The sequence below is a fragment of the Micromonospora sp. NPDC002389 genome, assembly GCF_040296095.1.
GTDB lineage: Bacteria > Actinomycetota > Actinomycetes > Mycobacteriales > Micromonosporaceae > Micromonospora.
This window is the reverse complement of sequence record NZ_JBEOWP010000002.1, coordinates 1-114,245: the sequence shown is the minus strand read 5'-3', so window position 1 is coordinate 114,245 and position 114,245 is coordinate 1. Positions and strand designations below refer to the sequence as shown.

Annotated in this window: 109 protein-coding genes and 2 pseudogenes (1 of these 111 running past the window's edge); 52 read left to right on the top strand and 59 right to left on the bottom strand. The window is 71.1% G+C overall.

The window, feature by feature from the left end; genetic code table 11:
- The 3 genes and pseudogenes from ABT008_RS03705 to ABT008_RS03695 all read left to right on the top strand — a co-directional run.
- Positions 1–494, top strand: the 3' portion of a protein-coding gene (locus ABT008_RS03705) for a nicotinate phosphoribosyltransferase (RefSeq protein ID WP_350693363.1). 793 nt of this gene lie to the left of the window's left edge; the window shows 494 of its 1,287 coding nt (coding positions 794–1,287); its start codon lies beyond the left edge, outside the window; it ends in the stop codon at positions 492–494.
- A 13-nt stretch (positions 495–507) separates the two neighbouring features.
- A complete protein-coding gene (locus tag ABT008_RS03700; protein WP_350693362.1) occupies positions 508–1,089 on the top strand; it encodes an isochorismatase family protein in 582 nt (193 codons plus the stop codon).
- A gap of 71 nt (positions 1,090–1,160) precedes the next feature.
- Positions 1,161–2,354 (top strand): annotated as a pseudogene (locus tag ABT008_RS03695) (MFS transporter); the annotation flags it as partial.
- A gap of 1,271 nt (positions 2,355–3,625) precedes the next feature.
- On the opposite strand, the gene ctaD reads toward ABT008_RS03695, so the two are convergent.
- Positions 3,626–5,383 (bottom strand): aa3-type cytochrome oxidase subunit I, encoded by a 1,758-nt coding sequence (ctaD, locus tag ABT008_RS03690; RefSeq protein ID WP_350693360.1) that lies wholly within the window; start codon positions 5,381–5,383, stop codon positions 3,626–3,628.
- 117 nt (positions 5,384–5,500) lie between these two features.
- On the bottom strand, positions 5,501–6,607 hold the full coding sequence (locus tag ABT008_RS03685) for an FAD-dependent monooxygenase (protein ID WP_350693358.1): 1,107 nt from the start codon (positions 6,605–6,607) through the stop codon (positions 5,501–5,503).
- A 361-nt stretch (positions 6,608–6,968) separates the two neighbouring features.
- On the opposite strand from ABT008_RS03685, the gene ABT008_RS03680 reads away from it, so the two are divergent.
- A complete protein-coding gene (locus ABT008_RS03680) occupies positions 6,969–8,102 on the top strand; it encodes a glycoside hydrolase family 12 protein (protein WP_350693357.1) in 1,134 nt (377 codons plus the stop codon).
- Between the two features lie 87 nt (positions 8,103–8,189).
- Positions 8,190–8,699 (top strand): GNAT family N-acetyltransferase, encoded by a 510-nt coding sequence (locus ABT008_RS03675; protein ID WP_350693355.1) that lies wholly within the window; start codon positions 8,190–8,192, stop codon positions 8,697–8,699.
- 75 nt (positions 8,700–8,774) lie between these two features.
- Here ABT008_RS03675 and ABT008_RS03670 read toward each other — a convergent pair whose 3' ends face one another.
- Positions 8,775–9,563: an aldo/keto reductase gene (locus tag ABT008_RS03670; RefSeq protein ID WP_350693354.1), complete on the bottom strand. Its 789-nt coding sequence runs from the start codon at positions 9,561–9,563 to the stop codon at positions 8,775–8,777.
- A 78-nt stretch (positions 9,564–9,641) separates the two neighbouring features.
- On the opposite strand from ABT008_RS03670, the gene ABT008_RS03665 reads away from it, so the two are divergent.
- The gene (locus ABT008_RS03665) at positions 9,642–10,685 is read left to right on the top strand and encodes a DNA polymerase ligase N-terminal domain-containing protein (RefSeq protein ID WP_350693352.1); all 1,044 of its coding nucleotides are present in this window, start codon (positions 9,642–9,644) and stop codon (positions 10,683–10,685) included.
- 11 nt (positions 10,686–10,696) lie between these two features.
- Complete coding sequence (locus ABT008_RS03660) at positions 10,697–11,890, top strand: threonine synthase (protein WP_350693351.1); 1,194 nt, start codon at positions 10,697–10,699, stop codon at positions 11,888–11,890.
- Between the two features lie 12 nt (positions 11,891–11,902).
- Here the strand turns inward: ABT008_RS03660 and ABT008_RS03655 are convergent, their stop codons facing one another.
- From ABT008_RS03655 to ABT008_RS03640, 4 genes are all read right to left on the bottom strand, one after another.
- A complete protein-coding gene (locus ABT008_RS03655) occupies positions 11,903–13,699 on the bottom strand; it encodes a glycoside hydrolase family 15 protein (protein ID WP_350693350.1) in 1,797 nt (598 codons plus the stop codon).
- A gap of 66 nt (positions 13,700–13,765) precedes the next feature.
- Positions 13,766–14,158 (bottom strand): cupin domain-containing protein, encoded by a 393-nt coding sequence (locus ABT008_RS03650; protein WP_117228987.1) that lies wholly within the window; start codon positions 14,156–14,158, stop codon positions 13,766–13,768.
- 287 nt (positions 14,159–14,445) lie between these two features.
- Positions 14,446–14,853: a hypothetical protein gene (locus ABT008_RS03645; RefSeq protein WP_350693348.1), complete on the bottom strand. Its 408-nt coding sequence runs from the start codon at positions 14,851–14,853 to the stop codon at positions 14,446–14,448.
- 209 nt (positions 14,854–15,062) lie between these two features.
- Positions 15,063–15,563, bottom strand: a complete 501-nt coding sequence (locus ABT008_RS03640; protein WP_350693346.1) for a septum formation initiator — start codon at positions 15,561–15,563, stop codon at positions 15,063–15,065.
- 103 nt (positions 15,564–15,666) lie between these two features.
- Between ABT008_RS03640 and ABT008_RS03635 the strand changes: the two genes are divergently transcribed.
- The 4 genes from ABT008_RS03635 to ABT008_RS03620 all read left to right on the top strand — a co-directional run bounded on the left by ABT008_RS03635 (position 15,667) and on the right by ABT008_RS03620 (position 19,593).
- On the top strand, positions 15,667–16,362 hold the full coding sequence (locus tag ABT008_RS03635; RefSeq protein WP_350693344.1) for a response regulator transcription factor: 696 nt from the start codon (positions 15,667–15,669) through the stop codon (positions 16,360–16,362).
- Positions 16,359–17,645, top strand: a complete 1,287-nt coding sequence (locus tag ABT008_RS03630) for a sensor histidine kinase (RefSeq protein ID WP_350693343.1) — start codon at positions 16,359–16,361, stop codon at positions 17,643–17,645. The genes ABT008_RS03635 and ABT008_RS03630 overlap by 4 nt, the downstream gene beginning before the upstream one ends.
- Before the next feature lie 81 nt (positions 17,646–17,726).
- On the top strand, positions 17,727–18,281 hold the full coding sequence (locus ABT008_RS03625) for a PepSY domain-containing protein (RefSeq protein WP_350693341.1): 555 nt from the start codon (positions 17,727–17,729) through the stop codon (positions 18,279–18,281).
- Between the two features lie 238 nt (positions 18,282–18,519).
- On the top strand, positions 18,520–19,593 hold the full coding sequence (locus ABT008_RS03620; RefSeq protein ID WP_350693339.1) for a beta family protein: 1,074 nt from the start codon (positions 18,520–18,522) through the stop codon (positions 19,591–19,593).
- Between the two features lie 3 nt (positions 19,594–19,596).
- Here the strand turns inward: ABT008_RS03620 and ABT008_RS03615 are convergent, their stop codons facing one another.
- The 5 genes from ABT008_RS03615 to ABT008_RS03595 all read right to left on the bottom strand — a co-directional run bounded on the left by ABT008_RS03615 (position 19,597) and on the right by ABT008_RS03595 (position 22,838).
- Positions 19,597–19,878, bottom strand: a complete 282-nt coding sequence (locus ABT008_RS03615; RefSeq protein WP_350693338.1) for an adhesin — start codon at positions 19,876–19,878, stop codon at positions 19,597–19,599.
- A gap of 326 nt (positions 19,879–20,204) precedes the next feature.
- A complete protein-coding gene (locus ABT008_RS03610) occupies positions 20,205–20,534 on the bottom strand; it encodes a hypothetical protein (protein WP_350693337.1) in 330 nt (109 codons plus the stop codon).
- 104 nt (positions 20,535–20,638) lie between these two features.
- Positions 20,639–21,076 carry a nitroreductase family deazaflavin-dependent oxidoreductase gene (locus ABT008_RS03605; RefSeq protein WP_350693336.1) on the bottom strand — a complete coding sequence of 146 codons (438 nt, stop codon included), beginning with the start codon at positions 21,074–21,076 and terminating at the stop codon, positions 20,639–20,641.
- Between the two features lie 62 nt (positions 21,077–21,138).
- On the bottom strand, positions 21,139–22,107 hold the full coding sequence (locus tag ABT008_RS03600) for a hypothetical protein (protein WP_350693335.1): 969 nt from the start codon (positions 22,105–22,107) through the stop codon (positions 21,139–21,141).
- Between the two features lie 134 nt (positions 22,108–22,241).
- Positions 22,242–22,838 (bottom strand): pentapeptide repeat-containing protein, encoded by a 597-nt coding sequence (locus ABT008_RS03595; RefSeq protein WP_350693333.1) that lies wholly within the window; start codon positions 22,836–22,838, stop codon positions 22,242–22,244.
- 74 nt (positions 22,839–22,912) lie between these two features.
- On the opposite strand from ABT008_RS03595, the gene ABT008_RS03590 reads away from it, so the two are divergent.
- The 3 genes from ABT008_RS03590 to ABT008_RS03580 all read left to right on the top strand — a co-directional run bounded on the left by ABT008_RS03590 (position 22,913) and on the right by ABT008_RS03580 (position 26,430).
- Entirely contained in the window at positions 22,913–24,145 is a 1,233-nt protein-coding gene (locus tag ABT008_RS03590) for a serine hydrolase domain-containing protein (protein WP_350693331.1), read from the top strand.
- Positions 24,146–24,246: 101 nt separating this feature from the next.
- On the top strand, positions 24,247–24,888 hold the full coding sequence (locus ABT008_RS03585) for an NAD(P)-dependent oxidoreductase (protein ID WP_350693330.1): 642 nt from the start codon (positions 24,247–24,249) through the stop codon (positions 24,886–24,888).
- 180 nt (positions 24,889–25,068) lie between these two features.
- Positions 25,069–26,430 carry a M28 family peptidase gene (locus tag ABT008_RS03580; protein ID WP_350693329.1) on the top strand — a complete coding sequence of 454 codons (1,362 nt, stop codon included), beginning with the start codon at positions 25,069–25,071 and terminating at the stop codon, positions 26,428–26,430.
- Positions 26,431–26,481: 51 nt separating this feature from the next.
- Here the strand turns inward: ABT008_RS03580 and ABT008_RS03575 are convergent, their stop codons facing one another.
- Both ABT008_RS03575 and ABT008_RS03570 read right to left on the bottom strand, forming a co-directional pair.
- Positions 26,482–26,946 (bottom strand): PPOX class F420-dependent oxidoreductase, encoded by a 465-nt coding sequence (locus ABT008_RS03575; RefSeq protein WP_350693327.1) that lies wholly within the window; start codon positions 26,944–26,946, stop codon positions 26,482–26,484.
- Between the two features lie 19 nt (positions 26,947–26,965).
- The gene (locus ABT008_RS03570; protein WP_350693326.1) at positions 26,966–27,595 is read right to left on the bottom strand and encodes a DUF6642 family protein; all 630 of its coding nucleotides are present in this window, start codon (positions 27,593–27,595) and stop codon (positions 26,966–26,968) included.
- Between the two features lie 305 nt (positions 27,596–27,900).
- Here ABT008_RS03570 and ABT008_RS03565 point away from each other — a divergent pair, with 305 nt between their 5' ends.
- Complete coding sequence (locus ABT008_RS03565) at positions 27,901–28,689, top strand: D-Ala-D-Ala carboxypeptidase family metallohydrolase (protein WP_350693324.1); 789 nt, start codon at positions 27,901–27,903, stop codon at positions 28,687–28,689.
- Positions 28,690–29,436: 747 nt separating this feature from the next.
- Here the strand turns inward: ABT008_RS03565 and ABT008_RS03560 are convergent.
- The gene (locus ABT008_RS03560; RefSeq protein WP_502890351.1) at positions 29,437–30,153 is read right to left on the bottom strand and encodes a response regulator; all 717 of its coding nucleotides are present in this window, start codon (positions 30,151–30,153) and stop codon (positions 29,437–29,439) included.
- Complete coding sequence (locus ABT008_RS03555) at positions 30,129–31,367, bottom strand: sensor histidine kinase (RefSeq protein ID WP_350693323.1); 1,239 nt, start codon at positions 31,365–31,367, stop codon at positions 30,129–30,131. The genes ABT008_RS03560 and ABT008_RS03555 overlap by 25 nt, the downstream gene beginning before the upstream one ends.
- Positions 31,368–31,500: 133 nt before the next feature.
- Here ABT008_RS03555 and ABT008_RS03550 point away from each other — a divergent pair, with 133 nt between their 5' ends.
- The 3 genes from ABT008_RS03550 to ABT008_RS03540 are packed head-to-tail and all read left to right on the top strand — an operon-like array spanning position 31,501 to position 33,913.
- Positions 31,501–32,430: an ABC transporter ATP-binding protein gene (locus ABT008_RS03550; RefSeq protein WP_350693321.1), complete on the top strand. Its 930-nt coding sequence runs from the start codon at positions 31,501–31,503 to the stop codon at positions 32,428–32,430.
- Positions 32,427–33,215, top strand: a complete 789-nt coding sequence (locus ABT008_RS03545) for an ABC transporter permease (RefSeq protein WP_350693319.1) — start codon at positions 32,427–32,429, stop codon at positions 33,213–33,215. Before ABT008_RS03550 ends, ABT008_RS03545 begins: the two co-directional genes overlap by 4 nt.
- Positions 33,212–33,913, top strand: a complete 702-nt coding sequence (locus tag ABT008_RS03540) for a YqeB family protein (RefSeq protein ID WP_350693318.1) — start codon at positions 33,212–33,214, stop codon at positions 33,911–33,913. The genes ABT008_RS03545 and ABT008_RS03540 overlap by 4 nt, the downstream gene beginning before the upstream one ends.
- 45 nt (positions 33,914–33,958) lie before the next feature.
- Here ABT008_RS03540 and ABT008_RS30440 read toward each other — a convergent pair whose 3' ends face one another.
- The 8 genes from ABT008_RS30440 to ABT008_RS03495 form a co-directional block, all read right to left on the bottom strand.
- Positions 33,959–35,587 carry a M28 family metallopeptidase gene (locus tag ABT008_RS30440; RefSeq protein WP_502890335.1) on the bottom strand — a complete coding sequence of 543 codons (1,629 nt, stop codon included), beginning with the start codon at positions 35,585–35,587 and terminating at the stop codon, positions 33,959–33,961.
- A 124-nt stretch (positions 35,588–35,711) separates the two neighbouring features.
- Complete coding sequence (locus ABT008_RS03525) at positions 35,712–36,398, bottom strand: 4Fe-4S single cluster domain-containing protein (protein ID WP_350693317.1); 687 nt, start codon at positions 36,396–36,398, stop codon at positions 35,712–35,714.
- On the bottom strand, positions 36,391–37,440 hold the full coding sequence (locus ABT008_RS03520) for a ComEA family DNA-binding protein (protein WP_350693316.1): 1,050 nt from the start codon (positions 37,438–37,440) through the stop codon (positions 36,391–36,393). The genes ABT008_RS03525 and ABT008_RS03520 overlap by 8 nt, the downstream gene beginning before the upstream one ends.
- Positions 37,424–37,639: a DUF2997 domain-containing protein gene (locus ABT008_RS03515; RefSeq protein WP_350693314.1), complete on the bottom strand. Its 216-nt coding sequence runs from the start codon at positions 37,637–37,639 to the stop codon at positions 37,424–37,426. The genes ABT008_RS03520 and ABT008_RS03515 overlap by 17 nt, the downstream gene beginning before the upstream one ends.
- Positions 37,636–38,091: a hypothetical protein gene (locus tag ABT008_RS03510; protein WP_350693312.1), complete on the bottom strand. Its 456-nt coding sequence runs from the start codon at positions 38,089–38,091 to the stop codon at positions 37,636–37,638. The genes ABT008_RS03515 and ABT008_RS03510 overlap by 4 nt, the downstream gene beginning before the upstream one ends.
- 28 nt (positions 38,092–38,119) lie before the next feature.
- Positions 38,120–39,748 carry a Ycf46 family AAA ATPase gene (locus ABT008_RS03505; RefSeq protein ID WP_350693310.1) on the bottom strand — a complete coding sequence of 543 codons (1,629 nt, stop codon included), beginning with the start codon at positions 39,746–39,748 and terminating at the stop codon, positions 38,120–38,122.
- A gap of 109 nt (positions 39,749–39,857) precedes the next feature.
- The gene (locus ABT008_RS03500) at positions 39,858–41,330 is read right to left on the bottom strand and encodes a serine hydrolase domain-containing protein (protein WP_350693308.1); all 1,473 of its coding nucleotides are present in this window, start codon (positions 41,328–41,330) and stop codon (positions 39,858–39,860) included.
- Positions 41,331–41,388: 58 nt separating this feature from the next.
- A complete protein-coding gene (locus ABT008_RS03495; protein WP_350693306.1) occupies positions 41,389–41,892 on the bottom strand; it encodes an ArsR/SmtB family transcription factor in 504 nt (167 codons plus the stop codon).
- Between the two features lie 111 nt (positions 41,893–42,003).
- On the opposite strand from ABT008_RS03495, the gene ABT008_RS03490 reads away from it, so the two are divergent.
- The 5 genes from ABT008_RS03490 (at position 42,004) to ABT008_RS03470 (ending at position 46,084) form a co-directional block, all read left to right on the top strand.
- On the top strand, positions 42,004–42,924 hold the full coding sequence (locus tag ABT008_RS03490; RefSeq protein WP_350693304.1) for a ParA family protein: 921 nt from the start codon (positions 42,004–42,006) through the stop codon (positions 42,922–42,924).
- Positions 42,921–43,157: a Rho termination factor N-terminal domain-containing protein gene (locus ABT008_RS03485; protein WP_350693303.1), complete on the top strand. Its 237-nt coding sequence runs from the start codon at positions 42,921–42,923 to the stop codon at positions 43,155–43,157. The genes ABT008_RS03490 and ABT008_RS03485 overlap by 4 nt, the downstream gene beginning before the upstream one ends.
- Positions 43,158–43,207: 50 nt before the next feature.
- Complete coding sequence (locus ABT008_RS03480) at positions 43,208–44,059, top strand: aldo/keto reductase (RefSeq protein WP_350693301.1); 852 nt, start codon at positions 43,208–43,210, stop codon at positions 44,057–44,059.
- A gap of 157 nt (positions 44,060–44,216) precedes the next feature.
- Complete coding sequence (locus tag ABT008_RS03475) at positions 44,217–45,230, top strand: ATP-binding cassette domain-containing protein (protein ID WP_350693300.1); 1,014 nt, start codon at positions 44,217–44,219, stop codon at positions 45,228–45,230.
- On the top strand, positions 45,227–46,084 hold the full coding sequence (locus ABT008_RS03470; RefSeq protein ID WP_350693298.1) for an ABC transporter permease: 858 nt from the start codon (positions 45,227–45,229) through the stop codon (positions 46,082–46,084). The genes ABT008_RS03475 and ABT008_RS03470 overlap by 4 nt, the downstream gene beginning before the upstream one ends.
- A gap of 66 nt (positions 46,085–46,150) precedes the next feature.
- Here the strand turns inward: ABT008_RS03470 and ABT008_RS03465 are convergent, their stop codons facing one another.
- From ABT008_RS03465 to ABT008_RS03440, 6 genes are all read right to left on the bottom strand, one after another.
- Positions 46,151–49,420, bottom strand: coding sequence for an ATP-binding protein (locus ABT008_RS03465; RefSeq protein WP_350693296.1), 3,270 nt, complete (start codon positions 49,418–49,420; stop codon positions 46,151–46,153).
- Positions 49,421–49,565: 145 nt separating this feature from the next.
- Positions 49,566–50,900, bottom strand: a complete 1,335-nt coding sequence (locus ABT008_RS03460) for an AAA domain-containing protein (RefSeq protein WP_350693295.1) — start codon at positions 50,898–50,900, stop codon at positions 49,566–49,568.
- Between the two features lie 522 nt (positions 50,901–51,422).
- Positions 51,423–53,033: a DHA2 family efflux MFS transporter permease subunit gene (locus ABT008_RS03455; protein WP_350693294.1), complete on the bottom strand. Its 1,611-nt coding sequence runs from the start codon at positions 53,031–53,033 to the stop codon at positions 51,423–51,425.
- Between the two features lie 237 nt (positions 53,034–53,270).
- Positions 53,271–53,639 (bottom strand): globin family protein, encoded by a 369-nt coding sequence (locus ABT008_RS03450; RefSeq protein ID WP_350693292.1) that lies wholly within the window; start codon positions 53,637–53,639, stop codon positions 53,271–53,273.
- A gap of 245 nt (positions 53,640–53,884) precedes the next feature.
- Complete coding sequence (locus tag ABT008_RS03445; protein ID WP_350693290.1) at positions 53,885–55,159, bottom strand: FAD-binding oxidoreductase; 1,275 nt, start codon at positions 55,157–55,159, stop codon at positions 53,885–53,887.
- Positions 55,156–55,446, bottom strand: coding sequence for a DivIVA domain-containing protein (locus ABT008_RS03440; protein WP_350693289.1), 291 nt, complete (start codon positions 55,444–55,446; stop codon positions 55,156–55,158). Before ABT008_RS03440 ends, ABT008_RS03445 begins: the two co-directional genes overlap by 4 nt.
- A 283-nt stretch (positions 55,447–55,729) precedes the next feature.
- On the opposite strand from ABT008_RS03440, the gene ABT008_RS03435 reads away from it, so the two are divergent.
- Positions 55,730–56,410 carry a helix-turn-helix transcriptional regulator gene (locus ABT008_RS03435; RefSeq protein WP_350693288.1) on the top strand — a complete coding sequence of 227 codons (681 nt, stop codon included), beginning with the start codon at positions 55,730–55,732 and terminating at the stop codon, positions 56,408–56,410.
- On the opposite strand, the gene ABT008_RS03430 is transcribed toward ABT008_RS03435, so the two are convergent.
- Positions 56,385–57,529, bottom strand: a protein-coding gene (locus tag ABT008_RS03430; protein WP_350693287.1) for an IS3 family transposase whose coding sequence is annotated in 2 segments (ribosomal slippage) — positions 56,385–57,256 and positions 57,256–57,529 — 1,146 coding nt in all. Because the reading frame shifts where the segments join, the coding sequence is not laid out codon by codon here. The genes ABT008_RS03435 and ABT008_RS03430 overlap by 26 nt on opposite strands.
- A gap of 111 nt (positions 57,530–57,640) precedes the next feature.
- Between ABT008_RS03430 and ABT008_RS03425 the strand changes: the two genes are divergently transcribed.
- The 16 genes and pseudogenes from ABT008_RS03425 (at position 57,641) to ABT008_RS03350 (ending at position 73,372) form a co-directional block, all read left to right on the top strand.
- A complete protein-coding gene (locus ABT008_RS03425; RefSeq protein WP_350693285.1) occupies positions 57,641–58,228 on the top strand; it encodes a hypothetical protein in 588 nt (195 codons plus the stop codon).
- Between the two features lie 11 nt (positions 58,229–58,239).
- A complete protein-coding gene (locus ABT008_RS03420) occupies positions 58,240–58,719 on the top strand; it encodes a flavoprotein (RefSeq protein ID WP_350693283.1) in 480 nt (159 codons plus the stop codon).
- Positions 58,720–58,846: 127 nt separating this feature from the next.
- The gene (locus tag ABT008_RS03415; protein WP_350693282.1) at positions 58,847–59,728 is read left to right on the top strand and encodes an IS5 family transposase; all 882 of its coding nucleotides are present in this window, start codon (positions 58,847–58,849) and stop codon (positions 59,726–59,728) included.
- Positions 59,729–60,625: 897 nt separating this feature from the next.
- The gene (locus ABT008_RS03410) at positions 60,626–61,270 is read left to right on the top strand and encodes a hypothetical protein (RefSeq protein WP_350693280.1); all 645 of its coding nucleotides are present in this window, start codon (positions 60,626–60,628) and stop codon (positions 61,268–61,270) included.
- Between the two features lie 317 nt (positions 61,271–61,587).
- Positions 61,588–62,040 (top strand): hypothetical protein, encoded by a 453-nt coding sequence (locus ABT008_RS03405; protein WP_350693279.1) that lies wholly within the window; start codon positions 61,588–61,590, stop codon positions 62,038–62,040.
- 155 nt (positions 62,041–62,195) lie between these two features.
- Positions 62,196–62,639 carry a GNAT family N-acetyltransferase gene (locus ABT008_RS03400; RefSeq protein WP_350693277.1) on the top strand — a complete coding sequence of 148 codons (444 nt, stop codon included), beginning with the start codon at positions 62,196–62,198 and terminating at the stop codon, positions 62,637–62,639.
- 348 nt (positions 62,640–62,987) lie between these two features.
- On the top strand, positions 62,988–64,133 hold the full coding sequence (locus ABT008_RS03395) for an IS110 family RNA-guided transposase (protein ID WP_502890333.1): 1,146 nt from the start codon (positions 62,988–62,990) through the stop codon (positions 64,131–64,133).
- A gap of 109 nt (positions 64,134–64,242) precedes the next feature.
- The gene (locus ABT008_RS03390) at positions 64,243–64,815 is read left to right on the top strand and encodes a histidine phosphatase family protein (protein ID WP_350693273.1); all 573 of its coding nucleotides are present in this window, start codon (positions 64,243–64,245) and stop codon (positions 64,813–64,815) included.
- Positions 64,816–65,370: 555 nt separating this feature from the next.
- Positions 65,371–65,934 carry a GNAT family N-acetyltransferase gene (locus ABT008_RS03385; RefSeq protein WP_350693271.1) on the top strand — a complete coding sequence of 188 codons (564 nt, stop codon included), beginning with the start codon at positions 65,371–65,373 and terminating at the stop codon, positions 65,932–65,934.
- Positions 65,931–66,368 carry an inositol monophosphatase family protein gene (locus ABT008_RS03380; protein WP_350693270.1) on the top strand — a complete coding sequence of 146 codons (438 nt, stop codon included), beginning with the start codon at positions 65,931–65,933 and terminating at the stop codon, positions 66,366–66,368. The genes ABT008_RS03385 and ABT008_RS03380 overlap by 4 nt, the downstream gene beginning before the upstream one ends.
- 54 nt (positions 66,369–66,422) lie before the next feature.
- Complete coding sequence (locus ABT008_RS03375) at positions 66,423–67,574, top strand: GmrSD restriction endonuclease domain-containing protein (RefSeq protein WP_350693268.1); 1,152 nt, start codon at positions 66,423–66,425, stop codon at positions 67,572–67,574.
- Positions 67,571–67,696: pseudogene (locus ABT008_RS03370) on the top strand (AAA family ATPase); the annotation flags it as partial. The gene ABT008_RS03375 and the pseudogene ABT008_RS03370, both read left to right, overlap by 4 nt.
- A 141-nt stretch (positions 67,697–67,837) precedes the next feature.
- Positions 67,838–68,680: an AAA family ATPase gene (locus ABT008_RS03365; protein ID WP_350694042.1), complete on the top strand. Its 843-nt coding sequence runs from the start codon at positions 67,838–67,840 to the stop codon at positions 68,678–68,680.
- Positions 68,661–69,635: a hypothetical protein gene (locus ABT008_RS03360; RefSeq protein ID WP_350693267.1), complete on the top strand. Its 975-nt coding sequence runs from the start codon at positions 68,661–68,663 to the stop codon at positions 69,633–69,635. The genes ABT008_RS03365 and ABT008_RS03360 overlap by 20 nt, the downstream gene beginning before the upstream one ends.
- A 174-nt stretch (positions 69,636–69,809) precedes the next feature.
- On the top strand, positions 69,810–70,307 hold the full coding sequence (locus ABT008_RS03355) for a macro domain-containing protein (protein ID WP_350693265.1): 498 nt from the start codon (positions 69,810–69,812) through the stop codon (positions 70,305–70,307).
- A complete protein-coding gene (locus ABT008_RS03350) occupies positions 70,304–73,372 on the top strand; it encodes a DEAD/DEAH box helicase (protein WP_350693263.1) in 3,069 nt (1,022 codons plus the stop codon). Before ABT008_RS03355 ends, ABT008_RS03350 begins: the two co-directional genes overlap by 4 nt.
- A gap of 104 nt (positions 73,373–73,476) precedes the next feature.
- Here the strand turns inward: ABT008_RS03350 and ABT008_RS03345 are convergent, their stop codons facing one another.
- Positions 73,477–74,280, bottom strand: a complete 804-nt coding sequence (locus ABT008_RS03345) for a hypothetical protein (RefSeq protein ID WP_350693262.1) — start codon at positions 74,278–74,280, stop codon at positions 73,477–73,479.
- Positions 74,277–75,281, bottom strand: coding sequence for a MarR family transcriptional regulator (locus ABT008_RS03340; RefSeq protein ID WP_350693260.1), 1,005 nt, complete (start codon positions 75,279–75,281; stop codon positions 74,277–74,279). Before ABT008_RS03340 ends, ABT008_RS03345 begins: the two co-directional genes overlap by 4 nt.
- Before the next feature lie 369 nt (positions 75,282–75,650).
- On the opposite strand from ABT008_RS03340, the gene ABT008_RS03335 reads away from it, so the two are divergent.
- Both ABT008_RS03335 and ABT008_RS03330 read left to right on the top strand, forming a co-directional pair.
- Positions 75,651–75,842: a helix-turn-helix transcriptional regulator gene (locus tag ABT008_RS03335; protein ID WP_350693259.1), complete on the top strand. Its 192-nt coding sequence runs from the start codon at positions 75,651–75,653 to the stop codon at positions 75,840–75,842.
- A gap of 85 nt (positions 75,843–75,927) precedes the next feature.
- Entirely contained in the window at positions 75,928–76,332 is a 405-nt protein-coding gene (locus ABT008_RS03330) for a hypothetical protein (RefSeq protein ID WP_350693257.1), read from the top strand.
- On the opposite strand, the gene yidD is transcribed toward ABT008_RS03330, so the two are convergent.
- Positions 76,316–76,729, bottom strand: a complete 414-nt coding sequence (gene yidD / locus ABT008_RS03325) for a membrane protein insertion efficiency factor YidD (RefSeq protein WP_350693255.1) — start codon at positions 76,727–76,729, stop codon at positions 76,316–76,318. The two genes, ABT008_RS03330 and yidD, sit on opposite strands and share 17 nt — an antisense overlap.
- 204 nt (positions 76,730–76,933) lie before the next feature.
- On the opposite strand from yidD, the gene ABT008_RS03320 reads away from it, so the two are divergent.
- Both ABT008_RS03320 and ABT008_RS03315 read left to right on the top strand, forming a co-directional pair.
- Positions 76,934–79,141, top strand: coding sequence for a choice-of-anchor J domain-containing protein (locus tag ABT008_RS03320; RefSeq protein WP_350693254.1), 2,208 nt, complete (start codon positions 76,934–76,936; stop codon positions 79,139–79,141).
- Positions 79,142–79,248: 107 nt separating this feature from the next.
- Positions 79,249–79,686 carry a VOC family protein gene (locus tag ABT008_RS03315; RefSeq protein ID WP_350693252.1) on the top strand — a complete coding sequence of 146 codons (438 nt, stop codon included), beginning with the start codon at positions 79,249–79,251 and terminating at the stop codon, positions 79,684–79,686.
- Here the strand turns inward: ABT008_RS03315 and ABT008_RS03310 are convergent.
- Positions 79,655–80,557, bottom strand: coding sequence for an SAM-dependent methyltransferase (locus ABT008_RS03310; protein WP_350693251.1), 903 nt, complete (start codon positions 80,555–80,557; stop codon positions 79,655–79,657). The two genes, ABT008_RS03315 and ABT008_RS03310, sit on opposite strands and share 32 nt — an antisense overlap.
- Positions 80,558–81,149: 592 nt before the next feature.
- Positions 81,150–82,382: a multidrug effflux MFS transporter gene (locus ABT008_RS03305; RefSeq protein ID WP_350693249.1), complete on the bottom strand. Its 1,233-nt coding sequence runs from the start codon at positions 82,380–82,382 to the stop codon at positions 81,150–81,152.
- 79 nt (positions 82,383–82,461) lie between these two features.
- Between ABT008_RS03305 and ABT008_RS03300 the strand changes: the two genes are divergently transcribed.
- Complete coding sequence (locus ABT008_RS03300) at positions 82,462–82,905, top strand: MarR family winged helix-turn-helix transcriptional regulator (RefSeq protein ID WP_350693247.1); 444 nt, start codon at positions 82,462–82,464, stop codon at positions 82,903–82,905.
- A gap of 76 nt (positions 82,906–82,981) precedes the next feature.
- On the opposite strand, the gene ABT008_RS03295 is transcribed toward ABT008_RS03300, so the two are convergent.
- On the bottom strand, positions 82,982–84,091 hold the full coding sequence (locus ABT008_RS03295) for a hypothetical protein (RefSeq protein WP_350693245.1): 1,110 nt from the start codon (positions 84,089–84,091) through the stop codon (positions 82,982–82,984).
- A 289-nt stretch (positions 84,092–84,380) separates the two neighbouring features.
- Here ABT008_RS03295 and ABT008_RS03290 point away from each other — a divergent pair, with 289 nt between their 5' ends.
- Positions 84,381–84,608 carry a hypothetical protein gene (locus ABT008_RS03290; RefSeq protein ID WP_350693244.1) on the top strand — a complete coding sequence of 76 codons (228 nt, stop codon included), beginning with the start codon at positions 84,381–84,383 and terminating at the stop codon, positions 84,606–84,608.
- Here the strand turns inward: ABT008_RS03290 and ABT008_RS03285 are convergent.
- The 7 genes from ABT008_RS03285 to ABT008_RS03255 form a co-directional block, all read right to left on the bottom strand.
- Complete coding sequence (locus ABT008_RS03285; RefSeq protein WP_350693242.1) at positions 84,586–84,912, bottom strand: putative quinol monooxygenase; 327 nt, start codon at positions 84,910–84,912, stop codon at positions 84,586–84,588. The genes ABT008_RS03290 and ABT008_RS03285 overlap by 23 nt on opposite strands.
- A 49-nt stretch (positions 84,913–84,961) precedes the next feature.
- A complete protein-coding gene (locus ABT008_RS03280) occupies positions 84,962–85,720 on the bottom strand; it encodes a MerR family transcriptional regulator (protein WP_350693240.1) in 759 nt (252 codons plus the stop codon).
- A 74-nt stretch (positions 85,721–85,794) separates the two neighbouring features.
- A complete protein-coding gene (locus ABT008_RS03275) occupies positions 85,795–88,083 on the bottom strand; it encodes a putative bifunctional diguanylate cyclase/phosphodiesterase (RefSeq protein WP_350693239.1) in 2,289 nt (762 codons plus the stop codon).
- 148 nt (positions 88,084–88,231) lie between these two features.
- A complete protein-coding gene (locus ABT008_RS03270) occupies positions 88,232–89,710 on the bottom strand; it encodes a hypothetical protein (protein WP_350693237.1) in 1,479 nt (492 codons plus the stop codon).
- A 43-nt stretch (positions 89,711–89,753) separates the two neighbouring features.
- A complete protein-coding gene (locus tag ABT008_RS03265) occupies positions 89,754–90,851 on the bottom strand; it encodes a hypothetical protein (protein WP_350693236.1) in 1,098 nt (365 codons plus the stop codon).
- Between the two features lie 163 nt (positions 90,852–91,014).
- Positions 91,015–92,358, bottom strand: a complete 1,344-nt coding sequence (locus ABT008_RS03260; RefSeq protein WP_350693234.1) for a class I SAM-dependent methyltransferase — start codon at positions 92,356–92,358, stop codon at positions 91,015–91,017.
- Positions 92,355–93,737 (bottom strand): FAD-binding oxidoreductase, encoded by a 1,383-nt coding sequence (locus tag ABT008_RS03255; RefSeq protein WP_350693232.1) that lies wholly within the window; start codon positions 93,735–93,737, stop codon positions 92,355–92,357. The genes ABT008_RS03260 and ABT008_RS03255 overlap by 4 nt, the downstream gene beginning before the upstream one ends.
- 101 nt (positions 93,738–93,838) lie before the next feature.
- Here ABT008_RS03255 and ABT008_RS03250 point away from each other — a divergent pair, with 101 nt between their 5' ends.
- Positions 93,839–94,537, top strand: a complete 699-nt coding sequence (locus ABT008_RS03250) for an RICIN domain-containing protein (protein WP_350693230.1) — start codon at positions 93,839–93,841, stop codon at positions 94,535–94,537.
- Between the two features lie 105 nt (positions 94,538–94,642).
- On the opposite strand, the gene ABT008_RS03245 is transcribed toward ABT008_RS03250, so the two are convergent.
- From ABT008_RS03245 to ABT008_RS03230, 4 genes are read right to left on the bottom strand one after another with little or no spacing between them, the layout of a single operon-like run.
- Positions 94,643–95,104 (bottom strand): hypothetical protein, encoded by a 462-nt coding sequence (locus tag ABT008_RS03245; protein WP_350693229.1) that lies wholly within the window; start codon positions 95,102–95,104, stop codon positions 94,643–94,645.
- 10 nt (positions 95,105–95,114) lie between these two features.
- Complete coding sequence (locus ABT008_RS03240) at positions 95,115–97,067, bottom strand: vWA domain-containing protein (protein ID WP_350693227.1); 1,953 nt, start codon at positions 97,065–97,067, stop codon at positions 95,115–95,117.
- A 2-nt stretch (positions 97,068–97,069) separates the two neighbouring features.
- A complete protein-coding gene (locus ABT008_RS03235) occupies positions 97,070–98,656 on the bottom strand; it encodes a magnesium chelatase ATPase subunit I (RefSeq protein ID WP_350694040.1) in 1,587 nt (528 codons plus the stop codon).
- Between the two features lie 48 nt (positions 98,657–98,704).
- Complete coding sequence (locus ABT008_RS03230; RefSeq protein ID WP_350693226.1) at positions 98,705–99,307, bottom strand: TetR/AcrR family transcriptional regulator; 603 nt, start codon at positions 99,305–99,307, stop codon at positions 98,705–98,707.
- A gap of 83 nt (positions 99,308–99,390) precedes the next feature.
- On the opposite strand from ABT008_RS03230, the gene ABT008_RS03225 reads away from it, so the two are divergent.
- Complete coding sequence (locus tag ABT008_RS03225; RefSeq protein WP_350693224.1) at positions 99,391–99,846, top strand: GNAT family N-acetyltransferase; 456 nt, start codon at positions 99,391–99,393, stop codon at positions 99,844–99,846.
- 42 nt (positions 99,847–99,888) lie between these two features.
- Here the strand turns inward: ABT008_RS03225 and ABT008_RS03220 are convergent, their stop codons facing one another.
- From ABT008_RS03220 to ABT008_RS03195, 6 genes are all read right to left on the bottom strand, one after another.
- Positions 99,889–100,857: an aldo/keto reductase gene (locus ABT008_RS03220; protein WP_350693223.1), complete on the bottom strand. Its 969-nt coding sequence runs from the start codon at positions 100,855–100,857 to the stop codon at positions 99,889–99,891.
- Between the two features lie 67 nt (positions 100,858–100,924).
- Positions 100,925–101,839: a lytic polysaccharide monooxygenase auxiliary activity family 9 protein gene (locus tag ABT008_RS03215; RefSeq protein ID WP_350693221.1), complete on the bottom strand. Its 915-nt coding sequence runs from the start codon at positions 101,837–101,839 to the stop codon at positions 100,925–100,927.
- A 93-nt stretch (positions 101,840–101,932) separates the two neighbouring features.
- Positions 101,933–103,246, bottom strand: a complete 1,314-nt coding sequence (locus ABT008_RS03210; protein WP_350693219.1) for an aminotransferase family protein — start codon at positions 103,244–103,246, stop codon at positions 101,933–101,935.
- A 2-nt stretch (positions 103,247–103,248) separates the two neighbouring features.
- A complete protein-coding gene (locus ABT008_RS03205; protein WP_350693217.1) occupies positions 103,249–104,214 on the bottom strand; it encodes an alpha-ketoacid dehydrogenase subunit beta in 966 nt (321 codons plus the stop codon).
- Complete coding sequence (locus ABT008_RS03200; RefSeq protein WP_350693216.1) at positions 104,211–105,158, bottom strand: thiamine pyrophosphate-dependent enzyme; 948 nt, start codon at positions 105,156–105,158, stop codon at positions 104,211–104,213. Before ABT008_RS03200 ends, ABT008_RS03205 begins: the two co-directional genes overlap by 4 nt.
- Positions 105,159–105,249: 91 nt before the next feature.
- A complete protein-coding gene (locus ABT008_RS03195; protein WP_350693215.1) occupies positions 105,250–106,608 on the bottom strand; it encodes an MFS transporter in 1,359 nt (452 codons plus the stop codon).
- Positions 106,609–106,850: 242 nt separating this feature from the next.
- On the opposite strand from ABT008_RS03195, the gene ABT008_RS03190 reads away from it, so the two are divergent.
- From ABT008_RS03190 to ABT008_RS03180, 3 genes are all read left to right on the top strand, one after another.
- On the top strand, positions 106,851–107,621 hold the full coding sequence (locus tag ABT008_RS03190) for a ferritin-like domain-containing protein (protein WP_350693213.1): 771 nt from the start codon (positions 106,851–106,853) through the stop codon (positions 107,619–107,621).
- 179 nt (positions 107,622–107,800) lie between these two features.
- On the top strand, positions 107,801–109,630 hold the full coding sequence (locus tag ABT008_RS03185) for a RiPP maturation radical SAM C-methyltransferase (RefSeq protein WP_350693211.1): 1,830 nt from the start codon (positions 107,801–107,803) through the stop codon (positions 109,628–109,630).
- Between the two features lie 5 nt (positions 109,631–109,635).
- Positions 109,636–110,199 carry a DUF5825 family protein gene (locus tag ABT008_RS03180; protein WP_350693210.1) on the top strand — a complete coding sequence of 188 codons (564 nt, stop codon included), beginning with the start codon at positions 109,636–109,638 and terminating at the stop codon, positions 110,197–110,199.
- Here the strand turns inward: ABT008_RS03180 and ABT008_RS03175 are convergent, their stop codons facing one another.
- The 3 genes from ABT008_RS03175 to ABT008_RS03165 form a co-directional block, all read right to left on the bottom strand.
- Positions 110,200–110,844: a hypothetical protein gene (locus ABT008_RS03175; protein WP_350693208.1), complete on the bottom strand. Its 645-nt coding sequence runs from the start codon at positions 110,842–110,844 to the stop codon at positions 110,200–110,202. It lies immediately after the preceding gene.
- A 209-nt stretch (positions 110,845–111,053) separates the two neighbouring features.
- Positions 111,054–111,386: a hypothetical protein gene (locus ABT008_RS03170; RefSeq protein ID WP_350693206.1), complete on the bottom strand. Its 333-nt coding sequence runs from the start codon at positions 111,384–111,386 to the stop codon at positions 111,054–111,056.
- Positions 111,387–111,393: 7 nt separating this feature from the next.
- Positions 111,394–111,534, bottom strand: coding sequence for a hypothetical protein (locus tag ABT008_RS03165; protein WP_350693204.1), 141 nt, complete (start codon positions 111,532–111,534; stop codon positions 111,394–111,396).
- Between the two features lie 234 nt (positions 111,535–111,768).
- Between ABT008_RS03165 and ABT008_RS03160 the strand changes: the two genes are divergently transcribed.
- Positions 111,769–112,749 carry a LuxR C-terminal-related transcriptional regulator gene (locus tag ABT008_RS03160; RefSeq protein WP_350693202.1) on the top strand — a complete coding sequence of 327 codons (981 nt, stop codon included), beginning with the start codon at positions 111,769–111,771 and terminating at the stop codon, positions 112,747–112,749.
- Between the two features lie 64 nt (positions 112,750–112,813).
- Here ABT008_RS03160 and ABT008_RS03155 read toward each other — a convergent pair whose 3' ends face one another.
- Together ABT008_RS03155 and ABT008_RS03150 are read right to left on the bottom strand one after the other, a co-directional pair.
- The gene (locus ABT008_RS03155; protein WP_350693200.1) at positions 112,814–113,242 is read right to left on the bottom strand and encodes an Rv0361 family membrane protein; all 429 of its coding nucleotides are present in this window, start codon (positions 113,240–113,242) and stop codon (positions 112,814–112,816) included.
- 34 nt (positions 113,243–113,276) lie between these two features.
- Positions 113,277–114,083 (bottom strand): SDR family NAD(P)-dependent oxidoreductase, encoded by an 807-nt coding sequence (locus ABT008_RS03150; RefSeq protein ID WP_350693198.1) that lies wholly within the window; start codon positions 114,081–114,083, stop codon positions 113,277–113,279.
- Between the last annotated feature and the right edge of the window lie 162 nt (positions 114,084–114,245).

Below are 114,245 nucleotides of genomic sequence, written 5' to 3'. Positions count from 1 at the left end.
CCCGCGAGCTGCTGGACTCGCTCGGTGCCACCGAGACGAAGATCATCGTCTCCGGCGACCTCGACGAGTACGCCATCGCCTCGCTCGCCGCCGAGCCGGTGGACATGTACGGCGCCGGCACCGCCGTGGTCACCGGCTCCGGCGCACCCACCGCCGGCCTGGTCTACAAGCTGGTCGAGGTCGAGGGGCGGCCGGTCGTCAAGCGCTCCGAGCACAAGGCCACCATCGGCGGGCGCAAGGTGGCGGTCCGCCGACACAAGCCCACCGGCACCGCCACCGAGGAGATCGTCGTCCCGCAGGGCGTGCCGGACCGCCGTCCCAACGACCGGCTGCTGCAACGGTCGTACGTGGCCGACGGCGAGCCGGTGACGCTGCCGACGCTTGACGAGTCGCGCGAACACCTGCGTCAGTGCCTGATCTCCATCCCGTGGGAGGGCCTCAAGCTCTCCGCGGGCGACCCGGCCATCCCGGTCACCGTCGTACCCGCCGAGTGAAAGGAGCGCGTCGGTGAGCAACGCGCTGATCATCGTCGACGTGCAGAAGGACTTCTGCGAGGGCGGTTCGCTGGCCGTCGCAGGCGGTGCCGGTGTCGCCGCCGGGATCTCCCGGCTGCTGGCCGGCGAGCCGGACCGCTGGGACCACGTGGTGGCGACGAAGGACTACCACGTCGACCCGGGCAACCACTTCGCCGACGCACCGGACTTCGTCAGCACCTGGCCCCGGCACTGCGTGGTCGGTACCCCGGGCTCCGAGTTCCACCCCGAGCTGGCCACCGACCGGATCGAGGCCGTCTTCCACAAGGGCGAGTACGCCGCCGCGTACTCCGGCTTCGAAGGGCAGGCCCCCGACGGCGAGGGACTGGCCGACTGGTTGCGCCAGCGCGGAGTGGACCGGGTCGACGTGGTCGGCATCGCCACCGACCACTGCGTCCGCGCGACCGCCCTGGACGCCGCCCGCGAGGGCTTCGCCACCACCGTGCTGCTGGATCTGACCGCAGCCGTCGCGCCGGACACCACCGACGTCGCGTTGCGTGCCTTCGACGGTGCCGGGATCACCGTGCACGGTGCCCCTGTGATCAGGGACGCATGACCCGCTAATTCGTTGGCGTCGGCACCACCCTCCGTCGAGGATGTCCGGCGGAGGTACGGACCGACGTGAACATGAAGCCTTACCGGGAGGCGCTCGCCCTACCCGGTCTCCGGTCGTTGCTGCTGGTGGCGGTGCTGGCCCGTATCCCGCTGACGGCGACCGGGGTCACGTTGACCTTCTATGTCGTGCAGGATCTCGGGCGCGGCTACGGCGCCGCCGGACTGGCCGGTGCCGCGATCACCGTCGGTGCCGCGATCGGCGCCCCACTGCTCGGCCGGCTGGTGGACCGCCACGGGCTGCGTCCCGTCCTCGTCCTCACCACCGTCGCCGAAGCCGTCTTCTGGTCCACCGCGCCACAGTTGTCGTACCCGCTGCTGCTGCCGGCCGCCTTCCTGGCCGGCCTGCTCGCGCTGCCCATCTTCTCGGTGATCCGGCAGTCCGTCGCCGCGCTGGTGCCGCCGGAGAAGCGCCGCCCCGCGTACGCGCTCGACTCGATGTCCGTCGAGCTGTCGTTCATGATCGGCCCGGCGCTCGCCACGGTCGGGGTCACCACCATCTCCGCGCGCCTCACGCTCTACCTGGTCGGCGCCGGAATCGTCACCGCCGGTATCGCGCTGTGGCTGCTCAACCCGCCGGTCCGCAGCGCCGGTGAGGCGGCCGCCGGTCCGCAGCCGAGGATCGCCCGACGCCAGTGGCTCACCTCCCGACTGATCGCCGTCTTCGCCGTCAGCACCGCGGCGACCCTCGTACTCGGTGGCACCGACGTGGCGGTCATCGCGGTCCTGCGCGAGAACGGCGACGCCGGGTTCACCGGCGTCGTCCTCGCCGTCTGGGCGGTGGCGTCGCTGGCCGGCGGTTTCGCGTACGGCGCCGCCCGCCGCTCCTTCTCCACCGTGGCGTTGCTGGGCACGCTGAGCCTGTGCACCATCCCCGTCGGGTTGGGCGGCTCACACTGGTGGCTCCTCTGCCTGGCCCTGATCCCGGCCGGAGCACTCTGCGCGCCCACCATCGCCGCCACCTCCGACGCGGTGAGCCGCCTCGCCCCCGCCGGGGTACGCGGCGAGGCGATGGGTCTGCACGGCTCGGCCGTCACCGTCGGCATCGCCGTCGGCGCCCCACTGGCCGGGGCGGTCATCGACGCCTCCAGCCCGCTGTGGGGATTCGTCGTCACCGGCGCTATCGGCACCCTGGTGGCCCTCGCGGTCCTCCCGATCGAGCTACGCCACCGCCGCGCCGACCGCGCCGCCCTCGACACCCCACCACCTACCGTCCCCGCCGGAACCACGACGACTTCCCTCCCCGTGCCCGCGACGCCTGCCTCCATGCCCGCGACACCTGCCTCCATGCCCGCCGACGCCACGACCGCTCCCCTCCCCGAGCCCGCGGCACCTGCCTCCGTGCCCGCCGACGCCACGACCGCTCCCCTCCCCGAGCCCGCGACACCTGCCTCCATGCCCGCGACACCTGCCTCCGTGCCCGCCGACGCCATGACCACGCCCGTCGCCGTCACGGCCGCAGCCGACACGACGCCAGCAGGGTTCTCCCTCGCGCCTGTGACCGGTACACAGGTCACCGTCGCCGGGTCTGCACCGAGGCCCATCGCCGTGGTCCGATCCGGCCCGGACCACGAATCAGCAGCGGCCTTCTCCACGACAACCTCCTGACACCGCCGCCGCGTCACTCCCGCACCCGCCGCGTCCCTGGCTCCTCACCTCTCGCCCTGGCCCCGCAGCCCGCGCCCCCGCCCTTGCCCGTCACCCCTTGCCCGTCACCCCTTGCCCGTCACCCCTTGCCCGTCACCCATGGCCCCTCGCACCGGCCCTGACCGAGCCGACGGCCGACGGCCCCTGGCCCTCGGCAGTGGGCCCACGGTCGAGTGCCCACGGCCGAGTGCCCACGGCCGAGTGCCCACGGCCGAGTGCCCACGGCCGAGTGCCCACGGCCGAGGGCACCTGGCCGAGGGCACCTGGCCGAGGCAGCAACTTCATGGATATTGCTGCCTCATCTCGCTCCGAGACAGCAACATCCATGAAGTTGCTGCTTCACAGCAGCGGGGCCCGGCAGCGCCGATCCGGTTTCCGGTGGAGCGGGCCAGCGCAAGGCGAGCCAGCGCCGTGCGCGGAGCTTGCAAGCCAGCCCGGAGCTTGGGGCCAGCGCCGTGCGCGGAGCTTGCGCGCCGGCACGAAGCTTGGGGCCAGCGCCGTGCGCGGAGCTTGCGCGCCGGCACGAAGCTTGCGGGCCAGCGCGGAGCGTGCGCGCCAGCGCGGAGCGTGCGCGCCAGCGCGGAGCGTGCGCGCCAGCGCGGAGCGCGCGCCAGCGCCGAGCCTGCGGGCGCTGGCGGCTCGCCCGGACGGGTGCCGGGGCAGGCGCCGAGTCAGCTCCCGCGAGGCATGTGCGCGGCCACCGGCTCGACCGCATCGATCACACCCTCTCGGGCCACGGCAGGGATCAACACGACGTACGGCCCGTGGGGGGAAGGGCGACGGGCGCCGACCCCGGGTGTGGGGTGGCGCCCGTCGTGGTGCGTGCGGTGGTGTCAGCGGCGATCGATGTCGCTGGAGGTGTCCTCCTGGTAGCTGGCACCGCCGTCGGACTCGCTGGTGAGCGGCTTGGAGCCACCCTCGGGCGGGCCGGCCAGGCTCTGCCCGGCGGCCAGCTCGGGGAACTTGGCGTCGAAGGCGGGACGCTCGGAGCGGATCCGGGGCATCCGGTCGAAGTTGCGCAGCGGCGGCGGGGAGGTGGTCGCCCACTCCAGCGAGTTGCCGTGGCCCCACGGGTCGTCAACCTCGACCACCGGACCGGCCTTGTACGCCTTCCAGCAGTTGTAGATGAACGGCAGCGTGGAGATACCGGTGATGAACGCGCCGATCGTGGAGATCATGTTCAGCGTGGTGAAGCCGTCGATGGCCTGGTAATCGGCGTACCGCCGGGGCATGCCCTCGTTGCCGAGCCAGTGCTGCACCAGGAACGTGGTGTGGAAACCGATCATGGTCAGCCAGAAGTGAATCTTGCCGAGCCGCTCGTCCAGCATCCGGCCGAACATCTTCGGGAACCAGAAGTAGATGCCGGCGAAGACCGCGAACACGATCGTGCCGAAGAGCACGTAGTGGAAGTGCGCCACCACGAAGTACGAGTCGTGCATGTGGAAGTCGAGCGGCGGGGCGGCCAGCAGCACGCCGGTCAGGCCACCGAAGAGGAAGGTGACCAGGAAGCCGACGGACCAGAGCATCGGCGTCTCGAAGCTGATCTGGCCGCGCCACATGGTGCCGATCCAGTTGAAGAACTTCATACCGGTCGGCACGGCGATCAGGTAGCTCAGGAAGCTGAAGAACGGCAGCAGCACCTGGCCGGTGGCGAACATGTGGTGCGCCCAGACGCTCATCGACAGGCCGGCGATGGCGATGGTGGCGGCGACCAGACCCTTGTAGCCGAAGATCGGCTTGCGGGAGAAGACCGGGATGATCTCGCTGATGATGCCGAAGAACGGCAGCGCGATGATGTACACCTCGGGGTGCCCGAAGAACCAGAACAGGTGCTGCCACAGCATCGGGCCGCCGGTGTCGGGGCTGTAGACGTGGGCACCGAGGATGCGGTCGGCGGCGAGTGCGAAGAGCGCGGCGGCCAGCAGCGGGAAGACCAGGATCACCAGGAGGCTGGTGACCAGCATGTTCCAGGTGAAGATCGGCATCCGGAACATGGTCATGCCGGGCGCGCGCAGGGTCAGGATCGTGGTGATCAGGTTGACCGCGCCGAGGATGGTGCCCAGACCGGAGATGGCCAGACCGACCACCCACATGTTGGCGCCGACGCCGGGGGCGTGCTCGCTGGTGCTCAGCGGGGTGTAGGCCGTCCAGCCGAAGTCCGCCGCGCCACCCGGGGTGAGGAAACCGGCGGTGGCCATGGTGCCACCGAACAGGTACAGCCAGTACGCGAAGCTGTTCAGCCGCGGGAACGAGACGTCCGGCGCGCCGATCTGGATCGGCACGATGTAGTTGCCGAAGGCGAACACGATCGGCGTCGCAAAGAACAGCAACATGATCGTGCCGTGCATCGTGAACAGCTGGTTGTACTGCTCGGGCGAGAGGAACTGCAGCCCGGGCCGGGCCAACTCGGCCCGCATGATCAGGGCCATCAGACCACCGATCATGAAGAACACGAACGCGGTGACCATGTACATGATCCCGATTTGCTTCGCGTCCGTGGACCGCAACAGCCGCGCGATGGCCGACCCCTTGACCGGCTCCCGGACCGGCCAGGGCCGGGTCACGACCGGCTTCGGTGCGACGGTGGTCACGAGGGGCCTCCGGTTCCTGGGTTGTCCCGCTCGGCACGCGTGTCTCTGCGGGCCGTCATCCGCAAGGAGGATAGTCCCCGGCAGGTGAGAGCGCCGCGTGGGGTCACCGGGCGTGGATCACAGCGGGCCGAGGAGCAACCGGTAATGCTCGCCGAAGATGCGGTCGCCGCGTCCGCGCAACAGCGGGTCGCGGAGCGCCGGCGGCACGTCGCGGGTGCGGTTGCGGTCCCGGGTCCGGTCCCGCACCCACCGGGTACGCGGCCGGCGGCGGCTCTCGTACGCGGTCAGTGCCGCCTCGACGCTCCCGGCGGCGTGCAACGACTCGGCGAGCACCACCGCGTCCTCCAGCGCCATCGCGGCACCCTGGGAGAGCGTCGGCGCGGTGGCGTGGGCGGCGTCACCGACCAGCAGCACCCGGCCCCGGTGCCAGCGCCCGAGTTCGACCTCGTCGGTGACGCTGGCGTGCACCGTGCCGAGCGCGTCGAGCACCTCGGGCACCGGGCCGCCGTAGTCGCCGAACAGCTCACGCAACCGGGCCCTCGGGTCGGCCGGCGGCGCGGAGCCGGCCTCGTCCGCGTAGCAGTGCAGCCGACCGGCTCCGATCGGCACCACCAGGATCCCGCTGCGCTGACCGAGCAGCGCGGTCCAGTCCCGCACCGCCGGCCCGTCACGCACCACGCTCCGGTAGACCACCTGGCCGGCGGGGCGGGGCGGTCCGCCGAGCGCGGCCAGCGCCCGGATCGAGGAACGCGGACCGTCGGCGCCGATGACCAGGTCGTACTCGGTCTGGGTGCCGTCGACGAAGGTGACGCCGACGGTGTTGGTCAGCAGGTCGATGGTGCGGACCTCGGCGCCGTGCCGGACCGCGCCACCGGCCCCGCTGAGCAGGACCCGGTGCAGGTCGGCGCGGGGCATGGCACGGCACTCGCCGACGCCGGCCCAGAGCGTGTCGAGGTCGACCTCGCACAGCGGCACGCCGCCTGCGTCCAGGAAGCGCTGGCGGTGGATGACCTGCCCGTAGGGGCGTACCGGGTCGTCGAGGTCGAGGCGGCGCAGCGCGCGGGCGGCGTTGCCCGGCAGGTAGAGACCGGCGTCGGCGAGTTCGCCCGGGGGCGCCTTGTCGGTCACGTCGGGCCGAAAGCCCGCCAGGCGTAGCGCCCGGGCCACGGCCAGACCGGCGATGCCCGCGCCGACGACGAGAATGCGCAGGGGGGAGCTACGCATGGGGTTGTACGCCTCCGGAGGGGTCGGCACGCGTTGGAGGCAAGACACTACTCGGCGCAATCGGTGCACGCCAGAGGCAATTAGCCCACGACGGACATCCCTCGGCGTCGGCACACCCCCCGTCGGCGCTGCCCAACGCCCGGCCGGAGATCTCCGAGTGGCCGATCGGCGCGTACGTGACACACGTCATAATTCACCTCAATAACCCCGGCCTGTTGCGCCCGTTGTTCCATGTATGTAAATGTGACGATGAGCACATGGGAGCGCTCCCGGAGCCACCCACCCCCGGCGGCGAGCACCTTCCCACCGCTCCACTCGCACACCGTCCCGGCGTCCCTGACGCCGCAGCGCAAGGAGCATCATGAGACGTATCCTGCGGGCCATCACGGCCGTCGGCCTGCTCGCCGCCGGCTCCACCGTCGCCGTGGCCCTCGGCGGCACCGCCTCTGCGGACACCCTGATCTGCGAGCAGTACGGCAGCACGGTGATCCAGAACCGCTACGTGGTGCAGAACAACCGCTGGGGCACCACCGCCGAGCAGTGCATCAACGTGACCAGCAGCGGCTTCGAGATCAGAACCCAGAACGGCAGCAGCCCGACCAACGGCGCTCCCACCGCGTACCCGTCGGTCTTCGTCGGCTGCCACTACACCAACTGCTCCCCCGGCACCAACCTGCCCATCCAGGTCAGCCAGATCAGCAGCGCGAGCAGCAGCATCAACTACCGGTACGTCAGTGGGGCCACCTACAACGCCTCGTACGACATCTGGCTCGACCCGTCGCCCAAGCGCGACGGCGTGAACCAGATGGAGATCATGATCTGGCTCAACCGGCAGGGCTCCATCCAGCCCATCGGCTCCCCCGTCGGCAACGCGAACATCGACGGCCGGAACTGGGAGGTCTGGCGCGGCAGCAACGGCTCCAACAACGTCATCTCGTACCTGTCGCCGTCGGCCATCAGCAGCGCGAACCTCAACCTGCTGGCCTTCATCAACGACACCCGCAACCGGGGCGCGATCACCAACTCGTGGTACCTGACCAGCATCCAGGCCGGCTTCGAGCCCTGGCAGGGCGGCGCCGGCCTGGCCGTGACCAACTTCTCGGCCGCGGTCAACGGCGGCGGCAACAACCCGCCGCCCACCACCAACCCGCCGACCACCCCGCCGCCCTCGGGTAGCGGCGCGTGCGCGGTGAAGTACACCGCCAACTCGTGGAACAACGGCTTCACCGCCGACGTGCAGATCACGAACACCGGGTCGAGCACCGTCAACGGCTGGACGCTGGCGTACTCGCTGCCCTCCGGACAGCAGATCACCAGCTCATGGAACGCCACGGTGAGCCAGAGCGGATCCTCGGTGACCGCCCGGAACATCAACTGGAACGGCACGCTCGCTCCCGGCGCCACGGCCAGCTTCGGCTACCAGGGCTCACTGAGCGGGTCGTACTCCTCCCCCACCAGCTTCACCCTCAACGGCGCCACCTGCACCCGCTCCTGACTTCGTGAAAGGAAGGGTCCCCTCCTAACGCCTCGTGCATAGGAGGGGACCCTTCCTAACATCATCAGGCCGGCGGGAGGACCGACTGTGCAAATACGCCTCGACGGTGACGGGCTCGTGCTGCGCCCGTGGGCGGAACGCGACCTGCCGCAGCTAGTCGTGATCTTCGATCATCCGGAGATGGCCCACCGGCTGCCGGTGGCCGCGCCGTTCGACCGAGCTGCCGCCGAGGCGTACCTGGCGAGGACGCGCACCTCCCAGGAGCGGCTGTATCTGGCCGTCACCGGCGCCGACGACCTGGCCCGGGGCGAGGTGATGCTCAACCTGGTCACCGGCGGCATCGGGTACGCGGTCGGGCCGCCCTATCGGGGCGAGCGACTGGCCGCCCGGGCGTTGCGGCTGGTGACCGCGTACGCCGACTCGATCCCGGGCCTGCCCACGACGCACCTGGAGATCGAGGCGGACAACGCGGCGAGTATGGCCACCGCCCGAGCGGTCGGTTATCGGCCGACCGGGGGTGAGCCGGTCGTCGTCGACGAGGGCCGACGCCGCCTCGTGCTGCACCGCTGGGAACGCGGCGCCCCGGGCATGCCCTGATCCTGATGTTAAAAGGGGTCCCCTGCTATGCACGAGGCGTTAGCAGGGGACCCTTCCTTACATCCGGGAACGGCGTCAGGGGGTGCCGAGCGCGTCGATGTCGCGCATCTCCTCGGCGTTCAGGGAGAAGCCGAAGACGTCGGCGTTGGCCCGGATCCGGTCCGGAGTCACCGACTTGGGGATCGCGACGATCTCGTGGTCGAGGTGCCAGCGCAGCACCACCTGGGCGGGCGAGACGTTGTGCGCGCCGGCGATCCGGGTCAGCACCGGGTCCGACAGGTCGCTGGTCTTGAACGGGCTGTAACCCTCCAGCACGACGCCCCGGTCACGGTGCTCGGTGTGCCGCTGCCGGTCGTACAGCCGGGGGCTCCACTTGATCTGGTTGACCGCCGGGTTCTCCTCGGTGGCCTGGATCAGCTCGTCGATTTGCGGGGTGCTGAAGTTGCTCACGCCGACCGCGCGGGCCAGGTTCTCGTCCCGCGCGGCGAGCATCTCCCGCCAGGCGGGGATCAGGTCGCCGGGATCGCTCGGCGGCCAGTGCAGCAGCCACAGGTCGACGTAGTCGAGGCCGAGCGCGCGCAGGCTCGCCTCGATCGTCTCGCGTTCCCGGCCGACCTGGTCGGGCGGCAGCTTGGTGGTGATGAAGACGTCCTCGCGACGCAGCCCGCTCTCCCGGACGGCCCGACCGACCTCCTCCTCGTTGCCGTACATGGTGGCGGTGTCGATGTGCCGGTAGCCCGCGTCCAGCGCGTCGAGCACGGCCTGGTAGCCGGTCTCGCCGGTGGCCTGCCAGGTGCCGAAGCCGAGCAGGGGGATTCGGACGTCACCGGGAAGGACGGCGGTGGGCTGGTCGACGTGGTCCATACCGACCGTTCTACCCCTGATCGACGCCGCCATTCCCGGACCCGGGCACGGCGGCCCGGTTTGCCGGAGAATGTCATCGTGGCTGACCGGCTGGCGGAGTACCGGCGCAAGCGCGACGCGGCGCGTACCCCGGAACCGGTGCCGGCGACCGGGACCGGCCGGGTCGGCGCGGACCGGGGCCGCTTCGTCATCCAGCAGCATCACGCCCGCAGCCTGCACTGGGATCTGCGGCTGGAGCACGACGGGGTGCTCGCCTCCTGGGCGGTGCCGCGCGGGCTGCCGCGCGAGCCGGGCCGCAACCATCTCGCCGTGCACACCGAGGACCACCCGATGGAGTACCTGGACTTCGCCGGTGAGATCCCGGCCGGCGAGTACGGCGGCGGACGCATGATCATCCACGACCGGGGCACCTACCGCTGCGAGAAGTGGCAGGAGCGCGAGGTGGTGGTGCGGCTGCGCGGGCGGCGCACCACCGGACGGTACGTGCTGTTCGCCGCCGGTGGCCGCGACGGACGGGACTGGATGGTGCGCCGCACCGACCCGCCGCCGCCCGGCTGGACCAGCATGCCCGAGCAGGTCGCGCCGATGCGCCCCACACCGGCCCGCCGGCTCCCCGCCGACCAGGCCGACTGGGGGTACGAGCTGCGCTGGGACGGGGTACGCGCGACGGCGTACGTGTCGGGCGGGCGGTTACGGCTGCTCGCCGGGGACGGTGCGGAGATCACCGGCGGGTACCCCTGGCTGCGCGCGATGGCCGAGGCGCTGGCGCCGACCGAGGCGGTGCTCGACGGCGTCCTGGTCCGCATCGACAGGGCCGGCCGGGTCCGACCCGCCCGGGGTGGCCGGAGCACCGCCGACGCCCAGTACCTGCTGGTCGACCTGCTCTGGCTGGAGGGCGTGAGCAGCCTCGACCTGCCCTATCCGCAGCGCCGGGAGTTGCTCGACGGTCTGGCGCTGGCCGGGCCGCACTGGCAGACTCCGCCGTGGTTCCCCGGCACCGGCGCCGAGGCCCTGCGCACCGCCCGTGAGCAGGGGTTGCCCGGGGTCGTGGCGAAGCGGCTGGACTCCGGCTACGAGCCCGGACGACGCAGCCCGGCGTGGCGCAGCGTCGACGCGAGCTGAGGGGACCTCTCGTGCACCTGACCCACCTGGAGTGCCCGCGCTGCGGCACCGAGCACGACGCCGACGTACCGCAGAACCTCTGCGCGTGCGGCTCGCCGCTGCTGGCCCGCTACGACCTGGCGGCGGTGCGGCGCACGGTCGAGCCGGAACGGTTCGGGCTGCGCCCGGCCGACCTGTGGCGGTACCGGGAACTGCTGCCGGTGGCGGACCCGGCGTTCGTCACCACGCTCGGTGAGGGCTGGACGCCGATGCTGCGCGCCCCGGCGTACGGCGCGGAGATCGGTGTGGACGAGCTGCTGGTCAAGGACGAGGGGTTGACCCCGACCGGCTCGTTCAAGGCACGTGGCGCAGCGGTGGGGGTGAGCCGGGCCCGGGAGTTGGGGGTGCGGCGGATCGCCATGCCGACCAACGGCAACGCGGGCGCCGCCTGGGCCACCTACGCGGCCCGCGCCGGGATGGGCGCGACGATCGCGATGCCGCTGTCCGCGCCGACCATCTGCCGCCGCGAGTGCGTGGCCGCCGGGGCGGACCTGCGCCTGGTCGACGGGCTGATCGGCGACGCCGGACGGCAGGTCGCCGCGCTCGTCGCGGCCTCGGGCGGTTCGATCTTCGACGCCGGTACGCTGCGCGAGCCCTACCGGCTCGAAGGCAAGAAGACGATGGGGTACGAGATCGTCGAGCAGTTGGGTTGGCAGGTGCCCGACGTGATCGTCTATCCGACCGGCGGCGGAGTGGGGCTGATCGGCATCCACAAGGCGCTCGGTGAGCTGCGCGAGCTGGGCTGGGTGGAGGACAGGCTGCCCCGGCTGGTGGCGGTGCAGTCCACCGGCTGCGCGCCGATCGTGCGCGCGTTCGCGGCCGGCGAGGACCGGGCGCAGCCGTGGGCGGACGCGCACACGGTGGCGTTCGGCATCACCGTGCCGGCGCCGCTCGGCGACGAGTTGGTCCTGGCCGCGTTGCGGGCCACCGCCGGGACCGCGATCGCGGTGGACGACGCCGAGATCCTCGCCGACCTGCGGGACTTCGCGGCCCGTGAGGGGCTGCTGCTCTGCCCGGAGGGCGCGGCCTGCCTGACCGCCGTCCGCAGGTTGCGTGCCGGTGGCTGGATCCGCGCGGGTGAGCGGGTGGTGGTGCTCAACACCGGGGCGGGCCTGAAGTACCCGGAGACGGTGGACGTGAGCGGCGTACCGCTGCTGCCCGCCTGACGACCCGTACGGTCACTCGGGGGCCGGGTCGGTCAATCGCCAGGCGGCGTTGACCAGGCCGATGTGCGACAGCGCCTGCGGGGTGTTGCCGAGCTGCGCGCCGGTGGTCAGGTCGATCTGTTCGCTGAGCAGGCCGACGTCGTTGGCGTGCCCGGCCACCTGCGTGAACAGCCGGGCGGCCCGCTCCTGCTCGCCGGCCATCGCCAGGCACTCCACCAGCCAGAACGAGCAGAGCAGGAAGCCGGCCGGGTCGGTGTCCCAGCGGCGGATCAGGCCGCCCTCGCCGCCGAGTTCCCGCTCGACGGCGGCGATGGTCGCGCGCATCCGGGGGTCGGTGGCCGGTAGGAAACCCACCACCGGCAGGTACAGCACCGCGGCGTCCAGTTCGGGTGAGCCGAACGCGCCGGTGAAGACGCCCCGCTCTCGGCTGAAGCCCTCGCGGAGTACGGTGGCGCGGATCTCGTCCCGGACGCCCGCCCAGCGCCGGGGGTCGGCCCGCTCGCCGAGGTGCGGTGCCAGCCGTACCGCCTTGTCCATCGCCACCCAGCAGAGCGCCTTCGAGGCCACGTAGTGCCGGTCGGTGTCCCGGGTCTCCCACATGCCCCGGTCCGGCAGGTGCCAGGTGGCGGCCACCTGTTCGGTCAGGCCGAGCACCATCTCCCGCACCTCGGTGCCGAACGGCTCGCCGAGGTAGTCGCGCAGGCGCCACACCGCCGACACCATCTCGCCGGGCACGTCGAGTTGGCGCTGCCGCCAGGCGTCGTTGCCGACGCGTACCGGGGCGCTGCCCGCGTAGCCGGCCAGGCCGGCGCAGTGGTGCTCGGAGACGTCCCGCTCCCCTTCGAGACCGAACAGCACCGGCACCGGTTCGGCACCGATCCGGCCGATCGAGCGGGCCGCCCAGTCGAACAGCCGGGACGCCTCGGTGGGGCAGGCCGCCACCCACAGCGCGCGCATCGTCATCGCGAAGTCGCGTAGCCAGGAGAAGCGGTAGTCGTAGTTGCGGTCGCCGCCGATCCGTTCCGGCAACGACGTGGTGGGCGCCGCGACGACCGCACCACTGCGGGCGTACGTGAGGCCGATGAGCACTGTCGAACTCTGCCGGACCACGTCCGGGTACCGGCCGTCGTAGTGGTGGGTGTCGCGGAAGGAGCGCCAGGTCTGCACGGTGTCCGTCAGCCGTCGGACCGGGTCCGACGCAAGCGGCCGCTCTCCGTAGGCGGGGGCGTACGCGACCTCGAAGCCGAGCACCTGCCCCTCGTCGACCTCGAAGACGTGGTGCACCCGGTCGTGGTCGGCCGTGAGCCGCATCCCGGCGCACCGCAGCGTCAACTCGGCCGGCCCGGCGACGGCCCGCACCCCGCCGTCGTCCAACTCGTGCAGGTAGGGCGTGAGCAGGCTGTACTCCGGTCGGGGCCGGAAGTCGAGCGCCATCCGTACCCGGCCGGAGAGCCCTTCCACGACGCGCAGCAGCACGGCCGGCGACCGCAGGCCGAGTTCGTGGCCCCGGGCACCGGCCTCGGCGGCGAGCGCGTCGGTGACCGCGACGCTGCCCTCCGGGGTCTGGTGCACGGTCCGCAGCACCAGGGTGTCCGGTCGGTACGCCCGCTGCACCCGGTGCCCGGCGCGTCCGGCGGCGACCGGCGCGAGCCGCCAGTGGCCCCCGTCGGAGTCGAGCAGCCGCGCGAAGACGGCGGGTGAGTCGAACCTGTTCGGGCACCACCAGTCGACGGAGCCGTCCCGCCCGACCAGCGCCCCCGATCGACAGTCGGAGAGGAACGCGTAGTCGGAGATCGGCGGCTGCACCATCCGGTGCGCGTACCCGGATCCTCGACCACATCACGCCGGCCCGGACGCCCGGGCCGGCGGGACGGGTCAGGAGGTCGGCGGCTCGTCCTCGCCCGCGGCCTCGGCCGCGTCGGCCTCCTCCTTGGTCTTGTGCACCGCCTGGTCGGCGTGCTCCGGCGGCCCGTAGACGGTGTAGAGCACCAGCGGGTTCGGTCCGGTGTTGACGAAGTTGTGCTTCGTCCCGGCCGGCACCACCACGAGGTCGCCCTGCACGACCTCGCGCTTCTCGCCGGCCACCCGGGCCTCGCCGGTGCCGCTGACGAAGGTGAGGATCTGGTCGATGTCCTCGTGGACCTCCTCGCCGATCTCACCGCCCGCCGGGATCGTCATGATCACCAGTTGGGTGTGCTTCCCGGTCCACAGCACGCGCCGGAAGTCCGGGCTCTTCTCGGCGACCGTGGCGATAGTGAAGTGCTCCATGCCCGGCACATACCCCGTTGCGGCCCGCCCCACGCCGGGACTTGCAGATAGTGGAATTGCGCACGATATGAGGGTTTGGCGGCACGCCGAACGGGGATCGACACGACCGGCCGGCACTGGTCGGCCATGCCAGGTCCCCGCCGACGTACCGCCGTACGGGCTGCGGTGGCGGGAGACGGCTGAGCGCGGCGACGTTCGGGTCCTCGGATCGAACGGCGCCGTGCGCTCGTGTCCGGACCCGGCCGGCGCCCGCCCGTGCGGCCAGGCCACGACGGCCGGCTCGCCGGCTAGGCCAGGACGGCCAGGTGGAACGGCCGGTCGGCGAAGGCCCCGGCGCTGTCGAAGGTGGTCACGAAGACCGCATTCGGGATGCCGGTACGCCCGGCGACGGCGATCTGACCGGACGGCGCCAGCCCCGCGCTGCCCGACAGACCCACCGTGCCGACACACCCGGCGGCGGTCACGTCCTGGTCGAAGACCACCTGGTACATCCCGGTGCTCAACCGGTCGGCGGTCGCGGCGCCCATCCCCCGGACCAGGACGCCGTTCGCGCTGACCACGGCGAACAGCACCCTCGCCGTGGACGGCATGCCGGCACCGCCGCAGGTGGTGTGCGCGGCTTCGGCGCGGGCCGTGGTCTCCTCTTCCGGCGCTGGCTGGGCCGCCCGCCTGCTCCTGGCTCTCGCGCTGGACATCGTTCTCCTCTCCAGCCGGCCGGGCGGCCGAGGCGTGTTGAGTTGATTAGGGCGGCTAAGAAGGATCAGCGCCGATCAGCACCCTTTGTGCATCGAACGTATGTCGCGTTCCCCGTCGGTAGCCACACGACAGGCTGTCCGATCATGGACAGTTGCCATCTCGATCATGCCTCTGACCTGCGATGGAGCCCCGAAAGTAGGGTGTGTCGTCAGTCGTCGTCCGGGTCCAGCACCGGTACGCCGGCCTGGCACCGCACCGACAGCTCGTGCTCGCCGCTCGGGCCGACGAACTTCACCTCGGCGTCGTCGTCCGGGCCCCGGTCAACGTCCTCGACCGAGTAGCCCTGCTTCGGCGACCAGGACGCCAGCCACACCCCGCCCGGCACGCACTCGGCCACCACGCTGCCGCCCTGGTTGGAGAAGCTGCGCCGGTGGGACGCCTCCGGAGTGGGACTCGCGGAGGCGCTCGGGCTCACCGGAGCCGTGGCCGCCGGGTCCGGCGAGCCGGTCGGGCCCGGCGTACCGGTCGTCGGTCCGGTCGTCCGGGGCGGCGCGGCCAACTCGCGGGCGATCTCCTCCTGGCTGCGGACGCCGCCCGGCGTACTGGTGAGGCTCTCCCCCACCAGCCGGATGGCGGCGACTCCGATCAGCGTGGCGACCACCGCGGTGGCCAGCCACCCGGCGATCGCGAGGAGCGTGCGACGTCCCATCACCCGACTATCCCTGATCGCGGGTTGGGGCGACCTTCGGGGAAGGCTAAGGGAGGGTTAACGGACGCCGCCGTCGCGCCCGGGCGGATATACCCTGCCTGCTGTGGCCCGCCTGCTGCTCATCGAGGACGACCTGACCATCCGCACCCCGCTGGTGCGGGCGCTGCGCGAACGGGGACACGCGGTGGCGGCGGCGTCGACCGCGATGGCCGGGCTCCGCGACGCGCTCGACGACCGCCCCGATCTGGTCGTGCTCGACCTCGGGCTGCCCGACCTGGACGGCCGCGAGCTGCTCCGGATGCTGCGCGCGGTCAGCGCGGTGCCGGTCATCGTCGCCACCGCCCGCGACGACGAGACGGAGATCGTCCGGGTCCTCGACGCCGGGGCCGACGACTACGTGGTCAAGCCGTTCACCGCCGCCCAACTCGACGCGCGGGTCCGCGCGGTACTGCGACGCGGGCCGGGTGGACCGGCCGAGGAGGACCCGACCGTGGTCGTCGGCGGGCTGCGGATCGACCCCCGGGCGCGGCAGGTCAGCCTGGACGGCGCGCCGGTCGAGCTGACGCCGCGCGAGTTCGACCTGCTGCGACACCTGGCCACCCGGGTCGGCGAGGTGGTGACCAAACGGGAACTGCTCACCGAGGTGTGGCAGATCCCGTACGGCGGGGCGGACAAGACCGTCGACGTGCACCTGTCCTGGCTGCGCCGCAAACTCGGCGAGAGCGCCCAGCAGCCGCGTTACCTGCACACCGTACGCGGGGTGGGGGTCCGGCTGGTCTCGCCCGAGGTGCAGCGGTGAGGGCGCGACTGGCACTGCTGGTCGCCGCCGTCAGTGTGCTCATCGTGATCGCCTTCCTGGTGCCGCTGGCGCTGCTGCTGCGGACCTCCGCCGAGGACCGGGCGACCGCACGGGCCACCGCCGACGTACAGGGTCTCGCCCCGGTGGTCGGCACCGCCGACTCCGAGACCGTCCGGCTGACCGTCGACCAACTCGTCCAGTCCGGCCGACCGGTCAGCGTCTTCCTCCCCGACGGCGACCAACTCGGCGCACCGGCTCCCCGTACGCCCGCCGTCGAGCTGGCCGCCCGGGGGCAGAGCCTGACGGCACAGACGCCGGAGGGCCGCGAGGTGGTGATCGCGGTCCAGGGCCGTACGGACGGCACCGCGGTCATCCGCACCTTCGTGTCCGACGCCGAGCTGACCCACGGGGTGGACCGGGCCTGGCTGGTGCTCTCCCTGCTCGGACTGCTGCTGGTGCTGATCGGTCTGGCCGTGGCCGACCGGCTGGCCCGCACCCTGGTCCGCCCGATCGGTGAGCTGTCGGCGGTGTCGCACCGGCTGGCCAACGCCGAACTCGACGCGCGCGTCGAGCCGTCCGGGCCGGCGGAACTGCGCGAGGTAGGCGGTGCCCTCAACCACCTGGCCGGGCGGATCCAGGAACTGCTGGTGCAGGAACGCGAGCAGGTGGCCGACCTGTCCCACCGGTTGCGGACCCCGCTGACCGCGCTGCGGCTGGAGGCCGAGTCGCTGGCCGATCCGCAGGACGCCGCCCGGATCGCCGGTGCGGTGGACGGGCTGGAACGGGCGGTGACCGGGCTGATCCGGCAGGCCCGCTGGCGTACCCCCGGCGACGGCACGGTGGTCACCGACGCGGTGGCCACGGTGACCGAACGGGTGGCCTTCTGGTCGGTACTGGCCGAGGACACCGGCCGGGCGGTCGACCTCGACCTGGCACCCGGCCCGCTGCCAGTCGGCGTCCCCGCCGACGAGTTGGCGGCTGCGGTGGACGCGCTGCTCGGCAACGTCTTCGCGCACACCCCGGACGGCACCGCCTTCGCCGTGCGGCTGGCGCCCGACGGCGACCAGGTGGTGCTGACGGTGGCCGACGAGGGCCCCGGGATCGCCGCCGAGTCGGTCCGTCGCGGGGCCAGCCAGGCCGGGTCGACCGGCCTGGGGCTGGACATCGCCCGCCGGGCCGCCCAGGCCAGCGGTGGCCGGCTGGAACTGGGCGAACGTCCCGGCGGCGGGGCCGAGGTCATGCTCCACCTGGGCACCCCGAAGATCTCCAGCGGCCGACCTTAACCCGGCCTTAGTGTTCGGACAGCGCGCCGCTATCCCGCCCCGACCGATGCTGTGTGCATCAACCGAGGAGAGGTGGCACCAATGAAGCGCAACCCCCTGATCCTGGCGTCGGTCGGCGGCGCCGCGGCGGTCCTCGCGGCGGCCGGGATCTTCCTGGGCGTCACGGCGGCCGACAACGACCGCGCGCGGCAGACCACGCTGACCGCGGCGACCGGCGCGCCGGACGAGACCACTCCGGCCGCTCCCGACACGGTCACGCCGCCGACCGACCCCGGCACCGTCGCCCCGCCGACCGACCCCGGCAGCGTGGCCCCGCCGACCGACCCGACCACGGCCACCCCGCCGGCCGGCACCGGCTCGCCGGACGCCACCGACAAGATCAGCCGCGAGCGGGCCGGCGAGATCGCCCTGGCGCACGCGGGCGGCGGTCGGATCACCGAGATCGACCGCGACCGGGAGAACAAGCGCCCGGTCTGGGAGGTCGAGATCGTCAAGGGCGACGTCGAGCACGAGATCGACGTCGACCGGGAGACCGGCCAGGTACTCAAGGCCGAGCAGGAGCGGTACGACGGCGATGACGACGACCGCGACGACGACGATGACGATGACGACGATGACGACCGGGACGACGACTGACCGGTCGACAGCGGGCCGGTGACGGCCGATGGACACCCCGGAGCGGCACCCGCCGCCCGGGGTGTCGCGCTGTCGCGACCCGCGTCCGCGACAACCGATAGGCAAGCCGGTCCGGCTCAGCGGCTACTGACAAGGGCATCGGGCATTCCCGGGCCGTTAGTCGCGGAGCTGACAGCGTTCCGCCGAATTTCCGGCTGCATGCCCTGTGAGCTGGGTAATCACCTGGCTACATTGAATTATGGTGCCCGCCCACTCAGGCTGGGCGACGGAACCGGTCTACCGTCCCGTTCTCGCCGCACGGCGGGGGGAGCTGGACGCGCTCGGCCACCTCGACGACGCCCTCGCCCCGCTGATCGCCCCGATCCTGCACGTGTCCGAACTCGACAGATCCGTCGTGGAAGCCGTGAGCCGGCTGCCGCCGGGGTTGGTCCCGGCCGTCGACGTGGGCGCCCTGCCCGGTCCGGCCGGCGCCGAGCCGCTGCGGTGGGGCGTACCGCTGGTGCCGGTGATCGGTCTTTCCGACGGCGCAGAGCGGCTCGCGGCGCACGGCGTCACCGCGCGGGCGTACTGCGGCCGGGCGGTGGTGCGACTGCGGATCCGCCTGGACCGGGCCGGACCCGACGCCGCCACCACCGCCGTGGAACGGATCTGGCGGTATGCGCGACTGGCCCCCGAGCAGTGCGACCTGGTGCTCGACTGCGGCGACGTGTGCTGTCCGGCAGACGTCCGCACGACCGAGTCCCGGGTACGCCGGGCGCGGGACTGGGCCCGGCGGCACGCCTGGCGCACGGTCAGCGTGGTGGCCGGTGGGATGCCCCCGGCACTGGCCCGACTGCCCACCGACGAACCGGTCCGGTTGGACCGCTGGGACTGGCTGCTCTGGCGGCGGCTGGCCGACCTCGGGGTGGGATTCGGCGACTACGGTGTCGCCTCCGCCGCGCCCGGCGCGGAGCCGACCGACCGGTTGCCGACGGTCCGCTACACCGACGCGGACGTGTGGTGGCTCTACCGGTGGTCGCGTCGGGGTCGGCGCGGCGACGAGCGGGTCGCCGACCTGTGCCGCGAACTGGTGTCGGCACCACACTGGCCGTCGACGGGTGCCGGCTTCTCCTGGGGCGACCACGAGATCGTGCGCCGGGCACGTCGGGTCGCCGGAGCCGGGTCGGCGACCAACTGGGTGGCCTGGAGCACCTCGCACCACCTGGCACACGTGCTGGCCACGCTGGTGCGTACCAGCGGTGGTGGGGCCCGACCCCCGGGCAGCGTCCCGCCCCAGCGCCTCCGGGGCGGGGAGAACCGCCGCGCGGGCTGAGGGTTACTGCTGCTCGGTGAAGCCGAACTGGATCACGCCCTCGTCGTCGACGGTCGCGTCGACCGCGGCGTCGCCGAGCAGGTCGGCGGCATCGGAGTCGAGGAAGATCCGGGCACCCTGGTTGTCCACCACCTGATCACCCTCGACCGGTGCGGCGACCAGCTCGACGGTGAGCGAACCGGCGGTGGTGTCCGCGGCGATGCGTACCCCACCGCCCTCGGCCACGTCCTGCTGGTTGGCGAGGTCACGGATCACCAGGACGGCGTTGTCGGTCATCGTGAGCATGGTGGGACTCCTCGTGGGTTCTCGACTCCCGGTGCCGGAGGCACACTGCCGGCCAGTCCGTGGGCGGACCGGCACTCGGCCCGCACACCGGGTACGGATGTGGCGGCCTTCGAGGTCGACCACGCCCGGCGCGGCTCGCCGGGCAGCGGTCGCCCACCACCGCATCGGGGCAGCTCAAGGCCCCTCCACTGCCCACGGTGCCCGCTGTCGAGGGATCCGTCAAGTAGACGGCAGTCGATCGGCTCACCAGGTGTGACAGCCCCGGAAACGGGTACCCCGCGAGGTTTCCCTGATGTTAGGAAGGGACCCTTCCTATACACCAGGCGTTAGCAGGGGGCCCTTCCTTGCATCTTGGGCGCGGGGACGGGCGCGGCGGGGTCGCCACGTTCGATCAGTGCGGCGATCTCGGAGTCGCGCAGGCCGCGCAGCGCCAGGACGCGGGTGCCCCAGCGGTGCAGCCGGCACGGGTGCGGACTGGCGTCGTTGCGGCAGACCGTGCCCCCGGACCATCTTCGGGGCGCGTGCACCACGACGGCACGGACGGCGAACTGGGCATCCTCGGCGGTCACGTACGGCGGCAGCGGGATCTCCCGCAACGCCGTTCCGGCCGGCTCGCCGGTGGGCGGGGACGGACGGAGGGTACTGCTACTGCTCATCGGCCAAGCCTCCACACAGGACAGTCGAACCCGGACAGCAGGAAGGTACGGTCCGGTGGAGGCGGCCCGACGGACAAACTGCCCGACGGCGGGTACGGCTGCCGTCAGACGCGTTCGAGCACCACCACCGGGATGTCCCGGTCGGTCTTGGTCTGGTAGTCGTCGTACGCCGGCCAGATGGCGACCATGTCCGGCCACAGCCGGGCCTTCTCCTCGGGCGTGGCGGTGCGGGCCCGGGCGGTGAACCGCTCGGCCGCGACCTGGACCTGGGCCTCCGGGTCCGCGAGCAGGTTCAGATACCAGGCCGGGTGCCGGGGCGCGCCGCCCTGGGAGGCGACCACCACGTACGCGTCGCCGTGCCGGCCATAGATCAACGCGGTCCTCCGGAGTGCGCCGCTGCGTCGACCCCGGGTGGTCAGTAGCAGCGTGAACACGCCCGGCTGCCACTCGTGCCCCTCGGCACCGTTTGTCTCGACGTACCGGTCGATGTGTTCGGCCACCCAGTCGGTGGGGCTGTCCACTACCTTCTCGCCCGAGGTCATCGGTCCTCCTCGATCATGATCGGTCACCGACCACGCTACTGCAGAGCCGGGCCGCCGGCAGGTCAGCGCAGCGCGACGGCCTGCAGACCGACGTTGCCGCAGTGCGGCGTGAACGCCTCCTCCACCGTCCAGGTGAGCAGTACGCGGGTACCCTGCGGCGCCTGGAAGCGGACCGTCACACCCGAGGAGAGGCTGGTGTGCCGCTCCTCCAGGCGCAGCGTCTGGCGGGGCCCGTCGTCGCCCACCCGTACGTCGAGCCGACCCCGGGCCATCCAGACGCCGAGGTAGACGGTGGCGGTGCGCGGCTGGCCGTCGGACACGACGGCGAGCCGGAAGCCGTTGCCGGCACCGCAGGTGTAGACCCCGTCCGCGACGTCCCCGGCCGAGTCCACCGGCGCGCCGTCGCGCCACCGGAACAGCTCCTGGTTGCCGTCCCAGGTGTCCCGGTCGCCCCGGCCACCCAGGTCCCGCAGGTCGGCGGAGCCGTCGCGTTTGCGTACCGGGCTGGTGGCGCCGCCGAGGCCCCAGTGCAGCCAGTCGCGACGGCCCGCCTCGGTCAGGTCCACCGTCGCCGGGATGTCGGACCGGCTGAGAACTAGCGTCGGTGACGCGGCCGGCGGGGCGGGGGTGGGCACCACGGTGGCGCTCGGCGAGGGGCTCGGACTGCGTTCCCGAGGGCGCAGGCCCGGCACGGCGTCGGCGGTGGCGCTGCCGCTGGGCAGCGCCGGACGCCCGACCACCGCCGGCAGGCCGTCCGGGTCCGGCTGGTCGTCCGGTGCCGGTTCCGACCACCAGTTGACGTAGCCGACGAGGGCCAGCAGGCCGGCGAGGGCGGCGACGGCCTCCACCGTGGTACGTCGACGTCGCCGGGCACGGGCGAGTCGGCGGGCGGCGGCCCGGGTCGCCCCCTGGGCCGACGGCGGCGTGGCCGGTGCCGGTGTCGACGACCGGGCCGATTCCGCCCGGCGGCGGCCCGACCGGGTGCGGTGTGACGCCGGATCGACCGGCCGCGCGGGCTTCTCCTCCGCCACCGACTCTCCACTTCTGCCGGACCGGACTCGCGCCGGCACGCTCGACCCGGACGCGGGGCCGTCTCACATTCGCATCACCGACCCCCGACGCGCTAGTGAGGAGGAAGCCTCGTGTCGGTTCGCCGCCGGACGGCTCAGCCGAGGACCTGGAAGCCGAGGGCTCGCGCCATCGTGACGGCCTGCATCGCGTCGACGATCGCGCCGGAGCGCTGCACGGCGGTCGGATCCAGGCCGGAGAGGTCGCTGCCGCGCAGGTCCGCACCGGACAGCCGGGCGCCACGCCACTGCACGTCGGACAGGTCGCCACCGCTCACGGTCGCGCCGGTCAGGTCGGCACCGGACAGGTCGACCTCCCGCATGCGTACGCCGGTGAGGCGCGCGCCGCGCAGGTCGGCACCGGCGAGCGTGACGAACGACCAGTCGCCGCCGTCGACGGTCAGCGGACGCAGGTCGCACCGGTCGAAGCTGCTGCCGACCAGCTTGCAGCCGGTGAACTCCGCCTCGAACAGGTTGCAGCGGGTGAACACGCACCGGGTGAAGGCCGAGTCGACGTGCCGGGAGACGTTGAACAGCACGTCACCGAAGGTGCAGCCGTCGAAGACGGCACCCCGGCTGGTGGCCTCGGTCAGGTCGACCCGGTGGAAGGTGCACCCGACGAAGTGCCGGTCGGTCAACTCCTCCGCGTACCAGTCCTCGTCGTGGAAGGTGACGCCCTCGATCGGCTCCGGCATGAGGGGGAGACTAGCCAGTGACACCGACAACCATCCGCTTCCCGGCCCCCGTACCGGCCGGTAGGTTCGGTCGGATGAGCATGGTACGCAGCATCGAGCCGACCGAGGTCGGTCTCGACCCGACGCGGCTGGCCCGGATCGACGCGCACTTCGGCCGGTACGTCGACGACGGTCGGCTCGCCGGTTTCCAGGTCCTGGTCACCCGGCACGGCGAGATCGCGCACAGCGCGACGTACGGGCTGCGGGACCGTGAGGCGGGTACGCCGGTGGAGGCGGACACGCTCTGGCGGATCTACTCCATGAGCAAGCCGATCACCTCGGTCGCGGCGATGCTGCTCTGGGAGGAGGGCCGCTTCGAGCTGACCGACGAGATCGGCCGCTGGCTGCCCGAGTTCGCCGACATGCGGGTCTACTCGAAGGGCTCGACGCTCAAGCCGTACACGGTGCCGGCGATCGAGCCGATCCGGGTCTGGCACCTGCTCAGCCACACCTCCGGGCTGACGTACGGCTTCATGCAGACCTCGGTGGTCGACGGCCTGTACCGGGCCGCCGGGTACGACCTGTACCCGCCGTCGGACGTGGATCTGGCCGGGGCCTGCCAGGTCTTCGGTGAGCTGCCGCTGCTGTTCCAGCCGGGCACCGCGTGGGGTTACTCGGTCGCCACCGACGTGCTCGGTCGGCTGGTCGAGGTGGTCTCCGGGCAGAGCCTGGACACGTTCCTGCGGGACCGGATCCTGGATCCGCTGGGCATGACCGACACCCGCTGGCACGTGGCGGGGGCCGACGCCGCGCGGCTGGCCGCGCTGTACGTGCCGGACCCGGCCACCGGTCGGGCGGTCCGCCACGACCGGCTCGGTGACCTCGCGTACGCGAAGCCGACCCTGCTCTCCGGCGGCGGTGGCCTGATCTCGTCGGCCGGCGACTACCACCGGTTCACCCAGATGCTGCTGCGCGGCGGCGAACTCGACGGGGTACGCCTGCTCGGCCCGCGCACGGTGCGCCTGATGACCCGCAACCACCTGCCCGGCGGCGCAGACCTGGGCACGCTGTCCACGGGCGGGTTCGCCGAGACGACGCTGGACGGCATCGGGTTCGGCCTCGGCTTCGCGGTGGTCGACGACCCGGTGCCGAGCCGACTGCCGAGCAGCGTCGGCGAGTACTACTGGGGCGGGGTGGCCAGCACCGCGTTCTGGGTCGACCCGTCCGAGCAGCTCACCGCACTGCTGTTCACCCAGCTCATGCCGTCGAGCACCTGGCCGCTGCGCTCGCAGCTCCGGCAACTCGTCTACTCCGCACTGGTGGACTGAAGGACGGCCGCTACTGGTGGACTGAAGGATCATCAGCACTGGTGGACTGAAGGATCGCCGTTCCGCCGACGTGCGCCGGGCCCGGTCCATAGCCTGGGCTGGTGAGCAACATCGTCGTGTTCGGGGCGGGCGGTACCGCAGGTTCCCGCATCGTCGTCGAGGCGTTCGGCCGGGGACACCGGGTGGTGGCCGCGGTACGCCGACCGGAGGCCGTCTCGTACCTGCCGTCGGGCGTACGGGTGGTCACCGGGGACGCCACCAGCGAGCGCAGCGTACGGGAGTTGGCGCCGGACGCCGACGCGCTGGTGGTGGCGATCGGCGGCGGTGACCGTACGCTCTGGCCCGACGCGGCCCGGACGCTGCTCCACGTGCTGAGCGGGATGCCGGCCGCGCCCCGCGTGATCCACGTCGGCGGCGGGTCCACCCTGCTCAGCCCCGCCGGGAGCCGGTTGCTCGACGAGCCGGACTTCCCCGCCGAGTACCGGGACGCCGCGCTGGGCCAGGCCGACGCGCTGGACGTCTACCGGTCCGCTGCCGACGGGGTCACCTGGACCTACCTGTCCCCGCCGCCGCTGGAGTTCCATCCCGGCGAGCGCACCGGCCACTACCGCACCGGCATCGACCAGCCAGTGACCGACGACGATGGCCGCAGCGCGCTCAGCTACGAGGATCTGGCGGTCGCGGTGGTCGACGAAATCGAAAGCCCCCGTTTCCGGAATATGCGCTTCACTGCTGCCTACTAATTCCTCGATCTTGAGAACGAGCAGCTAGCGGGTTAGATTCGAGCCGCAGTGACCCGGGATGTTCACCCCTGACTCCCGGGTCCGTACCTCGAATCAGGAGGCTTGCTCTTGTCATCCCTCGACGACACCGTGACACCCTCGCACGAATCGTCCCGCTCCACTGTGTTCAACCGTCGGCGCATGCTGACCGTCGCGCTCGGCGGGGCGGCCACCGTGGCGCTCCCGGCGCCGGCCTGGGCCGCCGACGACAAGCGGCCGGGCGCGCACCACCCGCCCAAGCTCACCCCCCAGGACCGCAAGGTCATCGCCCAGCTCTCCCCCCGCCGGGCGCTGGAGCACCTGAAGGTGCTCTCCGAGGACATCGGCCCGCGCATCGGCGGCACCGAGTCCGAGCGGCGGGCCGCGAACTACCTGGCGGGCCAGTTCGACAAGCTGCGCTACGACACCACGCTGCAGCCGTTCCCGGTGGCCGACAAGTTCCTCGCCCAGCTCAGCTCCCCCGCCGGCCTGCCCACCGACCTGAACTGGCAGGTCGGGGCCAGTGCCCACGCCGCGTTGGACACCTCGGTCACCGCCGCGGTCATCGACGTGCGGGCGGGTACGGCGGCCGACTTCACCGCCGACGTCGCCGGCAAGATCGTGCTGGTGGACTACGTCGCCGCTCAGCGCGAAGCGCTGGCGGCTCGGGCGGTGGCCGCCGGTGCGGCCGGTGTGGTCTTCCTCCCGGCCGACCTGGTCGAGCCGCGCCGCGCGTCGGCGTTCTCGCCCACCCTGCCCGGCTCCGCCGCCGCGCCGCTGGGCATCCCGGTGGTCGGCGTCGCCCAGGCGCAGAAGCACCGGCTGCGGGCGCTGCTCGCGTCAGGACCGCTCACGCTGACCATCGCCACCACCGCGCACCGCGGCCTGACCTCGTACAACGTGCTGGCCGAGCGGCGTGGACGGTCCGGCGCGAACGGCCCGGTGGTCATGGTGAGCGCGCACTACGACTCGGTGATCGGCGCGCCGGGCGCCAACGACGACGGCTCCGGCACCGTGCTCTGCCTGGAACTTGCCCGGGTGCTCAAGGCGATCCCGATCAATGCCACCGTCCGGTTCGGCCTCTGGGGCTCGGAGGAGCAGGGCCTGATCGGCTCGCGCTACTACGTCCGCGAGCTGCCGCAGGTGGAGCGGGACCGGATCCTCGCCGTCTACCAGAACGACATGGTCGCCACGAGCTGGGACCCGGCGACGCGGTACTGGCTGCTCTCCTTCACCGGCCAGGCCAACCGGGCCACCGACGAGGTCTCCGCCGCGGCGCTGCGACTCGGCTACCAGCCGCAGATCTCCCCGGTGACCCAGCGCGGCGCGAGCGACCACCAGTCGTTCCAGGAGGTCGGCATCGCCAGCGCGAACTTCTCCTGGCGGGGTGAGGAGTCTCCGGCGCTGCTGGAGCCGCCGTACCACAGCCCGGAGGACACCATCGCCAAGAACATCAGCCTGGAGCGGTTGCAGGTGTCAATGGAGCTGATCGGCTGCGCGACGTACGCGACGGCCGGACACTGACACCAGCACCGGGGCGGGCGGGGCACGGCGAGAGCCGGGTCCCGCCCGTCGTCAGTCGGCCAGTCGGGCCGGGAAGCCGCCGGTGGCGATCGGCCCCCACGAGGTGATGGTCACCCGGATCAGCGACTTGCCCTGCCGCGCCATCGCCTCCCGGTACTCGTCCCAGTCCGGGTGCTCCCCGGAGATGCTGCGGAAGTACTCCACCAGCGGCTCCAGGGCGTCCGGCAGGTCGAGGACCTCGGCGGTGCCGTCGAGCTGCACCCAGGGTCCGTTCCAGTCGTCGGAGAGCACGCACGCCGACACCCGGGGGTCCCGGCGGATGTTGGCGACCTTGGCGCGTTCCGGGTAGGTGGAGATCACCAATCGGCCGTCGGCGTCCACCCCGGCGCTGACCGGCGAGGACTGCGGGCGGCCGTCCGGCCGGGTGGTCATCAGCACCACCTGGTGCCGGGGGCGGACGAAGGCGAGCAGGTCGTCGCGGTCGACCCGGGTGTTGCGAGCGATCGTGCGTGGCATCGTTCGTTTGTACCAGCCGTCAGCCGATCCGGCCCGCGGACGGCTGGCGGGGCACCCGGGAACGCGCCGAGGGACGCCAGGCGCGGCCGTTGGCGTAGATCACCCGGAAACCCAGGTACGAGGCGAGCGGCGCCCAGTGCGCCGAGCCCATCCGCAACTCGGCGGCGTTGTGCCGCCGGCCGTTGGCCAGCACGTCGAGCAGGACGGTCTCGAACGCCGCCGACTCGACCCAGTCCACCTCGCGGGTGAACCCGCAGATCAACGCCGCGCCGGTCACCTCAAGGAACTCCCGCAGCACCGACTCGGGGGCGCGCAGCACCGAACAGCTACCGAAGTAGAGCCGGCGGCCCTCGCAGCGCCCGGCCATCAACTCCGCCACCTCTGTCAACTCGACCGACTGCCAGTCGGTCAGACACAGCCGGTTCGGCTCGCCGTGCATCGCGAAGAAGCCCAGCCGGTGGTCGGCGTACTGCTTGAGCAGCCAGCGGTCGACGAAGTAGAACAGCTCGTCGCGGGTGGCCGCGTCCTTGTGGATGAAACGGACCCTGCCCAGCCGTTCGAGCAGTTCGAGGGTGGGCAGCACCGAGCCCCGCTCGTTGAGGTCCCGGTGCCACTGGCCCTCGACGCAGAAGATTCCTCCGCGCGCCACGCCCGCCTCCCCGTCGTCGCCCGGCGCTGAGGTTACCGGGCCGGCTCGGCCCGGCGACATCACCCGTCCTACCGTCACCTGCGACTTTCCGTCCCGCGACGGCGGCTTTGCGGCACGGCCGGGGTGAATGCCCGGTTCCCGAGAATCGGACTAATTCCGGGTCAACCGGCTAGTGACCATCATCCCGAGAGGAATTCGCGTTAATCGTCACCAACCGGCTGTTGAGGTGCGAGTGTGGATTCACGGGACGGTGGTGCACGTCCCGGAATGCCACCCCATTCGCTCTCCCAGCAGGAGGACTCTCTGTGCGCGCACATCTGATGAAGCGGGCTGTCCTCGCCCTCGCCCTGGCCGTGCCGGGTGCCGCGATCGCCTCTGCGGTCGCCGCGCCGCCGGCCCACGCCGACGGCTGCTACACCTGGAACCGCACCCTGTCCCGGGGCAGCTCCGGCAGCGACGTCCGCGAACTGCAACTGCGGATCGCCGGGTGGGCGGGCACCAACAGCGTGGTGGAACTCGACGGCCACTACGGCCCGAAGACCGCCGCCGCGGTACGCCGTTTCCAGTCCGCGTACGGCCTACGGTCCGACGGGGTCGCCGGGCCGCAGACATTCCGGAAGCTGTACCAGATCCAGGACGACGACTGCACCCCGCGGCACTTCACTTGGAACGAGATGGACGACGGCTGTGGGCGGGGTGGCTGGACCGGTGGTCCGCTGACCGCCGCGCAGACCCGGCAGAACGCGCTGCGCACGATGTGGAAGCTGGAGGCGCTGCGCAAGAGCCTCGGCGACAAGGCACTGACCGTGACCAGCGGCTTCCGCAGCAGCACCTGCAACACCCAGGTGGGTGGGGCGGCGGACAGCCAGCACCTCTACGGCAACGCGGCCGACCTCGTCTCCGACGCCAGCACGCTGTGCCAGATCGCGCGCGCGGCCCGCAACCACGGTTTAAGCGGGATCATCGGCCCCGGGGTGCCGGGCCACAACACGCACGTGCACGTGGACTCGCGCCGCGAGAACAACCAGGACGACAGCGAGAACAACACGTACTGGGCAGCGCCCGAGTGCGGGATCGCGCCCGGCTACCGCTGAGTCGCGACGCCGGCCCGGGCGTGGGCGGGGGGATGCCCGTACGCCCCGGGCCGGCGTCGTACCGGCGGACGAGCCCGCTCAGCTCGCCCGCGGCCAGCGCGGCGCGGTGGCGGGGGGTGCCACCGGCCGGCCGGGGGTCCGGACACCGGCCCGAGCGGCCGGAGCGGCCACCCTCGGCACCGGGCCCCGCGCCGGGTAACCGGCGGGGTTCGTGCGTGGCGGATATCCGGCCGCGCCCGCACGCATCGGGTGACCGCCGGACCGCTCGGCACCCGCCGGACGGGCGACCGGGGTACGGCCCTGTTGCGGCCCGTTCACCAGGAACGGGAAAGGTACGTGGACGAACGGGTTGCCGTGCCGGATGAGGGCATCGAGCTGTCGTTCGTTGAGCCCGTGGTCGAGCAGTACCTTCCGACCCCAGCGATGCAGCCGGCAGGGGAATCTCGCGCCGTCGTTGCGGCAGAGGGCCCCGCTGGGCCATTCCTCCGCCGCGTGCACTACTACCGCCCGTACCGCTACGCGGACATCCTCGGGGGTCAACGGCGTCGGGACCGGCAACTCGCCCAGAATCTGATCGATGGGATCCGTCGACTGACCATCAACTCGCACGGCAGGCCTCCCGCAGTTCGGTGGCGATGCGCCTGAGCACCGCACCTCGCTCATTGATACGGCCTGGCGAGCGGGAAAGTTCAAACCAGATCGGCTTCCGGTTAACCGAGAGTGGCGGCCGACGCCGCCGGCATCCCGTCAGACCAGCCCGGCGTCGTGCACGAGGAGCGCGACCTGCACCCGATTGTTGAGACCGAGCCGGGTCAGAAGCCGCGAGACGTACGCCTTGACGGTGGCGACGCTCATGAACAGCTCGGCGGCGATCTCGGCGTTGGTACGCCCCTGGCCGATGGCCATCGCCACCGCGCGTTCCCGCTCGGTGAGACCGTCGAGCAGCCGGGTGGCCCGTTCCTGGCGCGGGTCGCTGGCGGTGCCCACCGTGACGTGCGTGATGAGGGTCCGGGTGACCGTCGGTGACAGGGTCGCCTCCCCGGCCGCCACCCGGCGCACCGCCTGCACGATCTCGGCGGGCGGGGTGTCCTTCAGCAGGAATCCGCCGGCACCGGCCCGCAGCGCCCGCAGGACGTGCTCGTCGGCGTCGAAGGTGGTCAGCACGAGCACCTCCGGCGGTCGGGGCAGCGCCCGCAGTGCCTCGGTGGCGGCCAGCCCGTCCACCCTCGGCATCCGGATGTCCATCAGCACCACGTCCGGCCGGCAGGTGTCGACCGCCTGGACCACCTCGCCGCCGTCGGCCGCCTCCCCGACCACCTCCAGGTCGGGCGTACCGCCGAGGATCATCGACAGGCCGGCGCGCACCAGCGCGTCGTCGTCCACGATGAGGACCCGGATCGGACGTGGAGCCGCCACCGGCGGCACCTGCTCCGGGGCGGTCACGACGCCGGCCAGGGCAGCCAGGCGGCGAGCCGGAAGTCGCCGCTGTCGTCGCGGCCGTGTTCCAGCCGTCCGCCCGCCAGGGTGACCCGCTCGGCGACACCGACCAGCCCGGTGCCGGTACCCGGGATCGCCGGCACGGCCTCGCCCACCGGCCACCGGTTGCGGATCTCCACGGCCAGCCCGTCGCCGGGGCCACCGCTGAGCCCGACCGTGACGGCCGCGCCGGCGGCGTGCTTGCGGGCGTTGGTCAGCCCCTCCTGCACGATCCGGTAGACGCTGCGCCCCAGCCCGGCCGGGAGCTGCTCCGGGTCGCTGACCCGGTCCCGGAGGTCCACCCGGGTCCCGGCGGCCCGGGACTCGGCGACCAGCGCGGGCAGGTCGTCGAGGGTGGGTTGCGGGCGCTCCGGCTCGGCGGTCAGGGAGGTGTCGGCCCGCAGGACGCCGATCACCTCACGCAGGTCCTGTAGGGCGGCGTGCGCGCTGCCCCGGATCACCCCGGCGGCCCGGGAGACCTCCTCTCCGGTGGCGTCGGGCCGGAACTCCAGCGCACCGGCGTGCAGGCTGAGCAGGGAGATCCGGTGGGCCAGCACGTCGTGCATCTCGCGGGCTATCCGGGTGCGCTCCAGTTGCTGGGCCTGGGCCACCCGGAGCTGCTGCTCGGCCTCCGCCCGCTCGGCGCGTTCGCGTAGCGACATCACCAGTTGCCGACGCGCCCGCACGAACATCGCCCAGGCCATCACCAGCAGGGTGATCACCACGCCCCAGATGGTCGCGGCCCAGTAGCTGCTGTGCGGGTCGGGGCGGAACAGGGCGAAGAACATGTTGCAGACCAGCCCGGCCGCGGTGACCGCCAGCGCCACCGCGGTACGCCGGTGCACCACCACGGTGAAGTAGATGATCAGCAGCGCGGCGATGGAGGTGACCGAGACCATGGTCAGCGGCAACGTCACCAGCACCAGCCCGAGCGGCCATCGACGGCGCCACCAGAGCGCCACCGTGCAGGCCAGCCCGACGACCGCGTCCGCGACGATCATCCAGCCGTACGGCAGCCGCTCGGCGAAGGTCGGAGCCGGTGTGAGGGCGTCGAACGTGGCCAGCACCACCCAGCCGAGCGAGACCAGGAAGCAGGTGCTGTCGATCAGCCAGTCCCGCATGGTGCGCCGGGGGCGACGGTCGGCCGCACCGAGCGCCCCGGGCAGCAGCCACGGGTGCTCGGGGACGACAGGGCTGGTCACAGTCGTCATGGTAGGCAACCGTCGAGGGCTGGGACCAGCTACCAAAGTCGGCCCTTCAGGGTCGACCTTGGTCTAGCCGGTGTCGACCGGCGGCCGCTGCGGACAGCCGGGTGGCCCCGGCAGCCTGATCGGCATGATTGTCGTAGACCAGCTCACCAAACGGTACGGGCGGCACACCGCCGTCGATGACGTGTCGTTCCGCTGCGAACCGGGCACGGTCACCGGCTTCCTCGGGCCCAACGGTGCGGGCAAGTCCACCACGATGCGGATGCTCTGCGGGCTGACCCCGCCCACGTCCGGCACCGCCACCGTCGCCGGACACCCCTACCGCCGACTGCCCAACCCGGGTCGCGTCGTGGGCGTCCTGCTGGACGCCTCCGCCCAGCACGCCGGGCGCAGCGGCCGGGAGGCGCTGGCGGTGGCGGCGGCCACGATGGGCGTGGACCGGCGCGCGGTGGGAGAGGTGCTCGACCGGGTGGGCCTGAACGCGGTCGCGGCCCGGCGGCGGGTACGCGCGTACTCGCTGGGGATGCGCCAGCGGCTCGGCCTGGCGCACGCGCTGCTGGGCGACCCCCGGGTGCTGGTGCTGGACGAACCGGCGAACGGCCTCGACCCGGAGGGGATCTTCTGGATGCGCGGCCTGCTGCGCGACTTCGCCGACCGGGGCGGCACCGTGCTGCTCTCCTCCCACCTGTTGCGCGAGGTCGAGGCCGTCGCGGACCGGCTGGTGGTGATCGGGGGCGGCCGGATCGTGGCGCAGGGCGACAAGGAGGAGTTGCTGGCCGACGGCGGCACGCTGGTGCGCTCCCGCGACCGGACAGCGCTGCGGGGCGCCCTGGAGCGGGCCGGCCTGCCGGTCAGCGAGGGCACCGACGGGCTACTGGTCCGCGCCGACACCGACGCGGTCGGCGAGGCCGCGCTGGCGGCCGGCGTCGCCCTGACCGAGTTGCGGCCGGCCGGGAGTGGCGGCCTGGAGCAGCTCTTCCTCACCCTCACCGCGACCGGCGCACCACAGTCCGCCGAGACCAGCACCACCGAGCCGACCAGGGAGCCCGTCCGATGACCACCACCGTCGCCCCCGAGGACACCCGGCCGGTCACCCCGGCGGCCGAGCAGGCGCCGTCGCTGACCCGGCTGACCCTGGTGGAGCTGCGCAAGCTCGTCGACACCCGGGCCGGCCGTTGGCTGTTGATCACCATCGCGCTGGTCGCCGCCCTGATCGCCACCATCCAACTGGTGTACGCCGAGGACGCCGAGCAGACCTTCGTCGACTTCTTCATCCCGTCGCTGCTGCCGATCGGGCTGCTGCTGCCGGTGCTGGGCATCCTGTCGATCACCAGCGAGTGGTCTCAGCGGACCGCGTTGACCACCTTCGCCCTGGTCCCCCGCCGGGCCCGAGTGATCACCGCCAAGCTCGCCGCGGTGGTGCTGGCCGCTCTGGCATCGGTGCTGGTCAGCCTCGCCGTAGCCGCCGTGGCGAACCTGATCGCGGACGCCACCGGCGGCGCCGGGACCTGGCGGATCGAGGGGTCGCTGATCCTGCACGCCACCGTGTTCCTGGTGTCGAGCGTGCTGATGGGCGCCGCCTTCGGCCTGCTGTTCCTGCACACGCCGCTGGCCATCGTCTCCTACCTGGTGCTGCCGAACGTCTGGATGATCCTCGGCGAGCTGATCCGGCCGCTCAACCGCAGCGCCGAGTGGTTGGACACCGGGCGCACCATGGGGCCGCTGTTCACCCCGGAGGTGACCGCCGGGCAGTGGGCCCGGCTCGCGGTCTCGCTGTTGGTGTGGCTGGTCGTACCCTTGGTCGTCGGTTTGGTGCGGACGATGCGTCGGGAGGTGGCGTGACGGCGTACGGCACGCCGACCGTGGTCAGCGGGGGTCGACTGGAGACGCTGCTGATCTGGGTCGGGTTCCCGTTGGCCGGCGGTGCCGCAGGGGCGGGGCTGGCGGCCGGGGCGGGCTGGATCGCCGGCCTGGCCTGGGCCCCCGCGCAGGGGCTGTTCCGTCTGGTCGACGGCATGCCCGACCAGCAGGCCCTGGCCGCCGGGGCGGCAGTCGGCGTGCTGGCCGGGCTGGTGTTCGGTGCCGTCGCGGCCGCCGATCGGGTCGTCGTCGAGGTGGCGGTGGACCGGGTACGCGTACGGCGCGGCAGCAAGGAGCGGGAGTTCGCGCGGCGCGACGTCCGGACAGTCCACCTGGACGGCAAGGATCTGGTGCTTCTCGGCGCGGACGACGAGGAACTCGTTCGGCGGCGCTCCGATCTTCCCGGCGCCGACCTGGCCGGGGCGTTCCGGGAACACGGCTGGCCCTGGGCGGACGAGGACCCGCACCGGACCGCCTACCGGCTCTGGGTACCCGAGCTGCCCGGGTTGCCGCCGGGCGCCGACGCGCTGCTCAAAGCGCGGCAGAGGGCCCTGGACGACGACCGGGGCGACGAGGCCGGTGAGTTGCGGACCGAGTTGGCGCGTTACGGCGTGGTGGTCCGGGACGAGGGCAAACGGCAGCACTGGCGGCTGTCCCGGTCGGCGTCGCCGCCGCAGTGAACCGGTGCGGGCCGGGCCCCACGGGGGAGCCCGGCCCGGTCGGCGTCACCGCCAGGAGTGCCCGTGCGGGTGACCGTGCTTGGGGCCGTGCCCCTTGCCCTTGCCCTTCCCCTTGCCGGGCGCCTTGCCCGGTACGCCGTTCACGGCCGAGGTGTCGTACGCGAACGTGATCACCGAGGCGGCGATCGCGTCGGAGTTGACGTCCAGCGCGTGCACGTTGACGTTGCCCCGGAGCTTGTACTTCTTGTTCAGGGCCCGGTACAACGCCGGGTCGGCACCGTCGGCGACCGGCGTCAGGCTGTCACACGCCTGGTGGTAGCAGGGGTCGTACGCCTCGCCCGCCAGCCCGCCGAAGAGGGCGGCCTCCTCGGCCGTCTTGATGCCCTCCGCGCCGGTGAACAGGCCACCGGCCGGGATGTCGACGGCGATGAACGCCCCGTAGTCCGAGCGGCCGGTGAAGTCCGACGGCACGGTCGGCAGCTTGCGGGAGGCGAAGAACCTCTCGAACACCTGCTCGATCTGCGCCGACCCCTCCGGTCCCGGTCCGGCGCCCTGCTGCGCCGAGTCGTCACCGTCGTAGACCCCGAACACGTAGTTCGGCGAGCCGATCATGTCGAAGTTGAGGTAGAGAGCGATGTCGCCGACCTGCTGCTCGGTCAGGCTGTCCACGTAGTACTGCGAGCCGACCAGGCCCGCCTCCTCCGCGCCCCACCAGGCGAACCGCACCGCGTTGGCCGGTTTGACCTTCGCCATCTGGAGGGCCACCTCCAGCAGCGCGGCGCTGCCGGTGCCGTTGTCGTTGTAGCCCGGCCCGGCCGGGTCCGAGTCGAGGTGCGCGCCGGCCATGACGACGTTGTCGGTGCGGCCGTGCCGGGTCTGCGCGAAGACGTTCTCGGTGCTGCGGACCTCCGAGGTGGTGTCGGCCTCGATGCGCAGGACCAGACCCGCCGTCGCCGCGAACTGCGCCCCGGTGTCGTACGAGACGGAGACGGCCGGGATGCCGACCGGTGCACCGAGGGTGCCGGCGAACAGGTCGTAGCGGTCCGGGTTGGCCTCCGGCGTACCGTTGCCCTGGTTCATCACGATCGCGCCGACCGCGCCGGCGGCCTCGGCGTTGGCCACCTTGTCGCCGAAGCCGCAGGTGCCGCGCTGCATCAGGGCGATCTTGCCAACCACGTCGACGGCGGTGAAGTCACTGGCCTCGCAGCCGGACGTGGAGGCGCGCGGCGGCGTCAGGCTGAGGTCCACCGGGACGACCTGCCCCTGCCCCACCCCGTCACCGGAGTAGTCCATCAGCTCGTAGTCGACGCCCTCGGCGTAGTCGGTCGCGTTCGGTGCCACCTGTGCGAACGAGGAGCCGAACTCCTCATAGAAAGCGAAGTCGAACTGCTGGCGGGTGACCTGGTAGCCAGCCTTCTTGAGCAGCTTCGCCACATAGTCGGCGCTCGCGTCGTAGCCCGGCGTACCGGAGGCGCGGGTGCCGTCGTTGGCGTCGGCGATGGCCTGGAACCGGTCGAGGTGCGTGAGGACGCCCTTGACCGTCACCGCCTTGGTCAGCTTCTTCACCGAGTTGTTGTTCGGGCTCGCCGACACCGGTCCTACCAGTGCCACCGTGCCCACCAGGGTGCCCGCCGCGATGGCGGCGATCACCCTCCTGCCGGAGAAAGGCACCACGATGTGCCACGTCCTTCCTCTTCGGGTATCCGACTCCCCGACCCCCGTGCGCCGGATGTTGCGGCCATCCTGATACACATCGATGACGAGGGCAACGGGACTGTTCGGCCACCTCAGGCCGCCGTCAGGCCCGGTCGGGCCAGCCGATCACGCCGTGCCGCGCCGGCTGTGGCCGGCTCACCGAGGCCAGCAACTCGTCGAGGGCGTCCGCCTCGGCCCACCCGTTCACCGCGATCCGCCCGGTGGTGTCCACAGTGATCTCGACCCGGTCCGGGCTGCCCGACACCTCGTCGAGCAGGCCGGGAAAGCGGTCGCTGAGCAGCACGAACTCCTGGTTGGTGGAGCCCACCCAGGGCCGCTGCCGGTCGATCCGGTCGGCCTCGAAGGGCCCGGCGACCAGCAGGTCGGTCGCGGCCAGCAGGGCGGCGACGTCGTCCCGGCCGGCGTCCACCGCCGCCCGCAGTCGCGCGTACGTGTAGCCGCTGAAGGTCATCACCGAGCGGCCCGCGGCGCGTACCCCGGCGGCCACCTCGGCGAGCGGGGCCGCCTGGTCGAAGGGCTCCCCGCCGAGCAGGGTCAGCCCCTCGGTCGGTGCGTCGAGCACACGCCGCACCAGGTCCGCCGGGGCCACCTCGTCGCCGCCCCGGAAGCTCCACAGGTGCGGGTTGAAGCAGCCGACGCAGCGGACGGCACACCCCTGGACCCAGACGGCGGTGCGCAGCCCCGGACCTTCGGCGCGGGTGGTGGCCAGGAACCGGGCCAGCGCGACGGTCGCCGCCGCGCGTCGCGGGGCCGGACCGCGCTCAGACATCCAGGACGCGTCCGGACGGCGGGTGCCCCGGCCGATGGCCGCCGGGCGGCGTGCAGGTGAGGCGGTCGCGCAGCCGGGCGTACTCGTGCGGGGCCAGATTCGCGGCGGCGGTGAACTCGGCGAGACCACCGAAACCACCCCGACGGTCCCGCGCGTCGACGACCTGCCGCGCCCGTCCCGGGTCGAAGCCGGGCAGCGCCGCGAACTCCTCCCACCGGGCGGTGTTGACGTCGAGCGATCCGGGCCCGCCGCCGTGGTCGACGGTCATCGCGCCCGACTGCTGCCCCGGCAACGGCGGCGGGTACTCGGACAGCGGCGACGGGTGGCCCGGCAGGGGCGGCGGGTACTCGGACAGCGCCGACGGGTGGCCCGGCAGGGGCGGCGGGTAATCCGGAAGGGGTGGCGGATAGTCCGGCAGGGGCGGCGGGAGATCCAGCGGCGGGTGCGCACCAGAAGCCGGCGAGACCGGCGGGTACGCCGGTGACACCGGCGGCTGTGCGGCCGTGGACGGCGCGTACGGCGGCGAGACCGGCTGGTATGCCGCAGTGGGCGGGAACACCTGGCCGGGCGGTGCGCTCCAGCCGCCCTGCGGCGGGTACGAGGTCTGGGCGGGAGCCCCGGGCGGGGGTGCCAGCGCGCCGGGCGGGTACGCACCTTGCTGCTCGGCGTACCAGGGGCGGAAGCCGGCCCGCCAGCGCAGCCAGGACGGGTTGATCACAAGGGCGTGCACGATGCTGGTCACCCAGATCGCCAGGACGCCGCCAACCGCCCAGTCGGTGGCCGTCTCACCCAGTTCGCCGACCAGGATGAACGATGTCCAGCCGAGCAGGGTGTAGACGATGCCCGGGATCCACCACGCCGCCCGCCGCGCCCGCAGCCCCACGAAGAGGAACCCGAAGCCGCCGAGGCAGCTCAGGCCGACCACCGGCAGGACCAGCCACCAACTGTGCAGCAGCCGCCACTTCCAGCTCGCGGCCGGGTTCGCCGCTCGCGCCGCCGGGACGCCCTGATGCGTCCAGCCCGGGTCAGGCGCGCTCGACATCTCGATCCTCCTGTCGTTCGACGTCCTGGGTGCGTGCGTGGTCGGCGGTGTATGCGCTGCTGACGGTACGGGCGGCCAACAGGTCCTCCAGCACCGCCACGTAGTCCAGGCAGCGGTCGCCCAAAATGCCCCTGGTCTCGGCGCTGACCACACCCTCGCTGCTCACGGTGACCACGAGTCGTGGCTGTTCGGCGGTCACGAGCGGGCTCCCTGCACGGCGAAGACCAGGCGGACCGCGTCGTCCTCGGTGACCTGCTCTGACTCCAGCCGCAGCCCGGCAGCCGGTGCCTGCTGCCGCAGCCGTTCCAGCACCGCCCGCTGGACCTGCCGGCCGTACGCGACGTCGACCGCGCGGACCACCTCCACGGCCCTCGGCTCGTCGATGTCGCCGGTGAAGTGCGCCGACCAGATGCCGGCCTCGTCCCGCTGGAAGCTCGCCCGGACGCCGGCCCAGTCCGCGGTGATCGAGTCCGGCGCGACGGCGACCACGGCGGCGGTGTCCCGCAGCGCGGCGGCGAGCAGGTTCTCGTCCCGCATCCGGGTCTGCACCTCGCAGACGATCCGGCCCTCCTGTTCGGAACGGGAGGTGACGCCGTGGGCGGCGGCCACCGCGGCGACGGCGAGGGGTAGCAGCACCAACGAGATACTCACCGCAGGCTCCTTCCGTTCGGCCCGACCATCAGAACTCGACCGCCCGTCCACCGCGCTGGGTCGGCGCGGCGTGCCGGGCACTCCGGTCGACGGACGCCCCGCTGTCCCAGTCCTCGGCGGCGGTGGCGGCCACCGCGCGGGCGTCGGCCCAGGTGCGGATGGCGTCGATCCGTTCGGCCTGGGTGACGCTGAGCGGGACCATGCCGACCACCGCCTGGGCCAGGTCGTCGCGGAGCAGCGGGCGGCGTTCGCCGAACGCGTCGAAGAGCCCGGCGATGACGGCCTGCTCGATCTCGGCGCCGGAGTAGCCCTCGCTGAGGTCGGCGAGCTCGGCGAGCAGCGTCTCGTCGAGGGCGAGCCCACCGGCCACGGCCGGGTTACGCAGCCGCCGGGCGAGGTGGACCCGCCAGATGGCGGCCCGTTCGGCCCGGGTCGGCAGGTCGACGAAGAAGATCTCGTCGAAGCGTCCCTTGCGGAGCAGCTCCGGCGGCAGTTTCTCGATGTCGTTGGCGGTGGCGATGACGAAGACGGGTCGATTCTTCTCCTGCATCCAGGTGAGGAAGGAACCGAAGACCCGGGTGGAGGTGCCGGAGTCGCCGCCTCCTCCGGCGAAGCCCTTCTCGATCTCGTCCACCCAGAGCACGCAGGGTGCGGTCGCCTCGGCGGTGCGGATGGCGGTGCGCATGTTCTGCTCGCTGCTGCCGACCAGCCCGGCGAAGACCCGGCCCACGTCCAGCCGCAGCAGCGGCAGTTCCCAGGCCGCCGCGATCGCCTTCGCGGTCAACGACTTGCCGCAGCCGGGCACGCCGGTGATCAGGACGCCCCGGGGCGCGGGCAGCCCGTACGCCGCCGCCTCGGCCAGCCAGGAGCCGTCCCGCTTGGCCAGCCATCGCTTGAGGTTCTCCAGCCCGCCGACGTCGGCGAGGTTCACGTCCGCCTCGACGAACTCCAGCAGCCCGGACTTGCGTACGGTCTGTCGCTTCTCCTCGTGCACCACGTCGAGGTCCCGACCGTCCAGCACACCGTCGTTGACCATCGCCCGGGCGAAGGCGTTCTCCGCCTCGTGCAGGGTCAGCCCGAGCGCGGCCTTGGCGAACCGCTCGCGCCCCAACTCGTCCAGGGCTATCTGGATCCGGCCGTCGGCGGAGTTGGCGTGGATGATCGCCTCCAGCACCTGCCGGATCTCCGTCTCGCTGGGCAGCGGGAAATCGACGATCGTGACGTCCTTCTCCAACTCGACCGGGATGCGCAGCACCGGCGAGACCAGGATCAGGGTGCGCGGCACCGCGCCGGACTTGAACGCCGCCGCCACGTCCCGCAGCCGGCGGACCACCCCGGCGTTACCGGGCCGCTCGCCGTCGCCGTGCGAGGTGTGCAGATCCTTGAAAATCACCACACTCGGCTGGTCGATCCGCAGTACGGCGTCCAGGGCGTCGGCCGGCTCGGTGGTGCCGGTCCGCCAGACGCCGTCCGGCTGCACCAGACCGGTGGTCAGCGACCAGGTCCACACCGCACGCGGGGTACGCACCAGCGCGGCGTCGTGGGCCACGGCCGCGACCTCGGCGACGGCGCGCTGTTCCTCGGCGGACTCGATGTACAGGATCGGGAACCGCGCCTTGAGCATCTGCGACAACGCATCCCGGAACGACAGTGCCATCCTCGCCTCCCCAGCCGGCCTGGACTGGGGCGGACTTTAACAGCTTCGATCAAGCTCGAAGCGGGCCGGCCGAACGCCACCGACCTGCGCATCGAACGCCGACCATGGCTCAGCCGAGCACGGCGACCGCCGCCACCGCCGCAGCGGCCAGCGAGGCGACCGTCACCACGACCCGCAGCCACGGCTTCGCGGCCCGGTTCGTCGGCAGGTCACGCCAGCGGTACGCGACCAGCGCGAACCCGGCGGCGCTCAGCGCCGGACCGACCGCCCAGAGCCAGCCGGGCACCGCCGACCAGTCACCGAGCGCACGCCCCAGCGCGGGGTAGGCCACCGCCCAGGCTCCGGCGGAGAGCACGGTCAACCGGTCCAGCGCCGGGCGGTACGCGACACCGAGCAGCGACAGCCCGCCGATGACGGTGAACAGCAGGGCGACACCGGCGCCGGCCCAGACCGGCAGCGCCGGCGTGGGACTGCCGGCCTGATCCGGCGGTACGCCGAGCAGCCGCAGCCCGATCGGCTCCACCCGCTTGTCGGTGTTGCCCAGCACCACCACCCCTCGCCCGGTGGCCCGGTCGAACCCGACGTACGAGGAGAAGCCGCCGGTGGCACCGTTGTGCCAGGTGATCTCCTGGTCGCCGTAGCGGGTGGTGAACCACCCGTACCCGATGCGGGTGCGCTCGTCGTCGTCGAAGCGCGGGTCGCGCGCGTCGGCCCCGGGCGCGGTGCCGGCGGCGGTGGCGGCGACCAGCCGGGCCAGGTCCTCGGCGGTGGACCAGTAGCCGATGCCGGCGGGGGCGTACCCGGTGCCGGTCCACGGGTCCGCTGCCCGTCCGTTGCCCCGGGCACCCTGTGCGTGCCCGGCCGGCAGGGCACCGGGATCGGCGGCGTGGACGGTCGCCGTCAGACCCAGCGGGGTGAGCAGGTCCCGGTCGACCAGCGCGGGAAAGTCGAGTCCGGCCTCGGCGGCGAGGGCCTGCCCGAGCACCGCGGAACCGAGATTGGAGTAGCCGACGCTCCCCCGGCCGTCGCCGGGCGCGTGCGCGTCGGCGGCGGCCCGGACCCGGTCGGTGTCCAGTCCGGCGTACGGGTTGCCGGCGGCGACGTTGGCCCAGAGCACCCGGCCCCATCCGCTCACCGAGCCGAGGTCGAGCCGGGGCAGGCCGGACCGGTGGCTGGCCAGCTCGGCGAGGGTGACCTCGCGGGCCGGGCCCTCGACCGCCGGCCAGACGGCGCCGAGGGTGTCCTCGGGCCGCACCGCGCCGGCCTCGGCCTGCCGGGACAGCAGCATCCCGGTGAACACCTTCGACACCGAGCCGATCTCGAACGGGGTGCCGGGTTCGACCGACGCGCCGTCCCGGTCGCGGTCGCCGAGGCCGGCGGTGCGGACCTGCCCGTCGTCGATCAGCGCGACGGCGAGACCGCGGTATCCGTCCGGGTCGGCGACTGCGGCGCGGGCCGTCGCGGCGAGGTCGGCGTCACCGGTGGTCGACGCGGTCAGCCGGGGTTCCCGGGGTTGCGCGGCAAAGCCGGCGAGACCCGCGAGGATCCCGACGACCAGCGCGACGGCGGTCGGCTTACGCATGGGGGTGGTCCTTCCGTGCGGGGTGGTCAGCGGTCGGGGTCGGTATCGGTCGGGGTGGTCAGCGGTGGGCGGCGCTGAGGACGGCCAGCAGCGGCACCACCCGTTCGGCGGGGACGGCGTACCGGCCGCGCGCAGTGCTCTGCAGCCAGCCCGCCGCAGTGAGCTGGCGCAGGTGGTGGTGCAGTTGGCCGGTGGTGCCGAGTTCCTCGATGTCGGCCAGCTCGGCGGTGCTCTGCCGGCCGGTGAGGATCTCCCGCAGCAGGCGCAGCCGCACCGGGTGGCCCAGGGCGGCGAGGATGCCGGGCAGCTCGGCCCAGTCACCGGCGAGCAGGTCGTCCACCTCCCGGCCGTACTGCCAGTCGTAGGACCGCTCGGCGACCCGGACGGTGCCGGTGTAGAGCACGGCGCCCGCGCTCTCGGCGGGCAGGCGTTGCTTGAGTCCGTCGAGGGCCCAGAAGGCGCCCTCCGCCGGGGTGGCCGGCTCGGTCGGCACACCGGGTCGCTCGACAAGTGCCGCGACCTGCGCCTCCAGCGCCGCCAGCCGTTCCTCCACATCCGCCATGACTCGATAATACGAACATACGTAGTTACGTGCTACACGGATAAGTCGCGCGGATGATCGAATTCACCCAGGGTGGCCGACTACCGTTCCCAGGTCTGGGGAGGTACGTCGATGTACGTGGTGTCCGTAATCAACTACAAGGGCGGGGTCGGCAAGACCACGGTGACCGCCAACCTCGGGGCCGAACTGGCCAACCGGGGGCTGAAGGTGCTGCTCATCGACCTCGACCCGCAAGCCAGCCTGACCTTCGGCTTCTACGACCCGGACGACTGGCGGGAGCGGTTACGCGACTCCCGGACCATCAAGCGGTGGTACGACGGTCTGCGTGAGGGCGACACCACGATCACGCTCGGTGACCTGGTGGTCTCCCCCGGGCCGGCGAACAGTCGGCTCTCCGGAGCCGGCCGACTCGACCTGATCGCCTCGCATCTGCAACTGGTCGACATCGACCTGGCCCTGGCCCGCAGCGTCGCCGGTGGCGAGGAGTACGACGCCGAGCTGTTCCGGGTACGCGGCTCGCTCGCCGAGGGGCTGCTCGCCGACGGGCTGGAGCCGTACGACATGGTGTTGATCGACTGTCCGCCGAACTTCAACGTGGTCACCCAGTCCGCCATCATCGCCAGCGACCATCTGGTGATCCCGGCCAAGGCCGACTACCTGTCCACCCTCGGCATCGACTATCTGCACGGCAACGTGCGAGAGCTGGTCGAGCAGTACAACGCCGACGCCCGACGGTTCGCCACCGTACGCCGGCACCAAAAGGTCGCCCCCGGCGTGGCCGGCGTGGTCTTCACGATGATCCAGTTGCTCGCGCAGCGGCCGATCGCCACCCACCAGGGCTACATGGACCAGGTCCGCAACCTGGGGCTGCCAGTCTTCCCGACGGCGCTGCGGGAGAACGTCACCCTCTACGCCACGAACACCCCGCGCGGGGTGCCGGTGGTGCTGCGCGACCGGGTCACCGTGCCCGCCGTCCGCGCGGAGCTGCGCCAGCTCGCCACCGAGTTCCTCGACCACCTGCAACCCGCGTGAGGGCGACGGAGGCCGCCGACGCGGCGCGGGTGGCCGCCCGGCTGGCGGCCATGACCAGCCGGGCCGACGGCACGGCGTACCTGTCGGAGCGGTCGACACGTGAGCTGCGGGAGCTGGCCGCGCAGGTCGGCCTGCGCGGTCTCGGTGGGCTACGCAAGGCGGAACTGGTCGAGCGGATCGTGGACGCCACCATCGGCTACCGCCTGGACTCCACCGCCCTGCGCCGCCTCTGAGGCCGGACGCGGCGCGTGAGAAGAGGCCGGTCAGCGGGTATGTCGACCCCATGACAAGCACGATTCCGGACATTTCCCTCAACGACGGCAACTCGATCCCGCAGCTCGGGTTCGGGGTGTTCCAGATCGACCCGAAGGACACCGCCGACGCGGTACGCATCGCGCTGGACGTCGGCTACCGGCACATCGACACCGCCGAGATGTACGGCAACGAGGCCGAGGTCGGCCAGGGCGTACGCACCGCCGGGGTGGCCCGGGAGGACGTCTTCGTCACCAGCAAGCTGAGCAACGCCTGCCACCGGCCCGACGACGCGCGCAGCGCATTCCAGGCGACGCTGGACGCGCTGCGGACCGACTACATCGACCTCTTCCTCATCCACTGGCCGCTGCCGACCCGCTACGACGGCGACTTCGTTTCCACCTGGAAGGTGTTGGAGGAGTTCCGCGCCGACGGCCGGGCGAAGTCGATCGGCGTGTCCAACTTCCAGGTGCCGCACCTGGAACGGCTGGCCGCCGAGACCGAGGTGGTGCCGGCGGTCAACCAGATCGAGGCGCACCCGTACTTCCCGAACGACGAGGTACGCGAGTACGGCGCGAAGAACGGCATCGTCACCCAGGCCTGGTCGCCGATCGCCCAGGGTGCGGTGCTCGGTGACCCGACCATCGCCGACATCGCCGAGCAGGTCGGTCGGACGCCGGCCCAGGTGGTGCTGCGCTGGCACGTCCAGCGGGGCGACGTGATCTTCCCCAAGTCGACCACGCCGACGCGGATCGAGGAGAACGCCGGCATCTTCGACTTCACGCTGGACGACGCCCTCATGGAAAGGATCACGCTGCTGGGCCGGGGCGAGGCCGGTCGGCAGGGTGCCCACCCGGACACCTTCGACTACATTCCGGCCTGACCGTCGGGTGGCTCCGCCACCGCGGGCGAACCGACGCACCACAGCCGCCGCTAGATCGGATCTAGCGGCGGCTGTCCATGGTCTCGCGCCTGTAGCAGGACGACGTCGTTGTAGCAGGCGGACGGCGACGGGACGAACGGAAGGAAACACCGAGATCATGAATAGACGCACCACCGGCCTCGCCATCGAGGCCGAGGGCCTGACCCGGTCGTTCGGTGAGACGCGGGCGCTCGCCGGACTCGACCTCCAGGTGCCCGCAGGTGCCGTGTACGGGGTGCTCGGGCCGAACGGGGCAGGGAAGACCACCGCGGTCCGGGTCCTGGCGACGTTGCTGCGTCCGGACGGCGGGCAGGCCCGGGTCTTCGGGCACGACGTGGTCACCGAGGCCGACGCGGTCCGCGCCCGGGTCAGCCTGACCGGCCAGTACGCCTCGGTCGACGAGGACCTGACCGGCACCGAGAACCTGGTCCTGCTGGGCCGGCTGCTCGGACTGCGCAAGCCGGCCGCACGGGAGCGGGCCGCGCAGTTGCTGGCCGCCTTCGGGCTCACCGAGGCGGCCGGGCGACAGGTCAAGAAGTACTCCGGCGGTATGCGCCGGCGCATCGACATCGCGGCCAGCATCCTCAGCACCCCGGACCTGCTCTTCCTCGACGAGCCCACGACCGGGTTGGACCCGCGAAGCCGCAACCAGGTGTGGGAGATCGTCCGGGCGGTGGTGGCACACGGCACGACGGTGCTGCTGACCACGCAGTACCTGGACGAGGCCGACCAGTTGGCCGGGCGGATCGCGGTGGTCGACCACGGCCGGGTGATCGCGGAGGGCACCCCGGGCGAACTCAAGTCCTCGGTCGGATCCGGCACCGTGCACCTGCGGCTGCGGGAGGCGGACCAGCGGCCCGAGGCGCAGCGGCTGCTGGAGGCCGCGCTCGGCGTGGCGGTGCAACTGGACGCCGACCCGGTGGCGATCACCGCGCGGGTCGGCGAGGCCGGCAGCGACCTCGACGCCAGCGCGCAGGCCGCCCGGGCACTCGGCGAGCTGTCCCGCGCCGGGATCGTGGTGGACGACTTCTCGCTCGGCCAGCCGAGCCTGGACGAGGTCTTCCTGGCCCTGACCGACCGTCCCGCCGAGCCGACCGCCGAGCGCGACGACGAGCTGGAGGCAGCCCGATGAGCAGCGACACCGCCACCTCGACCGGCCCGGCGCCGTCGGTCTACGTACCCTCCTCGGAGGCGTTGGCGACGGTGCTCGCACCGGCGGCGCGCCCGCCCCGCCCGAGCCCGCTCGCGGCGTCGCTGACCTTCAGCTGGCGCGCCATGCTGAAGATCAAGCACGTGCCGGAGCAGCTCTTCGACGTCACCATGTTCCCGATCATCATGGTGCTGATGTTCACGTACCTGTTCGGCGGCGCGCTCGCCGGCGATCCGCGTGACTACCTGCAGTTCTTCCTCCCGGGCATCATGGTGACCAGCGTCGTGATGATCACCATGTACACCGCCGTCGGGCTGAACACCGACATCGAGAAGGGCATCTTCGACCGGTTCCGGACGCTGCCGGTGTGGCGGCCCGCCGCCCTGGTCGGCATGATCTTCGGGGACGTGCTGCGTTACGTCCTCGCCGCCACGGTGATCCTCACCCTGGGGCTGGTGCTCGGCTTCCGTCCCGAGGGCGGGCTGCTCGGGGTGCTGGCCGGGATCGGCCTGCTGGTGGTCTTCTCGTTCGCGTTCTCCTGGGTCTGGACGCTGTTCGGGCTGATCATGCGCAACGAGAAGTCGGTGATGGGCGTCAGCATGATGGTGCTGTTCCCGCTGACCTTCCTGAGCAACGTCTTCGTCGACCCGTCCACCATGCCCGGCTGGCTCCAGGCCTTCGTCAAGGCGAACCCGATCACGCACCTGGTGTCCTCGGTCCGCGCCGCGATGGCCGGCACGTCGGACACGTCGAGCATGATGTGGACCTTCGGCTGGAGCGTGTTGTTCGTGGTGGTCTTCGGCAGCCTCACGATGTATCGCTACAACCGCCGCTGACCCTCGACCGCCGGACCGGCTCCGGGCAGCGCCCCCGCCCAGGAGGGTGCTCCCGGAGCCGGCCGGTCACAGCCGCCAGGGCACCGGCACGCCGGGAAGGTAGCGGCAGGCGGCACCGGTGGAGACGGTCTCGCGCAGGTGACCGGCCAGCGGCGGATGTCGTTCGTCGAGGCGGCGCAGAGTGTCCCTGATCCGGGCGGTGACCGTCTTGCGGGCCCGCTCCGCCTCGTCACCCAGTCGGCGGGTCCGCCCGGCCAGCCCGGCGGCCGACCGCAACTGCGCGATCAACGCACCGCGTTCGGCGTCCAGCACGGCCACCTTCGACTCGTCGCCACGGCTCGCCGCCCGGTCGATCTCGTCGTCGAGGCGGGTCAGGTGACGTCGGTAGCGGTTCCTCGCCTCCTCGTCGAGCACCTCGTCGCCGCCCATCCGCCGGGCCGCCACCAGCTCCGGGCCGGCGGCCGGGTCGAGCAGCTCGACGGCGGGCACGTCGACACCGGGCCGACCGAGCAGCAGCCGCAGGTCGTGCAGCCCCTTGGCGTCCGGCAGGTGCACGGTGACGCCCTGGTAGGTGAGCCGCCAGACCGCCCCGTCGCGGCGGAACTCGTACTCCAGGGCCGGTGGGGTGGCTTCCGGGCCGGTCGGCGTACCCGTCGGGGCCGGGGCCGACCGTCCGGCCGGGGAGTCCTCGGCGAGCCGGGCGAGCACCTGCGGCAGATCGAGGTCGCGGGCCTCGTCCCGGGCCGTCGCCCGGATCGCGGCGGCGGTGGCGGCGTCCCCCGGACGGCCCCGGGCGACCAGAGCGTCGGCGAGCGCCACCCGGGCGAACAGGGCCCACGGCCGGGCGCCCATCCGGTCGGCGGCGTCGCGAGCTGCGGTAAACCGGGTGACCGCGTCGTCCCACCGCCGGTCGGCGGCGTCGACCACGCCCAGCCAGTGGTCCACCGGGCCACTGAGGTCGCAGCCGAACAACGAGACCAGCCACTGACCCTGGTACGGCAGCAGCGCCTGTCGCGCCTCGGCACACCGCCCGGGGTCGGCGACCGTGGCCTGGGCGCGCAGTCGCAGCCAGAGCGGGGCGACCGGGCCGGTGAACGTGGCTCCGGCGGCGTCGAGCTCGGCGGTGATGCGGGTGGCGGTGCGGTGGTCACCGCGTTCGGCGGCGGTGATGCCCCGCAGCAGCGTCCGGTGCGGGTGCTCGCCGTCGGCCAGCCCGTCCACCAGGTCGTCCGCCGCGTCGAACCCGCCCCGCAGCATGAGATACGACCAGCGCAGGTGGTGGCCGAGGAAGCTGTGGTCGGCGTGCTCCCACTCGTCGAGGTCGCCCAGCTCGAAGTAGCAGGCGTCGGCCTCGGCGAAGTCGCCACGGAAGGCGCTGGTGATGCCGTCGTCGATGGCCGCCGCCATCTGGTGACGCGGTCGGCCGGTCTGCCGGGCGGCGGTCACGAACGCGGTCAGCTCGTCCTGGTAGCGGGGATCGCCGAGTTCGAGCAACGCCACCCAGCGCAGCGAGGTGGCCCACAACTCGGTCTCCCGGTCGCCGCCGCGCCGGGCCACCTCGCGGATCTCGGCGGTGATCGCGACCCGGTCGGCTGCGGTGCCCGGCCCCCAGGTGGCGTCGTGCCGGGCCCAGAGGCTGAAGGCGAGCGCGTCGTCGTCGTGCACCCGGCGAGCGAGGGCCTCGGTGGCGGTGATCAGGTCGGCTTCCAGCCTGCGGACCGGGGCCACCTCGGCGGGCTCGCCGACCAGCCGGCGGTACGCCTCGCGGACCAGACCCTCGGCGTCGACGGCGATCCGGGAGTTGGTCTGGCGGTGCCGGTGCACGTTCAGGGCGAACCGGGCCAGCAGCGCCGGATCGTCGGTGCTCAGCGCCAGGGCGGCGGTCTCGGCGAGGATCTGGTCGGCCTCGTCCCGTCCGCCGGTGTGGAAGAGACGGTCGGTCAACTCGATCATGATCTTGATCCGTTGGGACGGGTCCGTCGCCACCGTCGCCGCCCGGCGCAGGTGCACGGCCGACTCCTCCAGCGCCAACCGGCAGGCCGCGTCCCGGGCGGCGGCGAGCAGCAACTCCGCACGCCGGTACGCCTCCAGGTGCGCGTCGGCGAGCCAGGCGTGCCGGGCCAGGTCGGCCGGGATCAGCCACTCGGCGAGCGCGGCGTGCGCGTCGACGGCGTGGACGACAGCGGCGTGCCGCACCCGGCGCTCGCTCTCCGCGAGACCCTCGTACAGGGTCTCGCGGACCAGGTCGTGCGCGAAGGTGTACCGGCCGTCGCCGCCGGAGAGCATCAACCGCGCGGTCACCGCCACGTCCAGCAGAGCGTCGAGCCGGGCCGGTGGCAGACCGGCACTCGCCGCGAGGACCGCCGCGTGGAACTCCCGCCCGAGCACCGCGGCGACGGTCAGTACGTCGACCACCTCGGCGGGCAACCGGTCGAGCCGCCGCCGCACCACCTCGCGTACGCCGGGCGGGATGCCGGCCAGTTGCCCGTCGGAGTGCCACAGCCGGGCGGTCTGCTCCACGAAGAAGGGGTTGCCGCCGGTACGCCGGTAGACGTCGTCGACGCAGTGCGAATCCGGTTCCCGGCCGGCGGTGCGGGTCATCAACGCGCCGACCTCGTCCCGGGACAGGCCGGTGAGGGTGATCGGGGTGGCCTTGGCCACCAGCGACATCAGCAGCGGCCGCAGCGGATGCTCCTCCGCCTCCACCTCCGCGTCCCGGTACGTGCCGACCAGCAGCAACCGCTCGAACCAGGTGTGCTGGGCGGCGAACCGCAGCAGCCGCACCGACGCCGCGTCGGACCAGTGCAGGTCGTCCAGGACCACCAGCACCGGCCGGCGCTGGGAGACCGCGACCAGGGCGGCGGTGACTGAGTCATAGAGCGCGAACGCCTCCCGCTCGGCCGTGTCACCGTCACCGTGCCCGACCGCCGGGGGCAGCAGCCCGTCCCCGCTCGTGGTGCCCGGCGTCATCAGCGTCGAGCCGTGCGACCTCGGCGTGGGATCCCCCTCGCCGAGCAGCAGCCGCAACGCCGGCTCGGCCGACTCGCGGGCCACCGCCCAGTCCTCCGGCGAGCGGCGCAGACCGCGCAGCACCTGCACCCAGGGCCAGTAGCCGGGCGCGCTGGCCGAGTCCCAGCAGGCCGCCCCGAGCACCAGCGCACCCTGCCGGCGGGCCTCGTCGGCGGCGGACGTGACCAGGGTCGTCTTGCCGATCCCCGGCTCACCGGTGACCAGGACCAGCCCACCGTGACTGGCGGCAGCCCGGTCGACCTCGGCGCGCAGCAGCCCGGCGGGATGGTCCCGTCCGATCATCACGCCGCTGGGCCGCGCCCTCATGGCACCCGACGGTATCCGACACCACCGACAGACCCGTACCGATCGGCGACGGCACCACGCTGGTCGGCCTCGACCCGCTGACCCACCGTGGGCTGACCGACGGTGGTGCCGGGCGGGACCGGCTGCCGGGTTGGGGCGCCCGAGGTCACGCGTCGGGGCCGACCGGGCCGAGCGCCGCCAGGTGGGCGAGGACGGCCTGGTTGGCCTCCCAGCCGTCGGGGAACTTCACCGGCACGTCCAGTTGCGGCGCCTCGGTCGACGGGTGAGCATCCAGCAGCTCGCCGATGCCCGCGCGGGCCACCACCACGCAGGCCTGCCGGTGCCGAGAGGCGAGCACGCAGAGTCGCCCCGACTCCAGGTGGAAGGCGGTCGCGTCGCGGCGGCCGGAGAGCGGGTGCAGCACGATCGTCATGTCGTACTCGCGGCCCTGAAGCCTGTTGGCGGTGTCCACGGTGATGCCCGCTCCCGCCTCGCCCAACAGCGACCGGATCACCGCGACCTGGTCGCGGTGCGCGGCACCGACGGCGATCCGGTCCGCCGTCACCGGCGCGCCGCCGGGCGACTGCTCGCAGATCGCGACCGCACCGCGTCGCAGCACCCGCAGGGCGAGCGCGGCACACGCGGCGGCGGCCTCGGCGTCGGTACGCAGGGTGTGCCGGGCCGGTAACTCATAGAGCGCCCAGCCGTCGGCGGCGGCCAACTCCACCGCCCGGTCGAGGGCATCGCCCGACCCCGCCTCGGTGAAGTGCAGCGCCCGCTGGGTGGCGACCGTGCCGGCACGGAACTCGGTGAAAGGGTAGAACGCCCGCGACACGACCGGGGCGGCCGAGGACGGCAGTCGCCACGACACGGGCAGCCGGTGCACCGGCAACTGCGGGTTGTGCCGCAGCAGCACGGCCACCGCCGACTGCATCGGATCCCAGGTCAGCCCCGCCCACCGGCCGGTCTCGACGGTGGAGAACGGATCGAGCTGCCCGGGGTCACCCACGAACAGCGCCCGTTCGAACCTGCCGGCCACGCGTAGCAACGCGTCCGAGCGCATCTGGTACGCCTCGTCCACGATCGCCCACGGCCACGAGCCCTCGGCGACCGTGGCCCACTTTGCGGCCGTACCGATGACCACGGCCGAGGCGGCGAGATCGGTGACCTTCGCGGCGATCCGGACCTGGTCGTGTGCGCTCACCCGCTCCGACGGCCGGTAGTCCCCGGCGGAAAGCCGCCCGATCCGCAACTCGGGTGCCTTCCGGGCAAGCCGGTCGATCAGGTCGTCGACCTGCTCGTTGGTCTGCGCGATAATCATCAACGGCTCGCCGGTGCCGGCCAGCTCGACGGCAGCCCGCACCACCAGCGTGGACTTGCCCGCCCCGGGTGGCGAGTCGACCACCACACCCCGGTGCTCGCCGGACCGCAGGTCGGCCAGCACGGTCGTGATCACACGCTCCGCCTCGATGCTCGGCGGCACCGCCAACTGCGGCAGCATCCGTCCCCACCCCCATTCGGCGTCCCGCGACCCTACCGCCGTACGCACCACCGCCTGGCACGCCACACCCGACCGCCCCACACCAGCCTCACCGTGCCGCACCCGACCGCCGCACCCGACTGCCGTGCGCACCGGCCCTCGTCGTGCCGATCCGCCACTGCCCGTACTGCCACGGGTGGGAGGTGCGGGATTCGCCGCCCACGCCCGCACCGCACCCCTGCCCGAACCGGCCAGCGAGGCCAGACAGGTCGGGCGCGTCGCAAGGGCGGCCCGACCTGCCGCATCCGATGGGTTGACCACCCAAGATCGTGCTCGATCCAGGATCGAGTGGCTTCACGACGCGACGAGACCACTCGATCCTGGATCGAGCACGATCTTGCGCGGCACGCGGCACGGCGTGCGACGGTGCGGCCGGGCGATTCGGACGAGCAGTTCGCCGGACGGGTCGGGTGCGGCCACCCCGGTTCAGGGTGGCCGCACCCGTGTCAGCGGTCTCGAATGGTCAGCGGTGACCCGGTGCGCTCAGTGCACGATGACCGGGGCCCGGGGCGCTTCGCCGGGCTGCTCCCCCGGCTGGTCGTCCAGCAGGTGCGACCGCTCCCGCCGCCTGGGCAGGAACGCGGCCGGGATGAACGTCGCCGCCACCAGGGCGAACGCCACCCAGAAGGTGGTCGCGAAGGAGTTGGCGGCGAAGTCGAGACCGCGCTCGATGATCGACGGGTCGGGCACCTGCTGGGCCAGTTCCGGCCGCTGCTGGGCGGCGATCGCCAACCCGGCCTCGGTGACCGGCTCGCCGTTCGGGCCGGTCAGGCCCGGGATCGGCTGGGACTTGTTGAACTCGTTGGTGAGGATCACCGACATCACCGCCGCGCCGACCGAACCACCGATCTGCTGGAGGATGTTCACCAGCGTGGAGCCCCGCGCGACCTCGTGCCCGGTCAGCGTCTTCAGCGCCGAGGTCATGATCGGCATCATCGTGCCACCCATGCCCAGGCCCATCACGAACAGCGAGCCGCAGAGCAGCACGTACGAGGTGTCCGCGTCGAGCTGGGTGAAGGTGAAGAACCCGGCGAGGATCAGCGCCAACGCGAACGGCACGGTCCGGCCGACCGGCACCTTGTCGGCGAGCATGCCGGCGATCGGCATGGTGACCATCGCGCCGAGGCCCTGCGGTGCCATCAGCAGACCGGCGTGCAGCGTCGACTCACCGCGCACCTGGAGGAAGTAGCTGGGGAAGAGCAGCCCGGCACCCATGAACGCGATGATGAAGACGAACATGGTCACCGCCGCGACGGTCAGCCGGCGGTTGCTGAACAGCCGCAGGTCGAGCAGCGGGTGCTTGGGCTTGAAGGAGTAGAACACGAACGCCACCACCAGCACGGCGCCGACCAGCATCGGGCCCCAGACCTCCGGCTCGGCGAAGGTGCCGGTCTCGGGCAGCGTGGAGACGCCGTAGAGGAAGAGGGCCAGACCGGGCGAGAGCATCAGCATGCCGACGAAGTCGAACGACTGGGAGGGCTGTGCGGCGTCCTTCGGCAGCGCAAGCTGTGCGTAAACCAGCGCGACCACACCGATCGGCAGGTTGATCAGGAAGATCCAGTGCCAGCTCGCCACGTCGATCAGCCAGCCGCCGAGGATCGGGCCGCTGATCGGACCGAGCAGCATCGGGATGCCGAGCACGGCCATCAGCCGGCCGATCCGGTTCGGGCCGGCCGCCCGGGTCATGATCGCCATGCCGATCGGCATGAGCATGCCGCCGCCGAGGCCCTGGAGCACCCGGTACCCGATCAGCTGCCCGATGGTGTCGGCGGTGGCGCAGAGGCCGGACCCGATGGTGAACAGCGCCAACGCGATCATGTAGAGGCGTTTGGTGCCGAACCGGTCGGCCGCCCATCCGCTGAGCGGGATGACCGTGGCCAACGCCAGCGTGTAACCGGTCATCGTCCACGCGACGCGGGCGTACGAGGCGTCGAACTCGCTCTGGAAGGTCGGCAGCGCGACGCTGACCACCGTCACGTCGAGGATCGACATGATCGCACCGAGCACGACGACGCCAGCCACCTTGAGCACCGCGGCGTCGAGTTTGTCCGATGTCGGGACAGGTTGCGGTGCCGCGACAGATTGCTGTGCCACGAAGTCTCCTGTTGTCGGATCTGACCGAAGGACGAGCGGTGGTGGCCGACGCGGTGCCGGTGGAAGACCGGCCCGACGTGCGGAAGGGGCGATGCCCGCAGCGCAGATTAGCCCCCACCGCCGACACTCCGCCGCCCGTTTAGCGGCCGGCAGACCCGTCACGCCGGTGTTCCTCGTCACCACCCGACCGCGTCCCCCGCCTGGCGCACCAGCCGGGCGGATCGGCACCGTGATCCGCTACCCGCGCTCCGCGCCCACGACGCGCTGCACGGCAATGATCGTGTCCACCGGCAGGTCGAGTCGCCACAGCACCGCCGCCAGGTAGTCCAGCACCCGCCAGTGCTGCTCCGGGGTCAACCCCAGCCGCCGCCACACCCCGCCGACCGACCCGATCGCCCTACCCGGACCCCCGAGGGCCGGGGTCAGCTCGGCCGCGAGATGGGTGGCGAGCCGCCGCCGGTCGATCCCCAGCAGGTACGGCGCAAGCTCCGCGTCGGCCGCCACCAGACGCATCCAGCGGTGCACCACCCCACGCACCCCGGCCGGCCCGAGCCAGTCGATCGCGTTGCGCGAGCAGGCCACCAACTCCGTCGTCCGCATGACCATCAGTACGGACCGTTCTGGTTGATCAGTTCACTCGTCGTACCCCGGCCATCCGACGGGCACAGTGGGGGTGGGCCGTGGGTGGTCATGTCGGATGCGGGCCCCGTCGAGCTGACGGCATCGACGGATCGCAGGAACCAGCACAGGCAACCCCCGTCGGGGCGGTGGTCTCCACGCCCACCTGCTGGCGAGCACCGATGGCCTACGCGGCTCAGCTCGACAGCAGCCGCATTCGACCTCCCGAGGTTCTAGCCGACCAGACCAGGCAGGTGTACGCGCTCGGTGGGCACCCCCGCCGCGAGCAGCCGCAATCGGGAGCCGGCCAGCATCGCGGGTGGCCCGCAGACGTACACCTCCTGGCCACGATCGAGGTGGCGCAGCGCCACGGTGAGTGCGTCACCGCTTTCCCCCGGCACCGCGAGCGGGTCGTGGGAGAAGGCCGGCACGACGGTCAGCCAGGAGTGTGCCTGGTCGAGCTTGTCCAGGGTGATCGCGTCGTAGAGGTCGGCGACGGTGCGTACGCCGATAATCAGGGTGATCCGCCGGCCGTCGGGTGCGGCGGCGACCTGCTCGACCAGGGCGCGCAGCGGGGCCAACCCGGTGCCGCCCGCCACCAGCAGCAGGTCCCGGCGAGGGACCGACGGCAAGAAGGCGGGCAGGCTGAGGCCGACATCGACGGGTGGGCCGAGGTGGAGCGGGTCGCCGGGGCGTACCTCGTGGACGAGGCTGCGGGAGACGGTGCCGGCGGCCACCGCGCGGACATGCAGCTCGACGGTGCCGTCGGGGCGTGGGGCGTTGGCCGGGCAGTACCAGCGCCATCGGCCCGGATGTTGCGGCAGGCAGAGCGGCACCGCCTGGCCGGGCCGGAACGGCAGCGGGTGCCACGGGCGTACCGTCAGCATGGCGATGCCCTCGGCGGACAGGTCGCGGCCGGTCACCTCGGCCGGCCAGAACGCCGGCCCGTCACCCATCCGGCCGGCGGCGCGCACGACGAGCGCCCAGGCCCGCCGCCACCGGCGCTCCCAGCCGAGGCTGACCGGCGGCGGGCAGAGGCGCGGTGCCACCGTCGCCAGCGCGGCGCCGATCAGCGTGCCGTGCTCGGGGCGCAGCCGATGCTGGTGGTGGACCCGGCCGAGTACCGCCAGCAGCGCCGACCGCTCGGCCCGGTCACCGCCGCCGCCGACCAGCCGGGCCAGGGCGGCGACGACGAGCGCCAGCTCCGATGCCGGTAGCGGGCAGTGTCCCGCCAGACTGGCCTGGAACTCGGCGGCGACCTCGTCGATCACCGAAGGGCCGCCGGTCGCGAGCGCTCCCGCCAGGTAGTCGCCGGCCCGCCGCCGCGTCGCCTCCGGCAACCCCGGCCACCCCTCCAACACCAGCCCGCCGCCGCTCACGAGCTGCCGGATCAGGTGCGCGGTGAACCGGTCCAGATCGACCCCGATGAGGTACGCCGACAGCTCCGCATCCGCCTCGATCAGCCGCAGCCACCGGGTGACCGCCGCCCGTGCCGCCGCCTCGGTCACCGGCGCTCCCCCACCGGGTGGGCGTGCCGTGCCTGCCGGTTCTCGGTCTGGCGGTTCTCGGTCTGGCGGTTCTCGGTCTGCCGGGACTGCCACTGTCGCAACGCCTGCCGGACCCGCTCGGCCTCGGTGTTCGCCGTTACGAGTTGCCGTTGCAGGCGATCCAGCTCGTCGGCGACCCGGTCGAGGTAGTCGTACACCTGGGCGGGGTCCAGCCCTCGCCAACGCCGCCCGAAGTCGGCGGCCCGGACGTGGTGCGACTGGAGGCGTTCCCCGGTCACGTAGATCATCGCTGCGCTACCTCCTGCTCGGCGGTCACGTACGGCGGCCATCGGCACGCTCGTTTCGCTCATGTGGTGCGGCACCGAGGCGGGCGGGGTCGGTACGCGTCGTTCGGGTCGACGCCTACCGGAGCCCAGCACCCGCCCCGGGCCCTGCGCCCAGCCTGAGCGAGAAGCCGACCAGGGACTACAGCGCCGAAGGGGCCTGCGTGACGCAGAAATGAGGCGTCTGCGTACCCGCATGGTCGACGCAGTGTTACTACATTGGCGGCATAACGGAGGGAGGTCGGTCGTGGCCCTGAAGCGACGCCGGCTCTGTCAACGCCGCAAGGCGCTCGGGTACAGCCAGGAACGTCTGGCCGACCTTCTCGGTGTAGAGCGATCTACTGTGGTGCGCTGGGAGAACGCGGAGACTGATCCGCAGCCGTGGCATCGAACCCGCATTGCCTCCGCGTTGGGGGTTACGCTCGAACAGCTCGACGACATGCTCGTCGACGTGTCAGTGGCAGCTCATCGAGGGCAGGCTGTGAAGGACATGGAGCGTGAACCCGTATCCCCCGCCATGCCTGACCTCTTGGCCGGCCTCCGGAACTATCTGACCAGCTATCTCATTGACACCCCACCCCCGCCGTCTCTCGTCGAGGTCCGGCGCGCTGTGGGCAGGGTGCACAACCTTTACCAGCGGGCGAGCTACACCTCGGCGGCCCGCTTGATCCCGGAAGTCCTGACCCAGGCGACAGCCCTGAGCAGCAACGCCTCAGGCATTCACCGCAGCAGCGCCTTTCGACTGCTCGGTGCCGCCTACATCGCTGCATCGAAGCTCGCAGTAAAGGTGGGAGATGGTGATGTAGCCCTGTTGACTGCTGACCGGGCGTCCACCGCCGCCCGCCTCAGCGACGACCAGGTGGGACTGCCCCGGGTTTGGTTGACTCGCGGGGTTGAGTGGTTCAGGTCGGGTGTGTGGGCTGGTTGATTGTCTCAAACTCGATCGGGGTGAGGCGTCCGAGGCGTTGTTGCCGTCGTCGGCGGTGGTAGGTCCGTTCGATCCAGGTCACGATTGCCAGGCGTAGGTCGTGGCGGGTGGTCCAGCGTTGCCGGTCTAGGACGTTGCGTTGTAGCAGGGCGAAGAACGATTCCATCGCGGCGTTGTCGCCGCAGGCGCCGACGCGGCCCATCGAGCCGACCAATCCGTTGTGGTGCAATGCCTTCACGAATTTCCTGGACCGGAATTGGCTGCCCCTGTCCGAGTGGACCACGGTGCCGGACGGATCGCGTAGTCGGACCGCGTTGGACAGCGCCGCGACGGCCAGAGAGGCTTTCATCCGGGTGTCGATGGAGTAGCCGACGATCCGGCCGGAGTACACGTCCTTGATCGCGCACAGGTAGAGCTTGCCCTCGGCGGTCAGGTGTTCGGTGATGTCGGTCAGCCACAGCCGGTTCGGGGCGTCGGCGGTGAACCGGCGGTGCACCAGGTCGTCGTGCACCGGCGGCCCGGCCCGCCGCGTGAGCCCCTTGCGCTTGGCGAACACTGACCAGATGCGCTGCTGTGAGCACAGCCGGGCGACCCGGTTCGGGCCGGCGGTGATGCCGTGGGCGGGCAGTTCGTCGGCGATGAACCGGTACCCGAACGCCGGATCATCGTGGTGGATGTCCAGGGCGACGTTGATCAGATGGGCGTCATCGACGTCACGCCGCGACACCGGCTCGGCGCGCCACGCGTAGTAGGCCTGCTTACTGAACCCCAACACCCGGCAGGTCACCGCGACGGGGATCCCGTCCGCGGCCAGGTCACCGACCAGCGGGTACATCATTTTGGGGAGATATCCCGAGCGAAGAACGCCGCCGCCCGCCGCAAGATCTCGTTCTCCTGCTCCAGGAGCTTGTTACGCCGACGCAGCTCTCGCAGCTCCGCCGACTCGCTGCTGGTGGTCCCGGGACGGACACCGTCCTCGATGTCGGCGAGCTTGAGCCAGCGGTGCAGACAGCCCTCGGAGATCCCGAAGTCCTTCGCGATCTGCCGCAACGGCGCCTCGCCCTTACGCGCGACCGCGACCACGTCACGACGGAACTCCGGCGGAAACGCTCTCGGCATGACAGACATCCTTCCAGCGAGGAACGCATCCTCACAGGTCAGGAGTCAACCAAACCGGGTGCAGTCCCGGCGCTGGCCGCTGTTGCGGCCTATCAGGCGGCATGCGGGCTCATGCGACTTCCTGCCAGAGCGGAAGCGGCCGAACGGATCGTGCGGACCAGCGTCGAAGCTCTGACTTCGGCTGGTCCAGTTTCCGATCCTGACCTGATCTCGGCTCACGGGGCACTGCTGCTCTTGGCTGCCATCATTGCTGCTGGGCAAGGGAACGCGAAGAGAGCGAGCCAATTGCTGGAGCGCGCCAATGGGCTGGCGACGACACTGGGCTCTGACCGGAACCGGTTGTGGACAGGCTTCGGGCCGACGAACGTCGTCATCCACTCGGTGTCGGCGGCCGTCCGAGCAGGCAACGCGAACCAGGCCATGGAGATCGGGACGAGACTCGACACGTCACGCTTGCCCACAGTGCTGGTCGGCCGGAGAGCCCAAGTAGACGTCGACCTGGCCGCAGCCGCGTTGATGTCGTCCACTGACAGGTCAGTTGCCGTGCTGCACCTCCTCGAAGCGGAGCGGGTAGCTGCCGAGATGGTGCACGCGAACGTGCAAGCCCGCACGCTACTGCTCGACCTGTTGGCGAAGGAGCGCCGGGCTGCGACGCCAGGGCTGCGACCACTCGCGGAGCGTGCCGGACTGCTGGCATGACCCCACCACGAGTGCTCGCCCTGGTCGTCTGCGCGGCACCTCCCGCGCTGCGGATCGGTGAGCTGATCGACCTGCTGCAGGAGGACGGCTGGACCGTTTGCGTCACCGCTACGCCGACCGCTGCGACCTGGATCGACCGGGAGGCGCTTGCAGCGCAGACCGGCTACCCGGTGCGGACGGAATGGCGAAAGCCCGGCGAGCCGGAGCCACATCCGCCAGCTACGGCTGTAGCGGTCGCACCGGCTACCTTCAACGTGATCAACAAGTGGGCTCAAGGGATCAACGACACCCTCGCGCTCGGCATTCTCAATGAAGCGCTCGGTGCCGGAGTTCCGCTTCACGCATTTCCCCACGTAAAGCCTGAGTTGGCCACCCACCCGATCTACGACCGGCACCTTCAGCTACTCCGTGATGCAGGCGTCGCAGCGGCACCCCTCAACGTCGAGTCGGGTTGGGGAACAGTTACCGAAATGCTCAATGCCCCGCTATAGAGCCTGTTTATGAACCGTGTGGCGGGGTCTGTGCTATGTGACTGGCGGTCGGCGTGGCGGGGCGTGCATAGAGACGGGCTCTTGGTAAGCAGACGGTTCCTACACCCTGCTGCCCCAAGAGCCCGCCTTGACATTGAACCCTGCCCCCTCCGCCGTCGGACAGCGACCCCGTGCCGTCTGCGCGTGTGGCTGCTCAACCCGCTCCCGCCGCTACCCGTCGGACACCACCGACGCCCAGTGGCAGATCCTCGAGCCCCTGCTCAGCCCGCCCGCCTGCGACCGTCCCGGCGGCGGACGTCCCGAAAAGCACCACCGCCGGGCGATCATCGACGCGATCTTCTACCTGGTCGACAACGGGATCAAATGGCGTGCCATGCCGGCGGACTTCCCGCCCTGGCGCACCGTCTACGGCTTCCTCGCCCGCTGGCACGACGACCTGACCGCGCTCACCCTCACCGACCGGCTACGCGAGGCGATCCGCCAGGCCGCCGGTCGCGCCCGCACCCCGACCGCCGGCTGCGTCGATGCCCAGTCGGTGCACGAGTGCGCCGAGGCCACCGTCAGCCGGGACACCAGCGGCTACGACCCCCACAAACGCGTCAACGGCCGTAAACGCCACATCACCGTGGACACCCTCGGACTCCTCATCGCCGTCCACGTCACCCCGGCCAACGTCCAGGACCGTGACGGCGCCCGCCCTGTCGTGCACCAAGCCGCCCTCCACGGCGTCCGACACATCTGGGCCGACAACGGCTACCACGGTGACCTGACCAGATGGGCCACCGACCTCGGAGTCCGCATCGACATCGTGCCCCGCCCGGCCGCGAAAGGCTTCCACGTCCTGCCCCGCCGCTGGGTCGTCGAACGCACCTTCGCCTGGCTCACCCGCCGACGCCGCTGCGCCCGCGACTACGAACGCCTACCCGAACACCACGAAACCATCACCTACTGGGCAGCCATCCTCCAAATGACCCGCCGCCACGCCCGTACCACAACCACCCCCACCTAGATCAGAAACAGGCTCTCTAGCCGGCCTGGCCCCCGCTGCGCACCTGGAACTCTTCGCGGGACTCATCGAGTCGCCTCCGACGATCGGTATGGAACAGGTTCGCTTTGCCAGTTCGCTCGTCAACGAACTGCGCCAGGCGGACGCCGCCGTGGGTGCCAACGAACTCTGTGACGTCGCCATCCAGGTGCACTCCCGCCTGTTGACCTGGGCAGCCAAGGCCAGGTACAGCCGGGAAGTGGGAGATGCCCTGCAAAGTGCGCTCGCCGATCTCGCCATCGAGGCTGCCTGGCTGTCCATCGACTCGGAGCGGCGAGCCACATCCCGGCCATATCTGAACGAGGCGATCACCCGAGCACGTATCGCCGACGATCCGCAGGTCGAGGTTCGCGCATTGACCCAGCTCGCGTACTCATGCGCGGGACGCAGCCAATCGAGTCGCTGCACTGTGCGGAGGCGGCGCTACGGGCGTCCGCCGGCTGGGCCACCCCGCGCCTACGCACTCTCCTACATCTCAGGCGGGCGCACACGTTCGCCGTATTGCGGGACGCAAGTGGCTACGAGCGCGCCATGGCAAAGGCCCGTCACGAGTTGGACCGCGGCCCGCACGAAGACGACCAGTGTCGGCGTACAGGCCCGAGTGCCCAGGTAGGTACGCCCCGGAGCGTACAGAGATCGACGCACCAGAAGGAGTCAACGACGTCTGTCGAGCAGGCCTCCATGTCGCACGGCAGGCCACCTCGCTGACTACACTCCGTTACTGCCAGGATCAGCCGCGCTCGCACCGGATCGCGGCATGTGCGTGCATCTGATCAAGCGTGGTCCCCGCGCAAGAGGCGGTGGCGTGTTCCTCGCCGAGGTCGCCGATGTTGAGCCGGTGCGGGCTGCGAGGATCGGCCGGTGGACGGCGATCTGATTGTGGCGGTGGCACGACTCCGGGATGCGTTCGTCCGGTACCCGGACAGGGCGGTGCTCGATGGCTGCCCGCATTGCCGGGGGCAGGTGCCGGTCGACGGTCATGACTTGTTCTCTTTGGCCATCAGCCTCGGCAATACGGTCGGCAGCTGTGACGACCTGAAGAGTCTGCTGCCCTTGCTGCTGGGGCGCTTGGCCACCTCCACGGAACTCGACCCAGCGATTGTGTTGGGCAAGCTGCGTCGCGGGCAGTGGCACACCTGGCCTGAAGCCGAGCAAGACGCGATTGACGGTTACCTGGATGCGGTGTGGCGGTCATTGCTGGCGACGTACCCGTCGCAGGTCGGGTCGTTCCTCGACCCGACCACCTTCCTCGACGCGGTCGTCGCCGGCGGTGAAAGCGTCAGGCGATTCCTCGGTATCTGGGACGTCACGCACAGCTCGGCGGCAGACCGCCACCTGGCCGACACTGTGAACGGACTCAACTTCGCGGACCGGAGGCCGGCCACGCTGGTCGCCTGGCTGCGCAGTGAGACGGTCCGCGACCGACTGTATCGGGCGTTCGAGCGTGACCACGCCATGTCGTGGGGTGACGACCTGGCGCGGGCCTACGATCTCGTCCGCTCGTAACGACACTCGGTCTGCGGCTAGATCAGTGCGTCCGGATGACTGCACGGCCATGTGCCCTGGCAAACTCAGCCGGGTGTTGACCACCATCACCCTCCGGAACGTCGGTACCGCCGCAATCGTCGTCGGACTGCTCATCGCCCTTTTGACTCTCGGCACAACCACCGACCGTCCATTTACGCTGGCCTGGCTACTCGTACTCGTCGGGACCGGCCTGCGGTTGGAGGCCGCCATCCGTGCCCCGATACGTCAGGCACGATAGTCCCGACCGCTGCCCTTCCCGGCAGTACAGCAGCCAGTACAGCAGCCCGGCTGTCGGCGTGGAGATCATCCATCTGCTGCGGGCGGGAGTGACCCGGCCGCACCTGGATCGGGCGGCCGGTGCCACCTTGCTGGCCATGGTGTACGACAGCGCCAGGGCACTGCACGGTGTGGTCACGACGTCGGTCGAGGAGCCGACGGTCGGCCGAAACCACTACCGGGTCGGTGTGCGACTGCGTGATGCCAAGCCGTTGAGCATCCTGTTCAACGCCGCGGTCTTCCTGGTCGCTGCGGCCGAACAGCAAGACCCCCACATGATCAACCCGGTGTTCGTTGACGTGCCCGGCGGGGACATCTACCGCCGCGCAGGGCTGCGGGTCGCCACCAGGGCCGAGCTTGATCAGCCGCCCCACGAGCGGCACCTGCATCTTCTGACCGAGCAAGAGCGCCGGGATGTCGCCTACCACCAGCCGAGCCGGCTCGGAGACCTGCTGTTCAACTGGTTCGACTGAGCCACTCCTCAGCACGCACCATCGGCGGCAGATCAGGGTGCCGGCGTGGTGACGGCCAGGGCAATCACGTTGTGGAGGACTATGCCGGTGGGCTGAGGCCGGGCCTTAGGGTCGCGCGTCTGCCCGCCGGCCCGACGTGCCGATAGGGTGTCGCCGTGAGGATCACCGTTCGCCAGGCGACGGAGCACGATCTGATGGCGTTGGGCACGTTGTACGCCGAGCTGCATCCGGAAGATCCGGCGCTGCCCCACGAGCAGGCGGTGGAGACTTGGCAGGAGATCGTCGGCCAGGCGGGGCGTACCGTGTTGATCGCCTTGCGCGAGGGATTGGCGGTCGGCACTGTTGATTGCATCGTCGTTCCGAATCTGACCCGTGGTGGGCGATCGTTCATGCTCGTGGAGAACGTTGTCGTCGCTCGCTCTGCCCGCCGCCAAGGGGTTGCGGGCCGTCTGTTCGATGCGCTGGTCGATCTGGCCCGTGCGTCCGGCTGCTACAAGGTGCAGCTGCTCTCCCGCGTTGACCGATCCGACGCCCACATGTTCTACGAGTCGCGCGGCCTACGTTCTGTTGCCCAGGGCTACCGGCTTTACCTGGACTGAACGCGAGTCAGCCAGCCAGTCCACTGACGCTACGTGGATACCATCGGCCAGCGCTCGATGTCGCCTTCAGTTGCGAGCGCTTCGCGGCTACTTGTTTCATTGACCTACGACCGTGGCCCGGCCAGGCTTCGGTCGAGGCGCCCGGGTTGTCGCTCTCATTGCGGCTGCCCACGCTGGTCGTGTGGCTCTCATCTGGCCTGCGCGGCCCGGGCGTCGCCTCAGGGCGGGGAGAGGCTCAAGAGGGGTTTGCTCGGCTCGAAGTAGCGTTGCCCTCCCGGCTCGACAACCCAGGTGGATCGAGCATCGGAGGACACGTTGACTGTCACACCAGGCCGTGTGGTCATCGGGATGGACCCGCACAAACGCTCCGCAACGATCGAGGTCATGGCCGGCGACGAGACCATCGTCGGGGGCGGCCGGTTCGACACCGACCGCGACGGCTACACGGCGATGAGAACCTACGCCAGCCGGTGGCGGCACCGGGTCTGGGCGGTCGAGGGCTGCCAGGGCATCGGCCGGCACATCGCCACCCGGCTCCTGACCGACGGCGAACAGGTCGTCGACGTTCCGCCGAAGCTGTCCGCCCGGGCGCGGGTCTTTGCCACCGGACAGGGCCGCAAGACCGATGCCACCGACGCCCACTCCATCGCGCTGGTCGGCACCCGCATGGCCGGGCTGCGTCCGGTGGTCAACGATGAACAACTCGCCCTGCTACGAATCCTGGTCGACCGACGCCGTTCCCTCGGTGTCGACCACACCCGGATGGTCTCCCAGTTGCACCAACTGCTCCTCGAACTGATTCCCGGCGGGGCGAAGAAGAGCCTGTCTGCCGCCCAGGCCAAAGCACTGCTGGCCACGGTCAGACCCCGCGATGCGGTCGGCAAAGCCCGACGCCGAGTCGCCGCGGAGCTGATCGCTGACCTCGAACGGATCTACCGACGCTCCAAGGACGCCGACAAGGAACTCAAGGAACTGGTGGGGTCCACCGGCACCACAGTGATGGACCTGTACGGCATCGGACCCTCCGGCGCCGCCCGGCTGCTGGTCGAGGTCGGCGACATCACCCGGTTCCCGAACCGGGCCCACTTCGCCTCCTGGAACGGCACCGCCCCCATCGACGCGTCCTCCGGCGAGCAGGTCCGACACCGGCTCTCCCGCGCCGGGAACCGGCAGATCAACCGGGTTCTGCACATCATGGCCACCGTCCAGCTCCGCAACCCTACCGAAGGACGCGCCTACTTCGACCGCAAGAAGGCCGCCGGCAAGACCTCGATGGAAGCAATGCGCGCGCTGAAACGGCGCCTGTCCGACATCGTCTACCGAGCCATGATCAACAACGCCACAGCGGCGATGGCGGCGGGCCCGGGAGGACAACAGGGAACGGCAACTGGCTCCAGCGCGACCGGCTTGCATCCCCCAGCCGGCTCTTCGGAGAGGTCACTTCCCGGACCCGCCGAGACCCAGGATAGAACTCTCCTCCCAGCGGTGTCTTGACACAGAGGGGAGCCAGAAGAGTGAACCTGGCCATGTTCTGGGCCGGGTCATCCGTGCTTCCGTGATCTATCGTGCTCATCGCCGAGCAAAGACGGGAGGGTGCGTGTCGATGGCTCGTACACAGCTGTACCTCGTCCGTCACGGCGAACAGGATCCTGCGTCCGCTCATGCCCCGGACGGAGGTCTTTCACAACTCGGTCGCGAGCAGGCGGACCGGCTGGGCCGACGGCTCCGTACAGTGCCGTTCTCGGCGATCCACCACAGCCCGTTGGCCCGGGCGGTCCAGACCGCCGACGTCGTCGCCGGCCATCTCCCGCAGGTGCCGAGACACGCGTGCGACCTCATGGCGGACCGCACTCCGGTGCCCTCCGCGGGACAGCGTGGCCGATATCCGGACAGGTGGCTTGCCTGGCTGGATGGCGTGCCCGACGACGAGCGCGACGAAGACGCGTCGGCCCTGCAGGCCGCTGTCGAACACCTCGGTGTCACCGGCGACGAGGACCGGCACGAGTTGCTGATCACGCACAACTTCGTGATCGGGTGGTTCGCCCGCCACATGCTTGAGGCCCCGGTGTGGCGCTGGATCGGCCTCAACCAGGCCAACTGCGGGATCACCATCGTGCAGTGGAATTCCGATCGGCCGCCGACCTTAATCAGCTTCAATGACACCGGGCACTTGTAGCTGTTCGGCATCCGCTACTCGGCAGATCCGCATGTCGAGGGAACGGCTGGGCTCAGCAACACCCGTCACGCGACGTCACCGACTCGGATCGCCGCCAGGTCGAGGGGCCAAGTCGCCGGACGCAGGCCAAGCTCGGCGCGGTGTGCACTTGCAGCCGTACCTACCTCTGCACTCGGACCTGTACGCCGACAACCAGGGCTTCGTTCACTTCGTGAACAACCAGGAGGTGCAGGGGATACGGGGACTCTCGTACCTGTGCTTGGGCCAGCCGGAGCGCGCGGCCGAGGCGTTCCGCGCTATCACCACAAATCCGTCGCCGGCACACCGGCGTAACCAGCTCCTTTATTCCGTCCATCTCATCGATGCGACCCAGCAGCAGGGCGACGTCAACCAGGCGGCCAGGATGGGGCTGAACGCATTACCGGCTGTGAGACAAATGCGTTCCCAGCGGGTGGCGAGACACTTGGCGAGCGTCAGGACGAGCCTCGGCCGATCGGACCGCCCCACAGCTGCTGTCCGACAGTTCACCCTCGCATACGACCAGCAGGGGAGACGTTGATCACCAACCTCGTGTTACGCGCCTATGACTCCGACGAAGCCGAACGGTTAGTCGATGAACTTGTGCAGCTCTATCTTGAGGTGCACTCCGACGAGGGTGAGTTCTACAGCGAGGACCGCTACCGCCGTCAGCTCGGCGCACACCGGGAACGCCCAGGGTGGGAACTCGTCACCGCCAGTGTTGACAGCGTGCTGGTCGGCTACATCTACGGCTTCCCGCTCCCGCCGCACACTCGATGGTGGGAGGGGCTCAGGGGTGACACACCCTCCGGGTTCACCGACGAGGACGGCCAGCGGACCTTCGCGATCAGCGAGTTGCTGGTGCGGGCCGACTGGCGACGCCAAGGTGTGGCGCGAACACTTCACGACCGGCTGCTCAGTGGCCGTACCGAGAAGCGTGCCACCCTGCTCGTCCGTCCCGACAATGCGATCGCCCGACGCGCCTACGACTCGTGGGGCTGGACGCAGCGGGCCCGACTGCGGCCCGGTTGGGAGAATGCGCCAGAGTTCATCGTGCTCACCACGGCGCTGCCTAGCGCAAACACGCAAGGGCTGAGGTGACCTCGTACCGCGACTTCTTACCGATCGCGGTCGAGGCTGCACGCCGCGCGGCAGACGCGATGCGGCAGCAGACGCCCGTAGTCCTCACCACCAAGGGCGATCGGGATGTCGCCTCGGAGCTGGACTACGCGATCGAACGGGATCTTCGCGCCTTCCTGGATAGCGCGACGCCCGGCATCGGCTTCCTCGGTGAGGAAGAAGGGTTGAGCGGGTCGCCAAGCAAGCGGTGGGTTCTCGACCCGATCGACGGCACGTCGAACTACGTGCGAGGTCTGCCGCTGTGCGCGGTGTCGCTCGCGCTCGTGCAGGAAATGAGGCCGTGGTCGGCGTCATCGAACACAGTTCATAGCCTGCGCGGTGGCGGCCGCTACCCGGGCCATGATCGCGGCGACCGCCACCTAGAGAGCCGGCACCCGCGCCTTGATGTGACGTAGCGCCTCACCATCGCTACGATTCTGAACGACCGACGCGAGACCAGGGTGGTTGTGATGACGGAGCAAAAGACAGGCATCCCCTCGGAAGAGCTGTTCGAGGGAGAGGCAACTGGCCTGGAGATCGAGGATGCCAGCGAGGGCGCGGTGTCGCACACCCCGTGGGACCCGAACAAGATCCGCGTCACGACCAAAACGTTCTCGCTCCGCAACGTACTGGACATGATCGACGAGAAGTCTCTGGAACTCGCACCCGACTTCCAACGCAACCGGGTATGGAAAGCGCGGCAAAAGTCGCGGCTAGTTGAGTCCATTTTGCTGCAGATCCCACTGCCCGCCTTCTATTTCGCTGAGGACGCCGATAGCATGATGCGCGTCGTCGACGGCCTACAGCGCCTCTCCACGATCAAAGATTTCGTCAGGGGCGAGGGCCAAGAGCGGTTCGCTCTAACCGACCTGGAATACCTACACGACGAACAGGGCAAGTTTTTCACTGAACTGCTACCGGCACTACAACGCCGGCTCCATAACACTCAGATCGTGGTTCATGTCATCGCGCCCACGACGTCACCCGAGGTCACATACAACATCTTTAAACGGATTAACACGGGGGGAACTCCGCTCAACGCCCAGGAGATCCGGCACTGCATGAGCCGAAGCCGAAGTCGCGACTTCCTGCGCCGCTGCGCGGAGACCGAAGAATTCGTCACCGCCACGCAAGGCAGCCTTCGTTCGAATGTCAGGATGGGCGACCGGGAGGTCGTGCTGCGGTTTTGTGCCTTCCGCCTACTCAGCGTCGCCGACTATAAAAAGACGGACAGCATTGACTCGTTCCTTTTGAAAGCGACCCGCCAGATAGACGATCCCCGCCAAGCGAGCAACGTCCAGTTGGCCGAACTGGAAACCAGCTTTCGACGCGCCATGCGTAATGCCCAAATCGTGTTCAGTGAGCATGCTTTCCGAAAGTGGGAGTGGGACCAGAAGGGTCGCAACCCAATCAACCGTGCACTATTTGAAAGCTGGTCCGTTGCCCTCGCGGACCTAACCGAGTCCGACGTGACATCGCGAGCCGAGGCGATCCGTAGCGCAGCCCGAGATCTAATGACCAATGACACGTACTACTTCAGCGCTATCACGACGGCCACCGGCGACCCCCGGAAGGTCGAGTACCGGATGCAAAAGACCATCGAGGCGGCGCGGGCCAAGTGATCACCTCCGTAGCGATTAACAATTTCAAGCGTTTCCGATCGGCAGAACTCGAACTTCGTTCGATGACTGTCCTGACCGGCGCGAACGGGGCAGGGAAGAGCACTTTTATCCAAAGCCTCCTTCTAGCTCGTTATGCAGCGGTTTACCACGATCGACACGTCGTACCGCTGAACGGTCCGTACGGGTTGGCACTCGGCGAGGCGAACGAGGTGCTTCACCCGGGTGCACTTTCACAACAGATTAGAATCCGCCTAAGAGGCGGAATGTCTGAGTACCTCTACCTCTTGGGGGTCCCCATCGGCCGATCCCTAAACCTCACGGTCGAGCAGCGACCGGAGATCGTTCCCGAGATGTTCCGCGAGCAGGGGCAACGCTTCGCCTACCTCAATGCAGAGCGTCTTGGACCGAGGGATCAACTTCAAGTCACAGCAGAGGATTCAAAATGGCTGGGGGTAGGCGAGCAGGGTCAGTACACAGCCCAGGTTCTGGCCGCGATGGGGTCCTCGGTCATCCGAGAACCTCTGCGGCATCCCAAGAAGACCATTGAACATGGGGTGACGACCCTGCAGACGCAGGTCGAGGACTGGATTGAGGATATTATCCGTCCGATCCGCGTTGACGCCCAGTGGCCAGCGGGCTTAAGTGCAAGCATTATTCGCTTCTCGGAGCAGGGCTGGCTGGGGGAGCCGATTCGCCCAGCCAACATGGGCTTTGGTTTCTCTTATGCGTTACCAATCGTGGTCGCAGGTCTCCTCATGCCCTCTAGCGGAATGTTGATCGTAGAGAATCCCGAGGCGCACCTACATCCGGCCGGTCAATCTAGGCTCGGGCGATTCCTGGCCCGAGTCGCCGGCAGCGGAACCCAGGTCATCGTCGAGACGCACAGTGATCACATGATCAACGGCATCCGGCTCGGTGTAGCTGCAGATAAATCACTTGGAAACGAAGACACTCTGATCCATTTTTTCGAAGAAGCGGCTGGCGACGGAAATCCCATTCAGGTGGAACTCTCGGCACGGGGAGAGCTGACTTCCTGGCCTGAAGGATTCTTCGACCAGATCGAGGAAGACTTGGGGAGGCTTGCTCGTGCAAAACGCAGTCATTGACGATCGGATCACACTTGACGAGACCAGCTTCGATTTTCGGGACATCTCGGCGAATGATCTAGAGCACCATCTCGACACCCTGAACGACACTATATCCGCGTTACGAGACCGCGACCTAACCGTACGTATGCATCCCTGGATCTGGGACAGCATCGAATGCCTCGATGGTGTGCTCCTACACGATTTCCTCTACCAGTCCGGAATGGTGACCATCAGCCGCGACACGATACGCCGACTGGGTTTACTTCTTGATAGATGCACCACATGGAGCGAGGATACGGCGGGCTTCCTACAAGCCGTTGAAGTTAGCTCGAGCGTTGCCCCACACGACAAGCGCGCAAGGATCGAACTGTCATTCTCTCTTGGCATCGCACTTTCCGCCGAACGCCAGATGGCATGCCTAGTTTTCGGCGGAACGCCCCGAAGTGGCTTCTGGACTATTTCCGACGGCAACCGAGCCGCCGACGCATACTTCTTCAGCACTGAACAGGAACTGCGCGGCTTTTGGCGTTCTCTTTACCACCGCGAGAAGCTCGACGAGCAGGATTTCTTTGACCTCGCGGAGCATGCCTTTCCAGAATTAGTCTTCCATCCAGCGCTCAACTTCGGCCGCTTCGATGGCAGCTACCTCGACGTGCGAGACCGAGTGGTGCGGATCCTTGGGGTGCTGAACGACCACTTCACGGCGGCCCTGCAACAGCAGTCCGGGTTACCCAAGGACGTCGCAGCCATGCTAGGCGCGCATGGCGTCAATCTTTCACCTGAGAGCCCGAAGACCCGCAGCAGTGACAGATTGATGGCACAGCGCATGGTGTCACTGGACGGTGAATCATACGTGTGCGAATGGCATGCGAAGTTAGAGCCACACCGCAATCGAATCCATTTCAGCTTGCCAAGCAGCCAGCTGGGCGGTCGGATCCTGATCGGACTCTTCGTCGAGCACCTCGACACTTAGCGGCCCGAGGCGTCGAGGGAAGTTGCTCTCCCGCCCGTCTATCGAATGGCGTCGCAGGACCAGGGACCACCAGCAGTATGTGTGGCGGATCCTCAGTAGCGCTAGGTCGATCGAGCAACGCTTTCGTGTCGGGCCCTACTGGTACAACGGGTGCGAGCGGGAGGACGTAGTTTGATGATCACGTTGAGTCGTGGGGACCTGCTGGCCGCCGACGTCGATGCGGTGGTCAACGCCGTGAACACGGTCGGCGTGATGGGCAAGGGCATCGCTCTCCAGTTCAAGCGCGCCTACCCGGCCAACTACGCCGCTTACCGGGCGGCATGCGCGAAGAACGAGGTCCGCCTGGGTCGGATGTTCGTTCACGACTCGACCCGTCCCGGCCCCCGCAGATACGTGATCAACTTCCCCACCAAGGGTCACTGGCGCGCCGACTCGAAGCTGTCCGACATCCATGCCGGCCTCGTTGACCTCGTCCGCGTCGTGCGCGAACGGCAGATCGCCTCGATTGCGGTCCCCGCTCTGGGCTGCGGCAACGGTGGACTGGCCTGGGCTGCGGTCCACCCGGTCATCGAGCGAGCCTTCGCCGAGCTTCCCGACGTGCGAGTGCTGCTCTTTGTCCCGGATGGAGAGCGAGAGACAACAGGCCCGAGAATTGGCAGGATCACCGGGTGACTGACCTTGAGCGGGGTGTCTACGAGCACGTCGTCACCCGTGAACTCGCCGATCGGCTCCAGCGCGTCGATCCCGCGCTGATCCAGCACGGGAAGCTCGATCCGGCTGACGCCCCGGACGCCCTGGCTCGCCACATCGCCACCCTGACGCACCGCGCCCTGCACGCCGTCGGCGGTGGCGACGACAAGCTTCACCGTCAGGTCGAGTTGGCTAACCGCATCGCTGACGCCATCGCCACCCTCAGCCCGCAGGCAGCCACCGTCGATGACCAGGTCACCGACGCGAAGCACCTGCTGCACGCCATCGCCGCACCGCCGACCCCGCCGGCCGCGCCCGCCTTCCCGCAGCGGCCCACCACCCCACTTTCCACCGGCGCACTGCTGGTCAACGGCCGGCACCAGCCGCGTATCGGTCACGAGGTCACCCACGAGATGGCCTCGGCAGTACAGGTGGACCTGCTCTGCGCGTTCATCAAGTGGCACGGTCTGCTCCAGGTACAGGGCGCCATCCGTGAGCTGATCGGCCGTGGCGGGCGGCTGCGGGTCATCACCACGACCTATCTCGGCGCGACCGATCAGCGCGCCTTGGACCGGCTCGCCGAACTCGGCGCCGAGATCAAGGTGTCCTACGAGACCCGGACGACCCGCCTGCACGCCAAAGCGTGGCTGTTCCGTCGCCACAACGGCATGACCACCGCGTACGTCGGCTCGTCGAACCTGTCGAAGACCGCGTTGATGGACGGCGTGGAGTGGAACGTCCGGATCTCGAACGTCGAGCAGCCGTACGTCATCGACACGTTCACCGCGACGTTCGAGGACTACTGGCACGATCCCGCGTTCGAAAATTACGACCCGGGCCAGGATGCGGACCGGCTGCGCACCGCCCTACGCGGGGAGCGTCGCGACGAGGCACCGACCGAGATCGCCAACCTGGACGTGCGGCCGTACCCGTACCAGTCGGAGGTCCTGGCTGATCTCGACGCCGAGCGCAAGGTCCACGGTCGGTGGCGGAACCTGTTGGTGATGGCCACCGGCACGGGCAAGACGGTGGTCGCGGCGCTCGACTACCGCCGGCTGCATCGGGAGAAGGCGGTCGACTCGCTGCTTTTCGTCGCGCATCAGGAGCAGATCCTGCGGCAGAGTGTGGCGACGTTCCGGCAGGTCATGGGGGACGGTAGCTTCGGCGAGACGCTCGTCGGGGGTCGGGCGCCGCAGAACTGGCGGTACGTCTTCGCCTCCATCCAGTCGCTGCACCGGCGGGAGATCGACCCCGAGGCGTACGACATGGTGATCGTCGACGAGTTCCATCACGCGGAGGCGCCGACGTACGCCCGGTTGTTGGAGCGGCTGCGTCCGCGCGTACTCCTCGGATTGACGGCGACGCCCGACCGCAGTGACGGCGGCGACGTGCGGCGGTGGTTCGATGGCCGCGCCGCCGTGGAGTTGCATCTGTGGGAGGCGCTGGAGCGGCAGTTGCTTGCGCCGTTCCAGTATTTCGGCCTGCACGACGATGTGGACCTGTCGCAGTTGGGGTGGAAGCGCGGGCAGGGGTACGACCCGACGGAGTTGGACGGCGTCTACACCGGCAACCATGCTCGGGCGCGGATGGTGTTGCGGGCGGTACGCGACACCGTGGACGTCGATCGGATGCGGGCGCTGGGGTTCTGCGTCAGCATCGGGCACGCCGAGTTCATGGCGGACTGGTGCAGCCGGCACGGTGTGCCGTCGGCGGCGGTGACCTCGCGGACGGGCCCCGCCGAGCGGCAGACTCTGATCAAGGGCTTGCGGGATGGCGCGGTCAGGGTGCTGTTCACCGTCGACCTGTTCAACGAGGGTGTCGACCTGCCGATGGTCGACACGATCCTGATGCTGCGGCCCACCGAGAGCGCCACGATCTTCCTTCAACAGCTCGGCCGTGGGCTGCGCCTGGACGACGACAAGCCCTGCCTGACCGTGCTCGACTTCATCGGCGGGCAGCACGCCAACTTCCGCTTCGACCTGCGTTGGCGGGCCCTGACCGGGGTCAGCCGCCGCGCCATCACCGAAGCGGTACGCGACGACTTCCCGTCCCTGCCGAGCGGCTGCCACATCCAGCTCGACCGGGTGGCCAAGGACATCGTGCTGCGCAACCTGCGCTCGGCGCTGCCCACGTCGAAGCCCGGCCTGCTGGCCGAGTTGCGCCAGCTCGGGGACGTGCGCCTGGCCGAGTACCTGCACGAGGCCGGCGTGGAGATCGAGGACGTCTACCGGTCGGCGAGCATCGGCGGGTGGACCGGGCTGCGGCGGCTGGCACGGTTGGATTCCTCATCGGGCGGACCGGACGACCGCGAGCTGGGCCGGGCGATCGGACGGATGCTGCACCTGGACGACCCGGACCGGCTCGACCTGCTGGCCCGGGTGGCGGCCGGTGAGCGGCCCGAGGCCGGACGGCTCTGGGACATGCTGCACTTCGACCTCTGGGGGCCGACCGCGCCGCTGACCGAGCGCGGGGAACGGCTGGCCCGCCTCTGGTCCGAGCCGACGCGTTGCGCCGAGCTACGCCAGGTGGCCGAAGTGCTGCGCGAGCGCATCCACCGGGTCACCGAGCCGGTCGACGGGCTGCCGCTGCGGGTACACGCCCGATACAGCCGCAACGAGGCGTGCGCCGCGTTCGGCATGCCGAATCCGGGCTCGCTGCGGGAAGGCGTGAAGTGGCTTCCGGACGCCCAGGCCGACCTCTTCTTCGTCACGCTGATCAAGTCGGCGCAGCACTACTCCCCCACCACCATGTACGCCGACCGGGCCGTCACCGAGTCACTGTTCCAATGGGAGTCGCAGAGCACCACGTCGTCGGCGTCGCCGACCGGGCAGCGCTACATCCACCACGCCGCACGCGGCTCCACGGTGCACCTGTTCGTGCGGGAGACCCGAGTGCCGGACCGCGACCTGGGTGCCCCGGCCTACCTGTACGCCGGGCCGATGACCTACCAGCAGCACACCGGTGACCGGCCGATGCGCATCATGTGGCAGTTGGATCATCCGCTCCCCGCCGACGTGTACGCCGCCGCCCGCGCCATCGCCGCCTGACCGATCGGCAAGGGCGTGGCAGTGCAGCTGCTCGACACGCCGTGCGCACAGTAGCTGCACTGCCACGCTCCACGCCGCCGCCCGCACTATCGCCGACCGAGTAGCTACCAGACGGGCACCACCTCTCGCAGCAATGCCCGCAGCCGGGTTCGGTCCCCCACGCTGGGAGATGCCTGCTTGAGACCAGCCGCTCCAGGTGCACCGAAGAAGCGGTGAAGGACAGCGGCGGCTTGGCGCCCGGTAACGCTGCCCGGCCAGTCTGCGACCCGCAGCCCGGCGGCGTAAGCAGCGTTGATGAGACGCCACAGGTCAACGGCGTCCTTCGCCGCAAATCGTCCACGGTAGGCGAGCGCCTTCAGGCAAAGCGCAGACGTCACATCCGGAAGCACGACACGTAGGCTCAGACCCTTACCGCTGGTGAGCTGGACGTGGGCCGTGAGTAACTCGGCAGGTCGATGCAGAGCGAGCACGAGGCCCGGCACCTCATCGACGACCAGATCGCCGTGCCGCTGGTTGGGCACCAACGAGTTCTGGTAGGACGGCGCAAGGATGTCGACCACCAGAGTAAGAAGCCCGTGCGGATCTTCGACCTCGCGGGCGAACCGGTTAGCCGCCTCCCGCGATGCGTAACCGCGCGCGACGAGCGCGGCCGGTAGGCGGGGGTCTGCGATGACGGTCGGCAGGGCGGCGAAGTCGGCGTCCGCCGTCTCACGCAGGGGCACCTGCTCAGCGACGCCATGCAGTGCGACGAGGAGGGTGACCATGTGACCGCCAACGATGCGGTGGTCCAGGTCCAGGGCCGTGGTGATGTCCGCCAGGTCCGCAAGGGTGAGGAATCCGGCGTCTGCTGCTCGGCTGGTGGAAACAAGCGAGACGGAACGTGGTTCCGCTGGGGCTGGCCCGTTCATGCCGCGCACCTCCGCCCATGGTGCTCGCGACGGAGCACATCCCAGACGCGTTGAGCGGCCTCGTCGCTGTCCGGGCCAGGCGATCTTTTTACGTCCCAGAGGATCTGAAGCGGATCGACGAGCGGAATGCCTGGCGGCGTCTTGCCGGACGGTGGCCACAGACCCGGGTCTCTCGGCACAATGAGTTCGAGCGTCGCCTCTTCCTCGCCAGCAGGAACGAAGCCTGCGGCCGCCAGTTCCAACCCCGTATGCGCATAGAGAATGGCACGGGTCGGGGCATGCCATGGGGCGATGATGTCGGCCGCGACATCACCCGAGACCACGACGTGAGTCGCATCGGCAGTCGCGGCAAACGCCTCGACGACGGTCCGGGCCTGCTCGACCACGGGCTCCAAGCCAAACCAATGGGTGCTGATGCCACCCGGCCCGGGATAGGTCGACAGCCACCACCGGATCGCCTCGTCGACGTCCCGCACGATCCAGCCACGCGACGTGCGGTGTACAAGGTCTCGGCCGGCCAGCGAAGCCAGCGCCTGGGAGACCCGAGGTTGGGAGATTCCGACGATGGCGGCCAACTCCTGCTGAGTGACGTATGGATGTTGGATCAGCCGGCGGACCAGGGTGAAGGTGCCCCATGGCACTCGACCGCGCGTGGCGGACCGCTTGGTCGTCTCGACCGGGGGCCGCAGCACGACTCGTTCCCCGTCAAGACACAGCACACCTGTCACTTTTTGTCCGGTATCGACCAGCCATGACCAGCCCGCCGCCGCGATTGCTTGCCGCACCGCTACCGTCGCCGCTGGAACGATGACCAGGCACGGGTTCGGATGGCGGCTGATTGAGGCGGCAACGGCGCTCGGGGTCAGTGGGGTCGGGGACGCGATGACGGTCAGCGTGGCGCGGGCTTTTCCGTAACGCATCTCGGCGCGGTCGGCACCGGTTGGCACGAGCGCAACACCCGCTTCAGTCAGCGCGCGCCAGACGGACTCCGATATAAGCATTACTCAGCCCCCTTAGATAAAACTTATACTCCCTCGTCGCCGCGCCCTCAGCCACATCGAGCACGACTCGCCGCCGTGCACGGTGGCGAGTCGTGGGCTCCAGTGCGGCACACCGGGTCGAAGTCGAAGGTGCGGGCGACCACCAACCGGCCACCGCCTGATCAACACGAGCACCTGCCGCGAAGAGCGTGGCAGTGCAGCTGTCCGACACGCCGGGACCGCAACAGCTGCACTGCCACGATCCTGCGCCCCCGCCCACCGGCCGCCCCAGCCCGCCGTCCGCCACCCCGCAGACAAGCACGCTTGACATCAACCATAGGTGTCAAGCATCCTTGACGTGACAAGGTTGCTTGACATCGGAGGTGCTGGTTGCGGAACGATCTCCGTGAGCTGCGGCAGGCTGCCGGGCTGTCCCAGCGGGAACTGGCCGAGGCCCTGAACGTCTCCCGGCAGACGATCAACTCGATCGAGACCGGCCGCTACGACCCGTCCCTACCCCTGGCGATCGCCATCGCTCGTCACTTCCACCGCCCCGTAGAGGAGATCTTCCATGTCGACTGAGGGCCGCGGCACCCCAAAGAATCACCACACGCATGAGGAGCACCACACACCTGAGGGCCACCCCACGACCGGAGGTCGCAGTGCTTTGCGGAAACTCTCGGTCGCCGCCATCCTGCTGGCAGTCGCTGCGCTGATCGTCGCCGTGGGCTTGCTGCTGCGGGAGCACGCGCCCGGCAACATGGGCGTCGGGTTCCTCCAGGGAGCGGCGGTCGGGCTGCTCGCCCTCCTGCTGATGGTGTGGCGGCTGAGCAAGCGACCGGACCGTGCCACGACGTTCGAGCGGGCCTGGTCGCAGACCGGGGACGAGCGCGACGACGCCATTCTGACCCGGGCCCTGGCCGTGCTGGGTCTGGCCGCGTTCCCGCTCACGTCGGTGGCGGCCATCGCCGTCGCGCTCGGTGCCGAGCCGAGCATGGTGTTCGCGCTGCTGCTCTTCGCCGAGATCGTCGTCGGCGGGGTCGCCTTCGTGGTGATCAACCGCCGGAACTGACCGGGCCGGACCCGTTACCCCGGGAAGCACGCTGGCCGTCGGGCACCGGGTCGTGGGTGCCGGGTGGCGTGTGTGCGGTGCAGCGTCGCAGCCGGTCTGCGGCCATCCGGCCACCGACCGCCAGGCCGTACCGTTCGACGGCCGCCAGGCCGTACGCGCTGCAGGTGGGGGTGAAGCGGCACCGCCCCGGCCAGCGGTGGGAAAGCCAGCGGCGATAGCCGAGGATGGCCGCCCGTCCGGAGTGGTCGGCCACCGGTGCCGGGATCACCCGCGCGGCTGCCGCGCCGACCGTCAACAGCATCGAGAACAGGGAACAGTGGCAGAAGGACAGGGCATCGCACCCCGCGTCGCTGCAGGTGTTTCCCTTCTTCTGCCGGCGCCCGGCGATCTTCGTCATGGCCACATCATGATCCTGCCGCGCCACCCGGCCGCGTCCGGGATTCGAGGGGTACGGGCAGCGGTCCACAGACGTATGTCGCGTCAGGGCTTGATTGATCGATGCACTTGTGCAAAGGATACGAAGACGCTCGATCAGCGTGCGTAGATCCATAGCCCCTGGTCACCCAGGGTTAAGTGGATCTGTCGGCTATGAGGAGGTTCTGTGGCTCGACGCCGCTTTGCGGGGATAGCAGCCTGCGCCATCGTCCTACCGTTCTTCGTCGTCGCCCAGCCGGCGGCGGCCAGTCCGAGCACTGCGGCGGCCCAGCCCGCTCCGGCGCCGGCAACCGGGATCGCGAGCGACGTCCGCGACCTCACCAGGAAAGACTTCACCTTCAACGGCAAGCCCGTCGAGGTGCGCCGGCAGTACCAGCCGCAGGCGCAGCGCAGGTCGGCGCAGGCCGCCGAGACGCCAGCGGTGGGTACGGTGCGGCAGTGGCTCGCGCTCGACGACTACCAGGGCGTGATCTATCTCAAGGACTACACGCTGCGCGGCGTGGGCGACAACATCGAGGTGTGGGTCGCCAACGACACCGAGTTCCCGGAGGGTGACTGCCGCCGGCAGATCGCGAACTCGACGGTGGTCACCGACGCGCAGGTGACGCGCCTGGTCGACGAGTTCGACAACAACATGTATCCGAAGTCGACGGACGCGTTCAGCACGCCGCCGGACCGTGACGGCAGCAACGCCCAGATCGACGGCGACTACACCGGTGCCGGCAACCGCACGGTGACCCTCGTCGACAACGTCCGGGACGACAACTTCTACGACTTCCCGGCCGCGCCGACGTACATTGCCGGGTTCTTCTTCTCGCTCTTCAACGAGCTGCTCGACCGCAACATCATGACGATCGACGCGTTCGACTGGGCGCACCGGACGGGCGTCAGCCCGCCGAACGAGCCGACCGACGACCTGTGCACCAGCCGGCCGGCGCGGCCCAACCTGTACGAGTCGACGTTCATCCACGAGTGGCAGCACCTGGCGCACTACTACACCGACCCGTTCGAGAGCATCCTGATCAACGAGGGGCTCTCCGACTTCGCCCAGACGCTCGGCGGTTACACCGACGCCTCGGCCCGGGTCGACCAGCCGGGCGCGGACAGCCACATCTACTGCTTCCAGGGCTTCGGCACCGTGCAGACGGACTACAACACGAATCCCCGGGACTGCGGTGGGCCGGAGAACTCACTGAACCTGTGGGACGAGGGCGGCAACCCGAACGCGGTACTCGCCGACTACGGCAACGCGTACTCGTTGATGTTGTTCCTCTACGACCGGTACGGCCTGGACTTCATCTCCCGGCTGCACCGCGACGGCGAGTCGCAGGGTCTGGCCAGCATCAAGGCGGCGCTCGCCGCCGAGGGGGTGAACGACCTCTACGGCGTGATTCACGACTACCAGACGATGAACCTGGTGGACCGGATCGTCGGCAACTCGAAGCTGGGTGTGATGCTCGGCCGTGACAAGCGCAAGGTCACCACGGCCAGCCTGAACGCCACGGTGAACCTGGCCAACCCGGCCACGCACGCCACGCCGGGCGCGGCACCGAACGGCGCCGACTACGTCCAGTTGCGCAAGGCGAACGGCAAGCCGCTGGGCCGGGGCGATCTGCGCTCGATCAGCTTCAAGGGCGCCAAGACGCTCCCGTCGGTGCCGCTGGCCTGGACGACGGTGACCAACGACCCGGACCGTCCGGGCAACGCGGTGCTCTGGTCCGGCAACGGCAACAGCACCGACGCCGCCGCCGTGACGCCGGTGAGCGTACCGGCCGGCAACCCGACGCTGACCTTCCTGGCCAAGTACGGCGCCGAGGCCGGCTACGACTACGGCTACGTCAGCGTCTCGACCGACGGTGGCAAGAGCTACACCGCGATCGAGGGTGACAAGACCGTCGCCGGGCCGCTCGGACCGTCGCTGAACGGCACCACGGCCGGCTTCGAGCCGCACTCGTTCGACCTGTCGGCGTACGCGGGGCAGGACATCCTGCTCAGCTTCCGCTACGTCAGCGACGGCGGGGTCAACGAGGGCGGTCTGCTGGTCGACGACATCACGGTCGGCGGCACGCTGGTCAGCGACGGGTCGAACCTGGACGCCTTCGACTCGCCGTCGCAGGTCTACCCGACGCCGGTGGCGAACTGGAACGTCCGGTTCGTCGGCTTCGACGAGAAGCTCCGGACGGCCGTGCAGTTCGAGGTCGACGGCAAGACCAACTTCACCCTGGGGGTGGTGCAGACGGCGCTGCTCACCGCCTTCCCCACGGTGGTCGCCATCGTCGCCTACGACGAGCCGACCGAGCAGGTCACGCAGTACGCGCCGTACCAGTTGACGGTGAACAAGGTCGTGCAGCCCGGCGGCGCGCCGCTGAGCTGACCGATCCCCGCTGAGGACTCCCGGTGCCGTGCTCGCGGCACCGGGAGTTCTGCGTCCGGGGACTGTCGTCGAACGGTGAGCCGACCCGTACCGGGTAGATTGCCCGGATGGAGCAGCGCCTCAGCCTGATCACCCTCGGCGTCACCGACCTGGCCCGGTCCCGGGCCTTCTACGAGCGGCTCGGCTGGCGGGGCCAGGAGGTGGAGCGGACGGTGTTCATCCAGGCCGGCGGGATCGCCGTGGTGCTCTGGGCCCGCGAGTCGCTGGCCGAGGACGCCGGTGTGGACGCGGAAGCCGCCGGTGGATTCGGCGGGATCGGGTTGGCGCACAACGTACGCGAGCGCGACGAGGTGGACCGGGTCCTGGCCGTCGCCGCCGAGGCGGGCGCGGTCATCACCCGGCCGGCCCGCGAGACGTCCTACGGCGGGTACGCCGGTTACTTCGCCGACCCGGACGGCCACCTCTGGGAGATCGCCTGGAACCCGGGTTTCCCGATCGCCGAGGACGGGACGATCACGGTGCCGGACTTCGGGCCACCACGATGACCATGCCCTGCGTCTGCTCCTCGGTCAGCATCTGGCGCCAGCCGTGTTCGAGTTCGGTGTCGGTGAGCGGCGGCCGGTCCGCCGTACCCTTGAGGGTCGGCGCGAAGACGTCGAGGATCTGATCCACCTCCGCCGGCACCGGATTGTCCCGGGCGTACCGCCGCAGTTCGAGATAGGTCCACATGCTGCTGTACTTCACGTGGTCGGTGATGTCGGTGACCTCGTCGAGCACGATCCCGGCCTGGGCGGCGATCTCCGGGTAGTCCTCCGCGCCGATCGGGGACGCTGCGACCCGCCAGGAGTCGTACACCTTGGCCAGGGTGTCGTCGCCGCGCCCGTGCAGGCCCTCCCGGACCGTGAAGTCGGTCAACACGATGCGCCCGCCGGGGCGGACCACTCGGGCGATCTCCCGCAGCGCCCGCACCCGGTCGGGCACGTGCATGATCGACTCGAACGCCATCGCATGGTCGAAGGAGTCGTCGGGAAAGGGCAACGCGGCCATGTCGGCCTGGTCGAAGCGCACCCGGTCGGCCACCGACTCGGCGCGGGCCAGTTCGTTGGCCAGGCGTACGTCCTGTTCGCTGACCGAGACCCCGACGATCTCGGCACCGGCGATCTTGGCCATCCGTACGCCGGGTCGACCCAGCCCGCAGCCGGCGTCCAGCACCCGTGCGCCCGGCCGCGCGGCGACCCGTTCGATCATCATGTCGGTCAACCGGACGCTGGCCGTGGCGAAGTCACTGTCGTCGTCGGGCCCGGTCCAGTAGCCGTGGTGCATGGAGCCGCCCTGGACCCGGGCGACGATGGAATTCACCTGGTCGTAGAACGCGCCGACGGATTCCGGTGTCGGCCCTTCGAGGTCAGTGTGCACCGCTGTCACCGCTTCCTGCTCGTCGAGGAGTGCCGGGTCGGACAGACGGGGGCGGAATTGCCCGGCGAATTCACGATCACCGGCTCATGGGAAATGCAGATTCCGAACCGTTGCAGACGTACCGGAATTCACCACTGTCCGATTCCTGATTGACGTCGCGAGTGGCGGGATCACCGCACCGTTCGCTCCGCCCCCGAGCCGGAGCCGGTGGCCGGACACGCGGACCTCACCTGCGGCAACAACGGGTGAGCGGCACCTCGCGTCCGGATCGCCGTCGGCGCGGCGAGGACGCGTCATCCCCTTTCCGGCGGGAGCCGAAGGGCGACTCCGGCCGATGAAAGAGGAAGGGGAAACAACGTTCAGTAACGTCACTGTAACCGGGGCGTCTCAACCGGTCAAGCAAATGAATATAGCGGCAATCCTGCCTTTGCTTCGCCTTCCGAATCCGCCCGTCGATCTTGGACTTGTGGTCGGCGGTTCGCCCCTTATCCGAGCGTTTGGAGATACCACAACTCCATGATCGACGGGCGCGCACGGCGGGCGCGGCGGGGCCGCGGGGCGGCGGGAGGGTGGGGCGGGCGGGGGCGGTGGGTCAGGGGCGGTGGGGGCGGGCCAGGGTGAGTACGACCAGCAGCGAGCCGGCCGCCGCGCCGCTGACCACCACGGCCATCGGCACCGCGCTGCCCTCGCCGCCGAGCCCGACCAGCGGTGCGGCGCCGGCCGCGATCACCGCCTGGAGGCCGCCGAGCAGGGCGGCGGCCGTGCCGGCGTGCGTGGAGTGCCGTTCGAGGGCGAGGGCGGTGCCGTTGGGCATCACCGTGCCGAGCGACCCGAGGAAGAGGAAGAGTGCGGCGACGACCAGCGGCAGGGCTCCGAGCAGGGCCCCGACGAGCAGGCAGAGCGCGGAGAACAGGCCGAGGCCCAGCCCGCAGATCAGCAGCGGTCGGGGGTCGTAGCGGTCCAGCAGCCGGGCGTTGAGTTGGCCGACGGCGACGAAGGCCAGCGCGTTGAGGCCGAAGAGCAGGCTGAACGCACCGGCGGAGAGGCCGAAGACGTCCTGGAGGACGAACGAGGAGCCGGAGAGGTAGGCGAACAGACCGGCGAAGGCGAGGCCCTGGGTCAACGCGTACCCGAGGAAGACGCGGTCGGCGAGCACGGCGCGCCCGGCGGCGGCGGTCGCGGACAGGCCGCCGGTGTTGCGGCGTCCGGCGGGCAGCGTCTCCGGCAGCCGCCACGCGACGGCGGCGACGAGCAGCACGCCGACCAGGGCCAGGGCGAGGAAGATGGTCTGCCAGCCGCCGAAGCCCAGCACCAGGCTGCCGAGCGCGGGAGCGGCCATCGGGGCGATGCCGAAGATCAGGACGAGTCGGGAGAAGTATTTCGCGGCGGCGCGTCCGCTGTAGAGGTCGCGGACGACGGCGCGGGCGACGACGGTGCCCATGCCCCCGGCGAAGCCCTGGGCGAAGCGGAGCGCGGCGAGCGTCTCCGCCGACGGCGCGAACGCGCAGGCCAACGACATCAGGACGTACGCGCCGATGCCGATCAGCACCGGCAGGCGGCGCCCCCAGCGGTCACTGAGCGGACCGGTGACGAGTTGCCCGATGGCCATGCCGACCAGGCAGGTGGTCAGGGAGAGCTGGATCTGCGCCTGGCTGGCGGACAGGTCGCGGGCCATCTCGGGGAACGCCGGCAGGTAGGTGTCCAGCGACAGGGGCCCGATCGCGGTGAGCGCGCCGAGCAGCACCAGCAGACCGATCGCGGCCCGGCCGGTGGGTGCGGCGACCCGTTCCGGCTGCCCGACTGTCGGCGCGGTGGTCTGCGACATCGTGGCCCCCTCGGCGGTCGGTTGCGCCGGGCTACGATAGCTCTGCTTACAGAGTTATTGCCGTGGAGAGGGCCGTTCTGTGACGGAAGAGACGCTCGGGCAGCTCAGCGGCGCCCTGGGCGACCTGCAGCGGGTGCTGCGCCGGACGGCCGCCCAACGGACCGGCCGGGTCGCGCTGCCGGACGCGCAGGTGGAGGTGCTGCGCCTGGTGCAGCGGCAGTCGGGGGTCAGCGTCCGGGAGGCCGCCCAGCGGCTCGGCACCGCCCCGAACACGGTGAGCACCCTGGTCGGCGAGTTGACCACCGCCGGTCTGCTGAGCCGCGACCGGGATCCGGTCGACCGGCGGACCGTCCGGCTGACGTTGACCGACACGGCGCGGGAGCGGATCGCCGCCCACGAGCAACACCGGCGTGACCTGCTCGCCGCCGCGCTGGCCGGGCTCGACGCCGCCGACCGGGAACGACTGCTCGCCGCCGCACCGGCCCTGTCCCGCCTGGCCGACCTCGCCGCCGAGCAGCGCTGACCCGCCGAGGAGCGCTGAGCCGCCGAGGAGACCGGCGGGTCGTGGGCGGACCCGCGCCCACGTCCCGCCGGAGGCGTCAGCCCCAGACGGTCCGGCGGACACCGCCGTGCGTGCCGCACGCGCGCGGGCTGCCGCCGGCCAGGCTGACCTTGCCGTCCTCGCACTGCACCAGGTAACCCCGACCGTTCCAGAACCCGGGTACGCAGTCGAAGTGCTCGCACACGTCACGGGCCGGCTCGCGGATCCGCTCGCCGCCGCAGAAGTCGTACCCCATCGGGTTGACCGGGGCACCGCACCGCCGCTCCGGTGTCGGCGCGTCCCGCCCTGGCGCGGTCGAGCCGCTGGCGCGGGGCGTCGTGGACGCGCCGGTCGCCGCGACCGGCGCCGGAGTGGCGGCGACCGCCGTGTCCGTGCCGGCCGGGTCCGAGCCGGAGTTCGCCAGCGCCACCGGCACCATCACGGCCAACGCGGCGGCGACCACGGCGGTCCGCCGACCACCGGGGATCAGCGCCGACAGCCGGGCCTGCCCGGGGGTGGCGATGCCCGGTCGGGACGGGCGCAGCCGGGCGTGCTCGGCGATCAGCTCGTCGAGCTGCGCGATCACAGTGGCACGTTGCTCGATCGCGTCGGCGAACGCCAGGGTGAGCACGAAGCGGAAGTCGGGTGCCGCGTCGGGAGGCAGCAACACCCCGGAGCCGCGTCGGCGGTCCAGCACCTGCATCAGGGTGACCGGCGCGTGCGGGTCGTGCGCCAGCCCGGTCATCCGCGCGTACGCCCAGTCGCGGCGTCCCCGCCCGCCGAGCAGCACCAGCCGACGGCTGGTGACCACGGCCATGCCGGCGTCGGTGGCCCGTACTCCCTCGGGGAGTCGTTGGCGGAGCCGGCCGATCTGCGGGGCCACGGTCAGGTCGGGAGCGGGCAGGACGGCGTTGTGCCGCACCTCCACCAGTTGGGCGGCGGGTACCACCCGCAGCACCACCTCGTCGGCGTCCAGTTCGAGCGGGAGGCCGTGGCCCGCCGTGGCCGAGCCGTGGCACTGCTCCGCGAGCGTCCGTAGGCGGCGTAGCTCGTCGTCGCGTCGTCGCCAGTCCCCCTCGGCGCTGCGGAACGTCCGCAACCGGCGCTCGTTCTGCCGGCGCGCCCACCGGTACCGCCATGTCGAACCCGTCGAATCAGTCCTTGCCACGCCGACTCCTTCGCCGCGCAGGCCACCAACCGCAGGCCACCTAAGTGGGGTGTCACAGTGTTAACGACCCCAGGAACCACCATGGACACGGCCAAGAGCGGGTGAATTACCCGATCGGTGGACTAATAAGGACAAGATGGTGGTTTCGCTGCGTGGCCGGATGGCGACGTGCGGGTGACTGTGACGCCACCGGCGACGGTGACGCCAATCAATCGAGCGGGTGCGCCGGACACCCGCCCGCCACGGACACGGCGACGCCGAGGTCCGGTACTACGTCAGGGAATGCGAGATGAGCCACGCACCACCGCGCCGCAGGGATCGACACGTCGTCGACCGGCTGCTCGACGGCGACCCGGTCGCCCTGCGCCGGGCCGGCCGGCTCGCCGCGCCGCTACGCGCGGCCCGCGCCCCGGCCCGGCGGGACGAACTGGCGGGCGAGCAGGCGGCGGTGGCGGCCTTCCGCGCTGCCGTCCGCCGCCCGCCCGCTCCCCCGCTCAGGGGGACTCGACCGAGTTGATCCGGAACTTGTGCACCTCTGCACCGACGATGGCGACCTGCTGGTCCGGTTCCGGACCGGAACCGCGAAAGTCCAGCAACTGGTCGTCGGACTCCCACCGCTCGTAGACGTTGATCCGCCCGGGCTCGACCACGTCCGGGCTGATCGAGAAGTCGACGCAGCCGGGCGCCGAGCGGGCCGCCCGCACGATCTCCGCGCAGGTGGCCAGGTAGTCGTCCCGCTCGGCCGGATCGACGTAGAGCGTGCCGGCGACGATCAACAACGGTGCCTCCGGAGATCGTGAGGGTCGAACGATGTCAGTCATCCTCCCCCGGCCCACCGGATTCCGCCCGGCAAACCCCTGCCCGCCGGCGTCAGGCCCGGCTGATCGCGTTCGCGTGGATGGCCTCGGCCAGGTACGCGGTCAGTCCCGGTGCGATCGCCTCGTAGTGGGCGGTGAACCGCTCGTCGGCCAGGTACATGTCGGCCAAGCAGGTGTGCATCTCGTACGAGCACTCGTAGAACGACTGGCTGATCTGCCGGCGGTGCTCCTCGGCCAACTCCCGCGCGGCCGGTCCGTCGGCCGGTGCGCCGGACTCCATCAGCGCGACGATCCGCCGCCCCCAGTCCTCGCTTTCGGCCTTGATCCGCGCCCAGTCCTCCTTCGTGTAGCGCGACACGCGCCGGTTCGACTCCCGGTACGCCTCGGTGCCACCCCAGCGCTGTTCCGCCTCCTCGGCGTGCGCCTCCGGGTCGAAGTCCCCGAACACCTCGAACCGCTCCTGCGGGGTCAATCGGATGTCCAACTTGCTCGCCTCCATCGCGAACTCGATCGCCGCGACCATCTCCTGCAGACGCTTGATCCGTACGGTCAGCAGTTCGTGCTGACGCCGCAGGTGCGCCTCCGGGTCGCTCCCCGGGTCGTCGAGGATCGCGGCGATCTCTTCCAACGGGAACCCCAGCTCGCGGTAGTAGCGGATCACCTGCAACCGCTCCAGGTCGGCCTCGGAGTAGCTCCGGTAGCCCGCGCCGCTGCGCCCGCTCGGCGACAGCAACCCGATCTCGTCGTAGTGGTGCAACGTCCGGACCGTCACCCCGGCCAGCCGGGCCACCTCGCCCACGCGGTACGCCATGGTTCCCTCCCTTCCTGGGAACCACGCTCCCGCCTGCCGCTACGTGAGGGTCAAGTCCGATTCTGCGGCACCGGTCACACGGGGCGGGTCGGACCGGCCAGGACGGTCCGCAACTCGGCCAGCGCCGCCGGGCGGCCGTAGCGGTAGCCCTGCCCCTGTAGGCAGCCGATGGCGGCCACTGCGTCGTGCTGCCGCTCGGTCTCCACCCCCTCGGCCACCACGCCGAGGTCGAAGGCGTCGGCCAGCCGGGTGACCATCTCCACGGTCGCGTACGCCCGCGCGTCGTCGGGGATCCGGGACACGAACGAGCGGTCGATCTTCAACTCGGTGGCCGGGATGCGGTGCAGGTAGCTCAGCGACGAGTACCCGGTGCCGAAGTCGTCGATGGCGATCCGGATGCCGAGTTCGCGTAGTTGCCCCAGCCGGTCGAGCACCGCGTCGCTGCCCTCGATCAGCGCCGACTCGGTCAGCTCCAGGGTCAGCGCCCGGGGCGCCAGGCCCGCCCCGGCGGTGGCCTCGGTGACCGTGGCGATCAGGTCCGGCCGGCGCAGGTGCGCGGCGGCGATGTTCACCGCCACCGTCGCGCTGGGTACCCGGTCCTGCCAGGTGGCCGCCGCCCGGCACGCCTCCTTGATGACCCACCTGTCGATCGGCAGGATCAGCCCGGTCTCCTCGGCCAACGGCAGGAACCGGGCCGGGCTGAGCATGCCCAGCCGAGGGTGCCGCCAGCGCACCAGCGCCTCGGCGCTGCGGACCGCCCCCGTGGCCAGGTCGACGATCGGCTGGAACTCCAGGTGCAGTTGCTCCTCGTCGACGGCCCGCCGCAGGTCGGCGATCAACTCGGCCCGGCTGACCGCCGACTCCCGCAACGCCGGTGTGCTCCGCCGGTACGCCGACTTGCCCGCCGCCTTCGCCGCGTACATCGCGATGTCGGCGTCGCGCAGCAGGTCGGTGTAGGAGATGTGCTGCGGCCCGTACTCGGCGATGCCGATGCTGGCCGACGGGTGCACCCCGACCAGTTCCTCGCCGGGCGAGGGTTGCAGCGCGGCCAGCAGCCGCTCCGCCAGGCGTTCCGCCTCGGCGGGTGGACTGCCGGTGACCAGTACGGCGAACTCGTCGCCGCCGATCCGGGCGATCATCCCGTCGTCGCCGACGGCGCGCCGCATCCGCCGGGACAGCCCGGTCAGCAGCGTGTCACCGGTGGTGTGCCCGAACCTGTCGTTGACCTGCTTGAACCCGTCCAGGTCCAGCAGGAGTACGGCGACCCGGTTCGTGCCGAGCAGCGCCGCGCGCAGCCGACGGGTGAACGCCAACCGGTTGGGCAGCCCGGTGAGCTGGTCCTTGTAGGCGAGTTGCCGCAGCCGACCGACCAGCCGCAGGTTCTCGTTGGCGGCCAGCCCCTGCCGCAGGGCGAGCGTGGCCAGCAACGCCAGCAACGCGATGAAGATCGGTTGCGGGATGTAGCCGTCCGGCCGGCTGGCCCACACCACCGCCACGATCGCCCCGCCCACCGGCAGGTACGGCAGCGCCACCCGCCACCAGGGCGGCAACGGTGACTCGGCCGCCTCGTCGGGATCGGCCCGGTAGCGGGGTGGCCCGAGCCGGGTGGCCGCCGCGATCAGCAGGTAGCTCAGTGGCCAGAGCACGTCGACCAGCCGGCCCGGCTGGTAGGTGCCGGCGGCCACCAGCGACACGTACGCGGCGTCGCCCACCGCACGGACGGTCAGGCTGGCGCCGAGCACCGTCAGCACCGGCCACACCGGTCGGCTCGGGCCGATCACCGCGACCAGGATGGTCAACTGCATCAGGTCGAACATCGGATAGAGCAGACCGGCGGTGCGCAGCGGCTCGTCGAGCTCCGCCATCGCGACGTTGCGGAAGATCAGCATCCAGCCGACCGGGATCAGCGCCAGCCCGACGATCACCCCGTCGAGCAGCGTCCGGACCCGGCCCACGGTGGTCCGCGGGGCAGTGACCGAGCAGAGTAGGGCCGCGGTGCCGGTGACCAGACCGGCGACGAAGAGCAGCCCGACCGGCAGCGTGTGCGGCAGGTCCTCGCCGACCAGCCGCAGCGCCGTCCACAGTGCCCGGCCGGCCATAGCCAGAGCCATGGTCGCCGCCAACAGCAGCCAGAACCGACGTACCATCGGCTGCCGGCGGGCGGCACCCAGGCAGGCCGCCCCGGCCAGACCCGCGACGACGAGCGCACCGAGGTCGCTGACCAGCGCACCGGCGGGCAGCTTCAGCAGCAGCCAGACCGTCTCGACGCCCACGACCAGACCGGCGGCGAACAACCCCGCCCAGCCGACCCGGTCCCGCCCGGGCCACCGCGCGGCAGCCCGCCCGACGTCCTCTCGCGACACAGCGCTCGCTCCGGCTCTCTCTCGTACGTGCACGCGTTCATCCACAAACATCTTCACGTACGGTGACCACCCGGCACCCACGACCCGCCGGGCGGCGTGAAAGGAAGGGACCCTTTCTAACGCCTGGTGTATAGGAAGGGACCCCTCCTTACACCTCGGGCGGGTCGAGGGTGGGCGGACCGCCGTGGGTCCACGGGGTCTCCGCCACGGTCGGGAACGTGCCGCTGGGCACGAACGCCTCGCTGAGTGTGGTGTAGCAGAGCCGCTGCCCCACCTCGGGCACGCTGCCGGGGCTGGCGGTCAGCCCCCGACCCATCCCGCCGGAGAGCTCCAGCACCACCTCGGTCTTGCCCTCGGCGGTCGGGGTCACGAAGACCACTCGGGCCTTCTGCCCCGGTCGGGCCGGGTTGCACAGACTCGCGCCGACCGGCACCAGCACCGGTTCGGTGGTCACCAGTTGGATGCGGGGGCGCAGCACCGGTCGGCGTCCGGTGTCGTCCACCCGCGTCGGGTCGGCCAGCACCACCTCGCCGACGAACGCCTCGCCGGTCAGCCGGTACTCCGCCATCACCAGCGGGTCGTCGTAGGCGCGCTGCACGGCGTAGCTCGCGCCGGCCCGTTCCAGGCGGTGCAGCCGGGTGGCGGCGGCCACCGCACCGTCGCGGCTGGGCTGCGGCGCGCCGCCCTCGTCGACGTGGTCGGCGTGGGCGGTGAAGGCGTCCCGGTCTCCGGTCCACCGGCCCGCCACCCGCGCGCCGGGCGGCAGCGCGCGCAGCAGCCCCAGGCCGCGCCACATCAGGTCCCAGGTGGGCGTGAGCTGGTCGCGCAGCAGCCGCTCCAGCTCCGCGTACGCCTCGGCGCGAGCCGAGGAGTCCGCGTCGGCCTCGGCGTACGCCTCGATGGCCGGGGCGAGCAGCCGGTTGTCGAAGTCGGGATCGGTGGCCGGTCCGGCGGGCGGGCACACCGTAGGGTCCTCGGCCCGGGCCGCCGCCTCGGCACCGGTCAGCCCGGACGGCGGGGCGATCCAGCCGAGCAGCGCCGGCAGGTGCAGGTCCTCCACCGCGCTCTGCCCGGTCGCCCAGTGCATGCTCAGGGCCTGGGTCAACGCCAGCAGCGTCGACGAGCCGGGATGCTCCGCACGTTCGGCGAGGAAGGTCAGCCAGCGGCCGAGCAGCGGCACCGACGCGGGGACCGGATAGTCTCCGTCGACGCGGCGGAACCGGGTGGCGCGACCGAGCAGCCGCAGGAATGTGACGCCCGCCGGGTTCGGCACCACCAGTTGCGGGGCGTCGAGGTATCGCTGCCGGACGTCCTTGCCCCGGTCGACCGCGACCGTCTCGGAGCCGAGGCGGTGCGTGTCGATGTAGGGCAGCAGGATGTCGGCCAGCGCGGCGGCGAACCCGAACCGCTGCTCCCGGTTGCGGGGCTGCGGCACGACGAGCAGGTGTCCCCGGCCCGGTGCGGTGCCGACCATCGCCGCCAGCGGGGCGTTCGCCTCTCCCGCCATGGACAGCGGCACCAGCACCAACGGCCGGGCCGACAGGTGCACGTGCCGGACGGTGGCCACCGGCTGGGCCACCCCGGCGGCGACCGCCTGCGCCGCCGCGAGCGCGCGCAGCGTACTCATGCCGGTGCTCCGCCGGGCGCGGTCCGGCCGCGCGTCGGCCCCCTCACGCCGACCCGGCCAGGGCCTCGGCGCGCAGGCGGGCGGCGGTCCGCAGCAGCGCGGCGGCCTCCTCCTGCTCCGGGTCGGTGGCGGGTTCGCCACCGGCGAGCGCCAGGACCCGGTCGACGTCCTCGATGCCGCCGAGCGCCTCCCGCACCGGGCGGCCGAGCGCACCGGTGTGCCCGCCCGCCTCGTGCCGGCAGAAGTAGGCCAGCTCGCAGGTCGCCAGGCAGTCGGGGGCGTAGCGGGCCGGCACCCCGCCCAGCGAGGCGAGCAGCGCCGACGGGTCGGCACCCGGGTCGGCGGTGAAGTCGGCCGGTACGTCGTCGAGCAGTGTGTCCAGCCGATCCATCCGGTCCAGTTGCCGGCGTACCACCAGCAGTTGCTTGCGCACGTCGATCAGGTGCGCCACCGGCTGGTTGGTGAAGTCGCGCGGACACACCAGCACCACCTCCTGCGACACCGACTCCGGCGGTTGGCCGGCGGCGACGAGCAGGTCCCGCAGAGCCAACACGTACACCGCGGACTGGATCGCGGCGGCGGCCAGCTTGGCCGGGTCGGCCTGGCCGTCGATCACCGGGAAGGACTTGACCTCGACCACGTGGAACCGGCCGCCGAGCCGGGCGGCCACCAGGTCCGGCTCCAGGTGGACCCGCTGCCCGGCGACGTCCAGGGCGAGCATCGGGTGGTCGAACAACGCGGCCGAGTCGTCGGGACCGTCCGGCGCGGCGGTCAGGAGCGCGGCCGAGCGTCGCTGACGGGCCGCCATGTCGTCGCCGTCGCCGAGCGCCGTCCACCGCGCCGAGGTCGGCACCGGTACGCCCAACCGCTCGGCGACCAGCCGCAGCAACTCGGCGCCGTCGTCGGCCTTCACCTGCGCCTCGAACGCGTTTCCCCGGGTGATGGCGAACCGGGACTGCCCGAACCGGGCGGGGAAGCCGATCCGCTCGGCCAGCAGCGGCTTGTCCACCCCGGCCCCGTCCAGCACGGCCCGCCGGGTGCATCCCGGGTTGCCGGTCAACGCGGCGATCGTCCGGGCGTTGTGCCGACGCGGGGGGATTCCACCACGGATCGCGGCCAGTCGCTGCTCGCTGCTCGTCACGACAGGCCACGATAGCCGCGCCGACCCACCGGCCCGGCCGACCCGCCACGACTCCACCGAGACCATCGCGCTACGTGGTGTTCGCGACACTGTACGAGATAGGAATCGGGGAAGGCCGCGTCGATCGATCCGGCGCGGCCTTCGAGCCGACGAGGTCAGCGGGTCAGGGCAGCCAGTCCGGCCGCAGCGGATAGCCGTTGACCGCGTCCGGGCCGTTGCGCGTGGCCAGCACCTGGTGCAACTGGATGCCGTTGCGCTCGAACGCCAACCGCGAACCGGCCATGTAGAGCCCCCACACCCGGGCCGTGCCGCTACCCACCTCGGCGACGCAGAAGTCCCAGTGCTCCACCAGGTTGCGGCACCACGCCGCAAGCGTCAGCGCGTAGTGCTGGCGCAGGTTCTCCTCGTGGTGCACCTCCAGCCCCACGTCGTGCAGCTCACTGATCACCCGCCCGGGACCGGCCAACTCACCGTCCGGGAAGACGTACCGGTCGATGAAGGCGCCCGAGCGGTGCGGCGCCCGGTTGTCGGCCCGGGTGATGCAGTGGTTGAGCAGGCGTCCCTCCGGACGCAGCCGGTCCCGGAGGAAACCGAAGTACGCCGGGTAGTTGCGCACTCCGATGTGCTCGGTCAGCCCGATCGAGGAGACCGCGTCGAACTCCTTCCCGGGCGCGTCGCGGTAGTCCATGTGCCGCACCTCGGCCAGCCCGGTCAGCCCCTCGCGCGCGATCGCCGCCTGCGCCCACTGGGCCTGCGCGCGGGACAGGGTCACCCCGAGGGCCTTGACGCCGTACTCGCGAGCCGCGTGCCGGACCATGCCGCCCCAGCCGCAGCCCACGTCCAGCAGCCGCATCCCGGGACGCAGCGCGAGCTTGCCGGCGACCAGGTCGTACTTGCTCGCCTGCGCCTCCTCCAACGTGTCGTCGGGGCTGCGGAAGACCGCACAGGTGTACGTCATCGACGGCCCGAGCACCTTCTCGTAGAAGGCGTTGGAGACGTCGTAGTGGTGGCTGATCGCACTGCTGTCCCGGAACCGGGAGTGCCGCAGACCGCCCACGATCCGCTTCCAGCGGGGCAGCGCCTCCTGCGGCGGCGCCGGAGGCGGCAACAGCCGCTCCCAACCCAGCCCGCGTACCAGGGCCAGCCCCTCGGCCACCGTCGGTGTGCGTACCCGCAGTTCGTCCTTGAGCACCCGCAACGCCTCGTACGGGTCGCCCGGGTGCACCCCCTCCAGCGCCAGGTCCCCGCTCACGTACGCCCGCGCCATGCCCAGGTCGCCCGGCGCGGTGAGCAGGTACGACAGTCCCCGCTCGGATCGGATCGACAGGGTGATCCCGGCGTCGGCCGGACCGAGTCGACTGCCGTCGTACCCGGTGACCCGGACCGGCAGCGGGCCTGCGGTGAGGGCCCGGACCACGTCCGCGACGCTCGGACCACGTCGGCCGCTCCCGGCCGGCGGTGTGGCGGGAGCGCCGGCCGCCCCCTGATCTCGATCAACAAGGCTCATGCGCGCGCTACCGCCTTTTCGTACAGTCCGGTGAGCCGATGTTCCGGGTCGTACCGGTCCCGCACGGCGCGCCACGTCTCGCCGCCGTAGAGCCGGTCGAACGAATCCCGGTCGTAGTACGCGTCGGAGTAGAGCGACTTGTGCCCGCCCGTCTCCGACACCGCGCGCTCGATCTCCCGGTTGACGTCGCCGTCGGCGGCGCCCTCGGCGATCGGCACGCTCCCCCAGAACCCGATGTTGACGTAGTCCTGCCCCGGCCGGAGCGGGTACAGCGGCCAGGACCGGGCGGAGCCACTGCCCGTCGGCTCGCGGAGCCGCAGCGGACACAGCCACACCGGGGCCATCCCCACCCGGCGGGCGAACCAGTGCAGGAAGTCGGCGGTGCGGTCCAGCGGGATCTCCACGTCCTGCACCACGCGTTCCCGGGCCGGCTGGCCACGCCAGCGGTCGATCCGGGCGGCCACCTGGTGCCGGTGCTCCAGCCGCACGATGCGGTGGTAGACGTCGCTGCGCCGCCAGCGGGCCGGCCACAGCCGCCGGACCAGCGGATGCTGCGCGCCGAACGCCGCCGAGCACCAGAACCAGTCGGTGTCCCAACGCCACAGGTAGTCGTGGACGGTCAGTGTGTCGTGCGGCAGCCGGCGCAGCGACCGGTAGTAGATGCCCTGGCCGGTGTAGTCGGAGACCCGGCCCGGCTCGTCGGTGAAGCGGGCCAGCACCAGGTACGCCTCGCCGGGGCTGAACATCACCCCGTCCATCGCGTCGACGGTCTCCCCCGCCCAGGCGCGGCCGGCGGTGATCTCGGCGATCGCCTCGGTCAACGCGGTCAGGTCGGTGAACCGTACGTTGCGCAGCGCCACGTGCCGCCGGACCGGTTGCAGCTCGATGCGCAGCCGGGTGGCGTAGCCGAGGCTGCCCAACGAGTTGGGGAAGGCGGCGAAGAGATCCGCGTGTTCGCCCTCCGGCCGGGCGGTGACCAGCTCACCGGCCCCGGTGAACACGTCCATCTCGGTCACCGACTCGTGCGGCAGGCCGTTGCGGAACGAGGTCGACTCGATGCCCAGCCCGGTGACCGCCCCGCCCAGGGTGATGGTGCGGAGCTGCGGCACCACCAGCGGCATCAGGCCGTGCGGCAGGGTCGCCTCGACCAGCCGCTCGTAGGTGCACATGCCCTGCACGTCGGCGGTGCGGGCGGCCGGGTCGACGCCGAGCACGCCACCGAGCCCGCTGACGTCCAGGCCCGCCGTACGCGGGGCGTCGCGCGGGCGGAACAGGTTGGAGGTCCGTTTGGCCAGCCGCACCGGCCGACCCGGTGGCACCGCCGCGTACGACCGTCGCAGCTGAGCCACCGCCACGTCATGATCACGCAAAGCGTGCATGGGGTCACTTTACGCGTCGGAGGTGCCGTGGGCGGGCCGTCCACGCGAGAGTTACCGCACCTGCGATGGCGTACCGGCCCGGGGTGGGCCAGGATGCCGGCATGTCGGAAACCGATGGATCGGGCACCGTCTACGGCACCCGCCGTTCCGGACCGCCCCGGGACCCGGTGCTGCTGGTGGCCGGTGCGGTCGGGCTGGCCGGCGTACTGGCCGGGGTGCTGTTCGCCACCGGCCTGCTCGGTGGCGGCGACGACCCGCAGCCGGCACCGGTCGCCGGCAGCCCGACGGCGGCCGCACCGAGCCCGAGCGAGAGCTTCGCGCCACCGACCGTGGAGAGTCCCGAGCCGACGCCCACTCCGTCGCCCACTCCCGCCGAGCCCGACCCGAACACCGGGCCGAAGGTGCTCCGGGGCGTCGGCTCCGGCCTCTGCCTCGGGCTCGACGGTGACGGCGAGCGGGCGGTGGCGAAGCTGGCCGGCTGCACCGGCGGGCCGGAGCAGCAGTGGGTGGTCAACCCGTTCGGCCCGGACACCGTGACACTGACCAACGGCGCCCACAACCAGTGTCTCGACGTGGAGGGACGCAGCGGCGACGACGGTGCCCGGTTGCAGCAGTTCGGCTGCCACGGCGAGGACAACCAGCAGTGGCGTCTCCAGGCGGCCGGCGACGGCACCGTGCTGGTGGTGGCCGTGCACAGCGGCAAGTGCGCCCAGGTCCGCGACGGTGGTGGCGAGGCCGGCACCGACGTGGTCCAGGCCCCGTGCGACGGCAACCCGGCGCAGCGCTGGTCGCTGCAGTGACCAGCGCGAAGGAAGGGTCCCCTGTTAACGCCTGCGGTATAGCAGGGGTCCCCTGCTAACAGTTCCCGGGACAGCGAGTGCCGGACGGCGCGCGAGGGCGGGGTGTCAGGGGCGCAGTGCCCGCAACTCGGCCAGGTGTCGGGGCAGGTGGACGCGAGTGTGCAGGTCGATGACGCGGCCCCAGGGCAGCGGCTCGTCGACGACGAGGTCGAAGCCCTCGCGCAGGTGCGTCTCCACCGGCGTGTCGGCCCCCGCGCCGAGCCGGGCCACCAGGGCGACCAGGCGGTCGCTGCTGAGTCGAAGCCGATCGGCCAGCCCGTCCAGGCCGCCGGCCTCGGCGACCAACGCGTCCAGTTCCGGGCGGTGGATCTCGTCCAGCTCGTAGAAGGCGTACGGGGAGCCGGCGAGCACCGCCTCGGTCGCCTCGCTCATCAGCTCGTCGCTGGTGACCAGGTGCGCCACGATCTGTTCGGCGCGGTAGCCTCCGGTCGGCGGCAGCCCGAACCCGCCCGCGTCGACCTCAGTCAGCAGCGCGTCATACGCCTGCCGCAACCCGTCGACCTCCACCCGGCCGAGCCTAGCGGCGACCGCGCCGTGACCGCAGGTAGTCGCTGACCACGTACTCGCCGAGGTCCTCGGTGTCCGGGGTGAAGACCCGGCCGCCGCTGCGCTTGGCCACCGCGTCGACGAAGCGGCGCAGCCCCGGGTCGTCACCGAGCATGAACAGATTCAGCGTCGCGCCGTACCGGCCGAGCCGGTCCACCTCGCGGATGGTCGCCTCGACGGTCTCCGGCAACGACGGCCAGTGGAACACCGCCTCGCCGTCGGCCGGGTCCAGGTGGGCGGTCGGCTCGCCGTCGGTCACCACCAGCACCACCGGTTCGGCGTCCGGGTGGCGGCGTAGGTGCCGGCCAGCGAGCCGCAGCGCGTGTTGCAGGTTGGTGCCCTGGGTCATGTCCGGCTCGACCGCGGCCAGCTCCTGCTGGGTCAGTGTCGCCGCCCGCCGACCGAACCCGATGATCTGGAGCGCGTCCTGCGGGAACCGGGTCGCCATCAGGTGAGCCAGGGCCAGGCCGGTCTGCTTCATCGGACCCCACCGGCCCTGCGAGATCATCGAGTACGACAGGTCCACACAGAGCGCCACCGCCGCCGAGGCCCGTCGCTCGGTCTCCACCACCTCGAAGTCCTCGACGGCCAGTTGCACCGGCACTCCGGGGCCGGCCCGGCGTACCGCCCGGGTGAGCGTCCGCACCACGTCGATGGGCTGCTCGTCGCCGTACGCCCAGGGGCGGGAGGCCCCGGTGACCTCGCCGGCCGCGCCGGCCGACCGCAGGTCGTGCTGTCCCCGAGGCCCGGCGGTCAACTCGGCGAAGACCTGGCGCAGCGCGGTGCCACCGAGGCGGCGGAGCGCCTTCGGGCTCAGGGTCAGGCCGTCGGCGTCCCGGGTCACCCAGCCCTGCCGGCGCAGCTCCCGCTCCAGCTCCCGCAGTCGGCGTACGTCGTCGGCGGCGTCCCGGCCGAGCGTACGGGCCACCGACTCGACGTCGATGTCGTCCAGGGTCGCCCCCGGGTACTCCTGCCCCAACTGGTCCAGCAGGTCGTCCAGCTCGGCGATCTCGTCCAGCGCCCCGGTCGCCTCGCCGTAGCCGAGCGGCTGCTCGCCCCGCATCCGTTCGCCCCGGCCCCAGCGCAGGTCGGGACGGAGCGCCCGCAGGTTGCCCTCCAGGTCGGCCAGTTCCCCGGCCAGCCGGTCGCCGAGCGACTGGCGCATCAGGCCGGCGAGTTCCTCCCGCTGCCGGTCGGAGAGCGAGTTCATCAGCCGTTGCCCGGCCGCCGCCCGCCGGGCCAGCAGGTCGATCAGCTCGTCGACGTCGGCCGGCCGTTCCGGGAAGAAGTCGCCGTGCCGGCGCATGAACTCGGCGAACGCGTCGGTGGTGTCCTCGGCGCGGGCGTGCTTGGCCAGCAGGGCGTTCAGGTCCCGCATCATCTCGGCCAGCCGCTCCTGCACGGCCGGGTCGGCGGCCATCTGGGCCGAGGACCGCAGCCCGGCGAAACGCTGGCCGAGTACGTCGTCCCGCAACCCGTCGAGGATCCGCTGATAGGTCTGCCGGGCCTCCTCGCTGGCCCACCGGTACTCGGACAGTTCCCGTACCGCTCGTGCGGTGGACCGGGGCAGGTTGTCCAGCGTCGCCTCGGCGAACCGGGCCGCCTCGTCCGAGCGGCCGGACAACTCGTCGCGCTCGGCGGCCAGCGCCTGGTCGAGCAAGGCCTGTGCCCGGGTCACCGCGCCGTCCAGGTCACCCCGACGCAGGGCCTCCCGCCGGAGCCGCCTGGCCCGGGCGGTCAACGCGTCCAGCCCGCCCCGCTCCTGCGGCCCCCGGCGCAGCAGTTCCCGCAGCGCGTCCCGCAGGCTGCCGCCGGCCAGCACCTCCTGGCCGACCTGGTCCACCGCGGCCTGCACGTCGTACGGCGGCGCCAGCGGATCGGGGCCGCCCCGCCACTGCCCGTACCGGAACCGGTTGCCGGCCATGGTCAGTCCCGGCCGCCGTAGCGGGTCCGCCCCGAGTCGGTCACGTCCTTGCCCAGTCGACGGCTCAGGTGCAGCCCCTCCAGCACGAACTCGACCGCCGCGGCGGCCTGCCCGGGGCTGGGCGCGTCACCGACGCCAAGCCGGTCGAGCACCTTGGCCAGCCCCGGCACGGTGCCCACCTGGCGTAGCAGTTCCGCCGCCGACACCAGTTCCCCGGTCTCGACGGTCTCGCCCTCCTCGACCAGTGTGGTGAACCCGGACAGGTCCAGCCCGGCGAGCCGGGCCCGGAACGTGTCGGCGGTGGCGGTGCGCAGCAGGTGGCCGAGAATCTCGATCTCGCGTCCCTCCTCGCCGCTCTCGAACTCCACCTTGCCGCGCAGGGTGGAGGTCACCGACACCGCGTCGCCCACCCGCGCTACCGCGTCGAGTGCAAGGAAGGGCCCCCTATTAACGTCTGCGGTAGAGGAGGGGTCCCCTGCTAACACCTCACCCGGCGCGGCCGACGCACCGGGCACGGCGGACGCACCGGGTACGGCGGATGCGTCCGGCGCGGCGGGCACGGCCGACGCGCCAGGCACGGCGGACGCACCCGGCACGGCAGACGTGGCGGCCAGCAGGCCGGCTCGGCGCAGCGCGGCGGCGGCGACCGTCTCGGCGGCGGCGACGGCGAACCGGGCGGAGACACCGGAACGCGGGTCGACCGAGGGCGACTCGCGGACCGCGCGGGCGAACCGGGCGAGCACCTCCAGCACGTGCTCCGGCACCTCGGCGACCAGGTCGGCCTCCTGCCGGATCAGCTCCAGTTCCCGCTCCAGGTCGGTCGGGTAGTGGGTACGGACCTCGGCGCCGAACCGGTCCTTGAGCGGGGTGATGATCCGACCCCGGTTGGTGTAGTCCTCCGGGTTGGCGCTGGCCACCAGGAGCAGGTCCAGGGGAAGCCGGAGCTGGTAGCCACGGACCTGGATGTCCCGCTCCTCCAGCACGTTGAGCATCGCCACCTGGATGCGTTCGGCCAGGTCCGGCAGCTCGTTGACGGCGAAGATGCCCCGGTTGGTACGCGGCACCAGCCCGAAGTGGATCGTCTCGGGGTCGCCGAGCGTACGGCCCTGGGCGAGCCGGATCGGGTCGACGTCGCCGATCAGGTCGCCGACGCTGGTGTCCGGGGTGGCCAGCTTCTCGCCGTACCGCATCGAGCGGTGCAGCCAGCCGATCGGCAGGTCGTCGCCGGACTCGGCGACCAGCGTCCGCGACGCCGGGGTGACCGGGTGCAGCGGGTGCTCGTTGAGCACCGACCCGGGGATCACCGGGGTCCACTCGTCCAGCAGGCTCACCAGTGACCGGATGAGCCGGGTCTTGCCCTGGCCCCGTTCGCCGAGGAGCACCATGTCGTGCCCGGCCAGCAGCGCCCGCTCCACCTCCGGCAGCACCGTGTCGTCGTACCCGACGATGCCGGGGAAGCGTGGCGCGCCGCTGCGCATCTGGGCCAGCAGGTTGTCCCGCAGTTCCTGCTTGACGCTGCGGTACCGGTGGCCGGCGGCGCGCAGCGCGCCCAGCGTGCCGGGCAGGTCGGCCGGCGGGACCGGGGTCATCGAGGTCGGTGCAGTCACCCGCCCAACGCTAGCGCGCTCGGACGGCTTTCAGCTCTGCCCGTCGGATCCCCGGCTCAGCCGGGTGAGCGCGGCGTCGATGGCGACCCGCTGCGACTCCTCCGAGTAGGTCTGCGGATCGACCGCCGCCAGCGCGTTGAGCCCTTCGACCACCGCGACCAGGCTGATCGCGGTGTCCGCGTGGGCGGCCGGCGGCCAGTCCGGGCGGACCTCGGCGACCAGGCCGCCGATCCGGTCCAGGAACCGCCGGTTGTAGGCGCGGTGCAGGTCGGCGAGGACCGGGTCGGCCAGCGCGGCGGCGAGGAAGCCGACCCACACCCGCGCCTCCTCGCGCTTCTCCTCGGTCGGCGAGGCGGCCTGCCACAGCACGGCACGCAGCGCCGCCCGGGGCGAGTCGGCGTCGGCCTGGGCGGCGTCGGCACGCTGGCCGGTACGCCGATGCAACAGCTCCCGGGCGTGCACCAGCAGCGCCTGCTTGTCGGCGAAGGTGTGCAGCACCATGCCGGTGGTGCAGCCGGCCCGTTCCGCGACCGCGCGCAGGGTGAGGCCGGGCAGCCCCCGCTCGGCCAGCACCGACCAGGTGGCCGCCGAGAGGCGACGCTGCTGGTCGGCGAGGTCGCGCCGTCTGGGCATCCGTCCCCTCCCCTGGCCGTGGCCCCATACCGTAGCGTACGTTACGGTAACGCTTGTTACGGATCACCGGAGAGGGAACGACCATGGTCTCCATCGACCACGAGCCGTGGGACTCGACCGACGCCACCCGCCTACGCGCCGCGCAGCGCGCCGAACTCGACGCCCGGTACGGCTGCGACGACCACGAACCGGGCGCGCCGCCGAGCGCCGAGACGATCAGCGTCTTCCTCGTCGCCCGGGACGCCACCGGCACCGCCGTGGGCTGCGGCGGCCTGCGCCTGCTCGGCCCCGGATCGGCCGAGATCAAGCGGATGTACGTCGTCCCGCCGGCCCGGGGCACCGGCGTGGCCGTCGCCATCCTGCGCGCCCTGGAGGACGCGGCCCGCCAGGCCGGAGTGCGCACCCTGCTGCTGGAGACCGGCACCGCCCAGCCCGACGCGCAGCGCTTCTACGAACGCGAGGGCTACCGGCCCATCGAGAACTTCGGCCCGTACCGGGGTGCGCCGCTCTCCGTCTGTTACGCCCGCGACCTGCCCTGAGGAACCGCCGCCGCGCCAGCGGCGGGCACCGGGGCGAGTCGGTCAGCGGCGGACGCGGGCCTTGATCATGCGTGGTACGGCGGCCAGGCCGGTCAGTGGGCGGAACGCCCGGGCCGCGTTGACCAGGGCGGCGTACTCGTCCTCGGTCAGGTCGATCTCGGCGGCGGCGGCGTTGCGCTCCATCTGCTCCACGCTGGACGCCCCGGGGATGGCCACCACGTTCGGGTGCCGCAGCACGTACGCCAGGGCGATCTGGCTCGGCGTGGCGTCGTGGGCGGCGGCCACCTGACGCAGCGTCTCGATCAGGGCCGCGCCCCGGGCCAGGTTCTCCGGCAGGAAGTACGGGTTGGCCCGGCGGATCGCGCCGACCGGTGGGTGCCGCACGTCGTACCGGCCGGAAAGGAATCCCTGGGCCAGCGGGCTGTACGCGATGACGACCCGGCCCGCCTGCTCCGCGTACGGCAGCAGGTCCTGCTCCGGCTTGCGGTCCACCATGCTGTAGCGGACCTGGTTGCTCAGCACCCGCCGACCCAGCACGGTCTCGGCGACCTGCCAGCGGCGCAGGCTGTAGTTGCTCACCCCGACCTCGCCGACCAGGCCGACGTCCTGCAACGCGCGCATGCCCCGCATGGTGGTGCCGTCGGCGACGAGCGGGTTGGGCGAGTGCACCTGGTAGAGGTCGATGCTGCTGACGCCGAGCCGGGCCGCCGAGGCGACCGCCCGCTGCTGCACCACCGCCGCCACCGGCAGCACCGGGAAGATCTTGGTGGCCACGGTGACCTTGTCCCGGTCGCCGGCCAGCGCGGCGCCGAGGATCCGTTCGCTGCGACCGAGGCCGTAGATCTCGGCGGTGTCGAAGACGGTCACCCCCAGCTCGACGGCGCGCCGGACGATGTCCGCCGCCAACCGCTCGTAGTCGGGGCCGTAGCCCCACTCCCGCGAGCCGAACTGCCAGGTGCCGAGACCGATCTTGGACAGGGGCTTCGGGGTGTCGAGCTGCACGTAGCGCATGACGTCGACCGTACCCGCCGCGTCGTTCCCCGGCCGCCGGTCCGGCGGGCGAGGCCGCGCCGGACGGTCACCAGGGGCGCGGGTTGGCCCGGTGGTTGCGGACGGTGCAGGCGGGTCCCTTCGGTGGCCCGCCGCGCGAGCCGCGCAGCCGCAGGGCGATCGACACGAGCAGCAACGTGAGCAGCAGGCCGCCCGCGACCAGCGGCCAGCGGCGGCCGTCCAGGTAGGTGACCGCGGCGACCGGTACGTTGTCGGCGACCTCGGTGGTCGCGTCGGCACCGACGCCCGGCAGCCCGTTCTCGGCCTCCGGGGTGCCACCGGCGGAGCCTGCCGGCGTGATGCTGCCCGGCCGCAACGCGTCGACCGCCACGACGTCCACGTCCGAGCAGGAGTAGTAGGTGTCGGCGGTGTCCGAGTGCTGCCAGATCGTGTAGATCACGTGCCGGCCGCTGCGGTCCGCCGGCAACCGGCCGGACATCAGGTACGTCCCGTCCCGCAGCGGCGGGTCGGTGATCCGCAGGAAGGGCAGCCGGTCCAGGTCCGCCCAGGTCAGCTTCCTCGACGGGGTGTAGCCCTCACGGGTCAGGTAGAGCCGGAAGGTGCCCTTCTGCGCCGCGGTCGCGCGGTACTGGAAGGCGAACTCCGCGCCGGCGGTCAGCGGCGTCGCCGGCCAGTCGGTACGCGGCAGGTCCAGCCCCCGGTACGCGGACAGGCCGCCGCTGCACAGCTCCCCGTCGGGGATCACGTCCCGGTCCCGGCCGTCGACGCCGTACACCCGGACGTTGTCCCACTCGCGCAGCGCGGCGCCCTCCTGCACCGCCGCCAGGCAGGCCGACGTGCCCACGTGCGGCCCGTCCGGCGCGCACGCGGCCGAGCGGCTGACCGGGTACGTCGGGGCACCCTGCGCGGCGGCGGGCAGCGCACCGGTCGTCGTCCCGACGAGGGCGACCAACGCGACGACGACAACTCGACGTACGGCCATGTTCTCGGACCTCCCACGCACCAGTACGGGCCGGAGGCGTCGACAGTTCGATCTCCCCGGCCCGGATCTGGTGAGCGACCCGAACGGCCGGCGTCAGGAGCGGTACGCGGCCACCGCCTTGGCGAACCGCTCCACCAGTTCACGGCAGTCGTCGGTGGAGACGGTCAGGTGCGGCAGCAACGGCATCACGCCGCTCGCGTAGCTGGTCAACAGCCCGTACTCGCGGCACACCCCGCGCAGGTTGTGGACGTCGCGCAACGACCAGAGTTCGCCGTCGGCGTCGCGCAGCTCGACGCCGAGCATCATGCCGATGCCGCGGACCGCACCGATCCGGGGATCCGCCTGCGACGCGGCGTTCAGCATCTCGACCAGTTCGGCACCGCGTCGGCGCACCGCGGGGAGGAAGCCGTCGGCGGTGAGGATGTCGAGCACCGCCAGCCCGGCCGCCGCGCCGATCGGGTGGCCGTCGGTGGTGGAGCCGTTGGGAAAGCCGAGCCGCACGGGCGGGTCGGCGAGGGCGTCGTAGATATCGCTCGCCACGACCAGGGCGGCGAGCGGGAAGTAGCCGGCGCTCAGGCCCTTGCCGAGCACCAGCATGTCGGGGACCTCGGCGAGCCGCTCGACGTAGGTCATCGCGGCGACCCGGCCGGCGCCGGTGGTCACCTCGTCGGCGATGGTGTGGATGCCCCGGCGGCGACACTCGACGATCAGCGTCTCCAGGTAGTGCTCGGGCGCGGGCAGGAACGAGGTGCCGGAGACCGGCTCGAACATCACCGCCGTCACCCGCTCGACGCCGACCGACTCGATGGCGTCGAGGACCGGGCGTACGCACTCGCCGGTGCACGCGTCGGGGTCGCAGGCCACCGGCGGCGGCGTCGTCACGTGCACCACGTGCCCGTCGATCGGGGCGGAGTAGTCGTGCAGGATCGGCTCGTCGGTCAGCGCCGTGGCCAGAGGTCCGGTCCCGTGGTACGCGTCGTGCAGCGCGATCACGGTGTGCCGGTCCGTCTCGCCGGTCATCCGGCGGTAGAACCGGGACAGCATCGCCGCCGCCTCGGTCATCTGGCTGCCGGTGTTGCCGAAGCGTACGTGCCGCAGCGGCTGCGGCAGCAGCGCCACGAGCGCGGCGGCGTAGTCGACGGTGACCTGCGGCGGATGCTCGTAGCGCATCACGGTGCCGCTGGGCAGCACGTCGAGCTGGCGGGTCATCGCCTGCTTCACCGACTCGCACGAGTAGCCCAGCGTGACGTTCCACATCGACGAACGGGCGTCCAGGTACCGCCGTCCGGCGGCGTCCTCCAGGTGGCTGCCGGCACCGCTGACCAGGAACAGGTCGGGGCCGTTCTCCCGCAGGTGCGGGCCCATCGGCGTGAGGCCGTGCCAGACCGCGTACTCGCTGTTCGTCATGGTCATCTCCGCGGGGTGAGGGGGGCCGAGGTGTCGAGTGCCGCGCGGACGATCCGGTCCGCGTCGGGTAGCAGGCCGTCGAGCAGCGCCGGGCTCACCGGCGTGGGAACCGGGACGCCGGTGAGCAGCTCGACGTGCTCGGGGCGGGCGGCGCCGGTGCTTACCAGGTGATAGGCCAGGTCGGTCAGCACGGACCCGGCGCGGGGCTGTTCGTCGACCAGGATCACCGGCCGGTCGGGCACCACCATCGCGGCGACCCCGTCCCGGTCCAGGGGCGCCGCCGTCCGCAGGTCGACCACCCGGGCCTGGAGGCCGTGCTCCGCCAGCCGCCGCGCGGCCAGCATGCTCTCGATGAGCGTGTTGCCGATCCCGACCAGGGTCAGGTCGTCACCGGGCCGGGCCAGCCCGGCGACGCCGAACGGCAGCGGGTCCGCGGACGGCTCGGGCTCGGGCAGGTCGGTCCAGGTGGGGGTGAACAGGCGCGGTGACTCCAGCAGGACGACCGGGTCGGGGTGACGCAACGCGGTCCGCAGCAGGCCGCCGACCGCGTTCGGCGAGCCGGGTACGGCGACGACCAGGCCGGGGATCTGGCTGAGCATGCCGTACGGCACGTGTTCGTGCTGCGCGCCGAGGTGCTCGCCGCCCTGGGTGACGCCCCGGATCACCAGCGGCACCGAGAACTGGCCGTCGCTCATGTACCGCCAGGTGGTGACCTGGTTGACCAGCTGGTCGAACGCGCTGAACAGGAACGCCACCCGGTTGACGCTGAACAGCACCCGCCGGCCCACCAGGGCCATGCCCAGGGCCATGCCGAGCATCGCGTTCTCCGCGATCGGCATCCGGACCATCCGCTCGGGGCCGAACTGCGCGACCAGGTCCTCCTGCTGGAAGGTGCTGAAGTGACTCAGGGTCGGCTGCTCGGTGAACGCCTCGCGGACCGCCTCGCCGATCGGGTGGCGGCGGCTCATCGGCCCGCCCCGATCAGGTCCGCGGTGACGGTCACGCCGGTGGTCGCGGTGGCCGGATCCGGGTCCTCGGCGGCGAGCGCCGCCCGCAACACCGCGTCGACCTCGGCGGCCACCTCGGCATGCAGCGCGTTCAGGTCGGCCGTGAGTCGTCCGGCGGCCATGGTCAGCGGATCGCGTTCCGCCCACCGTCGCCGTTCCTCCTCGGGCCGGTACTGCGCCGGCGGGTGCTGCCCGAGCTGGGTGTGGAAGTCACGCAGGTAGGTGTGCGCCACGACGACCTGGGGTCCGGTGCCGGCGCGGCAGGCCGCCAACGCGGTGTCGGCCGCGTCGTGCACCGCCTCGACGTCGTTGCCGTCGACCTCGACGTACGGCAGCTTCAGCCCGGCGACGAGTTCGACGGGGCTCAGGTGGCGTACCAGGGCACTGGCCGTCTGGTCCTGCCAACCGTTGTCCTCGCAGACCACCAGCAGCGGCAGCCGCTGGGCGGCGGCGATGGTGAGCGTCTCGTACGCGCCACCGGCACCGAGCGCGCCGTCACCGCAGAAGACCAGCACGGCGCGCCCGTCCCCGTCGAGCCGGGCGGCCATCGCGGCACCGGCGGCGATCGGAATCTGGGCGGCGACGATCGACGTCGAGCCGAGCAGACGGTGGGTGCGGTCGGCGAGGTGCATCGAGCCGGACTTGCCGCCGCAGAGGCCACCACGACGACCGAGGACCTCGCGCATCACCCGTTCGGGCGGGCAGCCGGCGGCGAGGGCGTGACCGTGGCAGCGGTAGAAGCTCACCACCCACTCGGCGGGGTCCCGGGCGCCCAGCACACCGACGGCGACCGCCTCCTGGCCGGTGTACGGATGGATCGCGCCGGGCACCAGGCCCTGCTCCGCGCACCGCAGCAGACTTTCCTCGAAGAGTCGGATGGTGAGCATGTCACGGTAGGCGGACAACAGGTCCATGGTGCTTCCCGTCGTTGGCTTCTCAGCGAGTGCGGTCCCGGGCGGAGATCGCAGAACGCGGTGCGCCAAACGTGATGCCGGTTCAACTTTCGGGTCGACGAGGTGCGGCGTCAACGGCTGGCCCCGAGGATGGCGCGATGCTGCCAACCTGGTCGTCACCGTCGGATCGGTCGATTGGCGAGATCGTGCCATCTTCCGGGCCGGGCAGTTCGGTACCGCCGCCACGCAGGCTGCTCACGCAGCCGCCGAGCAGCGCGGCGGAGGCGAACAGGATCAGTGTGGGCACCAGCCCCCACCACTGCGCCAGGGCTCCACCGAGCAGCGCGCCGACCGGGATCGCGAAGGTCGTCGCGGCCCGCCCGAGCGCGATCACCCGGCCCAGTTGGTGGGCGGGTACGAGCGACTGCTGGAGGGTGGTGGTCGCGATGAACCAGACGGTGGCGCAGAACGCGAAGATCGCCTCGTAGACCACGAGGGTGACGAAGGGCGGGGCGACGGTGGCGGCCGGGATCAGGAACAGCGCGGCACCGGCCAGCGGGGCGAAGACCGGCACCACCCGGGTCATGCCGAGCCGGCGGATCACCCGGCCCGCCACCGTGACGGCCAGCAGGGACACCACGCTGCTGACCACGTAGGTGATGCCGATCAGCCCGGGTGACAGGTGCAGGTGCTGGTAGGCGTAGACGAGATAGAGGGCGCCGAGCGCCGACCCACCGAAGTTGAGGGCCGCCGCCGTCACCGCCACCCGGACCAGCACCGGGCGCTGGCGCATCGCCGCCACTCCCTCACGCAACTGGTCGAGCATGCTGCCCGCCGTACCGTCGGAGGTGGCGGCGGGACCGGTGCGGGCACCGATCCGCAGCCGGGCGTACGCGACCACGCTGAGCAGCCGGGCCAGCGCGTCGACGCCCATCGCGGCGGCGGCACCGGCCACCTGGATCAGCCAGCCGGCGAGGGCGGGACCGGCCACCTGCCCGACCGACCGGGCCCCGGCCATCGCCGAGTTCGCCTGCACCAGCCGCTCGGCCGGCACCAGGCGCGGTATCGCGGCCTGGAGGCCGATCGTGACCAGGGCACCGAGTCCACCGGCGACGACCGCGACCACGGCCAGCATCGGGATGGAGAGCACGCCGAGCAGGCCGGCGACCGGCACCGTGGCGACCACGGCCGCGTAGCCGAGACTCCCGCCGACGAGCAGGCGGCGCGGCGATCGGGTCCGGTCGACCACCACTCCGAGCATCGGCGACGCGAGGGCGTGCGTGCCGAACTCGATCGCGAACAACGCGCTGGCAACGAACGGTGACGCTCCCAGGTGGAGGATCGCCAGCGTGGGCAGCGCCAGCGCGGTGATCTCGGTGCCGATCACACCGGTCCCGTGCGCCGCGACCAACGGGCCCAGACCCTCCACCCGGCGCCGCAGCCGCCCCAGTCCCGCAAACATCAGCGCAGGGTATGCCGTACGGGTGGCACGTCCGTGCCACCGCCCGACGGGCACCTTGACCATGGTGCACACCGCCGTTACCGTTTCGCCAAGCTCCGGGCGGAGAAGTGGCTGGTAGCACCGGCCGCAGGCAGGACACGAGGCACCTGGCCGGTCCCAGCCGAACCCACGGGTTCGCCGCCGGGCCACCGTGCCGGACGTGGCGCCGAGATCCCCTTCCCCTGTCGGTAGTGGAGCTGGCCATGGTCCTCATTCGTCACGATGAACTCGACAACGACGCCGTCGCGTACCGCGTCTTCGGGGTGACCCGGGACAAGAAGGCGTGGCGGGCGAGCGACATCATCGGCGACGGACTGCGCCGCAAGGACTGGGACCGCACCGAGATCGCCTGGCGGGCCGCCTCGCGCGGGTACTACGCCGAGCAGGCCGGCCTGGTCGCCGCCGCCACGCTGGCGGCGAACACCGAGGACGCGCCGTTCCGCTTCAGCCTGGCCCTGGCCACCGCGGACGAGGCCCGCCACGCGGACGCCTTCTACCAGTACGCCCGCGCGATCGGCGGCGACGTCGAACCGGACGCGCAGGAGGCGATGGAGCCGCTCGACGAGATGCTGCTGAGCCTGCCGCACATGGGCCGGGCACTCGTGCACACCATTCTCGAAGGACTCGCGTCGGACGAGTTCATCCTGTTCGGCGAGATCTTCGCCGGTGACCCGCTGGCCCGGCTGTACGAGGCGGTGCGGACCGACGAGATCCAGCACATCGCCATCGGTCTGAACTATCTCTCCCGGGTCTCCGCCACCCCGGCCGGCGCCGAACTCTGGCGCGAACACGGCCAGGAATGGCACGACATCGGCTTCGACGTCACGGCGCTGAACAGCATCGCGACGTCCTGTGCCAGGTTGACCGGCCGCGACCCCGAGAAGGTGCGGTCCTGGTTCGTCCGGCGGCACCGGGCCCGACTGCGGGCCGCCGGTCTGTCCTTTCTCGACCTCGAAGGAGGTGAACGGAAATGAAGATCAAGAAGGTGGCGATCAAGAAGGTCACGCACGGCTCCTGCAAGTACGCCGTCATCCTGTGACCAGCAGGTGAGTGATCCCGGTGGTCCGGGTGGGGGTGACCCACCCGGACCACCGGCAGCCTGCGGTGCCCACCACCTCCTGCCACCCGCGCCGGATCTGCGAAAGACGAGACGATGACCATCTGCCTCGCGGCCATGCCGTGGCAGTCCCTGGACTGCCCGTCGCTGCCCATCGGACTACTCAAGGCCGTCACCGTCGCCGCCGGCCGACCGGAACCACTGAGCTACCACGGCGGCATCCGCTGGGCCGAGTACCTCCTCGAAGCCACCGACGGTGAGCTGGGGCCGCCGGAGTACACCGAGGTCGCGGAGGAGGGGTTGTTCCACGGGCTCGGCGACTGGGTGTTCGCCGGGGTCCTGCGCGGCGACGACTCGTTCGGCGTCGCGGAGCTGCGCCGGTACGCCGAGAAGCACGGTCTCGACATCGACCGGGTCGCCCGGATGCGCGAGTACGCCGCCGGTTTCGTCGACGCCGCGGCCCGCGAGATCCTCGCCACTGAGCCCAGCCTCGTCGGTTTCACCACGACGTTCATGCAGAACGCGCCGAGCCTCGCCACCGCCAAGCGGATCAAGGAGCTGGCCCCGCACGTGCCCATCGTGCTCGGTGGCGGCAACTGCGACGGGATGATGGGCGCCGCGATCCACGAGAACTTCCCGTTCGTCGACTACGTGGTACGCGGCGAGGGCGAGATCGCCTTCCCCGCCCTGCTCGACGCGCTGGACGGCCGGATCGAGCTGGCCGCCGTACCCGGGCTGTGCTGGCGTGACCAGGACGGTCGGCACGACAACCCGCAGGGCAAGCTGATCCCGCCGGCCCTGATGCCGGTGCCGGACTACGACGACTGGTTCGCGCTCATCGCGGAGTCGCCGGTCGGCGAGTACGTGGAGCCGAAGCTGGTGCTGGAAAGCGCGCGGGGCTGCTGGTGGGGCGAGAAGCACCACTGCACCTTCTGCGGCCTCAACGGCACCGGCATGCAGTTCCGCGCCAAGGCGCCGGAGACGGTCATCGAGGAGCTGACCTCGCTGGTCCGTCGCCACCAGACGCTGGACGCCATCATGGTCGACAACATCATCGACAACCGCTACTACCGGGACCTGCTGCCCAGCGTGGCCGCCCTCGACTGGGACCTGCGCATCCACTACGAGGTCAAGTCCAACCTGCGCCCGGACGAGATCACCGTGCTGCGGCAGGCCGGCGTGACCCACGTACAGCCGGGTATCGAGTCGCTGGTCAGCCCGGTCCTCAAGCTGATGGACAAGGGCGTCACCGGGGTACGCAACGTGCGGACGCTGCGCGACTGCGAGGCCGCCTCGCTGACCGTCTCCTGGAGCTGGCTCTACGGCTTCCCGACCGAGTCCACCGCCGACTACGAGGCGGTCCTGCGGCAACTGCCGGCCCTGGTGCACCTGCAACCGCCGGCCGGTGCGGCCCGGATCCTGCTGGAACGCTTCAGCCCGTACTTCGAGAACCCGCTGTTGGGCTTCCCCAACCGCCGGCCCGCCAAGATGTACGACCACGTCTACGCGCTCGCGCCGGAACGGCTGACCGACATGGTCTACCTGTTCGACACCGATCCGGCCGGGCTCTCCGAGACCGACGCCGAGGGGCTGCACAAGCTGATCGGGATCTGGATCGACGCATACCCGTCCAGCTCGCTGCGGATCCTGAGCGCCGACGACGAGGAGATCGTGATCGAGGACCGGCGGGTCGGCTGGCCGGAGCAGGACCACCGCATCACCGGAGCCGGGTTCGTGGCCGCGTACCGCGAGCTGGAGAACGGACGGACCGCGAAGGCCCTGGCCGCACGGGTCGCCGAGTACGGCCTGACCACGGAGGAGTTGCAGGACTGGTTGGCGAAGCTGGCCGGTGACGGACTGCTCTTCACCGAGCAGGGCCACTGGATCACCCTGGCCACCCCCACCGAACCGCTGAAGGTGAGCTGATTCCCATGACGACGGCGACGAGCGCGGTGATCGACTTCGACGCGCTGCGGGCCGACCCGGCGGCGTACAGCCTGCTCGCGGTCGAGCTGCCCGAGCCGCTGCGGTTCGGGCAGTCCCCGGCGGAGGACCTCGACCTGCTGCGGATGCTCCGCGCGGTCACCAGCCACGCGGTACGGCTGCGGTGGACGCTGCGCGGTCGCCCGGCGTTCCCGCTGCACACCTATTCGCACCTGCTGCCGCCGTGCCTGGGCGTGGAGTTGGACGACGTCACCCACACCGTTGCCTGGGCGCGGGACTACCGCTACGGGTCGTTCTACTACCGCCGGGGACCGGGGATCGTCACTATCAAGGACGTCCGGCCCGGCCAGCCGGCCTCGCGAATGGTCATCGAGGACGGTGCCGACCGGTTCGAGCATCTCGCCGAGTCGGCGGACGGCCGCCCGGAGGCCGACGACGCGGAGCTGGTCGCTGACGCGGTCGAGGCAGGTCTGGCCGTCGAAGCCGACGGCCGCACGCTCGTACTCCCGTTCCGGATGCGGCACTGGCCGGTGCCATACCTGGCGGTCTGATCAGACCAGGCCGCGTCGCGCGGCATGGACACCGGCCTGGAATCGGGTGTTGGCGTCGAGCCGGTGCATCATGTCGGACACCCGCCGCGCGAAGGTTCGCCGGCTCATGTGCAGGGTCGCCGCGGCCTGGTCGTCGGTCAGCCCCTCGCCGAGCGCGCGGATCAGCTCCTCGCCCTCGTCGACCCGGGCGGTCGTCGTCCGGGCGGCCCGGGTGCGCTGCACCGCGGTGTCCCACATCAGGCCGAACACCGTGGCCAGCGAGTCACCCATCACCACGCTGCGGATCCGGGTCAGCCGACCGTTGCCCGGATGCACCGGATCCTGGTGGGGCAGATAGACCACGGCCCGGTCCCGCACCACGAGGAAGTAGGGCAGGTCCACCGGGGCCGGCAGCGCGATCCCGTCCCGGGCGAGGGCGGCCACCGGCTCGGCCAGCGGCTCCCGGCCGGGCGTGAAGAGCAGGCGGACCGTCAGGTTGCGGGCCCGTAGCTCGCCGAACACCTCCGCCGGCAGCGGCATCTGACCGGGTATAGGCGCCACGACCAGGAGCTCGGTCCGGGTCAGATCGGTCAGTTCGGCGCTGAGCAGCAGGGCGCTGATGTCGGCGCTGAGTACACGCCGGTCCTGATAGGCGGCCCGCTGCACGAGGTTTCTGTCAGTGATGGTGGAACGGACGGGTATAGAGCTTGGGCTATCGTATATCACCTTATATGCCCATCGATAACGGCGCGCGTCACCGACCAGCCATAGGCCGGCACGGTCCTACTGCATTTCCACCGGACCACGGAGAGTCAGCGATAGACTCTCCGCGCCCATTCAGAGCGGGTGTCGGTCGCCGCGCGGCCGGACGATGATCACAGCTCCCACTGTCGGATCACTTCCCAGCCGTCCAGTCGCGCGGCGGCCCGCACACAGAGATCAGCCAGACTCAGTTCGGCGGATCTCATGTCACAGATAGCGACATAGGCCCCTATCCACATCAACCCCGCTCGTTCTATCACCTTGACGTGTTCGACTCGGTCGCCATCCACACGACAGCCGAGAATCAGGTCCCTTAGCCGTTCGGGCGTCAGCGGCGTCCGTGCCGTCGTCACCGGAATGAGCGTTACGGCTGACAGCTGCACGTTTCCATCCAATGTGTCGTAGACATCCCCCGCCAACACGCCCCCACGTTCAGCGAACGGCATCAGCGACCTAGCGCAGCGGCATTCCCCAGGAGTACCCGGCGGTCGGGCCTTCGGTCTTGTTGAGGGGAACGCGCTCGCCGAGCAGCGGAGCGGAGGCGCTGACCACAAGAGCCAGGGCGGCAAGGGCGAACTTCAGGCGACGAGACATACAGCCACTTTCCTTCCCGAATCAGGCAACCTGCCTAACGGTTTCCCCGATTACCGCGTCGGCGAAGCCAGTCTCTTGCGACGCCCGGATACGGTCAACAAGATCCAAGTGACGGGATCGCGCCAGGCGGGTTCACGTCAGGGTGGCAGGATCTTGCCAGCCGTCTTTGCCGTCTGACAATCTCTTTCCGGCACGCCACCGGTCGGGCACGGAGTACGAGTGGGAGGGAGCAGTGTGTTCAGCACCCTGGGCATATCGACCACCGCAGAGGCCGTTTACATGACCATGTTGCGCCAGTCGACCTGGGGGGTCGCCGAGATCGCCGAGTCCCTGCGGATCGACGCGCGGCAGGTGCACGACGCACTCGACGAGCTGATCGAACTCGCCCTGGTCCGTGAGTCGCCGGTCAGCCCCGGCAAGATCACGCCGACCAGTCCCAAGGTCGGCCTCGCGGCGCTGCTCGCCCGCGCCAAGGCGGACATCGCCCAACAGCAGTACGAGATCGAGGCGACCCAGGCGGCGATCGACGCGCTCTCCGAGGCGCACCACGTCGACCAGCCGGACCAGCAGCACCAACTGATCCAGATCGTGCAACTCGACTCGGTACGCCAACGCCTCCAGGAACTCGCCCGGCTGACGCAGGTGGAGTGCCTCTCGTTCAACCCGGGTGGCGCACACCGGCCGGACGCGATGGCCGCCAGCAAACCGGTCAACCAGGAGGCCCTGGAGCGGGGCGTGACCATCAAGTCGATCTATCAGGAGAGCTTCCGCAACGACCCCGACACGCTCGCCTACGCCCGCTGGTTCAACAGCCTCGGCGGCGAGACCCGCTGCCTGCCGGTGGTGCTGTTCCAGATGATCATCGTGGACCGCCGCATCGCGCTGCTGCCGGTCGACCCCACCGACGCCCGCAAGGGCGCCATCGAGATCCACAACCCGGGGATCACCGCCGCCCTCAGCTCGCTGTTCGACCACGCCTGGTCCACCGCGACACCGTTCGGCTCCACGGCCAGCGCCGACGAGAACGGGCTGGAACCGACCGAGCGGCAGTTGCTCCAACTGCTCGGCGACGGCTACACCGACGAGGCCACTGCCCGCAAACTCGGTCTGTCGGTCCGCACCGTGCAGCGGATGATGTCCGACCTGACCACCCGACTGGGCGCCGAGAGCCGCTTCCAGGCCGGCGCCAACGCCGTACGGCAACGCTGGCTGTGACCCGGTCCGCGCCCCGCCCCGGGAAGTCCCGCGGCGCGGTGCCACGGGGCGAGGGCGCGGCAGGTCACACCGACGGCTCGCAGATGAGCCAGTCGCCGTCCTCGCGGAGCATCGACACCATCCGCGCCTGCGTGGTGCCGTCGGCGTAGCTGACGCTGACCCCGACCGTGCCGGTGGTCTTCCACGGCAGGCCGTTGACCCGCAGCTCACCGGTCATCTCGTGGGAACTGGGCAGCCGCGCCTCGGCCGCCGAGGTGAACGCCTCCCGGGACTGGTCGGCGCGTACCTCGGCGCAGAGCGACCCGTACGCGTCGTCGAAACGCCGCTCCTCCAACGCGCGGTAGTAGTCGTCCACCACGTCCTTGGCGACACCACCGCTGCGCGCCGTCAGGAAGACGGCCGAACCCGCCCCGGCGAGCACCAGCAACACGACCGCACCGACCACCACCAGCAACACCGTCTTCCTGGTCTGCTCCGACTCCTGCTTCCTCATGCCGGCACTCCGCTCCGCGTCGTCCCCTGCTTCCTCATGCCGGCACCCCGCTCCGCGTCGTCCCGCCCTGGGGCGCGTCTGCCTCGATGATCTGCTCACTCCGTTCGCTCGTGTCGGCACCGAACACGGCGGTGGTCGCTCCGGCGGTCTCCGCGCCGTCGATGACCAGTTCCTGCCCGGTGAGGAAGCTCGCCTCCGGGGAGGCGAGGTAGTGGAAGGCCGCCGCGATCTCCTCCGGAGACGCGTGCCGTCCGGCGGGGATCTTTGCGTTCACCTCGTCGAGCATGGCCGGCGTGTACTCGGCCAGTTGCATCGGCGTCAGCACCGCACCCGGGCTGACACAGGCCACCCGGATCCACGGGCTCAGCTCCAGGGCGAACGTGCGGCACAGCGCCACGATGCCGGCCTTGGTCGCGTTGTAGTCGGCGTAGAGCGGGTAGCCCCGCGCGCCGTTGACCGAGGCGGTGGCCAGCAGCACGCCGGCCCGTTGCCGCACCATCACCCGGGCCGCCGCCTGCCACAGCCCGAGTACGCCCAGCAGGTTCACGTCGACGACGCGGCGCGCGTCGGCCTCGGTCAGCTCCAGCACCCCGTGTCGCACGCTGATGCCGGCGTTGGCGATCACCACGTCGATCGGCGCGGTCTCGGCGACCTGCGCCACCGCATCGCGGACCGCCGACCAGTCCGCGACGTCGGTCTCGATCCACGTGACCGCCGGGTTCTGCGGATCGGCGGGGGCCTGCACGTCCAGGTTGAACACCCGGTCCCCGCCGGCGGCGAACCGTTGGGCCGTGGCCCAGCCGATGCCGCTGGAGGCACCGGAGATGATTACCGTCCGCATCGAACTCTCCCAGTTCTCGTGTGGGTCGTGGGGGGGGGGGGGGGGGGGGCCCCCCCCCCCGGGGGGGGGGCGCCCCCCCCCCCCCCCCCCCCCCCCCCCCCCCCCCCCCCCCCCCCCCACCCCCCCCCCCCCCCCAAACACACCCCCCCCCAGCCCCCGACC

Excerpts from the sequence above, each read along its gene's own strand:
- ABT008_RS03685 (WP_350693358.1), bottom strand. The coding sequence starts at position 6,607 with ATGCGTAGCTCCCCCCTGCGCATTCTCGTCGTCGGCGCGGGCATCGCC.
- ABT008_RS03680 (WP_350693357.1), top strand. The coding sequence starts at position 6,969 with ATGAGACGTATCCTGCGGGCCATCACGGCCGTCGGCCTGCTCGCCGCC.
- ABT008_RS03670 (WP_350693354.1), bottom strand. The coding sequence starts at position 9,563 with ATGGACCACGTCGACCAGCCCACCGCCGTCCTTCCCGGTGACGTCCGA.
- ABT008_RS03655 (WP_350693350.1), bottom strand. The coding sequence starts at position 13,699 with ATGGTGCAGCCGCCGATCTCCGACTACGCGTTCCTCTCCGACTGTCGA.
- ABT008_RS03650 (WP_117228987.1), bottom strand. The coding sequence starts at position 14,158 with ATGGAGCACTTCACTATCGCCACGGTCGCCGAGAAGAGCCCGGACTTC.
- ABT008_RS03645 (WP_350693348.1), bottom strand. The coding sequence starts at position 14,853 with ATGTCCAGCGCGAGAGCCAGGAGCAGGCGGGCGGCCCAGCCAGCGCCG.
- ABT008_RS03640 (WP_350693346.1), bottom strand. The coding sequence starts at position 15,563 with ATGGGACGTCGCACGCTCCTCGCGATCGCCGGGTGGCTGGCCACCGCG.
- ABT008_RS03625 (WP_350693341.1), top strand. The coding sequence starts at position 17,727 with ATGAAGCGCAACCCCCTGATCCTGGCGTCGGTCGGCGGCGCCGCGGCG.
- ABT008_RS03620 (WP_350693339.1), top strand. The coding sequence starts at position 18,520 with ATGGTGCCCGCCCACTCAGGCTGGGCGACGGAACCGGTCTACCGTCCC.
- ABT008_RS03615 (WP_350693338.1), bottom strand. The coding sequence starts at position 19,878 with ATGCTCACGATGACCGACAACGCCGTCCTGGTGATCCGTGACCTCGCC.
- ABT008_RS03610 (WP_350693337.1), bottom strand. The coding sequence starts at position 20,534 with ATGAGCAGTAGCAGTACCCTCCGTCCGTCCCCGCCCACCGGCGAGCCG.
- ABT008_RS03605 (WP_350693336.1), bottom strand. The coding sequence starts at position 21,076 with ATGACCTCGGGCGAGAAGGTAGTGGACAGCCCCACCGACTGGGTGGCC.
- ABT008_RS03595 (WP_350693333.1), bottom strand. The coding sequence starts at position 22,838 with ATGCCGGAGCCGATCGAGGGCGTCACCTTCCACGACGAGGACTGGTAC.
- ABT008_RS03590 (WP_350693331.1), top strand. The coding sequence starts at position 22,913 with ATGAGCATGGTACGCAGCATCGAGCCGACCGAGGTCGGTCTCGACCCG.
- ABT008_RS03580 (WP_350693329.1), top strand. The coding sequence starts at position 25,069 with ATGCTGACCGTCGCGCTCGGCGGGGCGGCCACCGTGGCGCTCCCGGCG.
- ABT008_RS03575 (WP_350693327.1), bottom strand. The coding sequence starts at position 26,946 with ATGCCACGCACGATCGCTCGCAACACCCGGGTCGACCGCGACGACCTG.
- ABT008_RS03550 (WP_350693321.1), top strand. The coding sequence starts at position 31,501 with ATGATTGTCGTAGACCAGCTCACCAAACGGTACGGGCGGCACACCGCC.
- ABT008_RS03545 (WP_350693319.1), top strand. The coding sequence starts at position 32,427 with ATGACCACCACCGTCGCCCCCGAGGACACCCGGCCGGTCACCCCGGCG.
- ABT008_RS03525 (WP_350693317.1), bottom strand. The coding sequence starts at position 36,398 with ATGTCTGAGCGCGGTCCGGCCCCGCGACGCGCGGCGGCGACCGTCGCG.
- ABT008_RS03520 (WP_350693316.1), bottom strand. The coding sequence starts at position 37,440 with ATGTCGAGCGCGCCTGACCCGGGCTGGACGCATCAGGGCGTCCCGGCG.
- ABT008_RS03505 (WP_350693310.1), bottom strand. The coding sequence starts at position 39,748 with ATGGCACTGTCGTTCCGGGATGCGTTGTCGCAGATGCTCAAGGCGCGG.
- ABT008_RS03500 (WP_350693308.1), bottom strand. The coding sequence starts at position 41,330 with ATGCGTAAGCCGACCGCCGTCGCGCTGGTCGTCGGGATCCTCGCGGGT.
- ABT008_RS03495 (WP_350693306.1), bottom strand. The coding sequence starts at position 41,892 with ATGGCGGATGTGGAGGAACGGCTGGCGGCGCTGGAGGCGCAGGTCGCG.
- ABT008_RS03490 (WP_350693304.1), top strand. The coding sequence starts at position 42,004 with ATGTACGTGGTGTCCGTAATCAACTACAAGGGCGGGGTCGGCAAGACC.
- ABT008_RS03480 (WP_350693301.1), top strand. The coding sequence starts at position 43,208 with ATGACAAGCACGATTCCGGACATTTCCCTCAACGACGGCAACTCGATC.
- ABT008_RS03475 (WP_350693300.1), top strand. The coding sequence starts at position 44,217 with ATGAATAGACGCACCACCGGCCTCGCCATCGAGGCCGAGGGCCTGACC.
- ABT008_RS03470 (WP_350693298.1), top strand. The coding sequence starts at position 45,227 with ATGAGCAGCGACACCGCCACCTCGACCGGCCCGGCGCCGTCGGTCTAC.
- ABT008_RS03465 (WP_350693296.1), bottom strand. The coding sequence starts at position 49,420 with ATGAGGGCGCGGCCCAGCGGCGTGATGATCGGACGGGACCATCCCGCC.
- ABT008_RS03460 (WP_350693295.1), bottom strand. The coding sequence starts at position 50,900 with ATGCTGCCGCAGTTGGCGGTGCCGCCGAGCATCGAGGCGGAGCGTGTG.
- ABT008_RS03450 (WP_350693292.1), bottom strand. The coding sequence starts at position 53,639 with ATGGTCATGCGGACGACGGAGTTGGTGGCCTGCTCGCGCAACGCGATC.
- ABT008_RS03440 (WP_350693289.1), bottom strand. The coding sequence starts at position 55,446 with ATGATCTACGTGACCGGGGAACGCCTCCAGTCGCACCACGTCCGGGCC.
- ABT008_RS03425 (WP_350693285.1), top strand. The coding sequence starts at position 57,641 with ATGCGACTTCCTGCCAGAGCGGAAGCGGCCGAACGGATCGTGCGGACC.
- ABT008_RS03395 (WP_502890333.1), top strand. The coding sequence starts at position 62,988 with ATGGACCCGCACAAACGCTCCGCAACGATCGAGGTCATGGCCGGCGAC.
- ABT008_RS03390 (WP_350693273.1), top strand. The coding sequence starts at position 64,243 with ATGGCTCGTACACAGCTGTACCTCGTCCGTCACGGCGAACAGGATCCT.
- ABT008_RS03375 (WP_350693268.1), top strand. The coding sequence starts at position 66,423 with ATGACGGAGCAAAAGACAGGCATCCCCTCGGAAGAGCTGTTCGAGGGA.
- ABT008_RS03365 (WP_350694042.1), top strand. The coding sequence starts at position 67,838 with ATGTCTGAGTACCTCTACCTCTTGGGGGTCCCCATCGGCCGATCCCTA.
- ABT008_RS03355 (WP_350693265.1), top strand. The coding sequence starts at position 69,810 with ATGATCACGTTGAGTCGTGGGGACCTGCTGGCCGCCGACGTCGATGCG.
- ABT008_RS03345 (WP_350693262.1), bottom strand. The coding sequence starts at position 74,280 with ATGAACGGGCCAGCCCCAGCGGAACCACGTTCCGTCTCGCTTGTTTCC.
- ABT008_RS03340 (WP_350693260.1), bottom strand. The coding sequence starts at position 75,281 with ATGCTTATATCGGAGTCCGTCTGGCGCGCGCTGACTGAAGCGGGTGTT.
- yidD (WP_350693255.1), bottom strand. The coding sequence starts at position 76,729 with ATGACGAAGATCGCCGGGCGCCGGCAGAAGAAGGGAAACACCTGCAGC.
- ABT008_RS03315 (WP_350693252.1), top strand. The coding sequence starts at position 79,249 with ATGGAGCAGCGCCTCAGCCTGATCACCCTCGGCGTCACCGACCTGGCC.
- ABT008_RS03305 (WP_350693249.1), bottom strand. The coding sequence starts at position 82,382 with ATGTCGCAGACCACCGCGCCGACAGTCGGGCAGCCGGAACGGGTCGCC.
- ABT008_RS03290 (WP_350693244.1), top strand. The coding sequence starts at position 84,381 with ATGAGCCACGCACCACCGCGCCGCAGGGATCGACACGTCGTCGACCGG.
- ABT008_RS03285 (WP_350693242.1), bottom strand. The coding sequence starts at position 84,912 with ATGACTGACATCGTTCGACCCTCACGATCTCCGGAGGCACCGTTGTTG.
- ABT008_RS03280 (WP_350693240.1), bottom strand. The coding sequence starts at position 85,720 with ATGGCGTACCGCGTGGGCGAGGTGGCCCGGCTGGCCGGGGTGACGGTC.
- ABT008_RS03270 (WP_350693237.1), bottom strand. The coding sequence starts at position 89,710 with ATGAGTACGCTGCGCGCGCTCGCGGCGGCGCAGGCGGTCGCCGCCGGG.
- ABT008_RS03260 (WP_350693234.1), bottom strand. The coding sequence starts at position 92,358 with ATGAGCCTTGTTGATCGAGATCAGGGGGCGGCCGGCGCTCCCGCCACA.
- ABT008_RS03255 (WP_350693232.1), bottom strand. The coding sequence starts at position 93,737 with ATGCACGCTTTGCGTGATCATGACGTGGCGGTGGCTCAGCTGCGACGG.
- ABT008_RS03250 (WP_350693230.1), top strand. The coding sequence starts at position 93,839 with ATGTCGGAAACCGATGGATCGGGCACCGTCTACGGCACCCGCCGTTCC.
- ABT008_RS03240 (WP_350693227.1), bottom strand. The coding sequence starts at position 97,067 with ATGGCCGGCAACCGGTTCCGGTACGGGCAGTGGCGGGGCGGCCCCGAT.
- ABT008_RS03235 (WP_350694040.1), bottom strand. The coding sequence starts at position 98,656 with ATGACCCCGGTCCCGCCGGCCGACCTGCCCGGCACGCTGGGCGCGCTG.
- ABT008_RS03230 (WP_350693226.1), bottom strand. The coding sequence starts at position 99,307 with ATGCCCAGACGGCGCGACCTCGCCGACCAGCAGCGTCGCCTCTCGGCG.
- ABT008_RS03225 (WP_350693224.1), top strand. The coding sequence starts at position 99,391 with ATGGTCTCCATCGACCACGAGCCGTGGGACTCGACCGACGCCACCCGC.
- ABT008_RS03220 (WP_350693223.1), bottom strand. The coding sequence starts at position 100,857 with ATGCGCTACGTGCAGCTCGACACCCCGAAGCCCCTGTCCAAGATCGGT.
- ABT008_RS03215 (WP_350693221.1), bottom strand. The coding sequence starts at position 101,839 with ATGGCCGTACGTCGAGTTGTCGTCGTCGCGTTGGTCGCCCTCGTCGGG.
- ABT008_RS03210 (WP_350693219.1), bottom strand. The coding sequence starts at position 103,246 with ATGACGAACAGCGAGTACGCGGTCTGGCACGGCCTCACGCCGATGGGC.
- ABT008_RS03205 (WP_350693217.1), bottom strand. The coding sequence starts at position 104,214 with ATGAGCCGCCGCCACCCGATCGGCGAGGCGGTCCGCGAGGCGTTCACC.
- ABT008_RS03195 (WP_350693215.1), bottom strand. The coding sequence starts at position 106,608 with ATGTTTGCGGGACTGGGGCGGCTGCGGCGCCGGGTGGAGGGTCTGGGC.
- ABT008_RS03190 (WP_350693213.1), top strand. The coding sequence starts at position 106,851 with ATGGTCCTCATTCGTCACGATGAACTCGACAACGACGCCGTCGCGTAC.
- ABT008_RS03185 (WP_350693211.1), top strand. The coding sequence starts at position 107,801 with ATGACCATCTGCCTCGCGGCCATGCCGTGGCAGTCCCTGGACTGCCCG.
- ABT008_RS03180 (WP_350693210.1), top strand. The coding sequence starts at position 109,636 with ATGACGACGGCGACGAGCGCGGTGATCGACTTCGACGCGCTGCGGGCC.
- ABT008_RS03170 (WP_350693206.1), bottom strand. The coding sequence starts at position 111,386 with ATGCCGTTCGCTGAACGTGGGGGCGTGTTGGCGGGGGATGTCTACGAC.
- ABT008_RS03165 (WP_350693204.1), bottom strand. The coding sequence starts at position 111,534 with ATGTCTCGTCGCCTGAAGTTCGCCCTTGCCGCCCTGGCTCTTGTGGTC.
- ABT008_RS03155 (WP_350693200.1), bottom strand. The coding sequence starts at position 113,242 with ATGAGGAAGCAGGAGTCGGAGCAGACCAGGAAGACGGTGTTGCTGGTG.
- ABT008_RS03150 (WP_350693198.1), bottom strand. The coding sequence starts at position 114,083 with ATGCGGACGGTAATCATCTCCGGTGCCTCCAGCGGCATCGGCTGGGCC.